Source organism: Streptomyces sp. NPDC008092, from assembly GCF_042957285.1.
Lineage (GTDB): Bacteria > Actinomycetota > Actinomycetes > Streptomycetales > Streptomycetaceae > Streptomyces.
In genome coordinates, this window is the sequence record NZ_JBIBHY010000003.1 from 110,352 (window position 1) to 224,127 (window position 113,776).

The following is a 113,776-nucleotide window of genomic DNA, read 5'->3' on the forward strand; positions in this document are numbered from 1 at the left end:
CGGCGGTGTGGGCGTCCGCGCTCAGGTGCGGTACCGGGTCCGCCGCCAGGTCGCGGTAGATCACCTTGCCGTCGGGGTGCTGCGCCAGCCAGGCCGTACGGAAGGCGTCGGTGACGGCACGGGAGGAGGAGGCCCCGCCGGGGAGGAGGGACGAGTCGATGTGCAGAAGCGTGGCCATGAGAGGTCTCCGGATACACGGGCCCGGGGCAGGGCCGCGGGGCTGAGAATTCGTACTCAGCTATAGATAACACAGGTACTTACTTTTTTTCATCCTCTTCCTTCGGGTGGGGCTGTACCCTGATGCCATGGCGGTGGAGCAGGTCCATGACCCGGAGGCGTGCAAAGGTGTCGACGACGGCATCACGCGCGTCTTCCAGGTGCTCGGCAAGCGCTGGAACGGCCCGATCCTGTCCGTCCTGATCGAACAGCCCACGCACTTCGCCACCCTGCGCCGCGCCATCCCCGGCATCAGCGAACGCATGCTCTCCGACCGCCTCGCCGAACTCGCCACGGCGGGACTCGTGGTCCGCGAGGTCGACGAGGGTCCGCCCCTGCGGGTCACCTACCGGCTCACCGCATCGGGCGCCGCGCTGGAGCCGTCGCTGCGGGAGCTGCGGGAGTGGGCGCGGGAGCACCTTCCCGACTCGCCCTGCTGACGACCGATCGTCCACGGGACGCTCGCCCAGGGCCCCCGGCGCAGGGCTGAGAACGGTGGATCCGTGCCAGGCCTGAGCAGGATCCGGCCCGCCGGCGGCCGGGCGCGCGGCGCCGCCGTGGCACAGTTCCGCCACCAGCCGCAGAGGCGTGGCCGGGGTGGCCGCGGCCTCGCCGGTGCGCCCCGCACGTCGCTCGGTCGCCGCGGTGTCCGCAAGGGCAGACCAGGGGGCAACTTGCGGTGCGGGGGCGGGAATCGGTCATCCGTCGTGCGTCCCGGTCCTATGCTGACCGGGTCTTCGGGAGTCAGCGGTGCGGGAGGGGTCGTGGCAGCTCTGGAGCCCGGCGATCCGCGTTCCGTCGGGGAGTACCAGCTGCTGAGGCGGCTCGGCGCGGGCGGTATGGGCCGGGTCTTCCTCGGCCGTTCCCCGGGCGGCCGGGCCGTTGCCGTGAAAGTGGTCCATGCCGAACTGGTCGCGGGACAGCCCGAGTTCAGGTCACGGTTCCGGCGTGAGGTGGAGGCCGCCCGCAAGGTGAGCGGTGCCTTCACCGCGCCCGTCGTGGACGCCGATCCGGACGCCCCGCTGCCCTGGCTGGTCACCAGCTACATCGCCGGACCCTCGCTCCAGGACGCGGTCGCCGAGCGGGGGCCGCTGCCCGCCGCCACCGTTCTCGATCTCGCCGCCGGGCTGGCCGAGGCGCTCACCTCCATCCACGCGGCCCAGCTGGTGCACCGGGACCTCAAGCCGTCGAACGTACTGCTCGCCGAGGACGGGCCGCGGGTCATCGACTTCGGTATCGCCCGGAGCGTGGAGTCCTCGGCCATCACGCAGGCGGGGCTCATGGTCGGCTCGCCAGGTTTCATGTCGCCGGAGCAGGTCGCGGGCAGCGAGGTGACCGGTGCGAGCGACGTGTTCTCGCTCGGCGCGGTGCTGGTGTTCGCGGCCACGGGCGGCAACCCCTTCGGCGCCGGGCCCACCCCGGCCCTGCTCTACCGCGTCGTCCACGACGCCCCCGACATCACCGCCGTCTCCGACCCGGCCCTCGCCTCCCTCGTCGCCGACTGCCTGGCCAAGGACCCGGCCCGCCGGCCCACTCCGCGCGAGATCCTGGCCCGGATCGGGCCGGCGGCCGACGCCACCGCCTTCCTCCCGAGACCCGCCGCCGACCCCAGGGCCGAACCCCGGGCCGACCTCACGCGCCCGGCGCCGCAGCCCGCCGCCGCGACCCGCCCGGTCACCCGGCTCGACCCGGCGCCGCAGCCGGTGCCGGTGCCGTACCGGCGGAACCCGGGCACCAGCCGCCGTACCCTGCTCGTCTCCGGGGGAGCGCTCGCCGTCGCCGCGATCGCGGCCGTACCGGTCGCGCACCTCGTCAACCGGGGCGGCGGCGACAAGTCCCCGCAGCACTCCGGCGGTTCCGTCTCCGTCTCCGTTCCCTCGCCGCTCGATGCCTGGCCGCTGGACGAGACGTCGGGCGCGGTCGCCGCCGACGACACCGGCCGCTTCGACGGCACGGCCACCGCGGTCGGCTGGGGGCGGGGCAAGGACGGGGCCGCGCTGTTCGACGGCGGCACCAGCCAGATCATGACGGCGGGGCCGGTGCTCCGGACCGCCGGGGGCCGTGGCTTCACCGTCTCGGCGTGGGTGGCCCTGAGCAGGGTGCCGTCGTCCTTCGCCACCGCCGTCAGCCAGGACGCCGGCGACGTCAGCGGCTTCTACCTCCAGTACTCGGCCGCCGAGAACCGCTGGGCCTTCGCCCGGCCCGACCTGCGCGCCCTGTCCTTCACCGTCCCGAAGCCGGACGTCTGGACCCACCTGGTCGGCGTCTACGAGGGCCTGCGCAACCAGCTCCTCCTGTACGTCGACGGCGTTCAGGAGGCCGGCATCAACGACGGCAACCCCGTCGCCGCGCTCGGCCCCCTGGTGATCGGCCGCGCCACCACCGGCGGCGTCCCCGTCGACTGGTTCCCCGGCTCGATCAAACAGGTCCAGGTGTTCCAGCGGGCACTGACGGCGGCACAGGTCAAGGCGCTTCTTTAGCGGTCCTGTTCGAATCGAATACCGTCAATCGGAGCAGCCGTTCTCCTGCTTGGCCACCGCCACGATCGGGACGTCAGCCCATTCAACGGGACGTGCGGACGTTCTGACAATCAGTCCGTCCGCGGATCCTCCGGTTTCAGGGACTTCAGGAACTCCGGGTTGTCGTCCGGGGCGACCCAGCGCTCGCGCGGCTGCCGGCTCTTGCCCGCCACCAGCCAGGCCACCGGGCCGACCAGGACCTCGCCGAAGAGCAGGATGACGAACACCCACGCCAGCTTCGGCAGGGCGCGGACCTCGTCCTCGGGAGTGTTCAGGCAGTCCACGAAGGCGTAGATCCACAGCGCGAGGACCAGCAAGTAGGGCAGATACCTGAGCATGGCGGCCAGACTACTGAAGTCGACGGCGTGATGTCGGTGCGGGAATGCGGTCGGGCCGGTGCCGTCAACGGATGTCAGTAGGCGTCAGTAGACGATGGACACGATCTGGCACGCGGCTTCGGCGAGCCGTCGGTCGCCGTGTACCTGGGCGCGGGACAGAGCCTCCGCGGGAGCGATGTTCCGCGTGGACAGCCGCCAGACGGTCTCGGTGTCCAGCAGGACGGCCGCGGTGGGCCGGCCGGCCGGCGGTTCGGCGAGCGACCACCGGTCCGCCGTTGCGGTCGCCGTCCAGCTGCCGCCGCCGGGGCCCTCGGCGGTCACCTGGAGCTGCGCCCCGACCGGTGCCGTCGTGCGGTGGAGCGTGTGGGGCAGGGCCCGCATGAAGGTGTCGAGAACCAGGGCCAGGGGACGCGGCTCCGGGTCGGTGGCGTGGCCGACGGCGTGCCGGATCTGCTGCCGGTGGGTCCAGTGCTCGGTGAACTCCCGGGCGATGTCCAGCCACGCCGGTGCGGGGTCGGCCCCGGCCCACGACACGCTCAGCTCGGCGACCGCGCCGAGGTCGGCCGCGGCGAACCGCCGGGCGAGCCGGGTGCCTGCCGCCGACAGGGCGTCGACGAGCGCAGCGGGGCTGTCGTCGGCGTGCAGATCGACCCACGCCTGGTTCATGCGGTGGATGAACGCCGCCAGGGTCTCGCCGTCGGCGAAGCCGTTCCGGTGGTCCTCGCCGAGGCGGCAGTGGTAGTCACCGAGGAGGTGGGCGGCGACGTCGTGCACCGTCCAGTGCCCGGCCGCCGGCCTGCTCCACTCGGAGGGCGTCAGGCCGCGCAGGGTGCCGAGCAGCGAATCGAGCTCCGGACCGAACAGCGCACGCGCGTCGATCGGGTGCCCCAGCCAGGAGACGCCGGACACCCCGGATACGTCGGACACGCCGTCGGACTCGGGACTCATCGCCACAGCCTGTCAGCCACGAGCCGTGGCCTGCCACCGAATACCACTGCCACTGCCACTGCCACTGCCACTGCCACTGCCACCGCCACCGCCACCGGGCGGCCGAGGACGCGGACCGGCGCCCGGGCATCATGGGTCTCCTCTGACGGCAGGGGACCGGGAGGGGAGTGGTGGGGGTGCGTGGGTGGTCGCGCAGGAGGTGGGTGGCGGGCGGGGTGGCCGTGGTGGGGCTGGGAGTCGGGGGCGGGCTGGTCGCCGGTGAGCTGGACTCGCCGGTGTTCGGGCTGGCGCAGGGGCCGTTCGCGGAGGATCCGGGGTGCGGGCGGCTGGCCGACCGGTACCCCGACCGGCTCGGGGGCGCCACGCGCGACCGGGTCACCTTCGCCGGGCTCGCGGTCTGGGGGCACGGCACGGTGGAACTGCGCTGCGGCGTGAACCCGCCGGGACCGACCACGGACGCCTGTGTCAGCGTGGACGGTGTCGACTGGGTGTGGCGGGAGGCGGCGGGGAACGGCCGCAAGATGCTGGTCACCTATGGCCGCAGCCCCGCCGTGGAGGTCTCGGTCGCCGGCTCCGTGGCGGGTCTGGACGCGGTGCTGGTGGACCTGAGCCGCCTGGTGGCGCCGATCCGGGAGGGCGCCGGATGCCTTGCCGCAGCGCCCCTGTAGGGGCGCGGGGAACGGCGCGGCAGGCCACGGATCGCCGGTAGTCGCCGGTGCACGGAACCACCCCGCCCCTCGGGCAGCGGACGGGTCACTCCGTGAGCAGGGGGCGGGTGATGGTGCGGATGTCGGACTGGGTCAGCGGGCTCAGGTAGGTCGCGGCGATCCTCCCCTGACGGTCGATGAAGAGGGTGTACGGCAGTGCCTGCGGGCGGTACCCCTTCGGCAGCCGGACGAGCTTGCGGCTGCCGGGGTCGTGCAGGCTCGGGTAGGACAGGGCGTGCTGCTCCTGGAACGCGCGCCCGCTGTCCCGCCGGGCGTCCGTGTCCACCCCGAGCACCTGGACCCCCTTGGCCGCCAGCTCCTTCTGCGCCCTGGACAGTTCGGGCGCCTCGGCGCGGCAGGGCCCGCACCAGGACGCCCACACGTTCAGGACGACGACCTTGCCCCGGTAGCCGGCGAGGCTGACCGCCCTGCCGTCGAGGCTGCCGCCGGCGAGATCGGGGGCCGCCTTCCGGTCGGCGGCCGGCACCCGGGTCAGCGGGGAGACGGGCGAGCCGCCGGCCTCCCGGGCCGGCGCACAGGCGGCGGCGAGCACGAGCAGCGGGGCGAGCAGGGCAGCGAGCAGCGGTAACCGGCGACGACGTCTCACGGCCGACGAGTATGCAGGGGGCGGTGACCGGGCCCGGACCCCGGGTGGCCGATACTGGGACACATGGCTTACGACGATCTTCGCTCCCTGCTCCGGGCACTGGAGCGCGAGGGAGACCTCAAGCGTGTCAAGGCCGAGGTCGACCCGTATCTGGAGGTCGGGGAGATCGTCGACCGGGTGCAGAAGGCCGGCGGACCCGCCCTGCTCTTCGAGAACGTGAAGGGGTCGAGCATGCCCCTCGCGATGAACGTGTTCGGCACCGACCGGCGGCTGCTGAAGGCCCTGGACCTGAAGTCGTACGGCGAGATCTCCGAGAAGATCGGCGGGCTGCTCCGCCCCGAGCTGCCGCACGGGTTCGTCGGTGTGCGCGAGGCGTTCGGGAAGCTCGGTGCGATGGCGCACGTGCCGCCGAAGAAGGTGAAGTCCGGGGACGCCCCGGTCCAGGAGACCGTCCTGACGGGCGACGACGTGGACCTCGACCAGCTGCCGGCGCTCTTCACCTGGCCGCAGGACGGGGGTTCCTTCTTCAACCTGGGGCTCACCCACACCAAGGACCCCGAGACCGGCATCCGGAACCTGGGCCTCTACCGGCTCCAGCGCCACGACAAGCGCACCATCGGCATGCACTGGCAGATCCACAAGGACAGCCGCAACCACTACCAGGTGGCGGCGCGCAAGGGGGAACGGCTCCCGGTCGCGATCGCCTTCGGCTGCCCGCCCGCCGTCACCTACGCCTCCACCGCCCCGCTCCCCGGCGACATCGACGAGTACCTCTTCGCCGGGTTCATCGCGGGCAAGCGCATCGAGATGGTCGACTGCAAGACCGTCCCGCTCCAGGTCCCGGCCAACGCCGAGGTCGTCCTGGAGGGCTGGCTGGAGCCGGGCGAGATGCTGCCCGAGGGCCCGTTCGGCGACCACACCGGCTTCTACACCCCGCAGGAGCCGTTCCCGGCGCTGACCATCGACTGCGTGACGATGCGCAAGCGCCCGCTGCTCCAGTCGATCGTCGTCGGCCGGCCCCCGACGGAGGACGGGCCGCTGGGCCGGGCCACGGAACGCTTCTTCCTCCCGCTCCTGAAGATCATCGTCCCGGACATCGTGGACTACCACCTCCCCGAGGCCGGCGGCTTCCACAACTGTGCGATCGTCTCGATCGACAAGAAGTACCCGAAGCACGCCCAGAAGGTCATGCACGCGATCTGGGGGGCGCACATGATGTCGCTCACCAAGCTGATCGTGGTCGTCGACTCCGACTGCGACGTCCACGACCTGCACGAGGTCGCCTGGCGGGCCCTCGGCAACACCGACTACGCGCGTGACCTGAGCATCGTCGAAGGCCCGGTCGACCACCTCGACCACGCCTCCTACCAGCAGTTCTGGGGCGGCAAGGCGGGCATCGACGCGACGAGGAAGTGGCCCGAGGAGGGTTACACCAGGGACGGGGGCTGGCCGGAGATGGTCCTGTCGGACCCGGATACGGCGGCGAAGGTCGACCGCCGCTGGAAGGAGTACGGCCTGTGAGCTCCGCCTCCGCAGCCCTCCCGCAGCCGGGACGGACGAAAGCCTTCCTGCGCCTGGTGATGATCGAGCACTCGGTCTTCGCCCTGCCCTTCGCGTACATCGCCGCGCTGACCGCGATGTTCGAGACGGACCGGAACATCCACTGGGGGCGGCTGCTCCTCGTCACTGTCTGCATGGTCGGCCTGCGCACCTTCGCGATGGCCGTCAACCGGATCATCGACCGCGAGATCGACGCCCGGAACCCGCGCACCGCCCAGCGCGAGCTGGTCACCGGCGCGATGAGCGTGAAGCACGCCTGGACCGGCGCGCTGATCGCGGTCGCGGTCTTCCTCGGCTCGGCCGCCCTGCTGAACCCGCTCTGCCTGGCCCTGGCCCCCGTCGCCGTGATCCCGATGGTGGTCTACCCCTACGGCAAGCGGTTCACGAACTTCCCCCAGGCCATCCTCGGCCTCGCCCAGGCCATGGGCCCGATCGGCGGCTGGCTGGCGATCACCGGCGAGTGGTCCTGGGACGCGGTGATCCTCGGTCTCGCCGTCGGCATCTGGATCGGCGGCTTCGACCTGATCTACGCCTGCCAGGACGTCGAGACCGACCGCGAGATCGGCGTCATGTCGGTCCCGGCCCGCTTCGGCATCCCGGCGGCGATCTGGGGCGCCCGGGTCTGCCACGCGGTGGTGACCGGCCTGTTCGTCTGGTACGCGGTCGTCACCGACGCCGGCGGGTTCTTCTGGCTGGGCCTGGTGATCGTCGCCGGCGCCTTCGCCTACGAGCACTCCATCGTCCGCCCGCACGACCTCTCCCGTCTGAACCGCGCCTTCTTCAGCGTCAACGGGTTCATCGGGATTGCCCTGTTCGTGTGTGCCTTGCTGGATCTCCTGGTTCGGGGTCTGACCGTCTGAATACGGTGCGGCCTACCATCGAGTGCAGGACCCCAGGGAGGCCACCGTGACCGTCTCGGACCTTGACCGCCTGCACTCGCAGCTCAGCCGGTTCGAGGACATGTTCCCCGGCTATCACATGGAGATTGTCGAGGGCAACATCGTGATGAGTCCGGTCAAGCCCCACCATGCCAAGACCATCCGCCTGGTGTGGAACGACCTTGCGGCACAACTCGGCTCGGAATGGGACTTCACCAGCGATGTCGCGTTCCCCTTCGACGAGGGGAACGAGTTCTGCCCCGACCTGGCCGTCATTCCGGCCTCCGAGACCGCGAAGAACGAGGGCGCATACTCCCCGGATCTCATCGAACTGGTCGTCGAAGTCGTCTCCCAGGGCAGCATCCGCCGCGACTATGAGGTCAAGCCCCGCTGGTATGCCTCCCGGGGCATCGCCAACTACCTCCTCTTCGACCCCCTCAAGGGGCACGTCGTCATGATGTGGAACCCCAGTGGTGAGGGCTATCAGGGGCGGGACACCATTCCGTACGGCCCCGAGCTGACCGTCGTCTCCTCGCTCGGCAAACTCACCCTGCCCACCTCGCACCTCCCCGTCGACCCGAAGGCCCCCCACCCGGCCTGAACCTCGCCCGGCGCGCCGGTACGCTCAAGATGTGAACGCAGGAGAATCGCAGCGCGTGCCTTGGATCGTGGGGGTGTCCGGGGCGTCCGGAACGCCGTATGCCGCTGCTGTGCTGCGTGCCCTGCTGGACGCGGGGGAGAGCGTCGACCTGGTGGTCAGCCGGGCCTCGCGGCTCACCCTGCTGGACGAGACCGGGATCTCCTTCCGGGACGCGCACTGGCGGGACGACCTGGGGGAATGGCTGGCACGCGGGGCCGACGGCAAGCCGGGGACCTTCCCGGTGGACCTCGAGCGGGTGCGGTACTGGAGCGCCGGGGACCTGGCCGCGGGGCCGTCCTCCGGGTCGTACCCGGCGAAGGGCATGCTGATCGTGCCGGCGTCCACCGCCGCCGTCGCCGGGGTCGCCCTCGGCCTCTCCAAGGACCTGCTCCAGCGGGCGGCCAGTGTCACCCTGAAGGAGCGCAGGCCGCTCGTCGTCGCCGTCCGCGAGACCCCGCTGAACGGCCAGACGCTGCGCCATCTGGTCACCCTGGACGACCTCGGGGCCGTCGTCGTCCCCACCTCCCCCGCCTTCTACGCGGGCGCGACCCACATCCAGGACCTGGTCGACTTCGTCGCCGGGCGGGTGCTGGACGCGGCAGGCGTCGGGCACCGGCTCTACCGCCGCTGGGAGGGGGACCTCGGCGGCGCCACAGGCAAGTAGCAGTACCCGGCACCACCTCTGCCCCCCCTCTCATCTACTTCGGGAACTTCAGCGGAAGGCTTCGATCGCATGGACGCCGTGGACAGGCAGCTCATCCAGGCCCTGAGGGAGAACGGCCGGGCCTCGTACGCGGAGCTGGGCCGCCTCGTCGGACTGTCGGGACCCAGCGTCACCGACCGCATCAACCGGCTGGAGGCGGCCGGGGTCATCACCGGCTACCGCGCCACCGTCAACGCGGCCTCGCTCGGCCTCGGCGTCATCGCCCTCATCGGCATCTCCCTCTCCGACGCGGCCGACCACGAGGACGTGGCGCAGCGGCTGCGGGACCTGCCGGAGATCGAGGACTGCTGGTTCATCGCCGGCGACGACTCCTTCATGCTCAAGGTGCGCTCCACCGACGTGGACGGCCTGGAGAAGACCATCCGGCGGCTGTCCGGGACGAAGGGCGTCTCCCGGACCCGTACCACGATCGTGCTGTCCACGAAGTGGGAGAACCGGGTCGGGGAACTTCCCGAAGAGGCGTAGAAGTACGGTGGTCGAAGTTGTCGGAGAGAGGTGTGGGCATGGACGTCGGGCTCAAGCGTGAGCTGGAGGAGAAGGTCAGGGCCGGTGAGCGGCTGACCCGCGAGGACGGCATCGCGCTGTACGAGTCGGACGACCTCGCCTGGCTCGGCGGCCTCGCCCACGAGGTGCGGACGCGGAAGAACGGTGACGTCGTCCACTTCAACGTCAACCGCCACCTCAACATGACGAACGTGTGCACCGCGTCCTGCGCGTACTGCTCGTTCCAGCGCAAGCCGGGCGAGAAGGACGCGTACACGATGCGCATCGAGGAGGCGGTGAAGCTCGCCAAGGCGATGGAGGGCGAGAACCTCACCGAGCTGCACATCGTCAACGGCCTGCACCCGAACCTGCCGTGGCGCTACTACCCGCGGTCGCTGCGCGAACTGAAGGCGGCCCTCCCGAACGTCTCGCTGAAGGCCTTCACCGCGACGGAGATCCACCACTTCGAGACGATCAGCGGGCTGTCGGCCTCCGAGATCCTCGACGAGCTGATCGACGCGGGTCTGGAGTCGCTGACCGGCGGCGGCGCGGAGATCTTCGACTGGGAGGTGCGCCAGCACATCGTGGACCACCGCACCCACTGGGAGGACTGGTCCCGGATCCACCGCCTGGCGCACGAGAAGGGCCTCAAGACGCCCTCCACGATGCTCTACGGCCACATCGAGGAGCCCCGCCACCGCGTCGACCACGTCCTGCGCCTGCGCGAACTGCAGGACGAGACGAACGGCTTCCAGGTCTTCATCCCGCTCCGCTACCAGCACGACTTCGTGGACATGAAGGACGGGAAGGTCAGGAACCGGCTCCAGGCCCGGACCCAGATGGCGACCGGCGCGGAGGCGCTGAAGACCTTCGCGGTCTCCCGTCTCCTCTTCGACAACGTCCCGCACGTCAAGGTCTTCTGGGTCATGCACGGCGTGCAGACGGCGCAGCTGGCGCTGCAGCACGGGGCCGACGACATGGACGGCTCGGTCGTCGAGTACAAGATCACCCACGACGCGGACAACTACGGCACGCCGAACAAGCTGACCCGCGAGGACCTGCTGGACCTCATCCGCGACGCGGGCTTCCGCCCGGTGGAGCGGAACACCCGCTACGAGATCATCCGCGAGTACGACGGCCCGGACCCGGCGCGCAGGGAGTCTCCGCAGCCGATGCGGGTGTGACGGGGGTCGCCGGGTGCGTTGTCGGCTGCGGGTGCGTGGGGGCTGATCGCGCAGTTCCCCGCGCACCTAAAAGCCAGAAGAAGGGGCGCACTGCAGCGCCCCTTCTTTTTAGAGGCGCGGGGAACTGCGCGACAAGCCCCCACCCGCCCGCAGTCGCGCACCGGCCGTAGCCCCCACGGCGAAAACGGCCCTACCCACCCCCCGCCGTAATAGATACGATCCCGCCATGCCCCTTACCTTCACCCTCGACCCCGCCATCACCCCCGCCCTCCGCGACGGCATCCTCGACCTGTGGACGGACGTGTCCAACGCCGGCGGCGCCGTCGGGTTCGTCGCCCCCGTGACGTCCGAGGAGATCCGGCCGGAGCTGGTGCGGCACTTCGTCGCGATGGCCGAGGGCCGCCACCGCCTCCTCGTCGGGCACGACGAGGCCGGCGAGGTCGCCGCCACCGCCTTCTTCTCCTTCAACACGCACCGGCTGATGACGCACTGGGTGTGGCTGTACACGGTGATGGTGCACCCCCGGCACCAGGGGCAGGGCTACGGGCGCGACCTCCTCGCGGCCGCCGCCGACGCCGCCCGCGGCTTCGACGGCATCGACGCCATACGGCTCAGCTGCCGCGGCGGCCTCGGCCTGGAGAACTTCTACGGCTCCTGCGGCTACAAGGAGGTCGGCCGGGTCCCGGCCGCGGTCCGCGTCGCCCCCGGCGACGACCGCGACGACATCACCATGCTGCTCCCGCTGACCTGACCCGCCCCGACCGACCCCGGTGAAAGATCGGCCCCACGGCGTGCTTCACTGGACGGTGCCCCTTTTCGTCATCGGAAGACTGGATTGAGATGCTCCGCTACACGCTGATGCGCCTCGGTATCTTCGCGGGCTGCCTCCTCGTCGTCTGGGGCCTCGTCTACGCCGGCGCGTTCCCGCGTGGCTTCGGCGACTCCAACTTCCTGTGGGTCCTGCTGCTCTCCCTCGTCCTGTCGGCGCCGATCAGCTTCGTCGTGCTGCGCAAGGAGCGGGACCGGGCCTCGGTGCAGGTCGCGCAGCGGGTCGAGCGGATGCAGGCCAACATCGAGGCCAACCGCAGCCAGGAGGACGAGGCGGTCGACGCGGCGGACCAGGCCCGGACCAGCTCCTGAGCTCCTGAGCGACTCCCGCGTCCCCGGCCCCAACTAGGCTTTGACCCATGGGGACCGTCAAGACCAAGCGGATGCCGCGCGCGGTACGTGAGCAGCAGATGCTGGACGCCGCCGTGCGGACCTTCGGCCAGCGCGGCTACATGGCCGCGTCGATGGACGAGATCGCCGAACTCGCCGGTGTCTCCAAGCCGTTGGTGTACCTGTACCTCAACTCCAAGGACGACCTGTTCACGGCCTGCATCCGCCGTGAGGCGCGGGCCCTGACCGAGGCGGTCCGCACCGGCGTCGACCGCGAACTGCCCGCCGACCGGCAGCTCTGGGACGGCCTCGGGGCGTTCTTCACGTACACCGCCGAGCACCCCGACGGCTGGTCGGTGCTGCACCTCCAGGCCCGTACGCACGGCGAGCGGTTCGCCTCCGAGGTCGCGGCGATGCGCGAGGAGATCGTCGCGTTCGTGACCCAGCTCATCGTCGCCGCCGCCCGCGCCGCCCACCGTGATCCCGACCTGGGCGAGGGCGAGGTCGCGGGCCTCGCCGAGGCGCTGGTGGGCGCGGCCGAGTCGCTCGCGGCCTGGGCCAACGCCACGCCGGGAGTGACGGCACGTCAGGCGGCGGCGACCCTGATGAACTTCGCCTGGGCGGGGCTCGGCAACCTGATGGAAGGCCGGCCGTGGTCCCCGCCCTGACCCGTCCGGTCCGTCACACGGCACCCCAGCGGCGCAGCGCCGGCGCCAGCCGCTGGTGGCCCACCCGGTACAGCTTCTTGGCACCCCGCCCGGCGACCTTCCGGACGGCTTTCTCGACCCGCCCACGCCCCCCGGCGCCCGGCGCCACGGGCAGCGGGCGGCCCTGCTCGTCGAAGCCGTTGTTGCGGAGGATGCCGGCGAGGTAGGTGCCGGCGGTCTGCGGCGTGTAGTAGGGGCGCAGCGGCTGCAGCGGGCCGGCGGCGCGCAGCGCGGCGACGCGGTCCCGGGCCGCGGCGTACGGGTCGCTCTTGCCGATGCCCTGTGCCGCCGCCCACTCCGGGTCGGGCTGCGGCAGCGCGCCCGCGTCGATGTCGTCCCAGGAGGCGAGGCAGCCGGAGTGCACGAAGTAGTGGTTGCCGTGCGCCTCGCGGACGCCGAAGTCGGTGAGGATCGCGGTGGGTATCCGCCGGTGCATCGACTCCAGGGCGGCCGTCGAACTCACCGTGACCAGCAGGTCGGTGCGGTCCAGCACGTCGGCCATGTTGCCGTAGACCAGCTGGAGGTTCGCGGGCGCGGGTTCGGCGAGGGTCTCGACCAGTTCCTGGTACGGGTCGGACTCCACGTGGGTGGTCTGCTCGCCGGGCAGGCTGCGCAGCTTGACCAGGACGAGCCGCTCCGGGTGCAGGCGCGCGTGGCCGGCGGCGCGCTCCAGGAGCCGGAGCCGGGACGACCGGTCCTTGGGCACCGACGGCTGGGCCGCGAAGGTGACGGTGAAGGGCCGGTCGGCGGAGGGCCGGTAGGGGGCGCCGCCGAGGAAGGGCAGGGCGCACTCGACGACCGCGCCGGGGTCGACGCCGACGCTCGCGAGGACGGAGCGGAAACGGCGGGCGTCGTAACCGGAGTTGGCGAGCACCAGGTCCGTGCCGGCCCGGGTCATGAGGCCGTCGACCATCTTCTCGTAGACCACGCCGACGTACCCGCTGACCGTGACCGGCCGGTGCAGCCGGCCCTCCCAGGCCCGCCCCAGGCTGTGCACGAGCGCCAGGACCGTGCCGCCGAGGACCGCCAGCACGACGATGTCGGCCTTCGCCAGCTCCTCGTCGTCGGCCAGCGCGGCGGCCGGCACCGCACGCCGGCTGTCGGGCTCGATGCCGATCTCGGCGAGCTGCCGTTCGGTGGGCGTGGACCGGCCCCGCAGGAAGTACGCGTCCAGCGCACAGTCGGGGGCGAGCTGCCGGGCCACCGACGCCCCCCATTTCCAACGGGTGTCAGAGTCGGCGATTACTGCGACGCGTCTTGGAGGCATGCTCAGTGCCCTTCGTGCAATGGATCATAAGAGTGAGCTGAGGTTAAGGACGCATTCTGAGCGCAGCATGGGGGATTCCTTCACGAAGCCTTGGGCAGGCTGGGTGTTCCGTGTGAGAAACGCTTCGGGCGCGGCCGTGACCTGCGGATTCGCGACGGCCTGACAGGAGTTGCACAGAAAGCCGAAACACACTCTTTGTGCGGTGTTGGCAGATCAAAGGGCAACGTGCGGGCGCACGCTGCCCTCCACATGCACCCGGTCCTTACCGCGCAATTGAAAACGGCCGTCCGCGGCGGCGTATTCGACCGTGCCCGGCAGCAGCACCGGCGCCCGGAACTCGGCCCGTACGCCGGCCGCCGCCGGCACCCCGTGCGCGGCCAGGCACCGGGCCGCGGTCCACATGCCGTGCGCGATGGCCCGGCGGAAACCGAAGAGGCGGGCGGTGAGCGGGTACAGGTGAATGGGGTTGCGGTCCCCGGAGGCGGCCCCGTACCGCCGGCCGACGTCCCCGGCGAGCCGCCACTCCTCGACGACGGGCAGCGGGCGGCCGGGCTCGGCCCGGGCCGTCTCGCCGGAGTGCCGCGTGCGGTGCCGCGCCAGATACGTACTGCGCGACTCCCACAGGAGGTCCTCGCCGGCCCGCACCTCGGTCACGACGGTGGCCTCGGTGCCCCGCCGGTGCGGCCGCAGCTCCTCGACGTGGACGGCGATGTCGTACGTCCCGTCGCCCGGGAGCTCGGCATACCGCTCGATCTCGACGGAGGTGTGCACCAGCCCCAGCAGCGGCAGCGGAAACTCCCGCGCGCTCATCAGCCGCATGGCCAGCGGGAACCCGAGCACGTGCGGGTAGGTGATCGGCAGCCCGTCGTCACCGGTGGCGAACCCGCAGACGCGTTCGTAGGCGGCGAGCCTGTCTAGGTCGGGGCGGACGCCGGGGAGCACGAGTCGGGTGCGGGGGAAAGGGGCGTCGGCGCCCGGCTTCTTGAAGGGCGACCTCAGTGCGCCGAGGGCGAGCAGGGGGCCGAGAGAGGGGGTGCGGTCCAGGACGATCACAGAGTTTCCCTTTCGATGCCGGTGCCGGAAGTGCCCTGCTTCCAGGGGTGCGGGGAACTGCGCGACCAGCCCCCACACGCCCGCGCCCGCTCCATGACCGCCACGCCCCCACATATGGCCTGTTTCCTGACTCTGGAGTAAGGTTACCGTAGGTAAGCCTATGTCACAGCTGTCAAGTACCGGGAAACGGGCCGAACGTGAAGGACCCTCACGTAACCTCCGGGATTGCACAGGCCCGTCCCCGGACAACCCCCGAAAACCCACAACCCCGCCACAGCGGCCCCGTACGATCTCCAGCCTGAACCGCCGGTAACCCCTCCCGACCCCTTCCGGGGCCCGGTGCCGGTGAACGCCTCGGTGCGCGAGGCACGTACGTCATGCAGCAAGCAGTTCACCGCTGCACGCCCGAGGAGCCGCCCCGTGTCCACGTCGTCTTATCCGAACGCCGCCCCCGTCTCCTCCGGCGCGGCGATCCAGGCCACGGACTACGACGGGAACCCGATCCTGGTCGAGCCCCTCGTGCAGCGGCTGGACGGAGTGGTGCGGGAGGCGTACGTACCGCCGTTCGCGCCGCCGGTGCGGCACGGGTCGCTCGCCGACCTGCCGTTCGAGAACGCGGAGGCGGCGCCCGGTGCCGTGGTGCTCAGCCGCAAGTCGGCCGAGGGCGACGGCCGTTGGGAGCACGTGACGGCCGCCCAGTTCGCCGCGCAGGTGCTGGCGGTGGCGAAGGGCCTGATCGCCGAGGGGCTGCTGCCGGGCGACCGGATCGCGATCATGGCCCGGACGACGTACGAGTGGACGCTCCTCGACTTCGGCGCCTGGGCGGCCGGCCTGGTGACCGTGCCGGTCTACCCGACCTCCTCGGTCTTCCAGACCCGCTGGATCATGCACGACTCGGGCGCCGTCGCCCTGGTCACCGAGACCGCCGGGCAGGCCGCCGCGCTCGGCCCCGAACTCGACCGGCTGCCCGACCTCAGGCACCTGTGGGTGATGGAGAAGGGCCACGTGGACCGGCTCGCGGAGGCCGGCGCACAGGTGCCGGACGCCGAAGTGGGCGTACGGCGCGGCATGCTGGGCCCCGACACCCTCGCCACCCTGATCTACACCTCGGGCACCACCGGCCGCCCCAAGGGCTGCGCCCTCTCGCACGGCAACTTCTTCGCCGAGGTCGACAACGCGATCGAACTCCTCTACCCGATCTTCAAGGCGCGCAACGACGAGGAGGTCTCCATCCTCCTCTTCCTCCCCATGTCCCACGTCTTCGGCCGGATGGTGGCGATCGCCTGCGTCCGCGCCGGGGTCCGCCTCGGCCACGCCCCCAGCCTCAAGGCCGAGGACCTGCTCCCGGACCTCGCCGGGTTCAGGCCGACCTGCCTGCTCACCATCCCGTACATGCTGGAGAAGGTCTTCAACACCGCGCGCGCGAAGGCCGAGGCGGGCGGCCGGGTCTCCGCCTTCGACCGGGCCACCGGCGTCGCGCAGCGCTACGGGGAGGCGCTGGAGGCCAAGCAGACCGGCACCGGCAGCGGGCCCGGCCGCGCCCTGAAGACGGCCCGCTCCTTCTACGACCCGCTCGTCTACCGCCGGATCCGCACCGCCATGGGCGGCCGCGTCCGCCACATCATCTGCGGCGGCTCCCCGCTGGGCCGCCGCCTCGCCGCGTTCTACGCCGGGGCCGGCATCGAGATCTACGAGGGCTACGGCCTGACCGAGACCACGGCGGCCACCACCTGCACCCCGCCCCTCAAGCCCCGCCTCGGCACGGTGGGCTGGCCGATGCCCGGCACCAAGGTCAGGATCGCCGCCGACGGCGAGATCCTGGTCGCCGGCGACCACGTCCTGCGCGGCTACTGGGACCCGGCGGCCGGCGGTGTCGTCCCGGCCACCCGGGACGGCTGGCTGGCCACCGGCGACCTCGGCGAACTCGACGACGAGGGCTACCTCACCATCACCGGCCGCAAGAAGGAGATGCTGATCACGGCCGGCGGCAAGTCCGTCGCCCCCGCCCCGCTGGAGAACTGGCTGCGCTCGCACCCCCTCATCTCCCAGGTGATGCTGGTCGGCGACGGGCTGCCGTACGTCAGCGCCCTCATCACCCTCGACCGGGACGGCCTCACCCACTGGCGCCAGATGAACGGCAAGCACCCGGTCCCGCCGGAGCTCCTCATGGACGACGTCGAACTGCTGGCCGTCCTGCAGCGCGCCGTCGACGAGGCCAACAAACTCGTCTCCCGCCCCGAGTCCATCCGCCGCTTCGCCATGCTCCCGGTCGACTTCACCGAGGAGGCCGGGCATCTGACCCCGTCGATGAAGCTGCGCCGCGAGGCGGTCATGAAGGACTTCGCGACCGAGATCGAGGGCCTGTACGCGAAGTGACCGGCGGCCGTCGCGGAAGATGATCCGCGGCCGTCACGCGGAGTGGTCCGCCTCCGCGCCCGGTGATTTGCGTTAGTCCACCTGGCCTCACTGGTGCGATGAAATCACGGGACCCGCCCGGGTCCCGTGATTCCATCGCGCCAGGAGGTGCACCATGGTTGACGACCGGCAGCAGGAAACCCACCCCAGACCGGCCACCACCCGTCGCCGCGTCCTCGCCGCGGGTGCCGTGGCCCCCGTCCTCGCGGGCACGGCGACCACGCCCGCGCGCGCCCTCTCCCACGGACACCCGCGCACCCTGGTCGAACCCGAGCTGACCCAGCTCGCCGACTGGGCGGAGGTGACCAAGGCCCTGGGGCGGCCGGGCGACATGAAGCGGTACATGTACCACACCGGCCTGCCCCGCCGGGACCTCACGGTGGTCTCCCGGGGCGTGCGCATCGAGACCGCGCTGGCCCTCGGCACCCACACCGCCTTCGTCCGGTACAAGGACGGCAGCCATCTGCTGATGGGCGACGCCGTGGTCACCGAGCACGAGATGGACGGCTTCACCGACGCGCTCCTCGCGCACGGCATCGCCATCAACGCCGTACACAAGCACCTGCTCTTCCACCAGCCCGCTCTGTGGTGGCTGCACCTGCACGCCCACAGTCACGACCCGGTACCCATCGCCAGGGGGCTGCGCGCGGCTTTCGACCGCACCGCCACCCCGCCCGACCGGCCGGTCACCACCCCGAGGCTCGACCTGGACACCAAGGGCATCGACGACGCCTTCGGCAGCGCGGGCACCCAGGACGAGGGCACCTACAAAAGCGTCTGGGCGCGCGCGGAGCAGATCGTGGACGGCGACATGATCCTGCCGACCGGCCTCGGCTCGGTGACCACCATCAACTTCCAGCCGCTCGGCCGGGGAAGGGCCGCGGTCAACGGTGACTTCGTGATGACCGCCGACGAGGTCCAGCCGGTCCTGAAGCTCCTGCGCAAGGGCGGGGTCGGCATCGTCGAGCTCCACCACCACAACCTGATGGACGAGCCGCGCCTGTTTTTCCTCCACTACTGGGCGATCGGCGACGCCGTGCGGCTCGCGAAGGACCTGCGCGCCGCCGTCCACGCAACCAACGTCGTGCCGTTCCACTGAGCGGCCGACCGACGAAGGAGAAGAACGTGCAGGCGATCAACTGTCCCTTCGGATTCAGCGAGGCCCTCGACTTCGATCCGGACCTGGCCGGCTTCATGGAGCGCGAGTCCCTCGGTACCATCCGGCTGGCGTACGGCGACTCGGACGCCTGGCTGGTCACCAGATTCGAGTCGGTGCAGCAGGTGACCACGGACCCCCGGTTCAGCCGGGCGGCGATCATCGAGTACGACTATCCGCGCATGACGGCCGAGCCGATCGTCTCCCCGGAGTCGATCAACGTGATGGACCCGCCGTACAGCGGCCGGATCAGGCATCTGGCCACCCAGGCCTTCACCCCGCGCCAGGTGGACCGGATGCGGGGCCGGATCGGCCTCCTCACGGACCGGCTGCTGGACGAGATGGAAGACGCCGGCCAGCCGGCCGACCTTGTCCGGTACCTGTCCGACCCGCTTCCCCAGCACACGATCCTGGACCTGCTGGGTATCGACCGCGCCGAGTGGCCCCGGATGCAGGAGCAGGTCCAGCGGCTGCTGGTGGTCGGCGCGGGCAACCGGGACGTCGCACGCGCGGCCAAGGAGGACCTGACCGGCTACTTCACCGAGCTCGTCGCCGAACGCCGGAAAAACCCCGGTGCGGACATCATCAGCGTGCTCACCGAGGCACGGGACGGCACGGACCAGCTCGACGACCGGGAACTGGCAGTCCTGGCACTGACGTTCACGCTCAGCGGCCAGGACACGGCGACCTGCCAGATCAGCGACATCATGTATCTGCTGCTGACCCGCCCGGAGCTGGCGGAGTACGCCCGCGCGCACCGGAAGGACCTGACCGACTTCATCCACGAACTGCTCCGGTACATCCCCTTCCGCAAGGGCGTGGGCATTCCCCGGGTGGCACTGGAGGACGTCGAGATGGACGGGGTGGTCATCCGGCGCGGCGACTTCGTCCACGTCTCCTACCTGACGGCCAACCGGGACCGGGACCGCTATCCGGAGCCCGACCAGATCGTGCCCGACCGTCCCGTCGCTCCCCACATGACCTTCGGCTGGGGCGGCCACCGGTGCATCGCGGTGCCGTTGGCGATGGCCGAACTGGAGGTCGCCCTGGAACGCGTCCTGGACCGCTTCCCCACGCTCCGCCTGGCGGTGCGTCCGGAAGAGGTCCGCTGGGACACCGAGACCATCCGCAGGTTCCCACTGGAGCTGCCGGTGGCCTGGTAGACCCTGGGACCGGTCCTCGCAAACCGGTCCGTACGACATCGCCGCGCCCGCCGCTCCGAGTGGCGGGCGCGGCGATCTCATACTGGTCGGCGGCCCGCACTCCAACCAGGTGACCGCCGAGGTCGTGCAGGACTCCCGCTCACCTTCGGCTTCGGGCCGGCCGACGTGCACGGCGCGAACATCTACGACGCCTCGACGCGCGAGGTCATGCGGTGTGCCGTCGACGACAGGGACCAACTTCTTCGAAGCGACCTTCTCGGTCGGGACAGCAGACTCCAGGCTGCTCCCGGCCGGTGCGGGGTGACACGGCCGGGAACGTGACGCCGGGACGTGCGACGACCGTCCGCCGACCGGCATCACCACCACGGTCCAGAATGGCGCCATGGACATGGCGGAGAGGGAGCGCGGCACGGGGGCACGCACGTTCCTCACCTGTGCGGCCGAGGTGGCCAGGCTGGTCGGCGTCGAGTGCGAGTTCGACGACGACGTACCCGAACTGCGGCGCGGACGGCTCCTGGCCCACGCGGCGTGGAGGGAACTGCTCTCCCGGCCGAGCCTCCCCGAGGAACTGTTCGCCCCGCTGATGGCGGCAGCCGTGTACGACCCGGACGCCAGCCATTGCCGCTGGTACGTCGAACCGGCGCTCTACGTCTTCGGGCGCCGCCGGGTGCGCGCGGCACTCCTCGACTACCTGCGCACCGGCACGACCGCCGAACGCAAGGGCGCGAACCGGGCCTGGTACTGGGCCGGGATGCCGCTGCGTGCGAGCCGGTCCCCGGCGTACGGTCCCGAAGGCGTGCGCGACCCCGCGCTGGACGCGTCGGACGACCTGGTGCACGCCTGGCTGGAGGCGTCGGAGGAGAGGCCTTAGAGAGCGAGCTCCGCCCACACCGTCTTGCCGACGTCCCGCTCCGCGACCCCCCACGTCCGCGCCAGCAGCGACACCACCACCAGACCCCGTCCGCCCTCCGCCTCCGCGCCCGCCTCCCGCGCGAACCGCAACCGCCGGTCGTCCCGCGCGTCGCTCACCTCGATACGGAGGGTGTTGGCAGGGGCGAGCAGGACCAGCCGGACCTCGAAGTCCCGGCCGGGGACGCGACCGTGGGTGACCGCGTTCGCGGCGAGTTCCGCGGTGAGCTGCTGAGCCGTGTAGTTCAGGTCGCTGTCGTGTGGGTATCCCCAGGTGGCCAGCTGGTGGGCGACGAGCCGCCGGGCCAGCCGGGCGCCGCGCGGGGTGGCGCTCAGCCGCTGGACCAGTTCGGCGGTGGGGGTGGAGATTTCGGCGTTCACGTGACAGAGCGTGGTCGGTTCTCCGTACCCTGACCAGGGGCGATCGCGCGACTCACGGTAGCCGTACGGGTGTGTCGGGTGAGGAGTACGGGTCGTCGGCCGTGACCACGACTACGTGAAGGCGGAGGCGTACGTGACGGACGTACAGCAGGAGCGGAGGCCGGAGACACCGGCGGAGGCCGAGGGCACGACGGGCCTGTTCAGCGCGCTGGGCAAGCAGCTGAAGCTGCTGCGGGAGCGGAAGGGGCTCACCCAGAAGGAGTTCGGGGCGCTGGTGGGGTACGGGCCGGACGCGATCTCGGCGATGGAGAGGGGGGTGCGGGTTCCCCAGCCGGACATGCTGGTGAAGGCCGACGAGTTGCTGGAGGCCGGGGGGTTGTTGGTGGCGGCGGTGCCGGAGCTGAAGGAGGCGATGAAGAAGGCGCGGACCCGGCACCCCGAGTGGTATCGGAGTTACGCGGGGCTGGAGGCGGAGGCGGTCGAGCTGCACTTCTACGCCAACCAGGCCATGCCCGGCCTATTGCAGACCGAGAAGTATGCGTACGCCGTGTTCCGCCAAAGGCGCCCGTTCCTGAACGAGGAGACGATTGAACGGCGGGTCGCGGACCGGCTTTCGCGTCAGCAAGTCTTCGACCGCTGGCCGTCGCCTGCGGTGAGCTACGTACTCGAAGAGGTTCTTCTGGATCGGCCGATCGGTGGGCCAGCTGTCTTCACGGATCAGTTGCGGAATCTGCTGAGGGTCGGTGGTCTGCGTAACGTCGAGATCCAGGTGATGCCTACACGACGTGAGGAACACCCCAACCTGGACAGTGCGTTCAATCTCCTGGCCCCCAAAGGCCATGGCCAGGTGGCCTACACGGAGTCGCAAGGCCACCCCCAGCTCATCACGGACCCTGAGGAGGTCCGAAAGATCGCTGATCGCTATGGGATCATGCGCGCGTTGGCGCTCAACCCCATGGAGTCCCGCGCTCTCATTGAGCAGAAGCTGGAGGAGCTATGAGCAACGAGGACCTCGCTTGGTTCAAGTCCAGCTACAGCAGTGGCGAAGGCGGCGAATGCCTCGAAGCCGCCTACACCTGGCGCAAGTCGTCGTACAGCGACGGCGAAGGCGGCCAGTGCCTCGAAGTCGGTTACCCCTGGCGCAAGTCCAGCCACAGCGGCGGCGAGGGCGGCGACTGCCTCGAAGTCCGTGCTGCCCCCTCCGTCATTCACATCCGTGACTCGAAGTGTGGCGGCGCCTCCCACCTCACTCTCTCGCCCTCCTCCTGGTCGGCGTTTCTCAGAGAGGTCGCCGAGCCCGGCGCGGCTCTACCCCGCTGACAGCGGGGCGCCGCACGGCCCTTGACTTCCCAAGACCCTCGCGGGACCTTCCCTCCCCAATCCTCATGTTTGCGTCAGGTCTGGAGGGAACGGTCATGTCGGTGAGCGCGAGACCCACCCGGAGACAGGTGCTGGGCACCACGGCGGCGACGGGGCTCGCCCTCGCCGCCGGGGCGCACGGCGTGGCGGCCGGTGCCGATCTGCCGGTGCTCGGCACGTACGACGTCGTGGTCGTCGGCGCGGGGGCCGCCGGCATGACCGCCGCGCTCACCGCCGCCGCGCAGGGGCTCAGCTGCGTGGTGGTGGAGAAGGCGCCGACCTTCGGCGGCTCGGCGGCCCGGTCCGGCGCCGGGATCTGGATCCCCAACAACTCGGTCATCCTGGCCGCCGGGGTGCCCGACACCCCGGCCAAGGCCGCCGCCTACCTCGCCGCGGTGGTCGGCTCCGACGTCCCCGCCGCCCGGCAGCAGGCGTTCCTCGCGCACGGCCCGGCCATGCTGACGCAGGTCATGGCGGCCAGCCCGCTGCGCTTCCGCTGGATGGAGGGGTACAGCGACTACTACCCCGAACTGCCCGGCGGCCTCCCGAACGGCCGCTCCATCGAACCCGCCCAGTTCGACGGAAACCTGCTCGGCGCCGAACTGGCCCACCTGAACCCGCCGTATCTCCAGGTCCCGTCCGGGATGGTCGTGTTCAGCGCCGACTACAAGTGGCTGGCGCTGGCGGCCGTCAGCGTCAAGGGGGCCGCCGTCGCCACCCAGTGCCTGGCCCGCGGGACCCAGGCCGCGCTGCTCGGGCAGACTCCGCTCACCATGGGGCAGTCGCTGGCGGCGGGGCTGCGCAAGGGGCTGCTGGACGCGGGGGTGCCGGTGTGGCTGAACACCCCGCTGACCGGCCTCTACCAGGAGAGCGGGGTGGTGACCGGGGCGGTGGTGACCCAGGGCGGCACCGCCGGGCTGGTGCGGGCCCGGCGCGGGGTGGTCGTCGGGTCCGGCGGCTTCGAGCACAACGCGGCCATGCGGGCGCAGTACCAGCGGCAGCCGATCGGCACCGACTGGACCGTCGGCGCGAAGGAGAACACCGGGGACGGGATCCGGGCCGGGGCGGCGGCCGGCGGCGCGCTCGCGCTGATGGACGACGCCTGGTGGGGCCCGGCGATCCCGCTCCCCGGCGACCCGTACTTCTGCCTCGCCGAACGCACCCTCCCCGGCGGCCTGATGATCAACGCTGCGGGGCGCCGGTTCGTCAACGAGGCCGCGCCCTACAGCGACGTCGTCCACGTCATGTACGACCGCAACCCGACCGACCCCGACATCCCGGCGTGGCTGATCGTCGACCAGAACTACCGCAACCGGTACCTGTTCCGGGACGTGGCCCCGACTTTCGTGCTCCCTGACGCCTGGTACACCTCCGGCGCCGCGTTCAAGGCCTGGACCTGGGACGCCCTCGCCACCGCCGTCGGCGTCCCGGCCGCCGCCCTGCGCACCACCGTCGACCGCTTCAACTCCCTTGCGGTGAGCGGTAAGGACACCGACTTCAAGCGCGGCGACAGCGCCTACGACCACTACTACACGGACCCCTCCGTACTGCCCGACTCCTGCCTGGCCCCGCTGTGGCTGCCGCCGTTCTACGCCTTCCGGATCGTGCCGGGAGACCTGGGGACGAAGGGTGGCCTGGTGACCGACGCACGGGCGCGGGTGCTGCGCGGCGACGGGTCCGTGATCAACGGGCTCTACGCGGCCGGGAACGCGAGTGCCGCGGTGATGGGGCACAGCTATGCGGGCGCCGGGTCGACCATCGGCCCCGCGATGACGTTCGGGTACGTCGCGGCGATGGATCTGGCCGGGGCGCTCCCGGCGTGACCCGCTACCCGGCCACCGGTTCGGCTCCGGGGCGGCGGGCCGCCGGCAGGAAGGCCTGCGGGCTCGTCTCCCCGAGCGCCTCGTCCGGTTCGCGGACGGTTGTGGAGCGGAGGTCGAAGCCTGCGTCCCTCGGCAGGCCCGCCATCCGCTCCGGCCGCCGGGCCACGTCCCCCATCTGGAAGGCCGGCAGCAGATGCCCGCCCGGCTTCGGCACCCTCTCGAACCCCCGGAACAGCAGGGGCAGTCGGTCATCCGGTGCATGGATGGACGAGTACCGGCACGGCAACCCGTCCAACGCCCCGTCCGCCACCTCCAGCTCCAGCATCGAGCCCTGTACGAAGCGCCGTTCGGCCACCTCGCCGCCCGTTCCGACCAGTTCGGCGAGCACACCCAGCATGGCCTTTTCCGCGGGCCTGTCGGTGAATTCCGTGCGGAAGCGGTCGGCGTAGTCGTACGCGATCGCGTCGTAGAAGGTACGGGTGGCGGTGATGAAGTCGGCGGTCATGCCCGTGGCTCCTGGCGGCCGCCACTGACAACGCCCGCCCCGTCCCGCCCGGACTAGGCGACGCCCGTCGCCCGCAGCAGCGCCGTCACCGCCGCGGCCCCCAGGACCACGACCGCGAACGGCGCCCTGCGCCAGGCCAGTACGCCCGCCGCCAGCACCCCGGCCGGGCGGGCGAACCCCGCGAAGCCGCCGTTCTCGGTCAGCGCGCCGGTGGCCAGCAGGGCCACCAGGAGCACCACCGCCCCCGCCGACGCCAGCTCCTGGACCCGCGCCGGGATCTCCACCCGGCCGTGCAGTACCGGGCCCACCAGGCGGAAGGCGTACGTGCCGAGGGCCAGGGCCAGGATCAGGACCACGGTCGCGTTCATCGTCGTACCCCCGGAAGCCCCGGAAGCGCGAACAGGCCCAGGAGGGCGAGGAGGACCGGGATCCCGGCCGGGACGGCGGGGGCCGCCGCAAGGGCGAGCGCCGCGCCGAGCAGGGCCGCGCGCCGCACGTCCGGGTCCGCGCGGAGGGCGGGCAGCACCAGGGCGACCAGCACCGCCGGGAACGCCGCGTCCAGGCCGTAGCGGCCGGTGTCGCCGAGGGCACCGCCCGCGAGGGCGCCGGCCGCCACCCCCACGTTCCAGGCGGCGAACAGGCCGACCCCCGAAACCCAGAACGCGGCCCGGCGGCGGGCCGGGTCCGGCTGGGCCAGGGCGAAGGCGACCGTCTCGTCGGTGACCAGGTGGGCGCCGAGCAGGCGGCCGGCCAGGCCGGGGCCGAGCAGGTCGGCGACGGCGAGGCCGAAGGCCGCCGTGCGGGTGTTGAGGAGGAGACCGGTGGCCGCGGCCGCCAGCGGGCCGCCGCCGGCGAGCAGCACGCCGACCGCGCTGAACTGGGCCGACCCCGCGTAGACCACGAGGGACATCAGGACCGGGACCCACCCGGGCAGGCCGCCGGCGACGCTGACTGCGCCGAAGGAGACACCGACGATCCCGCCGGCCAGCCAGACGAGTGAACTGTCCCGGACCAGGGAGGCCGTCCCCCGCGGCCGGATCGCGCGTCGAGCGATCCGGGTTGTTCGGTTTGGCGAACGCATGTTCTTTACAGTGAACGAGTAGAGTGTGTTCGTCAAGGCGAACAATCGTACCGATGGAGCGAACGAACGAGATGTCCGAGGCAACCGGCCGGCCGGACCGGCTTCCCATGGAGTGGATCGCCGGGTCGCTGAAGCGTGAGCGGGCCCGGGCCGGGCTCTCCCTGTCCGAGCTGGCCAAACGGGCCGGCGTCGCGAAGTCCACGCTGTCCCAGCTGGAGGCCGGCGGCGGCAACCCGAGCGTGGAGACGCTGTGGTCGCTGGGGGTGGCGCTGGGCGTGCCGTTCAGCGCCCTGGTCGAGCCGCCGGTGTCCGGCGTTCAGGTGATCCGGGCGGGGGAGGGGCCCACGGTCGCGTCGGAGCGGGCCGACTTCGCCGCCACCCTGCTGTCCGCCTGCCCGCCCGGGGTCCGCCGGGACGTCTACCGCCTGCGGATGGAGCCGGGCGTGGCGCGGGAGTCCGAGCCGCACATTCCGGGAACCGTCGAGCATCTCGTCGTAAGCGGCGGGCGGGTTAAGGCGGGGCCACGGGGAGAAACCGTCGAATTGAACCCCGGGGATTATCTGACGTATCGCGGCGATGTTCCGCATGTGTACGAGGCGTTGGCGCCCGGCACCACGTTCGTGCTGGTGATGCAGCACGTGTAAGCGGGAGCGGAAAAGGCAGGAGCCCCGTCGCCTGACGGCGCGGGGCTCCTTGGGTACTGCACTCAGTCTGCGATCAGACTCGGTTCGTCTGGGATCAGACGGGGGTGACGTTCTCCGCCTGCGGACCCTTCGGGCCCTGCGTGACGTCGAAGCTCACCTGCTGGTTCTCCTCCAGGGAGCGGAACCCGCTGGCGTTGATCGCGGAGTAGTGAACGAAGACGTCGGGGCCGCCGCCTTCCTGGGCGATGAAACCAAAGCCCTTTTCGGCGTTGAACCACTTCACGGTTCCGGTAGCCATAAGCCCTCCTTGGGCCCAAAGGGTCGCCCTGCTCCAGAACCTGCAAGTGTGAAAACAAACTAAGTGCCGCACAACTGCATATGTCTGAAAACTACGAGAGCCCGCGGTTACATGCTCCGCAGGCTCTGTACTGCAAGGGAAACCAAACTGCAACTTGCGGCGAGCCTAGCATGTAGGCAGCCGAAAGCAACAGAGGCCAAGATCACGTCACCCGGACGTTTGAATGCCCCCGAGGGCGGGTTGACCGGAGGGACGGTCGGGACACCAGGGGTGGGGGCGGTCCCAGCACCGTACCCCATGGGGTCTAGTCTCGCGATGTGGACAATTCTCGCACCCGGCCGCGCGTCGGCCACATCCAGTTCCTGAACTGCCTGCCCCTGTACTGGGGGCTCGCGAGAACCGGCACCCTCCTCGACTTCGAGCTGACCAAGGACACCCCTGAGAAGCTCAGCGAGCAGCTGGTGCGCGGCGACCTCGACATCGGGCCCATCACCCTCGTCGAATTCCTGCGCAACGCCGACGACCTGGTCGCCTTCCCGGACATCGCCGTCGGCTGCGACGGCCCGGTGATGTCCTGCGTGATCGTCTCGCAGGCGCCGCTGGACCAGCTGGACGGCCGCCGGGTCGCCCTCGGCTCCACCTCGCGCACCTCGGTCCGCCTCGCCCAGCTGCTGCTCGCCGACCGTTACGGCGTCCAGCCCGACTACTACACCTGCCCGCCCGACCTCAGCCTGATGATGCAGGAGGCGGACGCCGCGGTGCTGATCGGCGACGCGGCCCTGCGCGCCAACCTGCTGGACGCCCCGCGCTTCGGCCTCCAGGTCCACGACCTCGGCGCCCTGTGGAAGGAGTGGACGGGCCTCCCGTTCGTCTTCGCGGTGTGGGCGGCGCGCCGGGACTACCTGGAGCGCGAACCGCACCTCACCCGCGAGGTGCACGGCGCCTTCCTCGACTCCCGCAACCTCTCCCTGGAGGAGGTCGCCAAGGTCGCCGAACAGGCCGCCCGCTGGGAGGCCTTCGACGAGGCGACCCTCGCCCAGTACTTCACCACCCTCGACTTCAGCTTCGGCGCGCCGCAGCTGGCGGCGGTGGCGGAGTTCGCCCGCCGGGTGGGCCCGACGACCGGGTTCGCGGCGGACGTGAAGGTCGACCTTCTCTCCCCGTGAGGGGACGCGCCCCAAAGGGGCGCTGGGGGTACCCCCGGCCGAAGGCTGGGGGAGGAACTGCGCGACCAGCCCCCACCGGCCCGCGGCAAAGGAACTGCCTGACCGCCGGAGCGAATAGGCTGCTGCCGAACTCTCTGGGGGTGAGGGCACATGCAGCCGCTCGCGGGCGACGAACCCACGGCCGTCGGGCCGTACCGGCTGCTCGGCCGGCTCGGCTCCGGCGGCATGGGCCGCGTCTATCTGGGCCGTTCGGCCGGCGGCCGCTCCGTCGCCGTCAAGATCGTGCACCCGCACTTCGCGCTGGACGAGGAGTTCCGCGCCCGCTTCCGCCGCGAGGTGCAGGCCGCCCGGCGGGTCGGCGGCGCCTGGACGGCCTCCGTCCTGGACGCCGACCCGGAGGCGGCCGTGCCCTGGGTCGCCACGGCCTACGCGGCCGGTCCCTCCCTGACGGCCGCCGTGACCGACGGCGGCCCGCTGCCCGCGCACACGGTACGGGCGCTCGGCGCCGGGCTGGCCGAGGCGCTCGCGGCGGTGCACGAACTGGGTCTCGTGCACCGGGACGTGAAGCCGTCGAACGTGCTCCTGACCCTCGACGGGCCGCTCCTCATCGACTTCGGCATCGCCCGCGCCACGGACGGCACGGCGTCGCTGACCTCGTCGGGGGTGTCGATCGGCTCGCCCGGCTACATGTCCCCGGAGCAGATCCTCGGCAAGGGCGCCACGGGCGCGGCGGACGTCTTCTCCCTCGGCGCGGTGCTGGCGTACGCGGTCAACGGGGCGCCGCCGTTCCCCGGGGACTCCTCGGCCGCGCTGCTCTACAAGGTCGTCCACGAGGAGCCCGAACTCGGCTCGCTGAGCGGCGAGTTGCGGGAGGTCGCCGAGGCGTGTCTCGCGAAGGAGGCGGCGCGGCGGCCCACCCCGGCGGAGGTGGCCCGGCGGCTGGCTCCGGAGGGGGCCGCACGGCTGGTGGCGGGCGGGTGGCTGCCGGGGGCGCTGGTGGAACGGGTCAGCCGGAGCGCGGTGGAGGTCCTGAACCTGGAGGTGGCGGAGGCCGCGGGGGTGGGGGCGCCGTCCGGGCCGGTGGAGTTCGGCACCCCGTCCGTGAGCGGGGAGTTCGGGCCGCCGCCGACGGTGCCGCCCGCGGTGCCGCCCGCGGGCCTGCCGGAGCCGCCGACGGCGGCGCCCGCGGTCGTACCCGGGCCGCCCGCGGTCGTGCCGGAGCCGCGGGACGCCGTGCCGCCGGCGCCCGGGAAGGTGTCCGTGAGCGTCGCCGCGACCGCCGTACCGGGAGAGAACGGGCGCGGGCGCCGGGTGAGCTGTACGGTCGCGCTCTCGGTGGCCGCGGCGCTGGCGGTGGTCACCGTCGGGGTGGGGTTCCTGGTGAAGCCGTTCCTCGGGTCCGGCAGCGACGGGCCGAGCAGTGACGCGGGAGCCGCCGCCAAGTCGCCGTCGGCGTCCGCGCCGTCGGCCTCCGGCGGCGGGAAGATCCCGGCCTCCTACCTCGGCACCTGGCAGGGCTCGGCCACCGCCCTGTCCGGCAACCTGCCCATCGGCACCTTCCGGGTCACCGTCGAACAGGCGGCGGTCGGCCAGGAGCTGGGGCGGCTGCGCCAGACCGACCAGCTGGGCGGCGTCTGCACGGACATCCTCACCCTCAGAGCGGTGACGGCCACCAGGCTCGTCGCCTCCTCGACCGGCGCCGAGGGCAACCACGACGGCTGCGACCCCGGCACGAACACCGTCTACCTGACCCCGAGCCACGGCGACCTGGTCTACACGTCGGACAGCTCGGCGGAGGGGAACCCGGTGGCGGTGATGTCGAAGGCGGGGGACTGAGACCCTCCCCGGCCCCCCGTCGTACGACTACTGCGGGGTCGTCACCGTGACGTGCTCCCCGCTGCCCAGGTGCAGCATGCCCTTGCCGGGCTGGACCGGCCCGCCCACCATGGCGCGGGTGGTCCGGATGCCGATCAGCTCGCCGGAGCCGGACTCCTGCGGGGAGAGCAGGATGCCCCGGCGGGCCTTCTTGGCGTCGACCTGCCAGCCCGAGAAGCCGTCGCAGATCTCGTCCTCGTCACCGGCGATGACGACAGCAAGGCCCTCCTCGGTGCCGCGCTCCACGATCCGCTTGAAGACGTCCTCGGCGTCGCAGTCGTCCAGCACCTCGGCGTCGTCGACCAGCACGACGACCGGCTCGGCCGGGGACGCCGACGACAGCACCTCCGTCAGCTCGTCCTCGTCCACGTCCCGGCCGGTGAAGACCTTCAGCACGCCTTCCCGGCCGTCCAGTTCACGCAGCGGTGACTGCCGGGGGGCGGCGACGACGATCCGCACGCCGTTGGCCAGGTAGGAGCGGGCGAAGCCCAACAGGGCCGTGGAACGGCCGGACTTGGCGGGCCCGCCGATCACGAACGCGGGCACGCCCTGCGCCAGGTCCGGTCCGAAGGCGGTGAGTTCGTCGCCGCCGACACCCACCAGGGCCCACAGCGGGGCGGCCGCCGCGGCCGGGGTGCGCATCGCCCACGCGTCCTCGAAGGAGATCCGGCCGGGCAGCACGTCCACCCGGAACGGCCGCCGGGAACGCTCCACCTGCGCGTCGCGGGCCTCGGCCGCCTCGCCGATCGCGACGATCGCCGCGTTCTGGCCCTGCCCGGTGGTGTCCGCGGAGAGCAGCGCGAACTGGGTCTCGGCGGCCGTCTCGCTGCGGAAGGCGCGGCCGGGCGGGATCTCCTCGGGAACCTTGCGGGAGTTGATGTCCAGCATCGAGAAGTCGGCGCGGTCGGCGAGCCGCAGACCGTACTTGTCCTCGGTGAGCGAGGAGATCCGGCCGGCCAGGATCTGCCGGTCGCCGGTGAGGACGAGATGGATGCCGACGCTCGCGCCCTCCCGCATCATCACCATGATCTGGTCGGTGAGGTCACCGTGGTTCAGCTCGCCGAGGGTCGGCAGCCAGCCCTCCCAGCGGTCCAGGAGCAGCACGATGTGCGGCAGCCGCTCCGCCTCCGGCACGGCCGCCCGCTGCTCCCCGATGTCCGCGAAGCCGCGGTCGGCGAGCAGCTCCTGACGGCGGTTCAGCTCGCCGGAGAGGCGGGCCATGAGCCGCTCCACCCGCTCGGTCTGGTTGCGGCCGACGACCGCGCCGCAGTGCGGCAGCCGGGTCAGCGCGTTCAGGGCGCCGTTGCCGCAGTCGATGCCGTACAGGTGCACGTCGGCACAGGAGTTGGTGCGGGCCAGCGAACCGGCGATGGTGCGCAGCACCTGGGACCGTCCGGTGCGCGGGGCACCGGCGATGATCAGATGCCCGAAGGTCGCGAAGTCGACGGCGACCGCGCGGCGGGCCTGGTCGGCGGGCAGGTCCTCGACGCCGTAGGCGGCGGCGGGCAGCGCGCCCTGCGCCTGCACGGCCGGTACGTCGTCGAGCAGCAGCATGTCGTCGAGGGCGGGCAGCCACGGCGAGTGCTGGGCCGGGATCCGCAGCGCGGTGTTGGCCTCGCGGACGGCGTCGACGAGCACCTTCAGGTCGGTGATCTCGTCGTCCTCCCTCGCCTCGGACTTCGGCTTGCGCAGCGCGGCCCGCCCCAGGTCCTGCCAGGACAGCGCCCCGGCCCAGGGCGCGAGCGTGGCCGGGTCCGCGGCACCGGGCCGCCGGCCTCCCACCCGTCCCGACTGGAAGGGGACCAGCGAGGCGTGCCCGAGCCGGACGTACGCCCGTCCCGGCGTGCTCTTCGCGATGTGCCCGGCGTCGGGCGCGTCGATGACGTCCGTCGACTCACCGGCGTCGGTCACGCGCAGCGCGATCCGCAGGTTGGTGTTGGCGCGGATCTCGGGCGACACGACGCCGGAGGGCCGCTGGGTGGCGAGCAGCAGGTGGATGCCGAGCGAACGCCCCCGCTGGGCGATGTTGACAAGTCCCGTGACGAAGTCGGGCAGATCGCGCACCATCGACGCGAACTCGTCGATGACGATGAGGAGTCGGGGGACGGGGGAGCGGGACGGATCCCTTCTCACCAGATCCTGGTAGTCCTCGATGTCCTTGGCGTCGGCGGCGGCGAGGATGTGCTCGCGCCGCTTCAGCTCCGCGCCCAGCGACTCCAGGGCCCGCTCCACGAGATGGGCGTCGAGGTCGGTGACCATGCCCACGGTGTGCGGCAGCTGCACGCAGTCCTTGAACGCCGAGCCGCCCTTGTAGTCGACGAGCACGAAGGTCATGTTCTCGGGCGTGTTGGCGACGGCCAGCGCGGCCACGATGGTCTGGAGCAGCTCGGACTTGCCGGAACCGGTGGTACCGGCGATGAGCCCGTGCGGCCCGTCCCGCCGCAGGTCGATGCCGAACGGGCCGTCGTACGACTCCCCGATGACGGCCATCGTGGACTGCCCGCCCATCCGCCAGCGCGCGGCGATCGCGTCCCGCGTGGGCGGTTCCAGCTGGAGCACGTCGAGCAGCCGGCTCGCGGCGGGCAGGGCCGAGTCCTCGCTCTCGCCGCTGATGTCGCGGAGCGGGGAGAGCGAGCGGGCGAGCCGTCCGCACCAGGCGGCGGAGACGAGGTCGGGCCGTACGTTCCGCTTGCGCAGCGCCCCGCTCTGCTCGACGCGCAGCCGCAACTCCAGGTCCTGCGGCGCCTGTTCGTCGCCACCGCCGCCGCTGCCGCTCTGCGGATGCCAGGCCTGGAAGGACGGAAAGCCGCCGACGGCCTGCTGAGCCACGGGCACCGCCTGAGCGGCCTCCGCACCGGCCCGCGGCTCGGCGACCACGACGCCCTGGCACTCCCCGGGCAGGAACCGCTCCTCCTCGTCGAGGCAGATGGAGCGGATGGCGACGCCCGGCCCCTCCTTCAGCAGCCGTACGACACCGGGCATGGACCGCAGCCGCCGCGACCCGTCCCACACGACGACGATGTCGGGGTCGGAGAACGCCGGGCCGTCCGTCTTGCTCCGCCCGCCCTTCTGCAGCGCCTTCTGCCGGCCGTCGAGGAGCTGGGTGAGCTCGCCGACGCGGGCGCCGACGGTCTCGGAGTCGGTGCCGATGAGGACGTTCACGTCCTGGCCGCCGGCCGGGCGGGAGTGCGGCAGCCAGCGCACCCAGTCCCACCGGTCACCGGCGGTGTTGTCGGTGAGGACGTAGAACTGCACGTCCATCGGGCTGTGCAGGACGGCGGTCTGGGCGACGGCCCAACGCCCCAGCGCATGTGCCGAATCGCCCGGCCCGGCGACCCCGATCACCCCGAGGTCGCGCAGCGACAGACCGACCGGGGCGTCCTCGATGTACCAGCGGACCTTGCGCTTGTGCTCGTCCTGCTCGGGGTCGTCGAGCTCGACCTCGGAGGGCACGCGCCCGGTGCCGAACCGGATCAGCAGATGGTCGGCGTCGGTACGCCGCCGCTCCCACAGCCGCGTCCGCGGCCCGGTGCCGTACGTCAGCACGGCCGCCGGATCCGGCACCGCGGCCCGCCGCTCGGACCGCTCCGCGACCAGCGCCTCCTGGGCCTCGTCCTCGATCCGCGCCTTGTGCTCCTTGTACTCCTTGAGCTGCTTGGCGTGGGACTTCCGGCCGTGCTTCTTGTCCATGAAGTAGTTGCCGAAGAGCATGACCGGGCTCATCACGGCCATGATCAGGTAATACCAGCGATGGAACATGAAGACGGAGACGACGGCGCCGACGAGCGGCAGCAGCGCCATCAGCCAGGGCAGCGGCCGGGCCTCGTAGTCGCCGGGCGGGTTCGGCAGCGAGAAGTGCGTCTGCCGGTCGGCGGGGCGCAGCCGCGGGGGCCGGTTGTAGTCGAGCCCGGCACCGTCGTCGGACCACTTGAGGGCGGCGTTGGGCGGGGCGTACCCGGTGATCTCGATGAGGGTGTTGCCGAGGGCGAGCTGGGCGCCGAGCGGCCAGTCACCGCCGCTCTCCGCCTCCTCCCCGTCCAGCCGCGCGCCGTCGGTGTGTATCGCGACTTTGCAGGTGCCGTCGATGGCGATGGTGAGGGTGGCGGCGCGGGCGGGCAGCTCCGGGTCCTCGACGCGGAGGTGGGAGGCGGGCCCGGACCCGATGTCGTACCGCCCGACCCCGAGCCGGTGCACGGCGCCGGCGGCGGGACCGCCCGCGACCCGGAACTCGACGATGCCGGTGGGCTCACCGAGCAGACACCCGGCGGGATCGTGGAGACTGACGACGACACCGTCGCGCAGCGGCGAGCCGACGACGGTGGCGGCCGGGTCGAGGGCGTACCCGTCGACGTAGGCGAGCGGCCCGGACACCCGGACGGCGGCGGCCTGTTGCCGGTGCGCGCCGATGGGTATGACCTGGGCACCGCCCTCGCCGGCGTCCGGATGCCCCCAACCGACCTGCCGGGCCAGCTCCGTTGCGACGTCTCCGACGGTCGACTCGGGATCCGCGTCGAGCACCACGTCGGCGGTGGCACCGCCGACCGGGTCGACAACGGTCAGACTCAGGCGCACGTTCCGTCCCCCAACACACCTAGAGCACCCAACACAACAGTGGAATTGACCTTAGCCGCCCAGCCTTTCCCGGGTGCAACGGGATGAGCACGGTTCACGATTCCACCGCACTGGGGCCGTGCGGTCGCACGCGTCACCCCCGTAGGATCTTTGCTCGTGCGGACGCGGCCATGACATGGCCACGGTCCGCACGGACAACGCCACGGGGGAAGGCCCTGAGGCCACACGAACGGGAGGGAGCCGTCATGGCCGGCAAGGACACAGATCTCACATATGCGGAGATGGAGAAGGTCGCGGGCGACCTGATCAAGGACATGCACGAGCTTGAGGACAAGATCAAGAACGTCGAGAAGCGCGTCTCCGCCCTGGTGGAGAACGGCTTCACCACCCAGAAGGCCTCGGGGGCGTACGACGACTCCATGAAGGACTTCACGAAGGGCGCGACGAAGACGATCCAGGGCCTGCATGGGCTGTCCGACTTCCTGAAGAAGGCCAAGGAAGCGTACGAGCAGCTGGACGACTCGCTGGCGAAGCAGGCCAAGGGCTAGTCGACCGGGCATCTCAGGATGTAACGAGTCACGTCGGTGCGATGGAGCGGTCGGCCATCGCACCGACGGGCTTTGCGCGGACGTTTCTTGAGCTTTCCCAACGGGGCAACGGGGGTAGTTGTGTCGGATCAGACGGCTGATCTCGCACGTATCAAGGAGAGCGCTCGCTCGCTTTCCAGGATCCACAAGGAGTTCGCCGACAACGCGAATCCGGCGAAGGGGCTGGGGGTGCCCGTCTTCGGCGAACAGGGTCTGGTCGACGTCTTCGACGACTTCGGAGACAACTGGCGAGTCCACCGCGGGCATCTGCTCGACGAACTGGAGAAACTCTCGAAGATCCTCACCGCCGCGGCGAAGGGCTACGAGGACATCGACCACCAACTCGCCGATGCCCTGCGCGGTACGGATGCCAAGCCGGCCGCGCCCACCGGAGGCGCGAAGTGACGCGGCCCCGGGCCGACGAATGGGCGGTGATCGGCGAGCCGGCCGATCCGGTGCCCGGCGACCCGGACGAGGTCGCCGCACTCGGCAGAGAGCTGCGCAAGACCGCCGAGTCCATCAAGAAGCAGGCCGCCGAGATCAAGGCGATGTCCTCGGTCGAGGCGTGGCAGAGCAAGGCGGCGGACGAATTCCGCCAGCAGGCCCAGGAGGCCGAGGGGAAACTGCGCAAGGCCTTCCAGCGCTACGATGCGGCGGCCGACGCACTGGGCGAGCGGGTCCTGGACGGTTCGTCCTCCACCGAGTACGCCTCGGAGCTCCACCGGGCGCAGCAGATGGCCGACAAGGCACTCCGCGACGCCCGGACCGCCGACGACGAGCACCGGGCGAGCGGCAGCGCCCTGGACAAGCTGCCCAAGGACACCCCGGACGACGATCCGGGCCGCAAGAAGCTGCAGAGCCGTCAGGAAGCGGCCGGTTCAGCGATGGAGAGGGCGAAGCGGGACCTGGAGGCGGCGAAGGACCTCCGCGACGCGGCAGCCAAACGAGCCCGCGACGCGATCCGTCACGCCATCGACCACGACGGTCTCAAGGACAGCAGGTGGGACAAGTTCAAGGGGTGGGTGCACGATCATGCGGGGGTGATCGAGTCGATCCTTGCGTGGAGCGGCTGGATCGCCACGATCTGCGGGACGCTGTCCTTGATGGTGGGGTGGATCCCGATCGTCGGCCAGGCGCTCGCCGGCATCCTGGGCAGCATCGCACTGCTCGCCACCCTGGTTTCGCTCGTGGGGCACGTCCTGCTGGCCCTGTCCGGCGACGGCAGCTGGTTCGACGTCGCTCTCGACGTCGTGGGCCTCGTCACGCTGGGCATCGGCCGCGGTGCCATCGCGGGGGCCAAGGGCGCGTCACTGGCCGCGAAAGTCTCCGCGAGAACCGCGGCAGGGCGGATGCTCAGGGGCGCCATCAGGGCGAAGCCCGGTTCGGCCGCCTATGACCGGGCGTTGAGCCAGACATGGCGGAAAGCCAACGAACTCAGCGGTGGTGCGCTGCGCGGCAAGGCCGGTGCCGAGGCCCTCGCCGGCGCACCGAAGGGATGGAACCCCGGAACCGCGCGGCTCCTGGACGCCTTCAGTCCCAAGTCGATCGGCAAGGAGACGTGGGAAGGCCTCAAGGGCGTCCAGGACCTCAAATGGAGCAACCTGCGGCAGCTGGGTGACGGTTCCACCTGGGCCGGAGCACGACCACGGCTCGGGGACAGCGGCATCGCCGGGCTGGAGAACAGCATGGGCCGGATCTCGGAGTCCTTGCGAGCCGACGATGCCGTGAAGGCGGCCAGCGGCGTGTTCAAGACGCAGACCCGGATCTGGGCGGGCTCGACCTTCGTCGCCTCGGCCACCGACCTCCTCGACAAGGGCGAGATCACGGGTTGGATCGGGGATCATGTCGGGATCAGTGGGCTGGACGACGGGGTCTGGTCGGCGACCGGAGTCAAGGACGCCACGACGACGAGCGATGGGTGAGCGGACAGTGAGGGCCGAGCAGCGGACGACGGAGGAGTTGCCGGGCAGGCAGAACGCCCTGGTGCGGCCCAGACGTATGCGCCCGCACAACGTCGATGTCGTACGCCGGGCTCGTCTCTACGCGGACGGAAGGACCCTCGTCGTACGTGACCGTCGCCTGAGGGAGCGCCGGTATCCGGTCGGTCCCGGAGGCATTCGGCGAGCCGTGTTCGTCCCGCCGCCGACCGACGTGTGGGAAACCGTCACCAAGCGGCCTGCCGAACGCTGGGGTGTGTTGCTCTTCCAGAACGAGGACGGACATGACGTCTTGTGCATCCCCCTCGCCGAATGGCTGCCGGAAGCCGAAGTCGTGGGGATCCTGGATCTGAAACCCGCGGAGTGCCTGGACCGGACCGGGCTGCGGGAGCTGGCCGCGGCTCTCGTTGTCCCGGTGGAGGAGAAGCCGCGTTCCAGGACCGGTAAAGGCGCGATGCCGGAACCGGGCAGCTCGGGGCAGGCTCCGGACCGCGCGGTTCATCGCGAACTGCCGCGCTGGCACGGCTGGATCAGAGGGTTCGGCTTCTTCGGCTGGCTCGTCGCGCTCGTCGTCGCCTTCGCGGGTGATGCCGACTGGTGTCTGCCGGTCGCCGCGGGCGCGCTGTTCGCGGTACCGGCAGCCGACTCCGTGGTGCGTGTCGGCGGGTGGTGGCGCAACCGACGGGACGCCGGCCGGTACTTCGCCGAGGCGGCGCTGATCACGCCCGAACCGGCGACAGGCGAGGGAGCCACGCCCAGATTTCGCCGCACGGCGTCCGTACGCGTGCTGCCCGGTGATGTGGTGCTGACCGACACCGTCGGTCGGGAGCGCTGGCTCGGACGCGACGGCGCGCACGGCGTCGCGCAGCTCGTACGCCTCGTGTCCCCGGGGGACCGGCAGCCGCTGGGCGTCGAGTTCAGGGATCGCAGCGGCCAGGCCCGGGCGCTGTTGCCATGGCGGCACTGGTTCGCCGGCCCGCAGGGCCGGAGTCGCTGGGAGGAAGCGGTCTCGGCGCTCTCGGTCAGCGCAGTGGACGAGGAGGTGCGAAACAGCAGACAGACCACGGGAGCCACGAAGCCCTGGTGGCATAGCCACCCCCTCGCCGCTGACGCCCGCGCGATGTCGCCTCTGCCGGCCAAGGACGCGCGCGCCGAGTCGAATTGGCACAGTTCGGTGATCGGCGGGAACGAGCTGCTGCTGGTTCCCTTCTTCAGCCTCGTGCTGCTCGCCGGACTCTTCGGTGACAGCCTCACAGCGCGCCTTGCCGGTCTGTTCTCCGCACTGACCATCGTGGCCGAATGGGGCCCGGCTGCGGCGAAGTCGCTGTTCAGCCGATTCCACTACGACAAGCCGAACGAGCATGCATGACGACACCGGCCGGACCGACCACCCCGGAGCCACTGTGACCGCGAACGCGGGCAGCACCCGCAATCCCGCATCCCCCGCCGATTACCGGCTGCTGCTGCCGGACGGCTGGTTCCGGGTACGGATCGACCCGGAGGGGCGCGAGGGCTCGGTCGACGCCCTGGTCGACCGTCAGTTCGCGGGGGTCGACAACGCACCCCACCTCAAGCGGCAACTGCGGGACGAGCTCCTGGCGCAGGCCACGGCGGCCTACGGGGACGGCGGAATCGAGCTGTACCTCAGTCTCCAGCAGGCGGGCCCCCTCACGATCCCCGCTTCCCTGCTGATCACGCTGCTTCGACCGGCGCCCGGCACAGCCCAGCTTGACCCGACCGAACTGGCCAGACGTCTCTCGGCCGACATGGCCGCCGAGGCCAGGGTCCTGGAGCTGACGGCGGGCACGGCGGTCCGCGTGCGCCGGACGACAGGGCAACCGGGCACCCCTGCTCCGGCCGGGGCTCCCGGAAGCGGCGACGAGGCGCTCCCCTCCGTCACCGTGGACTACCAACTACCGGTGCCGGGAACCACGGCGTACCTTCTGTTGACCTTCTCCACCCCACTCCTGCAGATCGCCGACGCCATGGTCGAGCTTTTCGACGCGGTGGCCGGCTCGCTCGCCTGGCTGGACGGTGACGACACCTATGAGTGACATCGAGACATGCGGCATCGTCTGCCCGACGGACTGGGTGCCACTCCCGCTCGATCCCTCGGACGACGTGAAGAAGTGGGCGAAGACCACCGCGGCGGAACTCGGCGAGCGGAGCCGTGCGGCGGGTTACGAGCTGGACAGCAGAGGCCTGCGGAAGGACCTGCGGGGCTGGGCCGAGGACAGCCGCAGCCGCGGTCCGCTGTACGGCTTCGCCTTCTATCCGGACGGGTTCGACACCGCCCTGGCCCTCCTGGAGGTCGAGGTCGTCCGGCCCGACGAGACGGTCCCCCGGCTGTCCCTCAAGTGGCTGGCGGAGACGTTCAGCACACACGAATTCGGTCCCCCGCAGATCTCACACCCCGAACTGCCTCTCGGCCCCGCCGTGCGCCTCCGCCAGAACTTCGCAGCGGCAGGCATGCCACGCGGCGGTCCCGGAGTGCTGCTGCAGACAGTCACGTACGGCGTCCTCCCGGAAGGCACTGACAACGCCGTCCTGCTCCAGGTCTCCTGGCCCGTGCCAGGCATCGACGAGGAGATGGAGGAAGCCGCGGACAGCATCGCGCGGACGTTGACGGTGGGGTTCTGAGGCGAGAGCGCCGATGGTCGTCGACCGACCGTCGACGACCACGCGACTGCACACGCGACTGTCCCGGCCCAGGCCGGCACTGCCGTGCCGACCGCCGGGTGCATTGTGAACGGCACGGCGAATTCCCGCATTCCTCGGGGCACACGCGTCCGATCAGCGAACGACCGCCTGGATTTCCTTGACGGTCACGTCCTGCGTGGTTCCGAAGGTGCCGTCGGGCAGGTCGTCTCCCGTGTCGCCGGTGCCCGTCCAGGAGATCTTCCACGTGATCGTCGCCCGGAGCTTGAAGACGCCGTCGCCGGAGGAGCGCAGGTACCTGATTCCGCAGGGCGGTGTCGTGCCCGCGTCTCCCTTGGCGTAGGGCTTGCCGATGGAACCGTCGGCGTTGAAGACGCACTCGCCGGAGGCGGGGAAGGTCTCGGCGTCCGTGGTGCCGGGTTCGAGCTTGAGGGAGACGGGCTTCGCGGTGGTCGTGGCCCGGACGGCGAAGCCGGGGACATCGAGGGCCGCCGTGGCCTGCACCTCACCGAAGACGGCCTTGTCGAGCCAGGCCCAGGTCGGCAGGTTCACCTTGGTGGTGCCTTCGGGCGCGAGGGTCACCTTCGTGTCGGGCAACTGCATGCGCTGGTACGCGAGGGCGGCGAGGATCTCCGGGGTGACGGCCTCTTCGTACCGGGCCGGCGGGGCGTCGCCGTTCTCGACCCAGAAGGGGAGGTCGTTGCACGAGCTCCGCTTGAGTATGTCGGGTTCATCCGGATTCTCGACCGCGGCCCAGAACATCCCCTCGCCGTCCTTGTCGACGTTGTAGTCCTTGTAGCCGGGGGTGTCGGTCCAGCCGTACCCGTCCTCGTAGTGCTGCTGCATCTCGCCGATCGCCGCGCCCGCGGTGCCGCCCATACCGGGCGTGTTCTTGGCGCTCTCGATCTGCTCGGACATCTTCTTCTTGAAGTCCTTCGCGCCGAGGTACGGGGCGTACCAGCACGGCGGCGGCGTCCAGTTGACGTCGGAGGACGTGACGTTTCCGGTGCTGCCGTCGTGGGTTACGGCGCCGGAGTACTGGATGCGGGCGGCGGCGTAGATGCCGGTGTCGTCCTTGCCGCCCTTCTCGTTCGTGCCGGCTCCATGGACGTTGCTCGAAGGTTCTGCCGAGTAGGCGGGTGCCGTGAGGGTGGTGACGCCGAGGGTCAGTGCCAGGGCGGCTACGCCGGCGCCGAGAGCCGCACGCCGTGGCATGTTCATCGGCACTTCGCTGCCTTCGCCTCGACGAACACCTTGGATGCCTGCCACAGGCCTTCGCTCGTGGGGAGCTTCACCATGATGATCTTGAAGTAGTCGTAGTCCGCGAGGCTGGGTTCGGTCTTCAAGACCTTCCCGTTCTTGACCTCTTTGCCGTAGAACTTGCTTGAGTCCACGCAGAAGTCGACCTCCACCGAGTTGCCGTTCGAGGCGGAGCGGGTGGTGGCCTGGTAATGACGTCGGGTGCCAGTGGCAGTCCAGCCGCCGTCGACCCTGTCGTTGATCTGCGTCTGTGCGTAGCTCAGCCCGTCGCCCGTGGAGTAGGCCGTTACGGCCGCGACCTTGGACGTGCGTTTGTAGACACCGTGGTAGATGGCGCGGACGTAGTTCGCCGCGTCCTCCATCGCCGCCGCCTCGTTCTTGTCCTTCGGCTTCTCCCAGTCGAAGACCAGGTTCACGTCCTTGGGCAGCGACACGTCCACGCCGTCCGGCTTGTCCGCTTCCGGTGCTCCCGAAGCCGATGCCGAAGCCGTCGGCGTCTTCGTGTCCTGGTCGGCGCCGGCGATCTTGGCGTTGTCGCCGGCCTTGTCGTCCCCGCTGCCGCAGGCGGTCAACAGCAGTGCCGCGGTTGCCGCGAGGGCGGCAGCGGCGGGCAAAGTACGGCGCTTCACAGTGAACTCCCCGTGAGACAAAAGTCCATTCAAGGGGTCCGACGCTATCGGGGAGGTTCTCGGTTTCGCCAGCGCGAACTTCCCTGTGAATGGTGATAATTCTGGGCGCATGGGGTGCTCGGGGGGTGTGAGGTGCGTCCTGATCACGCCTGGACGGAGGGCGGCCTCAGACGTGTTTGCATGCCCAAGTCCCAGGCGTCGTGGGGCGTGAGTTCCGCGCGTCAACAAGGTTGATCGGACGCGGGGGAGTGGTCTTCGGCGACGAGACCGTCGCCGCCGCCGTGATCGCCGGCCTCGTCCACCACGCCGAGGCCCACTCCCTCAAGGCCGATGGAGGGCCGGGCTGTCGGGAGTTGCTGTCCGTTGCGGTGACTGCCATCTGGCGTTCATGACCGTCCTGCCGCGCCGGTCGTCTGTTCTTCCTAGCGTCCGTGCCTGTGCGCACCACTGGCCTGCCGCAGTCCGCTGCCGTGTTCGAACCGCTGCTGTCCGGTCGGTGTTCGACTGCACCCGAAGACGCGAAAGGCCCTCGGAATGTCCGAAGAATCCAAGCAAACTCGAATCTCTCGACGTAACGCGCTCGGCCTGGTCGGCGCGACAGTGTCCGGCGCCGCCGCCGGGCCGCTGATCCTCGGCGCCGGAACCGCCGAGGCGGCTCCGGCGAGGTCGGAGGTCACCGGTCTCACCACCGGCTCGGCCACCACCCCCGTTCAGGGCCTGCACCTGACCTTCGGCGCCGACCCGCGGAGCCAGATGGTCGTCTCGTGGGTCACGGACGCGGCCGTCAAGAACCCGCGGGTCGTCTACGGCACGCTGAGCGGAGGCTTCGGCTCCACAGCGCACGCGACGACGAAGACCTACGTGGACGGCACCTCCGGGCGGACCGTCTGGGTCCATCACGCGCTGATCAGCAAGCTCAGGGCCGACACCGACTACCTGTACGCGGCCCAGCACGACGGCGCCACCCCCGACGCCGGCACCTTCCACACGGCGCCGTCCGGCAGAGCCCCGTTCACCTTCACCAGCTTCGGCGACCAGGGCACGCCCAGCGTGACGTGGAAGACCGCTGCGAACCCGGCCGACGCCTCGGGCCGGGACTTCGAGCCCAACGCCACGCCCGCCGCTGCCGACATCGTCACCGGCATCGAGAAGGTCGGCCCGCTGTTCCACCTCCTCAACGGTGACCTCTGCTACGCCAACACCGGGCCCGACCGCATCCGCGTCTGGCACGACTTCCTCACCAACAACAGCCGCTCGGCGCGATTCCGTCCGTGGATGCCGGCCGCGGGCAACCACGAGATCGAGCTGGGCAACGGCAAGATCGGTCTCGACGCGTACCAGACCTACTTCGAGCTGCCCTCGACCGAGACCCAGCCCGAACTCGACAACCTCTGGTACACCTTCACCGTCGGCTCGGTGAAGGTGATCTCCCTGCAGAACGACGACATCGCCCTGCAGGAGGGCGGCGACATCTACATCAACGGCTACTCCGGTGGCCGGCAGCTCGCCTGGCTGGAGAAGGAGCTCAAGTCGGCACGGGCTTCGAAGGACATCGACTGGATCGTCATCTGCATGCACCAGGTGATGATCAGCTCGGCGACCGCCGCGAACGGCCCCGACGTCGCGCTGCGTGCGGCGTACGGCCCGCTGTTCGACAAGTACGGCGTCGACCTGGTGGTCTGTGGCCACGAGCACGACTACGAGCGGTCGTTGGCGGTGCGTGGCGTCGTCCCCGGCAGCGTCACCCTGACGCCCAACCCGAGCCAGACCGCACTCGACGTGATCGAGAGCGAGCACGGCACGACGCACATGGTCCTCGGCGGTGGCGGCGTGTCCGGCATCACCAACAACAGCTTCACCACCGACGACGCCGACGGGCACGGGCATCACTCGGCGTACGTCCAGATGGAGCACGTCGGCAAGTTCAACTCGGTCAAGGAGAAGGAGACGGCGGTCTGGATCGGCGTCCGGGACGCCGAGCATCCGTACGGCTTCGCCGAGTTCGCCGTCGACCCGGGCCGTCACCCCGGTGACATGACCCGCATCCACGTCACCTACTACAACATCATCACGCCCACAGGTGAGCTGTCGGTCTTCGAGCAGTTCACGCTCCAGCGCCGTCGCAGCGACGGCGGCAACGGCCACCACTGACCCACCGCGACCAGCGGCAGTAGCCGTCGGTGCCTGGCCGGGACGACGTCCCGGCCAGCGTCATCCCCTGTTGCCCTCGGCCTTCGGCGCCGGCAGGCGCATGCCCCGGGACTCGGCGACGCGCAGCGCGTCGGTGAGGCATTCGGCGAGGCGGATGCCGGCGTAGCGGACCTCGGTGTACGGCGACATCGGGTCGTCCAGCACCTGGCGGGCGCTGACAAGGACGTCGGTGCCGGTGGCGAGCTGGGTGGCCTCCAGGTCGTCGGCGAAGCGGGAGAGGTAGCCGCCGTTGTCGTCCGTGACCAGGTAGCAGGGCTTGCCCTCGGGGGTGGGCCAGGGGAGGAGGCGGGGGGAGGTCGGGGTGCGGGCGTGGCTGTTCGCTTGTTCCATTACGCAGCCACCTCCGGCACGCCGATCACGTGCTGGTCGAGGTCGATCCCGAAGTCGGCGGCGAGCACGAGGGCGAGGCGGCGGCGCTGCTGGAGGGCGGCCTCGCGTTCGTGGGCGGTGAGGTAGGGACGGATGAGGGCGGAGTCGGTGCCGTCGAGGAGGGTGGCCAGGCCGTACGGCGATCGGTGGCCGGGGAGGTGCGAGGGCTCGGCGGTGAGGGGGCAGCGTACGAGGGTGAGGTGCAGGTGGGGGAACGGCGGACGGTGAGGGCGGCGGCGCCGTTTCCCGGTGCCGGGGGCCAAGAGGAGGCGCAGCCACTGGAGGGTGCGGGGGATAAGGTCGTGCATGTCGACGCTCCTTGTAAGCGTTGGCCGTGCCCCGGGAGGTCTAGCCACCTCGCCGGGGTCTGTCGTCTTCGACGCTACACCGGTATATAGCCCTCTGCATACAAGTGCAGAGGGATCCATACGATTGTGCAGGTCGCTACCGCTCTACGTTGGACATATGAGCGATACGGAAGAACCGATGACCCCGCTTGACCCCATGAGCGCCAGACCGCTCTACGTTCAGTTGGCCGACGTCATCGCAGGGAAGATCGCATCTGGAGATCTGGCGCCGGACAGGCCCATCCCCTCCGAAAACCATCTTGCCGACGAGTACGGCGTAGCGCGTCTCACCGCACGCCGTGCCGCACAGGAACTGCGCGAGCGCGGCCTGATCGTCACAGTGCGCGGCAAGGGATCCTTCGTCGTCGAACAGCCCAAGTCCGATGCACCCGAAGAGAGGGAACCGAACACCTGAGGAGTCTGCGAGTTCTCAGAACTCCGGCGTCGAATCCACCAGTCCGTGGGACTCAGTTCCCGAGAGTCGGTTCGTCGGCTCCGCCGTTTCCATGTCCTGCTGAGTCCGTGCCGTTTCCAAGGGCAGGGAATGACACCGTCTGTAGGATCGCCACTGTTCCGTCGCAGAACTCGTTCCAGTATTCGGTGGAAGCCGTGTGGAGCGTGAACACGGCAGTGTAGGGGCCCGTCGGGAACGGGACATGGACCTGGATCTGCCCCGTCAGGAGTTGTTTCTCCGTGTGATCGGCAGTGAGTTCCGGTGAGAGCGTCACCTCGCGCATGGTTACGCAGGAAACCGCTGGGCCGCAGGGGAGATCCATCCAACGTGCGTCGTGGCGCGGATCACGAGACAGGGCGACCAGGATCCCGTGTGCCGCAGTCTCCGGGTCCGCATGATCGGTTTCGACCGCTGCCACGGTGAAGGCGCACTGGACGACGCCTCCGTCTTCGGTGGAGAACAAGCCCAGGGCCGAGTACGAAAGGCCAGTGAGGGCCAGTTGCTCGGCCAGGGCCGCGTAATACGGGGCGGCCGGAGTCCACAGCGCTTCGTCGCCATGGGAGTAGAGATCCCGGACGAAGGTGTCGGACAGCGCGGCCCGCGCTTCGGGTTCGGCTGCAAGTGGGAGGGTGAAGAAGCTCTCGGGAACGTCGAACGTCAGCGGAGGGATATCTGCTTCGACGATTATGAGAGGCGTGGTCACTGGGTTTCCGCTTCCAATCCGGTTTAGAGGTCGCCCTCTTGGAACGGAACGTCTTCGCCGTTGACGCCCATCAGGGAGAAGTCACTGCTGATTCCGTAGTCGGGATCGATCGTGCTGGTCCTCAGATACTCGGCGAGGAAATGGCCGCTCGGCCGACGGCTGATCACGAGATCGCCGGGTCCCTTCTGGCGCTTCAGGAACTCCGCGACGGTCCCCTGTTGCCCTTGTGTGAGCGCATCGCCGGCCAGCAGTTCAGGACTGGTGGCCAGGGGGCGGGTGACATCGTCACGACAGTTTGTGTTCCAACCCGCGAGGCGACTCCATGATCCGTCGGTGAACACGAGTTTGAAGTCCACCTTGTACCGGCTGAACTTCATCCGCTTCACGGCGGTGATGTTGGACCGTTCGGTCTCCCACAGGACGTTGTCGTGGGGAGTGTTCTTGTCGTCCAGCAGTCCGAGGACGAGGACCCGCCGGGTCGTCACCACCAGATGGGTTCGATTCGTCTCGGGACGGCGCCCGGTGTCGAGCTGCCACGGGAGGGTACGGGCGAGCGTCCCGGGAGCCGCCCACATGACAGGGAAGTCCTCGACCTCGTTCTCCGGCTCCTCGGGCTGTCCGAGTCGGGAGACGTTTCCTGTGCTGCCGGACCCGGCCAGCGATTCAAGGACGCCGAGGGTCGCCACGAGCAGAGTACGAGCGCCGAACTTGCCTCCCTCACGCAGGCGGCTCTCGCTCTTGGTGCGGGCGGTGAATTCCGGACCTGCCGGCCAGCCCGGCAGCTCGCCCTGAATGTCCCGTCGCGTCGTGTCCCTGAACCAGCGCATCCCGGATACGGGTGTGGCGACGCCGGTGGCGAAACTCACTCCACAGCGCGCGAGAAGGGTCTCGTCGAGGTCAGGTTGCCATCTCGTCATGTTCTCGTGCCTCAATGTGCTGTGGCGGACTGCTGGAGGCTGTCACCCGGGTTGGCCGAGTCACCGCTGTGCAGGCCGATGCTGATGCCCTTGGGAAGCACCTTGCCTGCCACGTCGATCCCTCTGCCCAGTTTGCTCAACGGGTCGACCGTGAACTTCTCGCCCGCGAGCGCCAGACCTTTGGTACCGAGCCACTGACCTTGGTGATACCCCGCCTCGGCGAGCCCGGCGAGGCGGCTCATCGCACCGCTCTCATGGGACAGCAGTCCGAGGTCCTTCCCCGCACCGCCCAGGACGATTCTTCTGCCCAGCAGACCGATACCGCCCTCGACAGATTTTGCCATGTCGCCCGTTGCGATCACGTTGAAGGCGCGCTCGATGCCGGACACTTTGAAGCCGCTGCCGAATTCCGCGATCCTCTCGGCCGCGGCTGCCTTGCTGGCCACCTTGGCACCCTTCCCGAGGAGGCCGATACCCGGCAGCAGTCCCAGCGCGTCCGTGCCCATAGTGAGCCAACTGACGTCAGCACCGCTTGCCTTGGCGACCGAGTGCGCCAGCAATGCCATTCCACTGGTCAGAACGGCTGCTGCTCCGAAGATGGCGCCGAGAGGTTCGAAGGGCAGAGTGATGATGGCCAGCACGCCGAGGATCGCGGTGACGTCGCTGAGGATGTCGCCGATTTCCTTGATCAGGTCGGCATGTTCCTTGAGCCAGTCACCCGTGGCATCCCACGCGTTCGCGATCCCGTGCCCCAGCTTGTCCCAGAAGCCGGGCTCGTCGGGGGCGATGTCGCCGGCCTTGTCCAGTTCCTTGCCGACCTGGCGGGCGGCCGCCCGGTAGTCCTCCTCCAGCTCGTGGACCTTCTGGATCACGCCGTCCACCGCGCTGGACGCCTTGCCCAGGTCCATGCTGCCGTCGCTGCCAGCCTTGGCCTGGGCCTTCGCCTTGGCGTCGAGCCTTTCCCCGGCACTCTTCTCCAGCCGGTCCGCCCGGTCCTGGAAGTCCTGGAGTTCGCCTGCCCAGCGGTGCAGGGCGCGGGAGGCTTTGTCGAAGGAATCGTGGCTCTTGCGGATGAGCGGGGTGACGTCCTGGCCGATGTACTCGCTGAAAGCGATCGCGGTCTTGCCCTTCCAGGCACCGGTCTCGATGCGGTCCAGCTCGCCGAGCGCCGTACCCAGCTCGCCGGCCAGCTTGCCGAGCTGTTTGGCGAGGTCCCGGGTGTCTTCCACGCTCCCCGGCGTGGGATCCCAGCCTATGTGGGGGAAGGCAGGTCGTTGCCCAGCCACGTCACTTGCCCTTCTGCTGCGGAGCCTTCAGGGACTCGGCGAGGTCCAGGTCGAGCTTGTCGAAGCTCTCCCCGATCTTGTTGATCATCTTCACGGCGCCCTGGGTGTGCTTGCCGAGCTGCTTGATGCCGTAGCCCCAGTCGTCGGCGAAGTCCTGGACGTCTTCGACGAGTTGCTTCTCGCCGACGGCCGAGGCGTCCGCGCTGCGGAGCGTGCGGCGGGTGGTCTCCATGCGGTCGCTGATGGACGAGAAGGTCTTCTTCAGGTCCTGGAAGATCGTGTCTTCGAGGCGCAGGTCACTCATGTCGGATTCCGGTCTCCTGGAGTGGCCCCGAGCCGTAGCCCGGCGGGCCGCTCACGTCTGGTCAGCGGTTGACCGCCTGGATTTCCTTCACGGTCACGTTCTGCTCGTACGTCGACAGGCCGTCGGGCAGGCCCGGCTGCCGTGCGGGTCCGTCGGGGTCGGCCGAGTCCGTCCAGGTCACGTTCCAGGTGATCGACGCCACGAAGGGGTAGGTGCCGGTTCCGGACGAGCGTTGGTAGGTGACGTTGCAGGCTGCGTCCTTGCTGTCGACCGTGTAGCCATCGTTGCCCTTCACCAGGTCGTACGTGCAGCTCTGCGGATCGGCGTCCGACGTGCCCGCGTCGACCCTGAGGGCTACAGGGGTCGCGACGGTCGTCGCGGCCATCGCTACGCCCTTGTAATTGATGCTGGCGGTCGTCCAGACCCGGTCGAAGTTCCCCTCGAACTTAACCCGCGTACCGACGTTCACCTTGAGGTGGTTCGCACTCGGGTTCAGCACCACGGGTGGTTTCGGCAACTTGGTTGAGTTGTAGGCGAGTTCCGAGAGGATCTCCGGCGTCAGCTGGTTGGGGTCCGCCTTCGGCTGGGCGGGCGGGATCCAGATCTCCCAGTTGTCAGGGGTCACGGGACAGGCGTCGGTGTAGTTGTCATTGCGGAACTGCACCTGCCACCACAGACCCTTGTCGCCCTTGTGGTAGTCCTCGTCGGCGCGCTTCTTTGCGTAGCTCGCGGCCGGTTCCTGGGCGCCCTTGTACGAGGACTTGATGAAGTCCTCGTACTCGTCCGGCGTGTACATGGGCTCGTACCAGCAGACGGGGGGCTTCCAGTTGGCGTTCGAGGACGTGGCCCTCGACGTGGAGCTTCCGGAGCCGCCGGTCCTGCTCTGGTTGATCTGGATGTGGGCGCCGACGGACCCGTTGCCGGAGTTGCCACCCGACTTGCTCCCAGGGGCCCCGCCGGGGTCGGCGGGAGGCTGCCCACCGGTCCCGGTGTCATCACCTGTCTTGGGATCGCCGGCGTAGGCGGGGAATCCAGTCCCCAGCGTCACGACGAGGCCTGCGACCAAGGCGAACCGGACACCGGCCCGAACCGCGCCGGACTTCAGCCCTGGACGCACGCCGCGTCACCCTTCTTCCAGTTCTGCTGTGTGACCTGCCAGTCGCCCGCTGAGTCCCGAGCCGCCTGAAGGGTGTAGAGGACGAAATCCTTGTTGCTCGCCTTGGTACGCAGAACCTTGTTCGTCTTGATTTCCTTGCCGTATGCCTTGCTCTGGTCCTCGCAGTAGCGGGCCGCCGCAGTCTTGCCGTTCGCGACGTCGGTGACTTCGAAATCGTAGTAACGGTAGTGACCCGTGAGCGTGAGGCCCTGCTTCTTGAGGGTTGCAACACGCTGAGACCAATAGGTGAAGGCAGCTCCACCGAAGTAGCGGCTCATGTTGGTGGACTTGCCGTCCCCCTTGCCGAAAGCCTCGATATTGGCCTGGGTCGAGTAGGCCACGTCCCGCAGGATCGCGTCCTTCGTGACGTCTCCCGTCGGCTGCCGGTCCACCGTCACCGTGATGTCCGACGGGAACGCGAACGTCGGAGCGTTCTTGTCGGGCGAGGCGGAGGCAGAGGCTGAGGGCGACGCAGAACTCGACCCTCCTGCACCGGCCCCCGCGATCTTGTCGTTCTTGTCCTTGGAGCTGTCGTCCCCGCCTCCGCACGCCGTCAGCAGCAGAGCTGCGGTCGCGGCGAGCGCGGCGGCAACGGGCAAGGTGCGGCGCTTCACTGTGTACTCCCCCGTGAGAATGAAGTTCGGCAAGAGTGCAAACGGTATCTGTGGGATCCCGGGTTTCGCCACCGCGAACATCGCTGTAAATGTGATGGTTGAGGACATTCGGGGCGTCTCTGCAGGGCGAGGTGGCCTGTGGTGATGGCGTGACATTGCCTCGCCCGGGGCCGGCCGCACGGGCATCGTGAAGATTGCGCGGGCATGGAGTGGACGCCCGTACCGCTCGGTCGGGCGCCGCCCCCTCCTTTGGGCTCCCTTTGCGGTCCGTTGGTTGTAGCCCCGAAAACCCTCGACACACAGTGACCCTGGCCCTCTGCGTCTCGCGGGGCGGCCGGGTAGGCAGGTGTTCACGGGGGTAGTAGTGGCGGACCACGTCAGGGTGTCCACGACAGAGCTGCGGGAGATCAGCAGATCTGTCGCGAAGTTGAAGTCCAACTTTGAACATGCGAAGGATCTCGTCGACTCGTACGGGTCCGAGATCGGGTCCGGTGAGGTGGCCGATGCCCTCGGTGACTTCGCGGACGACTGGAAGAAGAAGCGGAAGCAGCTCTGCGACGGGCTGGAGTTTCTCGGGAAGACCGCGGGTGAGGCGGCGAAGGCCTACGACGGGGTCGATCAGCATCTCGCCGACGCGCTGGTCAGGGCTCAGCCGGGGGACAAGTGAGCGATCACGACTTCGCCGGTGTCGACTGGCAGACGGCCCGGTACGACGACCGGGAGTTCACGCCGGGGGATCCCTACGAGGTGGCCCGGCTCGGGAAGCGGATCTCCGACACCGCCAGGCTGATCGAGGAGCAGGCCGGCAAGCTGAACAACCTCGTCGACGGGAACGGGTGGGATTCGGACGCCGGGAAGGCGTTCACCACGAAGACCGGCGACACCGTCAAGCTGCTGAGCCGGTCGCATCAGCGGTATGCGGCGGCGGGGGCGGCGCTCGGGTCCTCCGTGCCGTACGAGCCCGTCGCCGACACCGTGCGGGAGAACTGGGCCACCGCTCTCAACCATGCGCAGAACCGTGTGCGTTCCGCGCTGAAGAAGGCTGCGGCTGCCGATGCCGACAGCAGTAACTATCAGGAGCAGATCGACCGGCATCCGTCCGCGGACGACAGCCATCCGGACAAGCAGAAGCTGAAGCGGCAGAAGGAGGCCTCGGACGGGGAGCTCGATGCCGCGAAGCGGGAGCTCCGGGCCGCGCTCGACTACCGGGACACGCAGGCCGGGTACGCCGCCAAGGCGATACGGGATGCCATCGACGGCGACGGGCTGAAGGATCCCAAGCATCACTGGTGGGACAACTGGAAGGACTGGGTCGCCGAGGTCGGGCACTGGGCGGGGGTGGCCGCGGCTGTTCTGGGCGTGCTGGCCCTCGCCCTCAGCTGGGTACCGGTCCTCGGTGAGGTGCTCGGTGCGCTGGCGCTCGTCGCCTCGGTCGTCGCCCTGGTCTGCGACACCGTTTCCGCGCTGGATGGCAAGGGCACCTGGCTGGACGTCGCCATCGACGCCATCGGCGTACTGTCCTTCGGCGCCGGGCGGGTTCTGGGGACGACGGCCAAGGAGGCGGCCATGGCCGCCCGGGGCGCCTCCGCGGTCAAGGACTTCCGGCTGGCCCAGGAGGTCGGGCTGAACCCGACGGCGGCCCGCGAACTCGCCGAGACGCTCAACGGGGTCAAACCCGGCGAGATCGGCAAGGCGCTGTCCGAAGGGCCCACGAAGCTCCTGCCGCGGATGCGCTCGGTGGTCAAGGAGTCGCTGAACCTCAAGGCGTACGCGACCGACATCCGCGATGCCCCCGCGGTGCACCGGGCGGCCAAGGCCTTCGCGAAATCGGCGCCCGAGCTGTCGAAGATCGCGGACTCCTCGTTCAAGAGCATGGCGGGGCAGGCCAAGGCCCTGTACTACGGCAGCCAGGTGCTGCCGCTCCTGGCGGGTTGGTCGAACCTGGCGCACACGCACTCCGGCGAGCCGTGGATCACCGGGCCGAACGTCCTCCGGGGCGCAAAGGAGATTCCGGGCATCGGGGCCGGCGGAACACCGTTCTACAACTGGCACTGGAGCACCAGCGGCTGACCCGTCGGCCGTCAGGATTCCCAGAGCGGAAAGAGCAAGGATCACGTGGCTAGTGAGGACGAGCGGTCCGTCGACGAGCTGTTCGCGGAACTGCCGGAGAAATGGCAGCGGTCGCTGGAAGAGGTGGGCCTGGGGCTGCCGGAGCTGCGCCGGATCGCGGCCGGACCGGACGGCATGCGACGAGTACGCACCATCCTCGCCGAGTTCTCCGAGGCCACCACCGACCCTCGGCCGGTACGGAGCGGGTGGGCCGGATACGGCGGCGGAACACCGGTATGGCCGTGGGTCCGGCTGCTTCTGGTGGCGGCCGCGTCGGTCGTCGTCTGCCTGCTATCCAGCCTGTTCATCGGCAAGGCGGCGGCGTTCGTCGGCCTGCTCCTCGGACTGCTGGTCATCTGGGTGGCCTTCAAGACCCGTGACTCGCGGGGGGCCTCCGTCGCCCGGTATGTCACCGCGGCCGCCTATCTCGTGCTGGTCCTGGTCGGTTCGTACTTCGCCAACGCCTGGTATCTGCAACTGCGCGGGGTGGAGCAGACGGTCACCATCGCCACGCCGACCCGTCAATGGACGCATGGGACCCGTGAGACGTACTGCAGGGTCCGGCTGCGGGACGGGTCCGTCCATGAAGTGGTCGACAACAAGGAGAACTGTGCCGACCGGGTCGGGCGGACGACGACAGCCGTCGTCGACCCTGCCGGTCACTATCAGCCCTCCCTCGGCACCAAGTCCGAGATCGGCGGTGTCCTTGAGGGGTACGTCTGCCTGGGCGCCGCCGTGGTGCTCGTGCTGGCACCGATGACGGTCGCGTTCATCGGACGGCGGAAGCGGTACGACCGGGCGACCGGGACGGCGATATGAACGCCGGGGCAGCTGATACGGCCACCGCACCCCCCTCCGACTACCGCCTCGCCGTTCCCGAGGGCTGGGAGCGGATCGTGCTCGATCCCGAGAGGTGGGCGCACCGTATCGACAAGGTGGTCAAGCGCGGACTACGGCGTACGAAGGCCGGTCCGCTGCTTGAGGCCGCGCTCGCGGAGCGGATGCGGGAGCAGGCCGAGGCGGCGCACGCCAACGGCGGTGTCGAGATGTACGTCATGAACCAGCTCCTCGGCCAGGTCCCGGTCTCCGCCGGCCTGGTGGTCACCTTGCTGCGGCCGGCTCCCGGCACCGAAGCCGGCGACCTGGGAGACATCGCCCGCTCCCTCGCCGTGCGCGCGACCGCCGAGGACGTCACCCTCGTCGACCTCCCCGCCGGCCCCGCCGTACGCCACCGCTACCTCCGCCGGCCCGCCGCCGACGACCCCGACGGCAACAAGCTCGCTGTCACGCACCTGGACATCTACCTCGCCGTCCCGAACAGCGACCAGCGGCTGTTGCTCTCCTTCTCGACGCCGATGGAGCCGCTGGCGGACGCCTTGGTCGGCCTCTTCGACGCCGTTGCCCGCACTCTGCAATGGATGGTCTGATGCCTGAGTTCGCCGCGTCCACCGTGCGTATGAAGGTGCCCGAGGACGCCATATCCCTGCCGGTGCGCGCTGCCGGCGTCGACCTGCGTGCCTGGGCGGAGGGAGCGGCCGCCGCGCGGCTCGTCGGCCCCGACGCCCCCGACCCCAAGCTCCTCACCGCCCTCACCGCAGAACTCCGCGAAGCCGCCGCCGACTCCCGCGAACGCGGACCCGTCACCGCGCTGTCGTACGTGCCGGAGCCGCGGCTCGGCGAGCTTGCCCGGATCGAGCTGTCGGCGCTGGTCGCCGACGAGACGTACCCGGCCGTGACCGTCGAGCTCCTCCAGCGCTACCTCGCCGCCCCCACCGCCGACTCCTACCGGCCGCCCGAGGCCGAGCTGCGTACCCTGCCCGCCGGGCCCGCGGTGCGCGTCCGGCACGCGTACGTCCGGGACGCCGGCCGGGACGGGCTGGGGACGGTGATGGAGACGTGCGCGTACGGCATCCGGGCCGACGAGACGTGGGGGCTGGTGCTGCTGACGTCCTGGCAGGCACTGGCCCACACGGACGCCCTGTGCGAGCTGACCGACGAACTGGCCCGGACCGTAAGGGTCACGACATAGCCGGAACGGTCGGCCGGGAAGGTCGGGCCAGATGGTCTCGGGCCGGAACGGTCAGGCCGCCGTCAGGTGACCGACCAGGGGCTCGCCCTCAAGGGACGTCAACCGGCACCAGGAGCCGTCCGTGAAGGTGATCCTGAAGTCCCGTCCGCCGACGCTGAACGGCCGTCGCTCGACCGTGGCGACCGCGCTCAGGTCCGTCTCCCAGAGGACTTCCTCCCAGGGTGCCCTGGGGTCCTGGAGCCCGCCGAGGACCAGCAGGCGGCGGTCGGTCAGGACCAGGTGCGTGGTGTCCGTGTCGGGGCGGCGGGCCGGGTCGAGTTCCCAGGGGAGGGTGCGGGCGATCGTGCCGGGGGCGGCCCACAGCACCGGGAAGTCCGTCTCCTCGTTCTCCGGGTCCTCGCTCCTGCCCAGCGAGCCGGAGCGGCCGGGGCCGCTGCCCGAGGGGACGTTGCCGTCGAAGACCACGGCCAGGGCGAGCACGCCGAGGACGAACACGGCCGCCAGCGCGCCCCGCACCACGGGGCCGGCCTTCGATCTGAGCCGGTAGGCCGGGCCTTTGGGCCAGTCCGGCAACTCGCCCTGTATGTCGTGCCGTTCGGTGTCACGGAACCAGCGCCGGCCCTTCACCCGGTCCGCCGCGCCGGTCGCGGAGGACACCGGGGCGCGCGCCACGAGCTTCTCGCCCTCCGGGGGTTGCCAGGAGTGGCGCTGCGGCACGGTCACGGTCTGCCATCCTCGCGGTCTTCGGGGCGGTCTTCGGGGCCGGTCATCAGGGCGGTCTTCAGGGCGGCGGTCCCGTGATCCTAGTCGGGGCGTCGTCCGGAACCGGCCGTCGTCGTGAGCACTTCGTGCAGGCCTCATGGGCGCACGGTGACGGTGCCGGGCGCGGGCCGGCCGCGAGCAGGGTGTGGTGGATTCACCGGCGCACACTGCGGCGCCCCTTGATGTGTCCAGAGTCCCAACCGGCGTACAGGTCACCGCCGTTGCAGATCGCAACGACGATTTCAGTGAGGTCAAGGAGTCCCGCCGCGCCTTGAGGGGCTTATGTGCGGCTGATACGGTGCGATCGCTTGACACCCACCCCGCGGTCGAGTATTTGGCCGGATCGGGGTGATTGGTGTGGAGTGTCTGCTTTCGCTGTGCCGGGAGGCGTGGTGACGAGCGTCGACAGGTTTCAGGGTTGTCGACAGGTTTTCAGAGTTCTTGACAGACACTGTCTTGGCTGTAACGGGGAGCGGTTGCGTGAAGATCCAAGAGCGTACGGGGGCGGGCGCCGGTCGTTCCGGCGGACCGGCTCAGCCTTCGGTCGGTGACCGGCTTCCCACCGCGCCTCGTGAGCGCAAGCCCGCGCTGGCCGCGCTCGCGGTCCTGCTGATCCTGCTCGGCGCGCTCGGCGCCACCACGCTCGTGCTGCAGGCCGGCGACCGGATCGAGGTCATCAAGGTGACCGCCACCATCCAGCCCGGCGAGGCCGTGACCACCGGCAACGTCACGTCCGTGCTGGTCGCGGCGGACGACAGCATCAACTACGTCAAGTGGTCCCAGCTCAGCACGCTGGAGACCTACAAGGCCAAGACGACCATCTACAAGGACACGGTCGTCATGGGGCAGATGTTCGGCAAGGAGAGCACCCTCCCGTCCGGCAAGGCCACCGTCGGCCTCTCCCTCAAGGAGGGCCAGTACCCGGTCGGGCTCAAGATGGGTGACGTCGTCGCCGCCTACCGTGTCAGCAGCAACGGCTCCTCGACCACCGGGGGTTCCTCCTCGTCGTCCTCCTCGTCGGGCGGCAGCGACTCCCCGATCGTCGGCCAGGCCAAGGTCAGCTACGTGCCGGACACGAAGGGCGGCGACAGCTCTCTCGTCAGCAGCACCAACCTCGCCGTCACGCTGACCGTCGACAGCGGCGACGCCGCCCCGCTGGCCCAGGCCGCCGCCACCGGCTCGGTCGCCCTGGTCCTTGTGTCCGGCGCATCCGGCAACGGCAACTAGAAGGCGGCCCCCACCCCATGGCGCTCATCGCAATCGCCGCCGACAAGGGTTCCCCCGGCGTCACCACCGCGGCCGTCGCGCTGGCCGCGGTCTGGCCGCGCCGGGTCCTGCTCGCCGAGGCCGACCCGGCCGGCGGCGACCTCGTCTACCGCAGCGCCGCCGCGCACGGCGGGCCGCTGAACCCGAACACCGGCATGCTGTCCATCGCCGCCACCGCGCGACGAGGACTCGTACCGGACCAACTCTGGGATCACGTACAGCCGTTGAGCGGCGGGCTCGAAGTGCTCGTCGGGCTCGGGATAGCCGAGCACGCGGCCGGGCTCGCCGGGCTGTGGCCCACCCTCGGGCACGCCTTCGCCTCGCTCGCCGACTCCCCGAACGCCCCGGCCGACGTCATCGCCGACTGCGGACGGATCAGCGGCGACACCCCGGCCGTGGAGATGTTCCCGCACGCGGCGCTCGTCCTGCTCGTCTCGCGGACCGAGCCCGAGGCGCTCGCCCGGGTCCGGGACCGGGCCGCCGCCCTCGCGCAGAAGCTGCACGGCGGTCCCCGCGGTGCCGCCGCCCTCGCCACCCCGCTGATCGGGGTGATCCTGGTCGCCGACCCGTCCGGCGCCGGCAAGCTGGTCAACCAGGTCAACGACATGCTCGTGCACGCCCAGACCGGCGCCCGCGTGGTCGGCACCATCGCCGACGACCCGGCCGGCGCCGACCAGTTGGCCGGCCGCAAGCGCGGGCGCCTCGACAAGTCCCTGCTCATCCGCTCGGCCCGCAAGGTCACCGCCGACCTCCACCAGCAGTACGGCGCCGCCTGGACCGTACCGACGTCCGTACCGCCGCAGGCACCCCATGCGGGGGCCGGCCGATGACCGCTGTCGACCACCAGCTGGTCAAGCGGTTCCGGCAGGACGCCGGCGACCGGATCGCCGAGCAGCGCCGGCAGGACCAGGCGTCCGGCGTGACGCCGATGTCCACCGAGGACGAACGGCAGTACGCCCGCGCGGTCATAGCCCAGATCCTGGAGGAGTACGCCCGCGCGGAGATCAACGCCGGGCGCACCCCGCTGGACGCGGAGACCGAGGAGCAGTACGCGGCCGCCGTGCACGCGGCGCTGTTCGGCGTGGGGCGGCTGCAGCCGCTGCTCGACGACCCGGACGTCGAGAACATCGACATCAACGGGTGCGACCAGGTCTTCGTCGGGTTCAGCGACGGGCGGGAGGCCGTCGGGGACCCCGTCGCGGAGACCGACGAGGAGCTCATCGAGCTGATCCAGGTGCTCGGCGCCTACTCCGGTCTGTCGTCGCGGCCCTTCGACTCCGCCAACCCGCAGCTCGACCTCCGGCTCCCCGACGGGTCCCGGCTCTCCGCCGTCATGGACGTCACCCGGCGGCCCGCGCTCTCCATCCGCCGCGCCCGCATGGGCAAGGTCTTCATCTCCGACCTGGTGGGGAACGGGACGCTGACGCCCGAGGTCGCGCACTTCATGGCCTGCGCCGTGCGTGCCCGCAAGAACATCATGATCGCGGGGGCGACCAACGCGGGCAAGACGACGCTGCTGCGGGCCCTCGCCAACGAGATCCCGCCGCACGAGCGCCTGATCACCGTCGAGCGGGCGCTGGAGCTCGGGCTCGACACCTTTCACGACCTGCACCCGAACGTCGTCGCGTTCGAGGAGCGGCTGCCCAACTCCGAGGGCCAGGGCTCCATTTCGATGGCCGAGCTGGTGCGCCGTTCGCTGCGCATGAACCCCTCCCGGGTCATCGTCGGCGAGGTCCTCGGCGACGAGATCGTCACCATGCTCAACGCCATGTCGCAGGGCAACGACGGGTCGCTGTCCACGATCCACGCGAACAGCTCCAGCGAAGTCTTCAACCGCATCTCGACCTACGCGCTCCAGGCCTCCGAGCGGCTGCCCATCGAGGCCAGCCAGATGCTGATCGCGGGCGCGGTGAACTTCGTCGTCTTCATCCAGCGGCGCAACAACTACCAGACCGGCGGCCGTCTCCAGCGCATGGTCACCTCGGTCCGCGAGGTCAACGGCGTCGACGGCCGGGTGCTGTCCAGCGAGGTGTTCGCGGAGGCGCACGACGGCCGGATCGTCCCGCACGCGCCCATAGCCTGCCTGGAGGACCTGATGGCCTACGGCTACCAGCCGCACGGGGCGTGGGGGTGACATGACATGAACCTGGATTCCCTGGGCTCCATGGGCGGGCTCTTCTCCACCCCGGTCCTCTACGCCCTCGGCTGCGGTGTCGCCGTCGGCGGCGGACTCGCCCTGCTGATCCTGGCGGTCCGCGGCCTGCCCGCCAAGCCCGACCACGAGAAGCAGAAGGCGAACGAACGGGCCGCCGAGCTCATCCGGTTCGCCGGCCGGCGCGGTTCGCTCGCCGCCATCATCGGGCTCGCGGTGCTGCTGCTGACCCGCTGGGCGGTGGCCGGCATCGCCGCCGGTGTCCTGGTCTTCTTCTGGGACAAGCTGTTCGGCGGCGCCGCCGAGGAGCGGGCCGCGATGAAGCGGGTGGAGGCCCTCGCCTCCTGGACCGAGTCGCTGCGCGACACCATCGCCGGCGCGGTCGGCCTGGAGCAGGCGATTCCGGCTTCGGCCCGCGCCGCCGCGCCCGTCCTCCGGCCTCATCTCGACGCCCTCGTCGACCGGTTGCGCGCCCGCACCCCGCTGCCCGACGCGCTCCAGCACCTCGCCGACGAGATCGACGACGCGTCCGCCGACATCACCGTGGCGGCGCTCATCCTCAACGCCCGCCTCCGCGGCCCCGGTCTGCGCCAGGTCCTCGGCGCGCTCGCCAAGTCGGCGCGCGAGGAGGTCGACATGCGCCAGCGCGTGATGGCCCAGCGGGCGTCCACCCGGCGCTCGGTGCAGATCGTCGTCGCCGTGTCGGTCGCGTTCGTCCTCGGCCTCGCCGTCTTCAACCGGGACTTCGTCGCGCCGTACGGCACCGCCGTCGGCCAGCTGGTCCTCGCCCTGGTCTGCGGGCTGTTCGCGCTCGGCTTCTGGTGGCTGCGCAAGCTGTCCACCATCGAGACCCCGGAACGGTTCCTGGTCCGCGACCAGTCCTCCGTGCAGTTCGTACGGCCGCCCCGCACCGCTCCCGGCCAGCCCGGCCAGCCCGGTGCGCCCGGTCATCCCGGCCAGCAACAGCTCCCCACCGAGGAAGGAGCCCGCCGGTGAACCTCACGATGCCGATCGTCGTCGGCGTGACCCTGGGGCTCGGCGTCTACGTCCTGATCCGCGCCCTGATGCCGTCCCGGCGCAGCGCGGTCGCCCAGGTCGCCCGGATCGACGCGATGCGGGCCCGCGGCGCGGCCTACGAGTCGGCCCGGCAGACGCAGGACACCGGCCGGTTCGGCACCCTGCGCGCCGAAGTCGGCGAGCGTGTCGCCGAGTTCTACCGGCAGCAGGGCTGGGAACAGCGCTCGCTCCGGGCCGACCTCGCCGTCCTGGACCGCAGCTGGGAGAAGTTCCTCGCGACCAAGGTGCTGCTCGCGGCCGCCGGCCTGATCTTCGGGCCGTTCCTGTTCGCCGTCGTCTACACCATGGGCTTCGGCCGCAACCCGGTCATCCCGGTCTGGCTGGCCCTGGCCTGCGCGGCCCTGTTCTTCTTCCTGCCCGACCTGGAGGTACGACGGGACGCGGCCGAGAAGCGCCGCGACCTCAGGCGGGTCATCGGGGCCTACCTCGACCTGGTGTCGATGAGCCTGGCCGGCGGCCGCGGCCTGCCCGAGGCCCTGATGGCGGCCGCGGAGGTCTCCGACGGCTGGGCCAACCAGCGCATCCGCAACGCCCTCGCCGATGCCCGGATCACCGGCGTCAGCCAGTGGCAGGCGCTGGGCGCGCTCGGCGAGGAACTCGGCGTGGAGGAGCTCAAGGACCTCTCCGCCTCCCTCGCCCTGGTCGCGGACGACGGCGCCAAGGTCCGTGAGTCCCTCGCCTCCCGCGCCGAGACCATGCGCCACCGCGAACTCGCCGAGATCGAGGGCAGCGCGGGCGAGAAGTCCCAGTCGATGCTCGTCGCCCAGCTGCTGCTGTGTGCCGGCTTCCTGGTTTTCCTGATCTTCCCGGCGGCGATGCGGGTGTTCCAGGTGTGAGCTGACCCGAGCTGGATCGAGAACCTTCGCCAACTGCTGTTTCGAGAGGACAAGTCATGATGAACGAGCGGAACTTCAGCACCGGGATCCCGGCGGTGGACTTCCTGGTCACCTTCTTCCAGGGCCGGGTGCAGCGCGCCCGCTCCGGCGAACTCGACCGCGGTGCCTCCGCCGTCGAGTGGGTCATCATCTCGGCGGTCGTCGTGGCCATCGTCGGCGTGGTGGCCGCCATCATCAGCAACGCGCTGCAGAGCGGTGCCACCAAGGTCGGCACCTGCATCTCGGGCGCGAGCGACAGCAAGACCTGCTGAGCGGGCGCACAGAGCGCACGACGGGGACGCAACGGGGATGACGGGGGTCTGTGTGGACGTGAACGGATGGCTGCGCCGCCGGGCCGCCGCCGCGCGCGGTGACTCGGGCATGACGGCGATCGAGTTCGTGTTTCTCACCCCCGTTCTCTTCTTCATGATCTTCGCGACGGTGCAGTTCGCGCTGTACTTCTTCGCCGACCACGTGGCCCAGGCGGCGGCCCAGGCCGGCGCGCGCAAGGCCCGCGCCACCGCCGACGCGGAGCCCGGCGCCTGGCGCGCCGAGGCCAAGGACGTGGTCGACTCCTACATCAGCCAGCTCGGCCCGCAGCTGGTCCTCTCGCCCGACGTGCAGATGCTCCAGCCGGAGCAGACCACGGTCGGCGTCGAGATCACGGCCCGTATCCCGACGGTGTTCCCGGGCCTGGACCTGACGGTGCACGCACGGTCGGCGGGACCGGTGGAGCGGTTCGTGGAGGATACGAACTAGATGTCCTCCATAAGGGAAAGAAGCGCGGACGACCGGGGGTTGTCGACCGTCGAGGTCGTCATCCTCGCCCCGGTGATGATCCTGTTCATTCTCGTCCTGGTCGCCTTCGGCCAGCTCGTCGACGGCCGCGGGGCGCTCGACGGCGCCGCGCGCGACGCGGCCCGCGCCGGTTCCATCCAGAAGGACCACGCCACGGCCATGTCGGAGGCCCGGAAGGCCGCCGACGCCGACCTGTCGGACGTCTGCTCGGGGCCGGTCTCCGTCGTCCAGACCAGCGCGGGCTTCGAGTCCGGCGGCATCTTCACGGTCGAGGTGAGCTGCCGGGTGCGGGGTCTGGCCATGCTGGGCCTGGACATCCCGACGACCCTGACCTCGACGTTCTCCTCGCCCCTCGACCCGTTCCGGAGGGCGGCATGAGCCTTGCGGTGCTGCGCAGCTGGTGGACCGCGCGCCGGCTCCGTCTCGACGACCGGGGCTCGGGCGCGGGCGCGGTCATCATCTTCGCCCTGGTCTTCCTCGCCCTGTCCGCGTTCGTCATCGACGGCGGCCTGTCCATCTCCAAGCGCGAACGGGCCGCCGACATCGCGGAGCAGGCGGCCCGTTACGCGGCCCAGGACATCGACCTGGACAAGCTGTACGAGAACCAGGGCGAGGCGCCGATCAACTTCCAGGACTGCGACGCCCGGGTGAAGACCTTCGCCCGCGAGATGGACATGTCCACCGCCGACGTCGCGGGCACCCACTGCGTCACCGCCGACGCCCAACAGGTGCAGGTCGAGGTCCAGTTGACGTACGAGCCGGTCTTCACGGGCATGTTCTACGGCGGCGCGATCGTGGTGCACGGCGAGGCGACGGCCGAGAACGAGGTCGGTTAGGCGCCGGGCGCTCCGCCGGGAGGGCCGCTATCCGCCGGTGTCCGTCTGCGGCGCCGTTGGGGCCGGTCGCGCCCACGCGGCGGCAGCCGCACATGCAATGCAGTCCCGCGCCCCTCCAGGGTGCTTGTGCCGGGGTGGGCAGTCGTCGTCGGGCGGGGTGACCGGTGTCGGGTCGGCCGGTGCCGGGTCGGTGACGGGCGGCGGGTCGGCGGGAGCCGGGTCCGCCGGGGGCGTGGGATCGGCGGGCGGTGTCGGTGCGGTGGGCGGCGTGGGTGCGGTCGGCGGTGCCGGGGGAGTGGGGGCCGCGGGCGGGGAGGGTGGCGCCGGCGGTGCGGGCGGAGTGCTGCTCCCGTCGCCGTCGTCCGGTGGGGTCTGACCGCCGGGATCCGCCGTCGAGCCGCCGTCACCGTTGTCGCCGCCGCTGTCCGACGGCGGCTGCGTGGTGGGCTCGGGCCCTGACGCGGCCGCGCCGTCCGTGCCGTCGTCGCCGGTGGCCTGCGGCCGTACCGTCTCCCCGCCGTGCTGACTTGGTGTCACCGTCGGCTGTGTGGCGGGCGCGTCCGTCGGGGTCGCCGGCCGGCCGGTCACCGGTACCTGCGCCACCGGCGCGTCGGCGACCGGTGTCCGCCGGGCGGGGACGGAGTCGGCCTGGCCGGGGCCGAGTATCAGCACCAGCGCGGCCGCACCGGCCGCCATCGCACCCGCCGCCGCGGCCACCACCGGCGCCTTCGTGCCGGCCACGCCGGTGGCCTGCCGTACGCCGTGCAGCAGTCCGCTCCCCGCTCCGCCGCCGCTCGCGTGGCCGGCCGCCGAGGCCCCGGCCGTGGTCAGGGAGAGCAGGAACCTGCCGGCCGTGCCGCCCACCGCGAACACCAGCAGGGCCGGGCCGACCAGGGCCGGGAGGCGGTCGTTGGCGCTCATCAGGGCGGCGAGCCGGGCCCGGCAGTCCGCGCAGGTGTCCACGTGGGCGAGCAGCCGGTCGGACTGACGCTCCGTCGCGGCGCCGCGCACGTAGGCCGGCATCCGGCTCCAGTGGACCTGGCATGCGGGGTCGTCCGGAGCCCCGGTCTGGGTGCGCAGGAACGCCTGCCGCATCCCCTCCCGGGCGCGGTGCAGCAGTACGGCGGTGGCGCCCTCCTTGGTGCCCAGCTGCGGCCCGATCTGCGCCAGCGGCTGGCCCTCGGCCTCGGCCAGCCAGAGGGCCTTGACCCAGCGTTCGGGCAGCTGGGCCAGGACGCGCACGACCAGGTCGACGGAGGAGACGCGCTCGGCGGGGTCCTCGCCGTGCCGGCCGGACTCGGGCTGCTCATCGTCCTGCGGGTCGCGGGGCGTCTCGTGCGCGGCACCGTTCGCGGCGTACGCGAGGTGCCGGACGGTCGTCGTCAGGTACGCCGACACGTTGTCGATCTCGTGCCCCTCGGCCAGCCGCCGCCAGACCCGGAAGTGCGCCTCGGCGACCAGGTCTTCGGCGACCCAGGCGTTGCGGGTGAGGGAGCGGGCGTACGCGACGAGCCGCGGCTGCTGTTCCTCGTAGATCCGGGCGTAGGCGGTGGTGCTGATCACTGCAGAGGAACCGTCGTGCATGGCGGAACGCTCCAGTTGCCGGGTCAGGGGCGGGAGAAGGTTTGTCAGCGTAGATGACGAAACTTTCAAGCAAAGTTTCAAGCGCATCAAGAAGTGATGCATGTCACTCAACTTCCTTGCGTTTCCCGCGTAATCAACCCGCGATCCGGCGCTCTCACTTGTACGACGGTCCACCACGCATCCCCGGAGACGCCCCGTGCCCATCACGCTTGAGCAGCCCACCGGCGCCCGCCTGCTCACCGCCGACGAGCAGGAGGTGGCGGTCCCCGCGACGCTCCGCTACACCTCGGCCGACCCGCAGGCCGTGCACTTCGTCTTCCCGCCGTGGATCTCCCTGGACGGCGAGGAGGTCGTCTGGACCTTCGCGCGGGCCCTGCTGGAGGAGGGGCTGGCGGGTCCGGCCGCGCTCGGCAACGTGCACGTACGCCCGTACGGCGACTCCCGCACGGTCGTCGAACTCCGCGCGGCGGAGGGTGTGGCCGCGATCACCTTCCCGACCTCCGCCCTCACCCGCTTCCTGCTGTCCGCGCTGCGGGTCGGCGGCTGACGGACTGTGTGGGGCGTGTGGAGGGGGCGTGCACGGGTCGGGTGGTGGCAACTCCGGCCAATGGGGAACCGGTTGGTGAAACCGGAGAATTCGGGCGGAGGTTGGTGGTTCCGCCCCTTCGACGGTGTCGGTGCCAGTCAATAGGATCGTCAAGGGGACCTCGGCTGGCTCGATGTGCCCCCGGCCCACTCCTTCCGCACACGACCCCGGGACACCCGCCATGGCGCGACGCAGCACATCAGGCTCGACGGGAAGACCGACGGGCACCGGTCCGTCGGGTCCGCGGAACCGGACCCCGCAGCCGGTGCGGTTGCGTCGGCGTACGTTCGGGGACGTCGTCAAGGCGTTCCTCGCCTTCGTGGCGCTGCTGGTCCTCGTCGTCGGCGTCCCCGGCGCCCTCGCCGTGACGGTCGGCTGGCCCCTGCCGCGCAGCGCGCCCAGCATGGACTGGCTGTCGCAGCCGATCGACGTACAGACGTTCCTGAACGCGCTGACGGTCGTCGTCTGGCTGGCCTGGGCCCAGTTCACGGCCTGCGTGCTGGTGGAGGTCAAGGCCGCCGTCTCCGGGGTCGGCCTGCCCGGCCGGGTCCCCGGCGCCGGCCCGAGCCAGCTGCTCGCCCGTCAGCTGGTGGCCGCGCTGCTGCTGGTCGGCGCCACCGCCGCCAGCTTCACCCCGGGCCTCTCCCAGCTCGGCCACAGCCTGGAGGGCAACCAGAAGGGCACGGTGGCCACCGCCCAGGCGACCCCCGGCATCCTCGCCCAGCAGCAGGAGCAGGCGAAGAGCACCGCCGCCGCCCTCGCCGAGCAGGCCGGCCATGCGGCGGCCCAGGCCGAGCAGGGCGGCTCCACCGCCGCGCACGGGGCGACGAAGTACTACCGGATCCAGCCGCCCGAGGGCCGCCACCACGACTCCCTGTGGGAGATAGCGCAGCGCCACCTCGGCGACGGCCGCCGGTACAAGGAGATCTACGAGCTCAACAAGGACCGCATCCAGCCCGACGGCTCCCGGCTCTCCGAGGCCAGCCTCATCCGCCCCGGCTGGATCATGGAGATGCCCGGCGACGCGCACGGCGGCGAACTCGTCGAGAACCCCGACGCGCACGTCTCGCCGGAGGTCCGGCAGCAGATCGGCGACTACGCGCAGACCGGTGACCACGCCCAGCACCAGCAGCAGGCGCAGGGCGGCGGGCAGCACGCGGGCGGGGACGGGGCGACCGCCCAGATCACCGTGCCCGCGCAGCGCCAGGCCGGCGACACCACCGGCACCCCCGCCGCACACGGGACCTCTGCGGACTCCTCCGCCGCCGCCTCCTCCTCTTCCTCCTCTTCCTCGTCCTCCTCCTTCGGCCTGTCCGAGGCCCTGCTCGGCGCCCCCCTCCTCGCCGCCGGCCTGCTCGCCGCCCTCGGCCGTCGGCGCCGGCAGGCCCTGTGGCAGTCGGCGCTCGGCGCCGTCGGCGGCCGCCGCGGCATGGAGCCGCCGATCCCGGCCGGCGACGCCCAGGACGTCCAGGACGCGCTGCTGGTCGGCGCCGACCCGGAGGGCGTACGACTGCTCGACCGGTCGCTGCGCGGACTCGCCGCCGCCCTCACCGCCGAGTCCCGCTCCCTGCCCGTCGTCTACGCGGCCTGGCTCAGCCACGGCGACCTGCACCTGCAGCTCGCCCAGCCGGCCGGCAAGCCCCCGGCGCCCTGGCAGCTCGGCCAGGACCAGACGTTCTGGACGCTGTCCCGCGCGGACGCCGGGCGCTACGAGGACACCGACGCGGCGGCGCCGTACCCGGGTCTGGTCAGCCTCGGCACCATGGACGACTCGCGGCTGCTGCTCAACCTGGAGGCCGTGCCCGGCATCGTCTCGCTGAGCGGCCGGGAGGCCGACCGGGCCGCCGTGTTCGCCTCCGTCGCCGCCGAACTCGCCACCAACGGCTGGTCGGACCGCATGACCATCACCCTCGTCGGCTTCGGCGCCGACCTCACGCCGCTCGCCCCGAACCGGCTGCGCCATCTCGACGACGTGGAGGCGCTGTTCGAGACGATGGAGGCGGAGACCCGGCAGCGGCGCGGCGCGCTCGGCGCCGCCGACCACCACTCGGTCCTCACCGGCCGGACCGGGCCCGCCCAGCACACCCGCTGGGCGCCGAACCTCGTACTCCTCGCCACCCAGCCGTCCGCCGAGGACGCCGTGCGCCTCGCCGAACTCGCCGCCGACGCCGCCCGGCTCGGCATCGGCTACCTGGTCGGCAGCGAGCGCGACGACCTGCCCGGCGCCGCCTGGGCGATGGAGATCACCCCGGACGGCAGGCTCCTCGCTCCGCTGCTCGGCCTCGAACTCCAGGCCCAGCTGCTGCCCGCGGTCCAGCAGCGCGCGGTCGTCGAACTCTTCGTGGAGGCCGACCCGGAGCGCGACCCGGACGGGCCCACCACCACCCCGCCGTTCCTCGTCGACATCAGCGAACAGGGCCGTCCCGCGGTGTACGCGCGGCTCGTCGGGCCGTACGAGATCATCGGCCTGGACACCCCCGACGGGGACCGCAGCCCCCTCCTCCACGAGGCCCTCGCCCTCCTCCTCCTGCACCGCGAGGGCGTGCACCCGCGCGTGCTGTCGTCCGCGCTGTGGCCGCGGGGCGTGACGGAGGACGTCCGCGACGCCCTCCTGGAGCGGCTGCGCGGCTGGCTCGGCACCGACCCCGACGGCAGCCCCCGGCTGCGCGCGGACGCGGCCGGCCGCCTCACCCTCGCCAAGTCCGTCGTCTCCGACCTCGACGTGCTGCGCTCGCTCTACTACGAGGCCACCCAGGGCAAGGGCGTCGACAGCCGCGCGGTCCGCGGCCGGCTGCTCACCGACGCCCTCGTCCTGGTGCGCGGCCCGCTGCTCGCCGACCGCGCGGAGGGCCGCTACCGCTGGCTCACCCACGAGATCGTCGACGCCCAGCTCCCGCTGCTGGTCGCCGACATCGGCCTCGCGCTGTCCGCGTTCCACCTGGAGAAGGACCGCGCGGAGAAGGCGATCGAGGCGCTCGGCGCCGCCCTGAAGACGGCCCCGGCGGACGAGCGCCTCTGGAACGAGCTGCTGCGCGCCACGCACGCCACCGGCGACCCGGACCGGCTGCGCGCCCTCGCCGCCGACCTGATCGCCCGCAGCGGCGCGCGCGGCCTGCCCCCGCGCACCGAGGCCCTCCTCGACGAACTCCTCCCGACCTGGCGCGACGGCGCCGCCGCGACCGGATGACGACCGCGCTGGACCTCGCCGTCCCGGCCGCCGCAGCCCTCTGGGGCGCCGCGGCCGGTTCCCTGCTGCCCCGCGCCGCGTACCGTTTCTCGGCCCCGGCGGGGGAGGAGTGGCGAAAGGCGTGCCCCGCGGGCCACCCCGTCAGGGGCTGGCTGGGCCGCACCACCTGCGGCACCTGCGCGACCGCCTCCCCGATCCACGCACCCGCGCCCGCCCCCCACGACGAACCGGTGGCCGCCGACGGCGAGAACGCCCCACAGGGGCCACCCGCACCCGACGACGAAACTCGCACGGGTGGCGCGGGTGGGAACACCAAGACCGCAACCACCCACGCACCCGCACCCGCCCCCCTCGCCCTCGCCACCGCCCTCGTCTGCGCAGCGTTGGCCCTGGCCACCGGCACCCGCCCCGAACTCGCCGTCTGGCTGCTCCTGGCCCCCGTCGGCGTGCTGCTCGCGGTGGTCGACTTCCGGGTGCAGCGCCTCCCCGACCCCCTCACGCTCCCCCTCGCGGCCGCCGCCCTCGCCCTCCTCGGGGCGGCCGCCCTGCTCCCCGAGCACGCCGGTGACTGGCTCACCTCCCTCTACGCGGCCCTCGCCCTCGGCGGCGCGTACTTCGTCCTCTTCCTCGTCAACCCGGGCGGCATGGGCTTCGGCGACGTGAAGCTGGCCCTCGGCACGGGTGCCGTCCTCGGCTGGTACGGCTGGCCCACGGTGCTGCTCGGCACCTTCGCCGGGTTCCTGTTCGGTGCCCTGTACGGCGGCGCGCTCGTCGTCGCGCGGCGGGCCGGGCGCAGGACCGCGATCGCGTTCGGGCCGTTCCTGATCGCCGGCGCGTTCGCGGGACTGCTGGTGGGGGCGTACACGGCGTAGAACTCCGGTCGCCCGCAAGGGAGTTCGACCGCTCGCCCGGTGTGGTGATTGTGCCGCTCCGGTGCACGTGGCGATCCTGAGGCATGCCCGCGCCAGTCATGAACTGCGGGCGAGCCGCGATCGGCGCGAGCGGGGGAGAACCGCAGTGAGCGCAAGGAAGATCGAACAGGTCGTATCCCGGTACCACGCAGTCTTCGACGTGCCGAACCTGAAACTCGGCTACGGCCTGGACAGGAACCGCTATCTGGTCACCGGCGGCTCCCCGGACGGCCGGCTGCTGCGGCTGGGAGCGGACGGCAGCCGGCGCTTCGTCCGCGTCGGCGCCGCCGCGCTGGCCGTCACGGCCAGCGCGGCCGGGGTGATCGCCGTCGCGGAGCACCACTTCCAGCACCGGATCGTCTTCTACGACGCCGACTTCGACGTGCTCGGCCACTACGACGACTTCGCCGCCGACGACACCCTCGGCTACACCTCGCCCTCGGGCATCGAGGCGGCCGAGTCCGGCGCCTTCTACGCCCTCGACCAGCACCGGCGACGCGTCCTGCGGCTGAACCCCGACGCCACCCTGAGCCAGGAGATCCCCCTCACCGGGCTGCCGGACGCCGCCGTCTCGAACCAGGCGGCGGTCGGACTGCGGGTGGCGGAGAACGCCGACCGCATCTACACCGCGTGGTCCAAGGCGGGGAACGGCGCGTCCGGCATCCTCTGTGCCACCGATCTGCAGGGGCGGTTCCTCTGGTCCGACGAGGTCAAGGTCTCGGGCGGGCTCTACGGCGGCTTCGACGCGAACGGCGACGGCGAACTCCATGTGATCGTGAAGGGCAGGGGCAGGCAGGAACTGCGGGTCTACCAGCCCGGGAGCCCGGGGCAGACGCAGTGGACGGCGGGCACCATCGCGCTGCCCGACGACGGTCACGAGGTGCAGCACCTGCGGCTCCGCGACGACAAGTACCACGTCAAGCGGGACGACCCCGTCAGCCTGGTCGAGGTGTACGACGTCGCGACCGGCACCGCGCGCGACCGGGACCGGGTGCTCGCCGACGTCGAGCGGCTGAGCGTGCAGTACGACGCCGACGTGTGGACCGCCGGCACGGCCGTGCCCCTGACCGTCACCCACACCCCGGGCAGCTGGGCCGACCGGCCGCGCTTCCGGGTCTGGCTGCGCCCGCTCGGCCTGCCGGAGTTCACCGAACTCCCGCTGTCCGGCGGCACGGTGACCCCGCCCGCCGATGCCCGCGGGCTGTACCAGGTGCGGGTGTCGCCGGATGTCGGCGGGCGCGTCTGCGAGTACGTCCTGGACGGCATCGTCGAGATCCGCCCGGGCGGCACCGGGCAGGGCTCGCTGTCACTGATGAGCTGCCGCATCGTCAAGGACGCCGACGGCAGGGACAGGCGGGTCGACCTCAACCGCCTCCACTACGGGCGCGGCGAGGCCGTCACCGTCGAGATCGAGGCCCGGGTGGCCCCGGGGGTGCCGCTGCCGGCCGCCGTACGGGTGGTGCTGACGCGAGCGGGAGCGGAGGTCCGGGTCTGGGAGAACCTCCCCCTGAACGCCGCCGGCGTCGGCCGGCTGGTCATCGGCCCCGCGCTCACCGCGGCCCTGGAGCCCGGACGGTACGTCGTCGACGCCGGTGCGCCGGCCGGTTTCGCCGTCGCCCCGCAGTACCTGGAGATCGGGCCGGGACTGGCCGGCAGGCCCGACTTCCATCTCACCCTCTACTCCGACATCTACGCCCCCAACCACGCCTGCTTCCCCATCGACCCCCGCGAGGTCGCCAAGGACCCGGCCACCGCCAGGCTGCCGCGCTTCGCGGACCTGCCGGACCTGGTCCAGGCCCACCTGGCCAGGGTGCGGACGCTCGGTCTCAACCTCGCCGTCGACCGGCTCGGCGTGAACTGGGGCCGCACCTTCGCGGCCGACTCCGCGGCCGACGGAGAGATCGTCGACCGGCTGCGGAAGTCACCGGCCGCGGTCCACTGGCAGAAGGCCGTCTTCGAGGACGTGGGCCGCCGGACCATCGCGGGCTACGGCGCGTACGGCATCGAGGAACAGGCGGTGCTGCTCTACAACGACGCCTACCTGCCGTTGGAGTGGCCGAAGAACTTCGAGAACCGCGACCTGGCCGAACTGGCGGACGACATCAGGACCACCACCGGCCTGCTCGCCGCGTACGCCGCCTTCCGCGGCTGGACCTGGGGCGCCAACTGGTGGAACGGCCCGGTGGGCGTGGTCGCCGCGGAGAGCGAGACGGAGCGCACGGAGTACAACGACCGGCTGAAGGCCATCGCCGCCGGCGATCCCGCCTGGGCGCCCGTGCTCGACACCGTGACCGACCGCTCGATCAACCTGAAACCGGCCGCGGCGAAGGCGTTCCGCAAGGCGCTCGACGACGTGGCCCCCGGCCTGACCACCGCCCTGACCCCGCCCTACCGGCAGCCCCAGACCGTGCCCCCGGTGCTGTTCGCCCAGGCCGACGAGGTCGACCTGCACTACCAGGGCGAGCAGATCCAGGTGATGCTGGCCACCGCCCACATGGTCGACTTCTACCGGCGGCCCGGCAGACCGGCCTGGGGCCACCCGGAGCTGACCAACGACGACGGCACCGGCGGGATGATCCTGCCGACGCTCTTCCAGCAGGTGCTGCGCGGCCCGAACGGCACCGGCATGGTCCCCGACGAGGGCGTCCGCCAGGTCGAGCCGGTCGCCGCCTACGCGGAACGCACCGGCGGCAGCGGCTGGCGGCGCGGCGAGCCGCGCTCCGGAGGGGCGGGCAAGACCTCGGTCCAGCGCGCCGCGTTCGACCTGATCGCCCGCCTCGCCCCGACCGTCGCGGGCGCCCGGTCGGCCGACCGGATCGCGATCGTCGTCTCCACCCGGATGCTGCGCCTGGAGACCTACGAGGGCGGCTGGTTCGCCGGCCTCTACTTCGCCGGCCTCTACGACGCCTACAACGCCTGCCTCTACGCCCACCGCCCCGCGTCCTTCGTCTTCACCGAGGACATCGCCGAGGACGCGACCGCCGACGTCCTGCGCGGCTACCAGGCCGTCCTGCTCGTGGGCCAGAAGGTGGACCTGGATCCGCGCCTGGACGAGGCCCTGCAGGCGGTGCGGGCGAACGTGTACGCCGACGACACCTGCCACCCCAAGTACCGCACCGCCTTCCGCCCGCTCGGCTTCGGGTTCGACCAGGTCGACATCGCGCGGGAACCCGCCTGGCAGGGCGACGACACCTCCTACTACCGGCTGCGCCGAGCCTTCCTCGCGCAGGGCGCCGCCGTCGCCGGGGCGCTGGCCGCCGTCCCGCCGGTCGCCGAGTGCGACAACCCCGAGGTGCTGCTCAGCGAGCGGACGGCCAGGGACGTCACGTACATCTGGGCCGTCAACAACACCATGCCCGACTGGGAGCCGGAGACCGCCTGGCGGGTGGGGCTGCTCTGCGCCCAACGGCTGCCCGTGCAGGCACGGTTGAAGGTGAGGCTGCCCGCGCTGCACCACGTCGTCGACGTGCTCACCGGCACAACGGTCTCGCTCCTCGACGGCGTCTTCACGGCGGACCTGCGGACCGTACCGGCCCGGCTCTACGCGATCGTCCCGCTGCTGCACGGCCCGCTGCCGTCGGCCTCGGAGGACGGGTTCGGGCCGCACGTCCGGGACCTCGCGGTCTCCGCGGACGGCCGTACCGCCGCCCTCAACACCTTCAACTGGGACCACAACCTCTACGGCCTCGACCTCGTCACCGGCCGCACCCGCTGGCGGCAGCGGGTCGGCCACCACTTCGCCTACGCCCCCACCGCCCGCCCCGACGGCTTCGCCGTCCAGGGCTTCGACCTCGGCTCCGCCGAGGGCTACCACCTCTACGAACTGGACTCCGCCGGACGGGCACAGCGCCGGTACGCCCTGTTCGGCCTGCCCAAGAAGGCCACCGACTGGTCCAAGAGCGAGTGGGGTTACGACTACGGGCTGAACAACTTCGCGGTGGCGCCCGGCGGTTCGTGGACCGCCTCCTGCGGCGACCTGGGCCTCGCGGTGTGGGACGAGGAGGGGCGCGAGAAGTGGACGCACCCCTGGTGGACGGAGAACCGGCGCACCCCGCTGCGTCTCCTCGCCCTCGACGACGACACCCTGATCACCTTCGCCGACGACACCGTCACCGGCCTCTCGGCGGCGGACGGCCGCACCCTGTGGACCTTCGCCACCACCGCGAGCGGGAACCTCGGCGGGGCCTTCGGCGCCGCGACCGTCAGCAGCGACCGGCGTACGGCCGTGCTCGCGTCCGAGGCCGACGGCGGCCGGGTGTTCGTGATCCGGGACGGCGCCCTGGCCCACACCCTGCCCACCGCGGCAAGCGAACTGTCCCTCTCCGCCGACGGCTCCTTCCTCGTAGCCACCACCGGCAACCAGCTCCGGGCCTTCGACACCGGGGGCGGGCTGCTGTGGACGTACACCGGGGACGACTTCCTGCGCCGCCCGCGCGTCTCGCCCGACGGCACCCGGATCGCCGTGGGCAGCGAGCTGGGCACCCTGTCCGTACTCGACCGCGACGGGGCCCTGCTGACCGAGACCGACCTGCGCGCCCTCCCGGTGCCGGCCTGGCTGCCGGACGGCGATCTGCTGGTGGCCACCTGGATGGGCACGGTCATCCGCTACCGCGCCGACCTCAAGGAGCGCTGGCGGACCCGGCTGGCCCCCGAGGAGACGGACATCCGGCCGAAGCTGCGGGCCCCGGACCCGGTGCCGGTGGTGCGGGCGGACTGGGGCAACGCACGGTCCGAGGCCTACCCGCTGACGCCCAACCTGCTGGTGCAGACGTACGCCTATCTCGGGATGCAGACGGTCGACCCGGTTCGTGGCATGACCCAGGACCCGGACGAGCTCTTCGGCCTCCTCACCGACGGCAGCGCCGATCCGCCCGCCCGGCCGTGGCTGAACCGGACGCTCCTGAACGGCATGGGAGCCACCGGCTCGGACCACCGCTTCCTCCTCACGGTGGACACCTTCCGCTACCAGCTGGAGCTGACCGGCGTCACGATCGCCGAGGACCCCGCGCACCCCGAGTCCTGGCTGCGGGACGTCCTGCTCCAGTGGTGGGACGCCCGGGCCGGCGCCTGGCGGGACGGTCCGATGCTCCTCTCCGACCAGGCCCTGCACAGCCACGCCGTCGAGCCGCCGCTGCACTCCGGACGCTTCCGGTTCGTCACGACCGGCGGCTCCACCTGGCCGGCGGGCAATCTGCGGCTCGGCGAACTCGTCCTCCACGGCAGGGTCCTCGGCCCCTCCCACCGGGACGTGGTGGAGAACAACGCCCTCGCCGTCCTCTTCGACGACCGCGTGGACGACGTGGAGGACCTCCTGCTCGACGGCCCGCACGTGGTGGACATCCAGGAGGGCGGCGCGTACTCCGGCCACCGGTGCCTGCGGGTGCCCGTGGCGCTGCCGGACGCCCAGTACCCCATCCGGCACGGCCGCTTCTTCCTGGACACGATGCACGACTGGAACTTCGAGATCGTGGAGCACCCGGGCGCCCCGGCCCAGTACCGGTACCTCCAGTTCGCCTGGAAGGCGCTCGGCCCCGGGACCACCGGGATCGGCCTGCGGCTGGGGCCCGGCGGCAGCCCGGAGGCGGACGGCTCCGACCAGTACTTCGCCGTGAACGCCGGGATCTCGCGGTTCGGGTCCCCCGACACCGTGCTGACCCAGATCACGGTCCCGGCCGACGAGTTCCCGGCCGACGGCTGGCGGACCGTCCGCGTGGACCTGTGGGCGGCGAGCACCGGCAGGCTGAAGAAGATCACCCAGCTCGGTGTGCGCACGGACGGCGGCGGCGCCCTCTTCGACCAGATCGTGCTCGGCCGTACCGAGGCCGACCTGCCGGAGCGGCTGGCGTAGGCTGGCTGCGTCCGTCCACGACCCCTGCCGAAGGGAAAGCCCTGGTGACCGAGAAGGCCGACCTCCAGTCTGTCCTCGACCGTGCCGCGGCGGGCGGACGCATCACGCCCGAGGAGGCGCTCGACCTCTACCGCGACGCCCCGCTGCACGCGCTGGGCGCCGCCGCCGACGCCGTACGCCGCCGCCGTTACGCCGGTACCGAGCACATCGCGACGTACATCATCGAGCGGAACATCAACTACACGAACGTGTGCGTCACCGCGTGCAAGTTCTGCGCCTTCTACGCGGCCCCCAAGGACACCGCCAAGGGCTGGACCCGCGACCTCGACGACATCCTGCGCCGCTGCGCGGAGACGGTCGAACTGGGCGGCACCCAGATCATGTTCCAGGGCGGCCACCACCCCGACTACGGCGTCGAGTACTACGAGAAGCACTTCAAGGCGATCAAGGACGCGTTCCCGCAGCTGGTGATCCACTCGCTGGGAGCCTCCGAGGTCGAGCACATGGCCCGGATCTCCGGCGTCTCCGTCGAGGAGGCCATCACCCGCATCCACGAGGCCGGTCTGGACTCCTTCGCCGGTGCCGGCGCGGAACTGCTCCCCGAGCGCCCCCGCAAGGCCATCGCGCCCCTCAAGGAGTCCGGCGAGCGCTGGCTGGAGATCATGGAGACGGCCCACAAGCTGGGCGTCGAGTCCACCTCGACCATGCTCATGGGCACCGGCGAGACCAACGCCGAGCGCATCGAGCACCTGCGCATGATCCGGGACGTCCAGGACCGTACGGGCGGCTTCCGGGCCTTCATCCCGTACACCTACCAGCCCGAGAACAACCACCTGAAGGGCCGCACCCAGGCCACGCTCTTCGAGTACCTGCGGATGATCGCCATCGCCCGCCTCTTCATGGACAACGTCGCCCACATCCAGGGCTCCTGGCTGACCACCGGCAAGGAGGTCGGCCAGCTCTCGCTCCACTACGGCGCGGACGACCTCGGCTCGATCATGCTGGAGGAGAACGTCGTCTCCTCCGCCGGCGCCAAGCACCGCTCCAACCGCCTGGAGATCATCGACCTGATCCGCAAGGCGGGCCGCGTCCCGGCGCAGCGCGCCACGACGTACGAGCACCTCGTCGTCCACGACGACCCGGCGAACGACCCGGTCGACGAGCGGGTGATGTCCCACATCTCCTCGACGGCGATCGAGGGCGGGACGGCGCACCCCGAGCTGAAGCTGCTCAGCGCCAACTGACCCGGTTGTGTTGACGATTCACGCGGCGGACGAGATCCGCCACGACTGGGACGGTGCCGCCCTCAAGGACGGCGCCGTCGTCGTCGAGGGCGACCGGATCACCGCCGTGGGGGCGCGGGCGGACCTGCTGGCGCGCTTCCCGGGCGCCCGGGTGCGGAACTGGCCGGGAGTACTCGGTCCGGCGCGCGTCCACGAACACGCGCTCCCGGACGCTCCGACGCCGCGGGAACGCGTACATGCGGTGCTGAAGTCGGGTGCGACAGCCGTCCTCGACCGGCACACCGACTCCCCGGAACTCCGAGCCGCGGCCGCCCGCAACGACGTCCTCGTACTGCCCCACGCGCCTCGACCCCACCTCACCGAAACCACCAGGGCCGACCTGGCGGTGTTCGACGAGGCGGGGGAGTGCATCGCCACGGTGTGCGCGGGGCGCCTTGTCCACAGACGGCGCTAGTCCGACTTGCTTTTTTTGGGGGCGCGGGGAACTGCGCGACCAGCCCCCACCCACCCGCAGACAACACTCAACCGGCGAACGCCTCCCCGAACGCCCCCGAACTCTGAGTCACCCCACTGCAATCCGTCGCGGCGTCGTCCTGCGAAGCAGCCCCGCTCTCACACTGCACATCCCGGAACGTCGACCACATCGACACCCACGCGACCCCCTCCTCCTCCGCGAACGCCCGCACCTCCTTCGCGTCGGACAGCGTGAACGTCTCCCCGTCCACGTCGTTCACCCCGATCATCGAGGTCAGCGCCATCCCGCCCCACGCCCCCGCGTCCGACAGCCCGAACACCTTCTTCAGCTGCGTGTGCGTGGCCTTCGCCGAGGTGACCGCGTAGTCGCCCATGTCCCCGTCGTACGACTCGCCGTAGTTCATGGTCATGATGTCGACCGTCGAGACCTGCACGTCGTACTTGTTGGCCGACTCCAGCAGCGCGAGGCCGTCGGAGTCGAGCCCCGACGGCATCACCGGCAGGGTGAAGGAGACCTCCAGGTCCGGCCGTTCCTTCTGGAGCACCGCGATCGCCGCCGACCGCAGGGCGACCGAGCCGGAGTCGGCCAGCGTGTCGCCCTCGATGTCGAAGTCGGCCTGCGTGGAGCCGGCGGCGTCCAGCGCGGCACCGTACGCGGCGGCGAGCTTCGTCGCGCTGGAGCACGTCGTCGCCAGCTCCTTCCCGGAGGCCCCGCCGAAGGAGACCCGGACCGTCGCCCCGTCCTCCTTCAGCTTGGAGATCCGCGACTTCACGGCCGAACTGCCCATGGCCTCCGTCCCGTTCCAGGCCGGCGTGCAGCTGCTGCCGCTGGCGATCACGAAGGCCAGGTTGTACGTCGAGGGTGATCCGGCGCCGTCCGTGTCGGCGGCCTCCGTCGCGCTGACGTAGGGCGCGTACGACGTGCCGGACCCGTCCGAGCCGCCGGCGGTCTCGGTCGCGGAGGCGGACGCCTTCTGCGACGGTGCGGGTGCCGCGTCCGACGTGCCGTCGGAGCCCGAGGAGCACCCCGTGACTGCCATGGCAAACAGGCAGGTAAGCCCGGCAGCCGGCCTGAGGAAACTCCGCATTAAGATGCACCCGCTCTCGTGATTTGTGTCTCAGGCTCGAAACAAAGCCTGATTCCAAAGGAAAACGTCTCACACGGTCATGGTGTTCAACGGTTCGATCAATACATAGGAATCTCACGGAACGAAGGGTGCGAAGAGGGTGAAAGGTGCAGCTCAAAAGGGATGTTCAGGTGGTTTCCCATCCTCGTTCGCCACCGCAGGTGTTCACAGAATCTCTCAGTGAAAAGACAGGTTAAGGGGTTTCTCATGGGCACTTCACAAGAACCCCGAAGTCGATCACATAAAGACTCCCTAATATCCGTGGAATGCAATCCGAGCCTGCCATCGAAAGCCGCGCCGCGGGGCGTGGTCGCCGCCGCAAACAAGGCAACGGGTCTGCCGAGGGGCCCGTCTTCGTCGACACCTCCGGGCGCCGCTCCAAGGTGCTGCGGCGCGTCGGCCTCCTCCTCGGCGTCGTCTGCCTCGCCTACACGGGAGTGCTCGGCGCCGCCTTCATGGGCTGGGGAACCTCGCTCACCCCGGACTCGCTGATCCCCGACTTCGCGCGCGCCGGCAACGCCCCCGGCGGCGAGCGCCCGCAGGGCGGCATCGGCCGCCAGGCCGGCCTGCCCAGCGACCGCCCGTCGTCGCTGCCCTCGGTCACCGCCACCCCGTCCGCCTCCGCATCCGCCACCGCCGACTGACCGGGAACGCAGGCCTCTCCCCATGACTACTCCGACGTCCGCACGCGGCCGCAGGCGCGCCCCCACCCGCATCGAGCGGGCGGCGGGCAGGGCCGCGGCGCTGCAGAAACCACGTGTCATCCTCGCCCTGCTGCTCCTGCTGGCGCTGACCTGCGTGATGCTGCTCGACGGCTATCTGCGCGCAGAGGTCGGCGGCGACCAGCGGGTGCGCACCGGCGCCAGCTCCAGCAAGGTGCCGGACAAGGTCCTCGACGGCGGCCCGATCCTCACCTTCCGGGGTGGCCGGGCGACGACCGTCTCGGTCCCCTCCAAGACCATCGCCCTCACCTTCGACGACGGCCCGAACCCGACCTACACCCCGCAGGTCCTCAAGATCCTCGAGCAGTACGACGTGCCCGCCACGTTCTTCCTGGTCGGCTCGATGGTGTCGCGCTACCCGAGCATCGTGAAGACGATGGTCCAGCAGGGCAACGAGGTCGGCATCCACACGTTCACGCACGTCGACCTGTCGTACCAGAGCGACGCCCGGGTCAACCGCGAGATGCAGCAGACCCAGCTCGCACTGGCGGGCGCGGCCGGCATCACCACGACCCTCTTCCGCGCGCCGTACTCCTCGGAGACGGACGCCATCGACAACTACAGCTGGCCGGTCTACGAGAAGCTCGGCAACGAGGGCTACACCAGCGTCTTCGTCGACACCGACAGCGACGACTGGAAGAAGCCGGGCGTCTCGAAGATCATCAAGTGGGCCACGCCGAGCGGCACCAAGGGTGCGGCGGTCCTCTTCCACGACGCCGGCGGCGAGCGGTCCCAGACGATCAAGGCGCTGCCGCAGTACATCAAGAAGATGAAGGCGAAGGGCTACACCTTCACCACCGTCAGCGGTGTCATGGAGAAGCGGAACGCCGCCGGCCGGCAGGCCGCCTCCGCGAGCACCGGCTCCACCGGCCAGACCACCACCACCGGGGTCACCGAGGCCGGCGTCACCGGAGCCGGCACCGGCACCGGAGCCGGCACCGGCACCGGCACCGGTTCCGGTTCCGGCTCCCAGCCCGGCAGCGGCACCGCCCCGAACGGTGAGGGCGGCACCGCCCCCAGCACCGGTTCCGGCACCGGCGCCGCCACCGTCTCCCGCCTCCAGGCCGCCCACCGCACGGCCACCGGCATGACCCTCTACGAGGGCAAGGCCCTCATCGTGGCGGTAGCGATAGCCGAGTGGGCCCTCCCCGTCCTCTCCGGCCTGCTGTTCGTCGTCGGCGTCGCGGTCATGGGCCGCTTCGGGATGATGCTGCTCATCGCCCGCCGCCACTACCGGCTGCGCAACAAACGCCGCTTCAGCTGGGGGGCGACGGTCACCAGACCGGTGAGCGTGATCGTCCCGGCGTACAACGAGAAGGAGTGCATCGCCAACACCCTGGAGTCGCTGGCGCAGAGCACCCACCCGATCGAGGTCATCGTCGTCGACGACGGCTCCACGGACGGCACCTCGGAGATCGCCCGCGCCGCCGCCGACAAGCTCGGCATGCCCAACGTCCGCGTCATCCGCCAGGAGAACGCCGGCAAGCCGGCCGCCCTCAACAACGGCGTCCGCAACGCCAGTTACGACATCGTGGTGATGATGGACGGCGACACCGTCTTCGAGCCGGACACGGTACGGCAGCTCGTGCAGCCGTTCGCCGACCCCGAGGTCGGCGCGGTCGCCGGCAACGCCAAGGTCGGCAACCGCAACACGATCATCGGCGCCTGGCAGCACATCGAGTACGTGATGGGCTTCAACCTCGACCGGCGCATGTACGACCTGCTGCGCTGCATGCCCACCATCCCCGGCGCGATCGGCGCCTTCCGCCGCGAGGCGGTCCTGGAGGTCGGCGGCATGAGCGAGGACACCCTCGCCGAGGACACCGACATCACCATCGCCATGCACCGCGCGGGCTGGCGGGTCGTCTATCAGGAGCACGCCAAGGCCTGGACGGAGGCGCCCGGTTCGCTGAAGCAGCTGTGGTCCCAGCGCTACCGCTGGTCCTACGGCACCATGCAGGCCCTGTGGAAGCACCGCAAGTCCCTGACGGACAAGGGTCCTTCCGGCCGCTTCGGCCGCGTCGGCATGCCCCTGGTCGTCCTCTTCCAGATCGTCACCCCGGTCTTCGCCCCGCTCATCGACGTCTTCACGGTCTACTCGATGATCTTCGTCGACTTCGAGGCGGCCCTGCTGGCCTGGCTCGCCGTCCTCGGCATCCAACTGGCCTGCGCGGCCTACGCGTTCCGCCTCGACAGGGAGAAGTACCGCTACCTCGCGATGATGCCGCTGCAGCAGCTGGCCTACCGTCAGATGATGTACCTCGTCCTCATCCACTCCTGCATCACCGCCCTCACCGGCGGCCGCCTGCGCTGGCAGAAACTCAAGCGCACCGGCGAGGTCGGCACCCCGGCGGGGGTGAGCGGCTGATGACCTGGGACCAGCAGAACCCGTACCAGCAGCACTACAACGGCTACGACCACGGCCCCTACGCAGGCCAGCAGCAGTACGCCCAGCAGCCGTACCCCCAGCAACAGCAGTACCCCGACTACGGCTACGCCCCGGCACCGGACCAGACGGCCCCTCTGCCCCTGGTGGAGCCGGAACCGCAACCGGAGCCACAACCGGAGCCGCAGCCGACTGCTGCCACCGCCACCTCCACCGCTGTGGGCAATCGTTCCGCAGGGCGATGGGGGTCCCCCCGCTCGAGCGAAGCCGAGAGTGGGGGAGGGTGGGCACAGCCCACAGCGCCGGGCACCGAAACAACCGACGCCCAGGAGTCCGACCCCGACGCTCAGCCCAAGAAGCCCGCACGTGACCGTTACTTCGACACCCTCCGCGCCGTCGCCCTCATAAGGGTCGTCACCTACCACACCTTCGGCTGGGCCTGGTGCGGCATGGTGTTCCCCTCCATGGGCATCATGTTCGGCCTCGCCGGCACCCTCATGGCGAAGTCCCTGGAGCGCCCGGCGCTCAAGGTGGTCAAGAGCCGGCTCCGCCGCCTCCTCCCACCCTTCTGGTTCTGGGGCTTCTTCGTCGTCCTGGCGATGCTGATCCACGACTGGATGCCGGGCTGGCAGATCGTCTACTGGATCGTGCCGCTCGGCGACCCGCCGGGCAACGCGTGGGGCGAGCAGGCCTGGGAGATCCTCTGGTACCTGCGCACCTACCTCTGGTTCGTCCTCCTCTCCCCGGCCCTGCTGTGGATCTTCCGCAAGGCCCCGGTCCCGGTACTCCTCGCGTCGCTGGCCCCGATCCTGGTCCTGAACTTCGTCTGGTCCGGCCCCGACAACCGCTTCGGCAGCGCCCTGTGGGACCTCTCGACGTACCTCTTCTGCTGGATCCTCGGCTTCGCGCACCGCGACGGCGTGCTCCAGCGGATGAAGCCGGCCCTGGTGGTCGTCGGCTCGCTCGCCGCCGTCGGCTACGGCGGCTGGTACGCCTTCTCGCACCAGGCCGACTTCGGCACCTACGACCTGGACGAGAACCCCCTCGCGCAGGCCTTCTGGTCGGCCGGGTTCGTGATGCTGCTGATGTGGGCGAAGGCCTACTTCAAGATCGACTTCGCCTGGCTGACCCGCTACAGGAAGCTCGACCGGACGGTCACGATCTTCAACGCCCGCGCGGTGACGATCTACCTCTGGCACGAGATCGCCCTGGTCCTCGCGGTCCCGCTGATCGACCAGATGTGGAACGTGCCCGCGTTCGAGAAATGGCTCCCGCTCGACAGCCAGTGGTTCATGTTCGGCGTCGGCTGGATCCTGATCGCGGTGTTCGTCGTGGCGTGCGGCTGGGTGGAGGACGTGGCCGCGAAGAAGAAGCCGAAGCTTCTCCCCTGAGGGCGTGCTGCAAGAATGGCGAGCGTGACCCGCGCTTCCCTGAACAAGCAGCCGCACGAAGTCGCCTCGATGTTCGACGACGTGGCGGAACGGTACGACCTGACCAACGACGTCCTGTCGCTGGGCCAGGACCGGCAGTGGCGGAAGGAGGTCGCCAAGGCGGTCGACGCGCGCCCCGCGCAGAAGATCCTGGACCTGGCGGCCGGCACGGGCACCTCCTCCCAGCCGTTCGTCAGGGCCGGCGCCTACGTCGTGCCCTGCGACTTCTCCCTGGGCATGCTCCAGGTCGGCAAGCGCCGCAACGCCTGGATGCCCTTCACCGCAGGGGACGCCACCCGGCTGCCGTTCGGGGACGACACCTTCGACGCCGTGACGATCTCCTTCGGGCTGCGCAACGTCCAGGACACCGACGCGGCCCTGCGCGAGATGTACCGGGTGACACGGCCCGGCGGCCGGGTCGTGATCTGCGAGTTCTCGCACCCGACCTGGGCGCCCTTCCGGACCGTCTACACCGAGTACCTGATGCGGGCCCTGCCGCCGGTCGCCCGCGCGGTCTCCTCCAACCCGGACGCCTACGTCTACCTCGCCGAGTCCATCCGCGCCTGGCCCGACCAGCCCGCGCTGGCCGGCCGGCTGCGTGCGGCGGGCTGGTCGAAGGTGGCCTGGCGCAACCTCACCGGCGGGATCGTCGCCCTGCACCGGGGCTTCAAGGAGGTCTGAGCCCCGGCGGCGGACTCACAGGCTGCTCACCTCGAAGGTGTTGTCCCCGGGCTGGTCCAGTTCCCGTTGCAGCCCGCCCGTGGGCGGCCGTGGGATGCGTGGCTCGCGCACGCCCCCGCCGCCCTCCCCCTCGCCGAAGTCGAACCACACGTACACCATCGAGTCCCGCGGCACCTCGGCACCGGGCTGCGGGAACTGGCGTACGACGTAGTCGACGACCGTGAGGTGGAAGTCCGGCCGGTCCGGCGCGTTGAGGAACAGGCCCCGCGACCGGGCGGTCTCGCGCGCGTCCACGGCCATCAGTCCGACCAGCCGCGGCACGCGCACTTCGGGTGTTTTGGGTGTTATATGCACAGATGTCACCCCCAGCGGTACTGGAAGGGTAACCCGTGGCACATGGCGCCCGGAAGCTCCAGGTGTCTTTCTGTAATAGATCGTCACTCTCTGTAGTCGTGATCGCCGTCGCCCCGCAGGTCGAGCCGGAAGCAGAGCGCCTCCTCCGGGAGCCGCGGGTGCGGGAAGGTCTCGGCCAGTTCCATCCCGAGGCGCCGGGTGACCGCGACCGACCGCTCGTTCCCCGGCCGCACCATCGCGATCACCTCCGGTACGCCGGCCGCCCGCAGCCGCTCCAGCGTCATCAGCGCCGCCGCGGTCGCGTACCCCTGGCCCCAGTACTCCCGCCCGAGCCGCCAGCCGATCTCGATCTCCCCCCTGGGGCCCCACTCCTGCGGCCACGGCTGGGCGCCGGTGAATCCGATGACCTGGCCGGCCTCGTCGGTCATCGTCCACAGGCAGAAGCCGAGCTCCGCGTCGTGCCGGCGCTGGCGGGCGGTGAGCTCCTCGTAGACGGACAGCTCGGCGGACCTGCCGCCGTGGAACTCCATGACCTCCGGGTCGTCGAAGACCCGGTGCCAGGCGAACGCGTCCTCGTGCGTGGGTACACGCAGCCGTACCGCGGGGAGAGCTCGGTTCACAGGGACAGCCCTTCAGCAGGGTGATCAGTACCGCTGAATAGACTGCCCATGTCCAGTGCCGGTCGGCACGCGATTTCGAGCCTTGGGGAGACCCCGCCGTGACCGAGCCCCTCTCCGAAAACACCGCCGATGTCATCGTCGTCGGCGCGGGGCCAGCCGGCTCCACGACGGCCTACCACCTCGCCAAGTCCGGCCTCGACGTCCTCCTGTTGGAGAAGACCGAGTTCCCGCGCGAGAAGGTGTGCGGCGACGGACTCACCCCGCGCGCCGTGAAACAGCTGGTCGCCATGGGCATCGACATCTCCGAGGAGGCCGGCTGGCTGCGCAACAAGGGACTGCGCATCATCGGCGGCGGCACCCGCCTCCAGCTCGACTGGCCGGATCTCGCCTCCTTCCCCGACTACGGCCTGGTCCGCAAACGCGACGACTTCGACGAACAGCTCGCCCGGCAGGCGCAGAAGGCGGGCGCCCGCCTCTTCGAGCGCTGCAACGTCGGCGCCCCGATCGTCGACGACCGCACCGGCCGGATCACCGGCGTGCACGCCAAGCTCGGCGAGGAGAAGCGCGAAGTCACCTTCCATGCCCCGCTCGTCGTCGCCGCCGACGGCAACTCCACCCGCCTCTCCCTCGCGATGGGCCTGCACCGCCGCGAGGACCGCCCGATGGGCGTGGCCGTCCGGACCTACTTCACCTCCCCCCGTCACGAGGACGACTACCTGGAGTCCTGGCTGGAACTCTGGGACCGCCGCGGCCCCCAGGACCGCCTGCTGCCCGGCTACGGCTGGATCTTCGGCATGGGCGACGGCACCTCCAACGTGGGTCTCGGCGTCCTGAACACCTCCGACTCCTTCAAGGAACTGGACTGGCGCGAGGTCCTCAAGGCCTGGTGCGCCTCCATGCCCGAGGACTGGGGCTACACCCCCGAGAACATGACCGGCCCGATCCGCGGCGCCGCCCTCCCCATGGCCTTCAACCGCCAGCCCCACTACACGCGCGGCCTGCTCCTCGTCGGCGACGCCGGCGGCCTGGTGAACCCCTTCAACGGCGAGGGCATCGCCTACGCCATGGAGTCCGGCCAGATCGCCGCCGACGTCATCGTCCAGGCCCACGCGCGGGCCACCCCCAGCGGGCGCGAGCTGGCCCTGCAGCGCTACCCGCGCGTCCTCAAGGACACCTACGGCGGCTACTACACGCTGGGCCGCGCCTTCGTGAAGCTCATCGGCAACCCGAAGGTCATGCAGATCGCCGCCCAGCGCGGCCTGACCCATCCGCTGCTGATGAAGTTCACCCTGAAGCTCCTGGCGAACCTCACCGACCCGACCGGCGGTGACGCGATGGACCGCATCATCAACGGCCTGAGCAAGGTGGCCCCGAAGGCCTGACCGTTCCTAGGCGCCGATCGCCTCGATGTTGGCGGCCCGGCGGGCGTAGACGTCCTCCCGCCGGTCCGCCACCTGCCGCAGCGCTTCCTTCCGCTCCCGCTTGGAGAGCCGGTCGAGATACACGCGCCCGTTCACATGGTCGGTCTCGTGTGCCAGGCAGCGGGCGAAATACCCTGTTCCTTCGAGGGTGAGCGGATTGCCGTCCTTGTCCTGACCGTGCGCGACCGCCCGGTCCGGCCGCAGCACGTCCATCGTGGCACCCGGCACCGACAGGCATCCCTCGCTGTCGTCGAGCAGCCGTCGCCCGGCCGGGTCGGCCGCCTCCAGTACGGGGTTGACGATGTGCCCGACATGTCGGACACCCTCGTCGTCGGGGCAGTCGTACACGAACAGCCGCAGATCGACCCCGACCTGGTTCGCCGCGAGGCCGGCTCCGTCGGCGATGTACATGGTGAGGAACATGTCGTCGATGAGCGCGGCGAGGTCGGGGCCGAACTCGGTGACGTCCCGGCACGGCTTGTGCAGGACGCCCTCGCCGGTCTCGGTGATCCGGCGCACCGAACCGCGCCGGGCCTCGGGGGCGTGCCGGGGGTAGTGGTCCATGGGGCTTCCCTGGACGAAGACGCGTGGCATCGCGGTGTCTCCTTCTCGGATCTCGGGGCCGCCGCTGTCTGCGAGCGGCCTGCACCGAGCATCCCAGGAGTCACCGGATCGCGGGCGGGCCTGTGGAAAACCCTCCCGAGGGCCTCCGGCCTGTGGACAACCGGGCGGGAAGGCGGCCAGGCGGGAAGGCGGCCGGTGTAGGGGCGATCCGGGCCGGGGCGGGCACGCCGGAAGGGCCGCTGCCCCCGAGCGGCTGCGGCCCTACCGTGCTTGTGCGATGCCTGAGTTGTCCTTGTTGCCCGGGTTGTTGCCCAGGCGGTCAGAGCACCCGCACCGCGCCGGTCGGCGGGTCGTACGACAGCGGGTGCTCACCGACGCCGCTGGAGGGGTTCTGTGCGCCGACGAACATGCCGTCGCCGACGTACACCGCCACGTGGTACGCGCTGCCGGCGCTGCCCCAGTAGAGGATGTCGCCGGGCTGGAGGTTGCTCAGCGAGACCTGGGTGCCCTGCGTCGACTGGTCCTGGGAGACGCGCGGCAGGCTGACGCCGACCGACTTGAAGGCGGCCTGGACGAGACCCGAGCAGTCCCACGAGTTGGGGCCCGTGCCGCCGGAGACGTAGGCGTCACCGATCTGGGCCTTCACGAAGGCGACCACAGCGGCGGCCGAACCGGTCGCCGTGGAGGTGCTCGTGGAGCTGCTGGAGCTCGTGGTGGCGCTCAGGGTGGTCCGCTCGGCGCTGCGCGAGGCGGCGCGCTCTGCGGCGGCCTTGCGGGCCTCCTCGGCCTTCTTCTTCTTGGCCGCGGCCTTCTGCTTCGCCTCGGCAAGGTCCGCCTTTGCCTGCTTCGCGGCATTTGCGGCGGCCTCGTTGCGCTCGGCCTGGAGGGTGTAGTTCGCCGCGGCCTGCTGCGTGGCGTCGGCGGACTGGGCCACCTGGGTGGCCAGATCGGCCGTCAGGGTGGGCAGTTCGAGCGTCTGCGTCACGGGTTCGGCGGCGCTCGCCGAGGCCGCGCCCGCCGCTGCCATGCCGAGGACGCCACTGGCAACTCCGGCACGCACGGCGATGTTTGTCGTCGCGCTGCGGCGGGGCTTCCGGTGGCTGCGTATGTGAGCGGTGTGGGACATGGGAACAACTGGTACCAGGGGCTCCTTCATATCTTCAAGAAACGTGTGCTGCGCCACAGTTGCTCAATCAAGACGGCGAATCCCTCGAATGTCTTTCTTTATTGACGCCGTAACGGACATTGCGGACGCTCGCGATCAAGCCTGTGATCACGCTCTTTCGCTGTTACGTCCGAATTGCCCGCGACGTACCACCGGTTCGGATGGTTGGCCAAGCCCCGTTCTCAGACGCCTCTCATGGATGTGGCGGAGGTCACGGAACGGTTACCGGTGGGGGTGCGTCTCGCGCGTCCCGGGTTCGTGAACGCGTGCACGCGTCCACACCGTGGCCCGCACCTCCCTCTGATGTGTGAATGCGGTCCTCTATCAAGGCACCCCGTCCATCGCGAATTTGCATGCAACGGAACCCTCTTGATATAGAGACGCCCGCCCGGCACCCCCTCCCGTCTGCAAGGACGGTCGAAATTGTCACTTCTGGTGATCAGCTGAACGCTTCGTGTGTGAAGATCACTACTCATCCGACTTCATGATCGATCGTCAGGTGGTGGAGATCACAAAGCTTGTGCAATACCCCGTGTCGCAGATCACAGAGCGGCGGGCATAAGATGCGAGGCAGTTGGGCTTGTGACCTGCTTCACATGTTCGCGATCTTCGCCCGGGACGCGCGGGGTTCGCGGGACGGATGAGGCAGGTGGGGAGCCCGATCCGAACCGCCACCAGTCAGTGCCGACTGAGAGGAGCGAGGAGCGGTGAACGCCTATGCGCCCATCCTCGTACTGGGAGCCCTCGGGGCAGGCTTTGCGATCTTCTCCGTGGTCATGGCCACGCTGATCGGTCCGAAGCGGTACAACCGCGCCAAGCTCGAAGCCTACGAGTGCGGTATCGAGCCGACCCCCACGCCGGCCGGCGGCGGGCGTTTCCCGATCAAGTACTACCTGACGGCGATGCTCTTCATCGTCTTCGACATCGAGATCGTCTTCCTCTACCCCTGGGCCGTCACCTTCGACGCCCTGGGTGTTTTCGGGCTCGTGGAGATGCTGCTCTTCGTGCTCACCGTCTTCGTCGCCTACGCGTACGTGTGGCGGCGCGGCGGCCTGGAATGGGACTGAGGGGTCTTTGGACATGGGACTCGAAGAAAAGCTGCCGAGCGGATTCCTGCTGACGACCGTCGAGCAGGCCGCGGGCTGGGTGCGCAAGGCGTCCGTCTTCCCCGCCACCTTCGGCCTCGCCTGCTGCGCCATCGAGATGATGACCACCGGCGCCGGCCGCTACGACCTGGCCCGCTTCGGCATGGAGGTCTTCCGCGGCTCACCCCGCCAGGCCGACCTCATGATCGTCGCCGGCCGGGTCAGCCAGAAGATGGCGCCGGTGCTCAGGCAGGTCTACGACCAGATGCCCAACCCCAAGTGGGTGATCTCCATGGGCGTCTGTGCGTCCTCGGGCGGCATGTTCAACAACTACGCGATCGTCCAGGGCGTCGACCACATCGTCCCCGTCGACATCTACCTGCCCGGCTGCCCGCCGCGCCCCGAGATGCTGATGGACGCGATCCTCAAGCTCCACCAGAAGATCCAGACCTCCAAGCTCGGCGTCAACGCGAAGGAAGCGGCCCGGGAGGCGGAGGAGGCGGCGCTGAAGGCCCTGCCCACGATCGAGATGAAGGGGCTGCTGCGGTGAGCGACGCGAACGGCCACAACGGGGTCAATCCCGAGAAGGACCTGGCCGCCGACAACCTCCCGGGCCAGCGCGGCCAGGGCGGTGAGGAGATCCGCGTCCAGCGCGGCATGTTCGGCGCGAACAACGGCGGCGACACCTCCGGCTACGGCGGCCTGGTCCGCTCGGTCCGGCTCCCGGGACCGGCGACCCGCCCCTACGGCGGCTGGTTCGACGAGGTCGCCGACGAGCTGGAGGGCGCGCTGGAGGAGCAGGGCCTGCTCCCGGACAACGCCATCGAGAAGACGGTCGTCGACCGCGGCGAGCTCACCTTCCACATCGAACGCGAGCACCTGCCGCGCGTCGCCCGCACCCTGCGCGACGACCCCGCCCTGCGCTTCGAGCTGTGCACCGGCGTCAGCGGCGTCCACTACCTGCACGACAAGGGCCGCGAGCTGCACGCCGTCTACCACCTGCGCTCGATCACCCACAACCGGCTGATCCGCCTGGAGGTCAGCGCCCCGGACGCCGACCCGCACATCCCGTCCCTGGTCCCGGTCTATCCGACCAACGACTGGCACGAGCGCGAGACCTACGACTTCTTCGGGATCGTCTTCGACGGTCACCCGGCCCTGACGCGGATCATGATGCCGGACGACTGGCAGGGCCATCCGCAGCGCAAGGACTACCCCCTCGGCGGCATCCCCGTCGAGTACAAGGGCGCCCAGATCCCGGCTCCGGACCAGCGGAGGTCGTACTCATGAGCACGCAGCACGCAACTCCGCGGGAGACCACCGAGGGCACCGTATATACGGTCACCGGCGGCGACTGGGACGAGATCGTCCAGTCCGCGGCCCGCGCCGACGACGAACGCATCGTCGTCAACATGGGTCCCCAGCATCCGTCCACCCATGGGGTGCTCCGCCTCATCCTGGAGATCGACGGCGAGACGGTCACCGAGGCCCGCTGCGGCATCGGCTACCTCCACACGGGCATCGAGAAGAACCTCGAGTTCCGCACGTGGACGCAGGGCACCACGTTCGTGACGCGCATGGACTACCTGACGTCCTTCTTCAACGAGACCGCCTACTGCCTCGCCGTCGAGAAGCTCCTCGGCATCGAGGACCAGATCACCGAGCGCGCCGAGATCGTCCGGGTGCTCCTGATGGAGCTCAACCGGCTCTCCTCCCACCTGGTGTGCATCGCCACCGGCGGCATGGAACTCGGCGCCACCACGATCATGATCTACGGCTTCCGTGATCGTGAAATGATTCTCGATCTCTACGAGCTGATCACCGGCCTGCGGATGAACCACGCGTACATCCGCCCCGGCGGCCTCGCCCAGGACCTGCCGCCCGGCGCGGTCGACCAGATCCGCGAGTTCGTGAAGAAGATGCGCAAGAACCTCCCGGAGTACGACAAGCTCGCCACCGGGAACCCCATCTTCAAGGCCCGCATGCAGGACATCGGCTACCTCGACCTGGCCGGCTGCATGGCCCTCGGCGCCACCGGCCCGATCCTGCGCTCCGCAGGCCTGCCGCACGACCTGCGCAAGGCCCAGCCGTACTGCGGCTACGAGACGTACGACTTCGAGATCCCGACCGCCGACACCTGCGACGCCTACGGCCGCTTCCTGGTCCGCCTGGAGGAGATGCGCCAGTCGCTCGGGATCGTCGAGCAGTGCCTGGACCGGCTCCAGCCCGGACCGGTCATGGTCGCCGACAAGAAGATCGCCTGGCCCGCCCAGCTCGCCCTCGGGCCGGACGGACTCGGCAACTCCCTCGACCACATCAAGAAGATCATGGGCACCTCCATGGAGGCCCTGATCCACCACTTCAAGCTGGTCACCGAGGGCTTCCGGGTCCCGCCCGGCCAGGCCTACGCGGCCGTCGAGTCACCCAAGGGCGAACTCGGCGTGCACGCCGTGTCCGACGGCGGCACCCGCCCCTACCGGGTCCACTTCCGCGACCCGTCCTTCACCAACCTGCAGGCCATGGCGGCGATGTGCGAGGGCGGCCAGGTCGCCGACGTCATCGTCGCCGTGGCGTCCATCGACCCCGTGATGGGAGGCGTCGACCGGTGACCACCTCTTCCTCGGAGCGCGGTATCAGCCTGGGCATGCCCGAGCTGCCCGCGCCCGCCTACCCGGACGACGTCCGGGCCCGCCTGGAGGCGGACGCGCGCGAGATCATCGCCCGCTACCCCGACTCCCGGTCCGCCCTGCTGCCGCTGCTGCACCTCGTACAGGCGGAGGAGGGCCACGTCACGCGCACCGGGATGCAGTTCTGCGCGGACGTCCTGGAGCTGACCACCGCCGAGGTCACCGCCGTCGCCACCTTCTACACCATGTACCGGCGCAAGCCGTCCGGCGACTACCAGGTCGGCGTCTGCACCAACACCCTGTGCGCGGTCATGGGCGGTGACGCGATCTTCGAGACCCTGCAGGAGCACCTCGGTGTCGGCAACGGCGGGACCACCGGCGACGGCAAGGTCACCCTGGAGCACATCGAGTGCAACGCGGCCTGCGACTTCGCCCCGGTCGTGATGGTCAACTGGGAGTTCTTCGACAACCAGACCCCGGCCAGCGCCAAGCGCCTGGTCGACGACCTGCGCGCGGGCCGCGACGTCGAGCCCACCCGCGGCGCCCGGCTCTGCACCTTCAAGGAGACCGCGCGGATCCTGGCCGGCTTCCCGGACGAGCGGCACGGTGCCGTCGAGGAGAGCGGCAGCGCAGGCCCCGCCTCACTGGTGGGCCTGCGCCTGGCCAAGGGCGAGACCGCGCGCGTGGTCCATCCGCGCGCCCAGGGAACCCAGGAAGCGCCGTCCGCAGAGGAGGGGGAGTGATGACGGTGGCACCCGACCTGAAGGACACCAGTCCCGAGAAGCTGCTGGCACCCGTGCTGTCGGCCTTCTGGGACGAGGACCGGTCCTGGAGCCTGGACGTCTACCGCAGGCACGACGGGTACGAGGGGCTCCGCAAGGCGCTCGCCATGTCGCCGGACGACCTGATCGCCTACGTCAAGGAGTCCGGACTGCGCGGCCGCGGCGGCGCGGGATTCCCCACCGGGATGAAGTGGCAGTTCATTCCGCAGGGAGACGGCAAACCGCACTATCTAGTTGTCAATGCCGACGAATCGGAACCCGGGACCTGCAAGGACATCCCGCTCCTCTTCGCCAACCCGCACAGCCTCATCGAGGGCATCGTGATCGCGTGCTACGCCATCCGGTCGTCGCATGCCTTCATCTACCTGCGGGGTGAGGTCGTCCCCGTCCTGCGGCGGCTGCACGAGGCCGTGCGCGAGGCCTACGCGGCCGGCTACCTCGGCGAGAACATCCTCGGCAGCGGACTCGACCTCACCCTCACCGTGCACGCCGGCGCCGGCGCGTACATCTGCGGCGAGGAGACCGCGCTGCTCGACTCGCTCGAAGGCCGCCGCGGTCAACCGCGGCTGCGTCCCCCCTTCCCTGCCGTCGAAGGGCTCTACGCCTGCCCGACTGTTGTGAACAACGTTGAGTCCATCGCCTCGGTTCCCGCCATCCTCCACAAGGGCAAGGAATGGTTCAGGTCGATGGGGAGCGAGAAGTCGCCCGGCTTCACGCTGTACTCCCTCAGCGGCCATGTGGCGAGCCCCGGCCAGTACGAGGCACCGCTCGGCATCACCCTGCGCCAGCTCCTCGACATGAGCGGCGGGATGCGCCCCGGCCACCGCCTGAAGTTCTGGACGCCCGGCGGCTCCTCGACCCCCATGTTCACCGACGAGCACCTCGACGTCCCTCTGGACTACGAAGGAGTGGGGGCCGCGGGTTCCATGCTCGGCACGAAAGCACTCCAGTGCTTCGACGAGACCACCTGCGTCGTCCGTGCCGTCACCCGCTGGACCGAGTTCTACGCCCACGAGTCCTGCGGCAAGTGCACCCCCTGCCGCGAAGGCACCTACTGGCTGGTGCAGTTGCTGCGCGACATCGAGGACGGCAAGGGCGTGATGTCCGACCTCGACAAGCTCAACGACATCGCCGACAACATCAACGGCAAGTCGTTCTGCGCCCTCGGCGACGGCGCGGCGTCCCCCATCTTCTCCTCGCTGAAGTACTTCCGCGAGGAGTACGAACAGCACATCACGGGCCGGGGCTGCCCCTTCGACCCGGCCAAGTCGACGGCCTGGGCGGACCGCCCGGAGGTGAACGCATGACCGTGACCACGAGTTCCCCCTCCTCGGGGGGAACGGCGGCGGTCCCGCCGCAGGACCTCGTCACGCTGACGATCGACGGCATCGAGATCAGCGTGCCCAAGGGCACCCTGGTCATCCGCGCCGCCGAACAGCTCGGCGTCGAGATCCCGCGCTTCTGCGACCACCCCCTGCTCGACCCGGTCGGCGCCTGCCGCCAGTGCATCGTCGAGGTCGAGGGCCAGCGCAAGCCCATGGCCTCCTGCACGATCACCTGTACGGACGGGATGGTGGTGAAGACTCACCTCACCTCGCCCGTGGCCGAGAAGGCCCAGCACGGGGTGATGGAGCTGCTGCTCATCAACCACCCGCTGGACTGCCCGGTCTGCGACAAGGGCGGCGAGTGCCCGCTGCAGAACCAGGCGATGTCGCACGGCAACGCCGAGTCCCGCTTCGAGGGCCGCAAGCGCACCTACGAGAAGCCGGTCCCGATCTCCACCCAGGTGCTCCTGGACCGCGAGCGGTGCGTGCTGTGCGCGCGCTGCACCCGGTTCTCCGACCAGGTCGCCGGCGACCCGATGATCGAACTCCTGGAGCGCGGCGCGCTGCAGCAGGTCGGCACCGGCGAGGGCGACCCGTTCGAGTCGTACTTCTCCGGGAACACCATCCAGATCTGCCCGGTGGGCGCGCTGACCTCGGCGGCGTATCGCTTCCGCTCCCGGCCCTTCGACCTGATCTCCTCGCCGTCCGTGTGCGAGCACTGCTCGGGCGGCTGCGCCACCCGTACCGACCACCGGCGCGGCAAGGTCATGCGGCGGCTCGCCGCCAATGACCCCGAGGTCAACGAGGAGTGGATCTGCGACAAGGGGCGCTTCGCGTTCCGGTACACCCAGCAGAAGGACCGGCTGGAGACCCCGCTGGTCCGCAACGCCCAGGGCGTCCTCGAACCCGCCTCCTGGCCGGAGGCCCTGGACGCGGCCGCGCAGGGACTCGCCGCCGCCCGCTCCCGGGCCGGCGTCCTCACCGGCGGCCGGCTCACCGTCGAGGACGCCTACGCGTACAGCAAGTTCGCGCGCGTGGCCCTCGACACCAACGACATCGACTTCCGCGCGCGCGTGCACACCAGCGAGGAAGCCGACTTCCTGGCCGCACGGGTGGCGGGACGCGGCCGCGACCTGGACGGTACGGGCGTCACGTACACCTCCGTGGAGAAGGCGCCCGCCGTCCTCCTGGTCGGGTTCGAGTCGGAGGAGGAGGCGCCCGGCGTCTTCCTGCGGCTGCGCAAGGCCTGGCGCAAGCACAAGCAGCAGGTGTTCTCCCTCGCCACGTACGCCACGCGCGGTCTGGAGAAGGCGGGCGGCACGCTGCTGCCGGCCGCTCCCGGCACCGAGACCGAGTGGCTGGACGCCCTGGCGAGCGGCGTCGGCCTGGAGGAGTCCGGTGCCCGGGCCGCCGAGGCGCTGCGCTCCGACGGCGCGGTGATCGTCGTAGGGGAGCGGCTGGCATCGGTCGCCGGCGGACTCACCGCCGCCGTACGGGCCGCCACCGCCACCGGCGCCCAGCTGGTGTGGATCCCGCGCCGGGCCGGTGAGCGCGGCGCGGTCGAGGCGGGCGCGCTGCCGTCGCTGCTGCCGGGCGGCCGCCCGGCCACCGACCCGCGCGCGCGTGAGGAGGTCGCCGCCGCCTGGGGCGTCGCCGAACTCCCGCTCCGCTACGGCCGTGACACCGGCCAGATCGTCGAGGCCGCCGCCCGCGGCGAACTCTCCGCCCTGCTGGTCGCCGGCGTCGAGGTCGCCGACCTGCCCGACCCCACGCGCGCGCGTGCGGCACTCGAAGCCGTCGGCTTCCTGGTCTCGCTGGAGCTGCGGCCCAGCGAGGTCACCGAGCACGCCGACGTCGTCCTGCCGGTCGCCGCGGTCGCCGAGAAGGCCGGCACCTTCCTCAACTGGGAAGGCAGGGCGCGTCTCTTCGAGGCCGCGCTCAAGCCCGAGCAGATGACCCGGCCGCTGCCGCCCACCGACGCGCGCGTGCTGCAGATGCTCGCCGACGCCATGGACGTCCACCTGGGCCTGCCCGACCTGCGCACCACGCGGGCGGAACTGGACCGGCTCGGCGCCTGGGACGGGGCGAAGGCCTCCGACCCGCTGGAGACGGCCGTATCGCTGCCCAGGCCCGCCGCCGGGGAGGCCGTGCTCGCCGGGCACCGGCTCCTCCTCGACCAGGGCGTCCTCCAGGACGGCGACGACGCACTGGCCGGCACCCGGCACGCCGCCCACGCGCGCGTGTCCGCGGCGACCGCCGCCGAGGCGGGCGTCGAGAACGGCGGCCTCATCGCCGTCACCGCGGGCAACGGCACCGTCGAACTCCCGCTCCGGATCACCGAGATGCCCGACCGCGTGGTCTGGCTCCCGCTGAACTCGGCCGGCGGCGGCGTCGCCTCCGACACCGGGGCGCTGCCCGGCTCCCTCGTCCGCATCGGCCCGGCGGCCACCGCCGGCGAGGCCCCCAAGGAGGTGGAGGCATGAGCCCGTACTTCGCCGCTGAAGACCTCTCCATGTTCGGCCGCGACCCGTGGTGGCTGGTCGTCATCAAGGCGGTCTTCTGCTTCGCCTTCCTGATGGTGACCGTGCTGATCTCCATCGTCATGGAGCGCAAGGTCGTCGCCTGGATGCAGCTGCGCATCGGCCCCAACCGGCACGGCCCCTGGGGCATGCTCCAGTCGCTCGCCGACGGCATCAAGCTGATGCTCAAGGAAGACGTCGTCGTCAAACGCGCCGACAAGGTCGTCTACATCCTCGCGCCGATCGTCGCGGCCATCCCGGCGTTCATGGCCATCGCGGTCATCCCGTTCGGCCCGGCCGACAACGAGATCTCCATCTTCGGCCACCGCACCACGATGCAGCTCACCGACCTGCCGATCGCGATGCTCTACATCCTCGCGGTCGCCTCCGTCGGCATCTACGGCATCGTCCTCGCCGGCTGGAGCTCCGGCTCCACCTACCCGCTCCTCGGCGGCCTGCGTTCCTGCGCCCAGATGATCTCCTACGAGATCGCCATGGGCGCCGCGTTCGCCTCCGTGTTCCTGTACTCCGGGTCGATGTCGACGTCCACGATCGTCGACCAGCAGCAGGGCCGCTGGTACATCCTGCTGCTGCCGGTCTCGTTCATCATCTACGTCGTCACGATGATCGGCGAGACCAACCGGGCCCCCTTCGACATGCCCGAGTCCGAGGGCGACCTGGTCGGCGGCTTCAACACCGAGTACTCGTCGATCAAGTTCGCGATGTTCATGCTCGCCGAGTACGTCAACATGGTGACCGTCTCGGCCGTGTCGACCACCCTGTTCCTCGGCGGCTGGCGGGCCCCCTGGCCGATCAGCACCGTCTGGGCGGGCGCCAACCACGGCTGGTGGCCGATGCTCTGGTTCGTCGCCAAGGTCGTCCTGCTGCTGTTCGGCTTCGTCTGGGTGCGCGGCACGCTCCCGCGGGTGCGCTACGACCAGCTGATGAAGCTCGGCTGGAAGGTCCTCATCCCGGTCTCCGTCGTCTGGCTGATGCTCGTCGCGACCGTCCGGACCCTGCGCAACCAGAACTACGACTTCGCCGACATCGCCCTCTACGTCGGCGGCGGGGTCCTCGCCCTGCTGCTCCTGTCCTTCGTCGTCGACATCTTCCGCGACAAGGGCAAGGAGGCCGCGCAGCCGACCGCCGAACCGGTCGCGTTCGACCCGATGGCGGGCGGCTTCCCCGTACCGCCGCTGCCCGGACAGGAACTGCCGCCGGTGCCCCGCCGCACTCCCCGCCGGGAGCGGGAGCTGATTGTCAGTGGCGGGACGGACACTGTCAGTGACGGACCTACGGATGGAAAGGAGGCGTCCGATGGCTGAGGAGCCCAAGGAGACCAAGCCCGGTTTCCAGAACCCCGTGGCCGGCTTCGGCGTGACCTTCAAGGCCATGTTCAAGAAGCGGCTGACCGAGCAGTACCCGGAGCAGGCGAAGACCACGGCCCCGCGGTTCCACGGACGGCACCAGCTCAACCGCCATCCGGACGGCCTGGAGAAGTGCGTCGGCTGCGAACTGTGCGCCTGGGCCTGCCCCGCCGACGCCATCTACGTGGAGGGCGCCGACAACACCGACGAGGAGCGCTACTCGCCGGGCGAGCGCTACGGCCGCGTCTACCAGATCAACTACGCCCGCTGCATCCTGTGCGGTCTGTGCATCGAGGCGTGCCCCACGCGCGCGCTGACGATGACCAACGAGTTCGAACTGGCCGACAGCAGCCGCGCCAACCTCATCTACACCAAGGAGCAGCTGCTCGCCGGTCTCGAAGAGGGCATGGTCGACACCCCGCACGCGATCTTCCCGGGGACCGACGAACAGGACTACTACCGGGGCCTGGTGACCGAGGCCGCCCCGGGGACCGTGCAGCAGGTCGCCGTCTCCAAGGGTGAGAAGCCCGAGGAGCAGGAGCGGGAGGTGGACGCATGAGCCCGCAGCTCGCCGCCTACACCACCTCCACCGGCGAGGCCTTCCAGTTCTGGGTCCTCGGCACCGTCGCGGTGATCGGCGCCCTGTCCACCGTCTTCATGAAGAAGGCCGTGCACAGCGCGCTGTCGCTCGCCGGCACCATGATCGTCCTGGCGGTGTTCTACCTCGCCAACGGCGCCTACTTCCTCGGAATCGTGCAGATCGTCGTCTACACCGGCGCGATCATGATGCTGTTCCTCTTCGTGGTGATGCTGGTCGGCGTGACCGCCGCCGACTCGCTGAAGGAGACCATCAAGGGCCAGCGCTGGCTGGCCCTTCTCTGCGGGGTCGGCTTCGGCGTCCTGCTCTTCGCGGGCATCGCCAACGCCTCCCTGAAGAACTTCGAGGGCACCGGCCAGGCCAACGCCAACGGCAACGTGGAGGGCCTCGCCGCCCTCATCTTCACCAAGTACGTCTTCGCCTTCGAAATCACCGGCGCCCTGCTCATCACCGCCGCCATCGGCGCCATGGTGCTCACCCACCGGGAGCGCACCGAGCGCGCGAAGACCCAGCGCGAGCAGTCCGAGCAGCGCGTCCGCGACGGCAAGCACCTGCCGCCGCTGCCCGCCCCCGGCGTCTACGCCCGGCACAACGCCGTGGACATCGCCGGCCTGCTCCCCGACGGCACCCCGTCCGAGCTCACCGTCAGCAAGACGCTCCGCGACCGCGGCCAGGTCCGTGACGTCTCCGCGGAGGCATTGGGCGACCTGCGGGCCCTGGAACAGCGCTCCGAGGAACGGCTGGAGCGGACCCCGGTCGAGCCCGCGCACCTGGGGCGCAGCGAGGAGGCGTCGAAGTGAACCCCGTCTACTACCTCTACCTCGCCGCCCTGTTGTTCACGATCGGCGCCACCGGTGTGCTGATCAGACGGAACGCGATCGTCGTCTTCATGTGCATCGAGCTCATGCTGAACGCCTGCAACCTCGCGTTCGTCGTCTTCTCCCGGATGCACGGCAATCTCGACGGCCAGATCATCGCCTTCTTCACGATGGTCGTCGCCGCCGCGGAGGTCGTGGTCGGGCTCGCGATCATCGTGTCGCTGTTCCGTACCCGCCACTCGGCCTCGGTCGACGACGCCAGCCTGATGAAGCTGTAGGGGGTCGCTGAATCGTGGAGAACCTGATTGCGCTGCTGATCGCGGCGCCCCTGCTCGGAGCGGCCGTCCTGCTCGTCGGCGGCCGGCGCCTGGACGCCGTAGGACACTGGATCGGCACGATCCTCTCGACGACGTCCTTCGTGTTCGGCGTCATCCTCTTCGCCGACCTGCTCGGCAGGAACCCCGAACACCGCACCCTGATGCAGCACCTGTTCACCTGGGTCCCGGTGGCCGGGTTCCAGGCGGACGTCACCTTCCGCCTCGACCAGCTGTCGATGACGTTCGTCCTGCTGATCACCGGCGTCGGCTCGCTCATCCACCTGTACTCGGTCGGGTACATGGAGCACGACGAGCGCCGCCGCCGCTTCTTCGGCTACCTCAACCTGTTCCTCGCGGCGATGCTGCTGCTCGTCCTCGCCGACAACTACCTGCTGCTGTACGTCGGCTGGGAGGGCGTCGGCCTCGCCTCGTACCTGCTGATCGGCTTCTGGCAGCACAAGCCCAGCGCGGCGACGGCGGCCAAGAAGGCCTTCATCGTCAACCGCGTCGGCGACATGGGCCTGTCGATCGCGATCATGCTGATGTTCACGACGTTCGGCACGTTCGCCTTCGGCCCGGTCCTCAGCCACGCCACCGACGCCTCCGAGGGCAGGCTCACCGCGATCGGCCTGATGCTGCTGCTCGCCGCCTGCGGCAAGTCCGCCCAGGTGCCGCTGCAGTCCTGGCTCGGGGACGCCATGGAGGGCCCGACCCCGGTCTCGGCCCTCATCCACGCGGCGACCATGGTGACCGCGGGCGTGTACCTGATCGTCCGCTCCGGCGCGATCTTCAACGCGGCCCCGGACGCCCAGCTCGTCGTCACCGTCGTCGGCGCCGTCACCCTCCTCTTCGGTGCGATCGTCGGTTGCGCGAAGGACGACATCAAGAAGGCCCTCGCCGGTTCGACCATGTCGCAGATCGGCTACATGGTGCTCGCCGCCGGCCTCGGCCCGATCGGCTACGTCTTCGCGATCATGCACCTGGTGACGCACGGCTTCTTCAAGGCCGGACTGTTCCTCGGCGCCGGTTCCGTCATGCACGGCATGAACGACGAGGTCGACATGCGCAAGTACGGCGGCCTGCGTAAGTACATGCCGGTCACCTTCATCACCTTCGGCCTCGGCTACCTCGCCATCATCGGCTTCCCGGGCCTGTCCGGCTTCTTCTCCAAGGACAAGATCATCGAGGCGGCGTTCGCCAAGGGCGGCACCGAGGGCTGGATCCTCGGCACCTGCGCACTGGTCGGCGCGGCCATCACCGCCTTCTACATGACGCGCGTGATGCTGATGACGTTCTTCGGCGAGAAGCGCTGGCAGCCCGACGAGCACGGCCACGAGCCGCACCCGCACGAGTCCCCGAAGGTCATGACGATCCCGATGATCGTCCTGGCGGTCGGCTCGGTCTTCGCCGGCGGATTCTTCAGCATCGGCGACCGCTTCCTGCACTGGCTGGAGCCGATCACCGGCCACAGCGAGGGCGACTCCCCGATCAGCGCGGGCGTCGTCACCGGCGCCACCATGGTCTGCCTCATCATCGGCGTCGGCATCGCCTACCTCCAGTACGGCCGCCGCCCCGTCCCCGCCGTCGCCCCGCGCGGCTCGCTGCTCACCCGCGCGGCCCGCCGCGACCTCCTCCAGGACGACTTCAACCACGTCGTCCTGGTCCGCGGCGGCGAACACCTCACCCGCTCCCTTGTATATGTCGACCACACCCTGGTCGACGGCGTCGTCAACGGCACGGCGGCGGGCTTCGGCGGGCTCTCCGGCCGGCTGCGCAAGCTGCAGAACGGCTACGCGCGCTCGTACGCGGTCTCGATGTTCGGCGGCGCTGCCCTCCTGGTCGCCGCGACCCTGCTGATGAGGGCGGTCTGATACCGATGTCCTTTCCTCTGCTGACAGCGACGGCGGTCCTCCCGGCCGTCGGCGCGGTCGCCACGGCAGCCGTACCGGCCGCCCGGCGCACCGCCGCCAAATGGCTCGCGCTGCTGGTCTCGCTCGCCACGCTCGTCCTGGCGATCGTCGTCATGGTCCGCTTCGATCCCGGCGGCGCCCGCTACCAGCTCACCGAGTCCCACGCCTGGATCGCGGACTTCGGGGTCCGCTACGAACTGGGCGTCGACGGCATCGCGGTCGTCCTGATCGCCCTGACCGCCCTGCTGATGCCCTTCATCATCCTGGCCGGCTGGAACGACGCGGACCCGCTGGAGACCGGCAGCAAGCGGTGGCGGCCCACCCAGGGCTTCTTCGCCCTGATCCTGGCCGTCGAGGCGATGGTGGTCATCTCCTTCGAGGCCACCGACGTCTTCCTCTTCTACATCTTCTTCGAAGCCATGCTCATCCCGATGTACTTCCTCATCGGTGGCTTCGGGGACCGCGCCCACGCGCAGGGCGAGGAAGCGGCGTCCACGCAACGGTCGTACGCCGCCGTGAAGTTCCTCCTCTACAACCTGGTCGGCGGCCTGATCATGCTGGCCGCGGTGATCGGCCTGTACACGGTCGCCGGGAACTTCTCGCTCGCCGAGATCGCGCAGGCCCGCGCCAACGGCACGCTGCACATGGCGACCAGCACCGAACGCTGGCTGTTCCTCGGCTTCTTCTTCGCCTTCGCGGTGAAGGCGCCGCTGTGGCCGCTGCACACCTGGCTGCCCAACGCCATGCAGGAGTCCACCGCCCCCGTCGCCGTCCTCATCACCGCGGTCGTCGACAAGGTGGGCACGTTCGCGATGCTCCGCTTCTGCCTCCAGCTCTTCCCGGAGGCGTCGAAGTGGGCGACGCCCACCATCCTGGTCCTCGCCCTGATCAGCATCATCTACGGCGCCCTGCTCGCCGTCGGACAGCGCGACATCAAGCGGCTGGTCGCCTACGCGTCCATCTCCCACTTCGGGTTCATCATCATGGGCATCTTCGCGATGACCAGCCAGGGCCAGTCCGGCGCCACCCTCTACATGGTCAACCACGGCATCTCCACCGCCGCGCTGATGCTGGTCGCCGGCTTCCTGATCTCCCGGCGCGGCTCCCGGCTCATCGCCGACTACGGCGGCGTGCAGAAGGTCGCCCCGGTGCTCGCCGGCACCTTCCTGATCGGCGGCCTGGCCACCCTGTCGCTGCCCGGACTCGCGCCCTTCGTGAGCGAGTTCCTGGTCCTGGTCGGCACGTTCACGCGCTACCCGGCCATCGGGATCATCGCCACCTTCGGCATCGTCCTCGCCGCGCTCTACACCCTCGTCCTCTACCAGCGGACGATGACGGGCCCGGTGAAACCGGCGGTCTCCGCGATGCCCGACCTGAAGGCGCGCGAACTCCTCGTGGTGGCCCCGCTGATCGTCCTACTGATCTTCCTGGGCGTCTATCCGAAGCCCGTCACGGACATCGTCAACCCGGCGGTCAAGCAGACCATGTCGGACGTACACAAGACCGACCCGAAGCCCGCAGTGGAGGCGGCCAAGTGAGCGCAGCAGCCGTCCACAGCCTGTGGACAACCGCAGCCGAGCCGATCTCGAAGATCCCGGCGCCGAAGATCGAGTACGGGCAGCTGTCGCCCACCCTGATCGTCGTCGGCGCGGCGATCGTCGGGGTGCTGGTCGAGGCGTTCGTCCCGCGCAAGTCCCGTTACTACGCCCAGGTGTTCGTCTCCGCGGTGGCCCTGTGCGCGGCCTTCGCGGCGGTCGTCGCCCTGGCCGCCGACGGTTACGGCACCACCAAGGCGCACATCGCCGCCATGGGCGCCATCGCCGTCGACGGACCCTCCCTGTTCCTCCAGGGCACGATCCTGCTCGCCGGCCTCGTCGGCCTGTTCACCTTCGCCGAACGCCGCCTGGACCCCGAGGTGCACGGCAACCGCGTCGACTCCTTCGCCGCGCAGGCCGCCGCGGTCCCCGGCAGCGACACCGAGAAGGCGGCCGTCAAGGCCGGCTTCACCACCACCGAGGTCTTCCCGCTCCTGCTCTTCGCCGTCGCCGGCATGCTGGTGTTCCCCTCGGCCAACGACCTGCTGACGCTCTTCGTGGCCCTGGAGGTCTTCTCCCTCCCGCTCTACCTGCTGTGCGCCCTGGCCCGCCGCAAGCGCCTCATGTCGCAGGAAGCCGCCGTCAAGTACTTCCTGCTCGGCGCCTTCGCCTCCGCGTTCACCCTGTTCGGCATCGCCCTGCTCTACGGCTACGCCGGCTCGGTGTCGTACGCCACCATCGCCCAGGTCGTCGACGGCACCGTCACCAGCGTCGACCCGGCCCTCGCCGACACCATGGGCAACGACGCGCTGCTCCTGATCGGCGCCGCGATGGTCGTCATGGGTCTGCTCTTCAAGGTCGGCGCCGTCCCCTTCCACATGTGGACGCCGGACGTCTACCAGGGCGCGCCCACCCCGGTGACCGGCTTCATGGCGGCCGCCACCAAGGTCGCCGCGTTCGGCGCGCTGCTGCGTCTGCTGTACGTGGTCCTGCCGGGCATGCGCTGGGACTGGCGGCCGGTCATGTGGGGCGTCGCGATCATCACCATGCTGGGCGGCGCGATCGTCGCGATCACCCAGACCGACATCAAGCGGCTCCTCGCCTACTCGTCGATCGCGCACGCCGGATTCATCCTCGCCGGTGTCATCGCGACGTCGAAGGACGGCGTGTCGTCGGTCCTCTTCTACCTGGCGGCCTACTCCTTCGTGACCATCGGCGCCTTCGCCGTGGTCACCCTGGTGCGGGACGCGGGCGGCGAGGCCACCCACCTGTCCAAGTGGGCCGGGCTCGGCCGCCGCTCGCCACTCGTGGCGGCCGTCTTCGCCGTCTTCCTGCTGGCCTTCGCGGGCATCCCGCTGACCTCAGGCTTCGCCGGAAAGTTCGCCGTGTTCAAGGCGGCGGCCGAGGGCGGGGCGGTCCCGCTGGTCGTGATCGGTGTGATCTCGTCCGCGATCGCCGCGTTCTTCTACATCCGCGTGATCGTGCTGATGTTCTTCAGCGAGCCGAGGCCCGAGGGGCCCACGGTCGCCGTGCCGTCACCGCTCACCATGGCGGCGATCGGCCTCGGCGTCGCGGTCACCCTGGTGCTCGGTGTCGCACCGCAGTACTTCCTGAACCTGGCGAGCCAGGCCGGAGTATTCGTGCGCTGAAGCGTCCCGCACACCCCGGGCCCCGGCTCCCGCACAGGAGCCGGGGCCCACGCGCGTGTGCGCCCCGGGGCTACGGGCACGCCACCGTGGGATTCCACGGCGCGAGCAGGCCGCTCGGGTTGTCCTTCCAGATCCACGCGCGCAACGTGTACACCGGCCCCGGGACACCGGGAACCGTCGTCGCCGGCTGGAACTGCTGTCCGAACAACGTCGGCGCGGTGGTGCCGCTGCCCGCCGGCACGATCCACTCCACCGCGACCAGGGCGCGGTTGCCGTCGGCGTCGGCCTCGTAGAGGAGACCCGCGGGCTCGGCCGGGTCCAGACTGCCGACGTCGGCGAGCTTGACGTAGTGGTAGCCCGCGCCGCCCTGGGCGGTCCGGTCGCAGGCGTCGGACCGGGTATGACCGTCCGTGATCGCGAACGGCTCGTACTGGTAGTCCGCCGTCGCCGTGTACGTCGGGGTCAGATCCGTCCACACGAACGGGTCGGGATCGGGGACGGGAGCCGCGTCGGCGGGCACCGCGGCCAGGGCGAACGGCACGGCCAGCGCCAGAGCGGCGCCGGCGGTGCGGGACCTGAGAGACATCCTGATGCTCCTTGGGGCGGAAGAGGCCCGCGAACGCGACGCCTCCGTACGGCACGGGCCTCCCCGGTCCCGCCCGTGCAGCATGGCCCGCACCGCTTCCGGGCCGCCACGCGAAGACCGCCAAAGGACTGAGGGCACCGCCGGACGGGGGAACCCCCACAGCCGCGCCCGCTCCCCGGCGGAAAGACCCCGTACCGGTGCCCCTCCCGGGCGGGCAGCCTGTGGATAACTCCGGCGTTGTCGGTCCGGACCCCTATCGTGGTGGCAGTGGTCGACGGACGACGTACGGGGGACACGACGATGGGCGGGACGGGCGGGACCGACGAGATGCCAGGGACGACCGAGACGCCGGGTGCGCCGCAGGCGCAGGGACCGGCGGACAGCGAGGCACTGGCCACGCTGCACCGGGTCTTCGGGTACGACGCCTTCCGGGGCGAGCAGCAGGCGATCATCGATCATGTGGTGGCGGGCGGCGACGCCGTCGTCCTGATGCCCACCGGCGGCGGAAAATCACTGTGCTACCAGATTCCCGCCCTGGTCAGACCAGGTACGGGCGTGGTGGTCTCACCGCTCATCGCCCTCATGCAGGACCAGGTGGACGCGCTGCGCGCTCTCGGCGTCAACGCCGGGTTCATCAACTCGACCCAGGACTTCGACGAGCGGCGCGTGGTCGAGGCCCAGTTCCTCGCGGGCGAGCTCGACCTGCTCTACCTCGCCCCCGAGCGGCTCCGCCTGGACTCCACCCTCGACCTGCTCGGCCGCGGCAAGATCGCCGTCTTCGCCATCGACGAGGCGCACTGCGTCTCCCAGTGGGGCCACGACTTCCGCCCCGACTACCTCGCCCTCTCCCTCCTCGGCGAGCGCTGGCCCGACGTCCCGCGCCTCGCGCTCACGGCCACCGCCACCCACGCCACCCACCAGGAGATCACCCAGCGGCTGCACATGCCGACGGCCCGGCACTTCGTGGCCAGCTTCGACCGGCCCAACATCCAGTACCGGATCGTCCCCAAGGCCGACCCCAAGAAGCAGCTGCTCGCCTTCCTCCGCCAGGAGCACGAGGGCGACGCGGGCATCGTCTACTGCCTCTCCCGCAAGTCCGTCGAATCCACCGCCGAGTTCCTCACCCGCAACGGCGTCGACGCCGTGCCCTACCACGCCGGCCTCGACGCGGGCACCCGCGCCGCCCACCAGTCCCGCTTCCTGCGCGAGGACGGTCTGGTCGTGGTCGCCACCATCGCCTTCGGCATGGGCATCGACAAACCCGACGTCCGCTTCGTCGCCCACCTCGACCTGCCCAAGTCCGTCGAGGGCTACTACCAGGAGACCGGCCGCGCGGGCCGTGACAGCCTGCCCTCCACCGCCTGGATGGCCTACGGCCTCAACGACGTCATACAGCAGCGCAAACTCATCCAGTCCGGCGAGGGCGACGAGGCCTTCCGCCGCCGCGCCCAGGCCCACCTCGACTCCATGCTCGCCCTGTGCGAGACCGCCCAGTGCCGCCGCGGGCAGCTCCTCAACTACTTCGGCCAGGACCCCGACGCCGCGGGCTGCGGCAACTGCGACACCTGTCTCACCCCGCCCGAGACCTGGGACGGCACCGTCGCCGCCCAGAAGGTCCTCTCCACCGTCGTACGGCTCCAGCGCGAACGCGGGCAGAAGTTCGGTGCCGTCCAGATCGTCGACATCCTGCTCGGCAAGCGCACGGCCAAGGTCATCCAGTTCGACCACGACCAGCTGTCCGTCTTCGGTATCGGCACCGACCTCGACGAAGGCGAATGGCGCGGCGTCGTCCGCCAGCTGCTCGCCCAGGGGCTGCTCGCGGTCGAGGGCGAGTACGGCACCCTGGTGCTCACCGAGGCCAGCGGGACGGTACTGCGCCGGGAACGCGACGTCCCGCTGCGGAAGGAGCCGAAGAAGCCGGCGGTCGCACGGGCGTCCGGGAGCTCCGGTTCCGCCGGGTCCTCCGGCAAGGGCAAGGCCAAGGCCGCCGTGGCCGAGCTGCCCGAGGAGCTGCTCCCCGCCTTCGAGGCCCTGCGCGCCTGGCGCGCCGAGCAGGCCCGCGAACAGGGCGTACCCGCCTACGTGATCTTCCACGACGCCACCCTGCGGGAGATCGTCAGCCGGTGGCCCGAGTCCGTCGCCGAACTCGCCACCATCGGCGGGGTCGGCGAGAAGAAGCTCATGACGTACGGAGAGGGCGTCCTCGGGGCGCTGGCCGCCCTGAAGACGCCGCCCGCCCCGGCCTCCGCCGCACCGGGGACCGGGGAGGAGGACCACTGGCCCGAGATGGACGCGGAGCCGGAACCGGAGGACTGGGTATAGGACCCGCGGCGCCGGTACGGCGGCGCGGGAGCCGCCTCGGCCCCCTCGCCGCCCCGGCCCTTGCTCCGGCACTTCGGCACAGCCGCGGATCCGCGTCCGCGGACGGCTAGGCACCCATGGACGCGCGGGCCTGTTCGACCCACCCCGAGACCGCCTTGGCGCCGCAGCCCTGGGCGACCGTCTGTGCCTCGTCGAGGTGCCGGAGTGCCAGCGGCCGGTTGCCGGTCTCGGCCGCGAGGTAGGCGAGGGCCACCAGACCTGCCGCTTCCCCGGGCCTGAAGCCGATCTCCCGGCGCAGCGCCACCGACTCGGTGAGCTTCTTGCGGGCCCGGTCGAAGTCGCCCGCGTCCTTGTCGACGAAGCCGAGATGGCGAACCGCGTAGGACATCGTCCGCCGGTCGTCGACGGACTTCGCCAGCGCGTACGACTGTTCGAAGTACGGTCTGCCGGTGGTGCCCTCGCCCTTCACCACCTGGTGCCAGCAGCCGATCCAGAACAACGCGTCCGCCTCACCCGACGCGTCCTCCAGCCGGCGGTACAACTCTGCCGCGCGCTCGAAGAACGCCACTTCCCCGCTGTCCTCCTCGCGGCTGTCGAGGAAGCGCACGTGCAGTACCTTGCCCCGTGCCATCGAAAGCCGTGCCTCGACCGCGTCCAGTACGTCGTCGGAGCGGTCCGGCGCGGACGCGTCCCCGCCGAACATCGCCGCTTCGAAAAGCTCTTCCGCCTGCACGACCCAGTCCTGCTCCTGCATCCGCAGCCCCCGCTCTTCCCGTCTCCCCGTCGGACGACGACAGCGCCGAGGCTAACCCCGCGCAGGCCGGTGGCGCTCGCTCTAGCCGAGTGCCGTCAGCCCCGGTGCGAACGCGATCAGGAGCGGCAGCAGGGGGACCAGGGCGGCCACCGTCGTCGTCAGGGCCCGCTGGCGGCGCAGCAGCCGTGGCGGCGGTTCCAGCAGGCGGTCGACCCGCTCGCCCAGCAGCCGGCGGCTCGACGCGCAGGACAGGACACCGCGGTGCTGGTTCAGCTCGATCAGGGCCAGTGCGGTGGTGAGGTGGCCGCAGCGGCGGGACGCCGTGTCGTCCGCGGCGAGTTCGACGAGCCGGTGGGTCTGGTCGCAGAAGTGGGAGAAGAGCGGCACGCGCGGGAAACCCGTGGCCAGGGCGCTGGACAGGTGGAGCAGCCAGTCGTGATGGGCGCGGGCGTGCCCCCGTTCGTGGGTGAGTACGGCGTCGAGCTGGTGGTCGGTGAGGCGGTGCAGCGCCCCCGTCGTCACGACCAGCTGCGGTGGATGGCCCGGCATCCACCACGCGTCCGGGTACTCGTCCTCCAGCACCAGCATCGGGCCGCGCGCCGCGGGCAGCCCCGCCGGCAGTTCGGGCGCCCGCTCCCGCAGGTGCGCCCGGGTCCGGTCGCGGCGGCGCCGGGCCTCGACCAGTTCGCGCGCCAGCATCGCCGTCGTCCACGCGGCCCCGGAGGCCAGCAGCACCGTGAGGGCGACCGCCCACAGGGGCGCGACGGAGAGGTCGTACGCGGCGGTGACCGCCGGCGGAGCCGGGGCGAACACCCGGTCGCGCACGGTGTGGAAGACGGCGGCCGCGCCCAGGGTCAGCGCGGCCAGGCAGCACATCAGCACGGTGGCGACCAGGCACTGCCACACCCACAGCGCGACCACCGGTTCCCGCTCCGGCCACAGGGACCGCACCAGGGCACGCGGTGCGGGCACGGCGGCCGCCAGGGCGACGACGGTCAGCAGGAGCAGGCAGACGGTCATGCCGGGGCTCCGTTTCCTGATCGGAGATGTGCGCGGGTGATCGGTGGTGCGGGGTGATACGCCGTTGCGTGACCTGGTGCGGGCGCCGGCGCGGCACGCGATGCGTGCGCCGACGCCCCGCACGGTGCGCGTGCGGGCGCATCGCATGGTGCGTGTCCCGTCAGTATGACGGTGCCGGGCGCCCCGAGTCAGGTGACGACGACGATCCGGGCGCGCCCCTCCGTCCCAGGGCCGGGCGCCCTCGTCACCCCGTCACGACCCGCCCGCTGACCTCCCCGAGCCCCACCCGGCTGCCGCCCGGCCCCGGAGCCCATGCCGACATCGTCACCACGTCGCCGTCCTCCAGGTACGTCCGCTTCCCGTCCGGGAGTTCGAGCGGATCGCGTCCGTTCCAGGTCAGCTCCAGCAGCGACCCGCGCTGCCCGGGCTCCGCGCCGCTCACCGTGCCGGAGCCGTACAGGTCGCCGGTGCGCAGGGAGGCTCCGTTGACCGTCATGTGGGCGAGCTGCTGGGCGGCGGTCCAGTACATGGTGGCGAACGGCGGCTCGGACACCGTCTCCCCGTTGATCGCGATCGAGATCCGCAGGTCGTAACCGGCGGGCTCCTCCGTGGCGTCGTCGAGGTACGGCAGCAGCGGATGCGTCCGCCGCGGCGGGGCGATCCGCGCGTCCTCCAGCGCGTCCAGCGGGGTGATCCACGCCGAGACCGAGGTGGCGAACGACTTGCCGAGGAACGGGCCGAGCGGAACGTACTCCCAGGCCTGGATGTCCCGCGCGGACCAGTCGTTCAGCAGGCAGAGCCCGAACACGTGCTCCCTGAAGTCGCCCAGCGCCACCGGCCTGCCCTGCTGCGACGGCGTGCCGACGACGAAGCCGACCTCGGCCTCGATGTCCAGCCGTACCGAGGGGCCGAACGACGGTGCCGGGTCCGCGGGTGCCTTCCGCTGTCCCGAGGGCCGTACGACGTCCGTCCCGGAGACCACGACCGTGCCCGCGCGGCCGTGGTAACCGATGGGCAGGTGCTTCCAGTTGGGGGTGAGCGGTTCGGCGGCGTCGGGGCGGAAGATGCGGCCGGCGTTCCGGGCGTGGTTCTCGGAGGCGTAGAAGTCGACGTAGTCGGCGACCTCGAAGGGGAGGTGCAGGGTCACCTCGGGCAGCGGGTGCAGGAGGGGCGCGAGCGTCTCGCGGTGCGCGGGCACGGTCACCCAGGCGGTCAGGGCGCGCCGTACGTCCGACCAGGTGGTGCGGCCGGCGGCCAGCAGCGGGTTGAGGGTCGGCCGGGCGAGCAGGGAGGCGTACGGGGAGCCGAGGGCGAGGGCCGCGGCGCCGGCGTCGAGGACGTGGTCGCCGAGGCGGACGCCGACCCTCCGTTCCGTGCCCTCGGAGGTCGAGAACACGCCATACGGAAGGTTGTTCGGGCCGAAGGGATCACCCTCGGGGACCTCGAAGGGGGGCAAGGGGGGCATGGGGTGACTGCCTCGCTCTCATCCGTGCCGCGCGGGGCCGGCCATGTGGCGACGTCGCTATGGCGTTCCGCGGCATTCCATGTGGTCGCGCCACACGTTACGGGTGAGTTGGCTGTCGTGACAGTGTCTAAAGAGTTCGCAATGTCCTAATAGGCCTTGTCGGAGGGGGCAATTCCGGCTTAGCGTCCTTTGGGGGACACGGACGGGGTGGATCCGGTCCGTAGAGGGGGACACGTGGGGGGACCCGTGGCCAGGAATGCCGTCAGCGTGCCGTTCGAGGCGGACCGCGACGTGCCGGGCCTGATCGTCAAGTTCGGCGACTATCCGCTGCATCACGGCGGGGTCGGCGCGATTCGCAGCCTGGGCCGCCTGGGCGTTCCGATGTACGCGATAACAGAGGACGCGTACACACCGGCGGCTTCGTCCCGTTATCTCAAACGGGCGTTCGTATGGCCGACAACGGGCGCCGAGGAACCGGACCATCTCGTCGAGGGACTGCTGCGCATCGGCCGCCGCATCGGCCGTCCGACCGTGCTGATCCCCACCGACGAGGAGGCCGCCGTCCTGATCGCCGAGCACCAGGACGCGCTCGGCGACCGCTTCCTCTTCCCGCGCGTGGACCCCGGACTGCCCCGCCGGCTGGCGAGCAAACAGGGCCTGCACGAACTGTGCGTGGAGCACGGCATCCCGAGCCCGGCGGCCTCCTTCCCGGACTCGTACGACGAGATCGTCGACTTCGCGGAGAAGGCCCGCTTCCCGATCGTCGCCAAGAACCGTGAGGCGTTCGTCCGGCGCAAGCAGCCCGCCGTCAACGGAACGACGCGGATCGCCACCCGGGAGGGGCTGCTCACCCTCGCCCGTGACTGGGGCACCCATCCGGGTGTCATCCTCCAGGAGTACCTCCCGCGGGAGGAGGCCGAGGACTGGATCGTGCACGCCTACTTCGACGCCGACTCGAGTCCGCGCGCCCTGTTCACCGGGGTCAAGGTCCGCTCCTGGCCGCCGCACGCCGGCATGACCGCGAACGCGTACGTCGTCGACAACCCGGAACTCGCCGACCTCGCCGCGCGTTTCATCAAGCAGATCGGCTTCACCGGCGTCATCGATCTCGACCTGCGCTTCGACCGGCGGGACGGGCAGTACAAACTGCTCGACTTCAACCCGCGCATGGGCGCCCAGTTCCGGCTCTTCGAGAGCGAGTCCGGGGTGGACGTCGTCCGCGCCATGCACCTGGACCTGACCGGGCGCCGCGTTCCGGAGGGGGAACAGCGGGCCGGCCACCGGTACGTCGTGGAGAACATCGACCTGCCCGCCCTCCTCGCCTACCGCCGCAGCGGCTACACGACGCCGCACGCGCCGAAGCGGCCGAGCGGGACCGAGCTGGCCTGGCTGGCGGGCGACGACCCGCTGCCGTTCGTCACGATGCTCGCCCGCTTCGTGCGTCCGGGTGCGAAGCACCTCTACCAGCTGTGGCGCACCAACCGCCGCGGCTCCGGCGCCGCCACGAAGTAGTCACCACGTTCCTGGGGGAGGGACTACGTGATCGAACCGGTAGCAGTCATCGGTGCCGGGCCCTTCGGCCTGTCCACCGCCGCCCATCTGCGGGCGCGCGGCATCCCCGTCCGGGTCTTCGGCGACCCCATGGTCAGCTGGCGCGACCACATGCCGGCCGGGATGATCCTGAAGTCCACCCCGGCCGCCTCCAGCCTGGACTGCCCGCAGCACGGGCACACCCTCGCCGACTACTGCGACGCCGTGGGCACCCGCCGCCTGGTGACCGACGAGGACGTCATCCCGGTGGAGACCTTCATCGGCTACGGCGAGTGGTTCCAGCGGAAACTGGTGCCCCGGCTGGAGCGGGTACGGGTGGTCTCCGTGAACCGGCACACGGCAGACCGGCACACGGCGGAGCGGCACGAGGCGGACCGGCGCGATGCGCAAGGCTCGGCGGGGTTCGGACTTGAGCTGGACTCGGGGGAGTCGTTCACCGCCCGTGCGGTCGTCGTCGCCACCGGACTGTCCGGGCTCGCCCGCCTCCCCGCGGAGCTCGCCCGGGCGGGCGCCGACGGACCCGCGGGGCCGGTCTCGCACAGCTCCCAGCACCACGACCTGACCCGTTTCTCCGGCAAGGAACTGATCGTCGTAGGTGCTGGGCAGTCCGCGCTGGAGACGGCCGCCCTCGCCGCGGAGGCCGGCGCCCGGGTGCGGGTGGTCTCGCGGGGGCACGGCAGGGTCGCCTTCGGCGCCCCGCCCTGGGACCAGCCGAAGCTGCGCCCGGAGTCGCCGTTCGGCCGTGCCTGGTCCCTGTGGGCTCTCAGCTACTACCCGCACCCCTACCGCTACCTCCCGGCGCAGACCCGCCACTACCTGGTGCGCCGGGTGCTCGGCCCGCTCGGCGCCTGGTGGCTGCGCGACCGCTTCGAGGGCAAGGTCGAGGTCCGCGAGGTCGCCGCCGTGACCGGTGCCGACACCTCCGGCGGCGCGCCGGTCCTCACCGTCCGCACCCACGACGGCGGCACCGACCGACTCACCGCCGACCACGTCATAGCCGCCACCGGCTACCGCGTGGACACCGCCGCGATGGACTTCCTCGGCTCCGGGCTGCGCACCCGTGTCGCCGTCACGCGCGGCGCCCCCAGACTCGGCGCCGGGTACGTCTCCTCCGTACCCGGCCTGTACTTCACGGGCCTCCCGGCGGCGGCGTCGTACGGTCCCGTGATGCGGTTCGTGTGCGGCACGGAGTTCGCCTCACCGCGCCTGGCCGCCCACCTGGCGGCGGCCCACGCCTGACACCGCGGAGACCGACCGGCACCCGGCCCCGAGGACCACCACCGGCAGCGGCCGCCCGGGGATCTTCTCGGTCCGACCGCCGTCGTGTGGATCCCGGGCCGGCCGGGTTCCCGCGCCGGCGGAGTCCAGCCCCAACAACCCGCGCGTGCCGTCCAGTTCGGCGGCATCGCCGCCCCCGTCGAACCAGAGTCCGAGCCGTCGGCCCTCCTCGGCTGCAGCGCACCGTCGGCCGGGCCCTCGATGCCGTTGCCGAGCGTCCTGGAAAACGTAACGCCCGCCACTGACAACGGCCCCATCACGGAGGCGGCGGGCGCCACTTGAGGTCCAAACGCCCAGTGAGTCCCAGGGCCGGGCTGTCCGTATTCTCTGATCATGGCCGCACCCTCCCCGTACTCACTGATCGCCACCGACCTGGACGGCTCGCTGCTGCGCGGCGACGACACCCTCTCGGAACGGTCGCTCGCCGCGCTCGCGCGGGCGGCCCGGGCCGGTGCCCGGCACCTCGTGGTGACCGGCCGGCCGGCCCCGAGAGTGCGCCCGCTCCTCGACGACCTCGGCTGCACGGGACTCGCGGTCTGCGGCCAGGGCGCGCAGGTGTACGACGCCGGCGCGGACCGGCTGCTGTGGTCGGTCACCCTGGACCGGGAGCTGGCGGAGACCGCGCTCGGCAAGATCGAGGCCGAGGTCGGCCAGGTGTACGCGGCGGTCGACCAGGACGGCGTGGACGGGCTCACGCTCATCGAGCCGGGCTACCTGATGCCCCATCCCACGCTGCCCGCGCTGCGCGTCGCCCGGCGCGACGACCTGTGGTGCGCGCCCATCAGCAAGGTGCTGCTGCGCCACCACGCCCTGTCCGACGACGAACTGGCGACGACCGCCCGCTCGGTGGTCGGATCGCTGGCGACGGTCACGATGTCGGGGCCGGGGACCGTGGAACTGCAGCCGTGCGGGGTGACCAAGGCGACCGGGCTCGCGCTGGCCGCCGAACGGCTGGGGCTGAGCCCGGGACAGGCCATCGCCTTCGGCGACATGCCCAACGACATCCCGATGTTCGAGTGGGCGGCCCATGGGGTGGCGATGGCCAACGCCCACCCCGAACTCAAGGCGCTGGCCGACGAGATCACCACGTCGAACGAGGACGACGGCATCGCCGTCGTCCTCGAAAGACTCTTCGACTGACGCGGGGCGTCGGCCGGGTCAGTACGCGCCGTTGACGTTGTCGATCGAGCCGTACCGTGCGGCGGCGTAGTTGCAGGCGGCGGTGATGTTCGCGACCGGGTCGTAGATGTCGAACGACGTGCCGTCCACGTGGTAGGCCTTGAACGTCGGGTCGATGACCTGGAGCAGGCCCTTGGACGGGATGCCCTTGGCCGCGTTGGAGTCCCAGAGGTTGATGGCCCGCGGGTTGCCGGAGGACTCGCGCATCAGGTTGCGGTAGATGCCGTTGTAGGTGCCCGGGATGCTCTTCTCCCGCATGATCGCGAGCGACTCGCGGATCCAGCCGTCGAGGTTGTTCGGGTACCCGGCAAGGGTGGTCGAGGCCGTCGTGGTGGTGGACCCGGCGGCGGAGGCGGTGGTCGCCCCGATCAGCGGGAGGGCGAGAACGGCGGCGCCGGTTCCGGCGACGACAAGCGTGCGGAGGACGCGGTTACGGCGGGGACGGCGGTGCTGGGCGGCAGCAGGCATGGCGAAGTTCCTCTCCGTCGCCTGCGAGGTGAGCTGTCGGGTTCGGGCCCGGGGAGTGCCCGGCCGCACCGCCCGAAGGCGATGCGACTTCACCCCTAGCCGTTCCGGAACGACGTCTGTGCTGTGACGTCGGCCGCCCGGTCCGGCGACTTACCTGGGTCCCCCGCTCCTGCCGTGCGAATGAACTCGTCGATGGGTCACTACGGGCGGCGGCAGGATTCGGCGTCCGCCCGGCGAGCCGGAACGTATGCGAGAGCACATGTCCGAAACAAGAGCCTGATTCATACAACGTGCGGATTGACCTTGATCTGTGCCGTATGGGGTGCTTGATCCTTTGCGGTTGCCAACCCTCAACTGGCCCGCAGGGAAAGGGAAGGAAGGGTCGCCTAACAGCCTTTGTGGCAACCGGGCCGACGTGACCTACTTCACGAAACCGCAATAACGCCAAATCGGGCATAAGGGGCTGGTGGAATCCGTCTTTTTCCTGGTTCGGCGGAATACCGACCCGCTCGCATTAGTTGCAATTGCGCTCTCGGTTGTCCTGATGTGGATGATTTTTGCTATTAGTCCGAATTGCGGGAGTGGGTGCGCCTCGATGGCGGTCCCGCTCGCTCGAACGAGTGCCTCTGTCGTGCGCGCGTGCCG

107 protein-coding genes and 1 riboswitch (1 of these 108 running past the window's edge) are annotated in these 113,776 nt (G+C 70.6%); of the genes, 73 read left to right on the forward strand and 34 right to left on the reverse strand.

From position 1 onward, the window contains the following. Positions 1-178: the beginning of an NAD(P)H-dependent oxidoreductase gene (locus ACFZB3_RS09660; protein WP_391372402.1), read on the reverse strand. The gene continues 473 nt to the left of window position 1, outside the view; 178 of the gene's 651 nt are visible here — the first part of the coding sequence; the start codon lies at positions 176-178; its stop codon lies off the left edge, out of view. 127 nt (positions 179-305) lie between these two features. On the opposite strand from ACFZB3_RS09660, the gene ACFZB3_RS09665 reads away from it, so the two are divergent. Beyond that, entirely contained in the window at positions 306-656 is a 351-nt protein-coding gene (locus ACFZB3_RS09665) for a winged helix-turn-helix transcriptional regulator (RefSeq protein WP_391372405.1), read from the forward strand. A 324-nt stretch (positions 657-980) separates the two neighbouring features. Then, a complete protein-coding gene (locus tag ACFZB3_RS09670) occupies positions 981-2,696 on the forward strand; it encodes a protein kinase (protein WP_391372408.1) in 1,716 nt (571 codons plus the stop codon). Positions 2,697-2,806: 110 nt separating this feature from the next. On the opposite strand, the gene ACFZB3_RS09675 is transcribed toward ACFZB3_RS09670, so the two are convergent. Both ACFZB3_RS09675 and ACFZB3_RS09680 read right to left on the reverse strand, forming a co-directional pair. Beyond that, on the reverse strand, positions 2,807-3,073 hold the full coding sequence (locus ACFZB3_RS09675; protein ID WP_391372411.1) for a PLDc N-terminal domain-containing protein: 267 nt from the start codon (positions 3,071-3,073) through the stop codon (positions 2,807-2,809). Positions 3,074-3,157: 84 nt separating this feature from the next. Further along, positions 3,158-4,021: a maleylpyruvate isomerase family mycothiol-dependent enzyme gene (locus ACFZB3_RS09680; protein WP_391372414.1), complete on the reverse strand. Its 864-nt coding sequence runs from the start codon at positions 4,019-4,021 to the stop codon at positions 3,158-3,160. 203 nt (positions 4,022-4,224) lie between these two features. Between ACFZB3_RS09680 and ACFZB3_RS09685 the strand changes: the two genes are divergently transcribed. Further along, positions 4,225-4,689, forward strand: coding sequence for a DUF3515 family protein (locus ACFZB3_RS09685; protein WP_391372416.1), 465 nt, complete (start codon positions 4,225-4,227; stop codon positions 4,687-4,689). A gap of 85 nt (positions 4,690-4,774) precedes the next feature. On the opposite strand, the gene ACFZB3_RS09690 is transcribed toward ACFZB3_RS09685, so the two are convergent. Continuing rightward, a complete protein-coding gene (locus ACFZB3_RS09690) occupies positions 4,775-5,335 on the reverse strand; it encodes a redoxin domain-containing protein (protein ID WP_391372419.1) in 561 nt (186 codons plus the stop codon). 63 nt (positions 5,336-5,398) lie between these two features. Here ACFZB3_RS09690 and ACFZB3_RS09695 point away from each other — a divergent pair, with 63 nt between their 5' ends. From ACFZB3_RS09695 to ACFZB3_RS09735, 9 genes are all read left to right on the forward strand, one after another. Beyond that, the gene (locus ACFZB3_RS09695; protein WP_391372422.1) at positions 5,399-6,856 is read left to right on the forward strand and encodes a menaquinone biosynthesis decarboxylase; all 1,458 of its coding nucleotides are present in this window, start codon (positions 5,399-5,401) and stop codon (positions 6,854-6,856) included. Next, positions 6,853-7,755 carry a menaquinone biosynthesis prenyltransferase MqnP gene (gene mqnP / locus ACFZB3_RS09700; RefSeq protein WP_391372425.1) on the forward strand — a complete coding sequence of 301 codons (903 nt, stop codon included), beginning with the start codon at positions 6,853-6,855 and terminating at the stop codon, positions 7,753-7,755. The genes ACFZB3_RS09695 and mqnP overlap by 4 nt, the downstream gene beginning before the upstream one ends. A gap of 46 nt (positions 7,756-7,801) precedes the next feature. Then, entirely contained in the window at positions 7,802-8,374 is a 573-nt protein-coding gene (locus tag ACFZB3_RS09705; protein ID WP_391372427.1) for a Uma2 family endonuclease, read from the forward strand. A gap of 55 nt (positions 8,375-8,429) precedes the next feature. Then, positions 8,430-9,077 (forward strand): UbiX family flavin prenyltransferase, encoded by a 648-nt coding sequence (locus ACFZB3_RS09710; RefSeq protein ID WP_391372430.1) that lies wholly within the window; start codon positions 8,430-8,432, stop codon positions 9,075-9,077. A 69-nt stretch (positions 9,078-9,146) separates the two neighbouring features. Next, positions 9,147-9,602, forward strand: coding sequence for an Lrp/AsnC family transcriptional regulator (locus ACFZB3_RS09715; protein ID WP_089099612.1), 456 nt, complete (start codon positions 9,147-9,149; stop codon positions 9,600-9,602). A gap of 38 nt (positions 9,603-9,640) precedes the next feature. Continuing rightward, positions 9,641-10,804 (forward strand): aminofutalosine synthase MqnE, encoded by a 1,164-nt coding sequence (mqnE, locus tag ACFZB3_RS09720; protein ID WP_391372434.1) that lies wholly within the window; start codon positions 9,641-9,643, stop codon positions 10,802-10,804. A 226-nt stretch (positions 10,805-11,030) separates the two neighbouring features. After that, the gene (locus tag ACFZB3_RS09725) at positions 11,031-11,555 is read left to right on the forward strand and encodes a GNAT family N-acetyltransferase (protein ID WP_391372437.1); all 525 of its coding nucleotides are present in this window, start codon (positions 11,031-11,033) and stop codon (positions 11,553-11,555) included. Between the two features lie 89 nt (positions 11,556-11,644). Then, the gene (locus ACFZB3_RS09730) at positions 11,645-11,944 is read left to right on the forward strand and encodes a DUF4229 domain-containing protein (RefSeq protein ID WP_362590930.1); all 300 of its coding nucleotides are present in this window, start codon (positions 11,645-11,647) and stop codon (positions 11,942-11,944) included. A gap of 47 nt (positions 11,945-11,991) precedes the next feature. After that, positions 11,992-12,630, forward strand: coding sequence for a TetR family transcriptional regulator (locus tag ACFZB3_RS09735; protein WP_391372439.1), 639 nt, complete (start codon positions 11,992-11,994; stop codon positions 12,628-12,630). Positions 12,631-12,643: 13 nt separating this feature from the next. Here ACFZB3_RS09735 and ACFZB3_RS09740 read toward each other — a convergent pair whose 3' ends face one another. Then, on the reverse strand, positions 12,644-13,936 hold the full coding sequence (locus ACFZB3_RS09740; protein WP_391372442.1) for a DUF6716 putative glycosyltransferase: 1,293 nt from the start codon (positions 13,934-13,936) through the stop codon (positions 12,644-12,646). Between the two features lie 213 nt (positions 13,937-14,149). Beyond that, positions 14,150-14,989: a MaoC/PaaZ C-terminal domain-containing protein gene (locus ACFZB3_RS09745; RefSeq protein WP_391372444.1), complete on the reverse strand. Its 840-nt coding sequence runs from the start codon at positions 14,987-14,989 to the stop codon at positions 14,150-14,152. 471 nt (positions 14,990-15,460) lie between these two features. Between ACFZB3_RS09745 and ACFZB3_RS09750 the strand changes: the two genes are divergently transcribed. The 4 genes from ACFZB3_RS09750 (at position 15,461) to ACFZB3_RS09765 (ending at position 20,594) form a co-directional block, all read left to right on the forward strand. Then, entirely contained in the window at positions 15,461-17,365 is a 1,905-nt protein-coding gene (locus ACFZB3_RS09750) for an AMP-binding protein (protein WP_391373995.1), read from the forward strand. Positions 17,366-17,519: 154 nt separating this feature from the next. Then, on the forward strand, positions 17,520-18,503 hold the full coding sequence (locus ACFZB3_RS09755) for a DUF1259 domain-containing protein (RefSeq protein WP_391372447.1): 984 nt from the start codon (positions 17,520-17,522) through the stop codon (positions 18,501-18,503). 26 nt (positions 18,504-18,529) lie between these two features. Beyond that, entirely contained in the window at positions 18,530-19,723 is a 1,194-nt protein-coding gene (locus ACFZB3_RS09760) for a cytochrome P450 (protein WP_391372450.1), read from the forward strand. A 382-nt stretch (positions 19,724-20,105) separates the two neighbouring features. Beyond that, positions 20,106-20,594: a hypothetical protein gene (locus ACFZB3_RS09765; protein ID WP_391372453.1), complete on the forward strand. Its 489-nt coding sequence runs from the start codon at positions 20,106-20,108 to the stop codon at positions 20,592-20,594. On the opposite strand, the gene ACFZB3_RS09770 is transcribed toward ACFZB3_RS09765, so the two are convergent. Continuing rightward, positions 20,591-21,013 (reverse strand): ATP-binding protein, encoded by a 423-nt coding sequence (locus ACFZB3_RS09770; protein ID WP_391372456.1) that lies wholly within the window; start codon positions 21,011-21,013, stop codon positions 20,591-20,593. The genes ACFZB3_RS09765 and ACFZB3_RS09770 overlap by 4 nt on opposite strands. 133 nt (positions 21,014-21,146) lie before the next feature. Between ACFZB3_RS09770 and ACFZB3_RS09775 the strand changes: the two genes are divergently transcribed. From ACFZB3_RS09775 to kstD, 3 genes are all read left to right on the forward strand, one after another. Continuing rightward, the gene (locus ACFZB3_RS09775; protein WP_391372459.1) at positions 21,147-22,013 is read left to right on the forward strand and encodes a Scr1 family TA system antitoxin-like transcriptional regulator; all 867 of its coding nucleotides are present in this window, start codon (positions 21,147-21,149) and stop codon (positions 22,011-22,013) included. Then, complete coding sequence (locus ACFZB3_RS09780; protein WP_391372461.1) at positions 22,010-22,333, forward strand: DUF397 domain-containing protein; 324 nt, start codon at positions 22,010-22,012, stop codon at positions 22,331-22,333. Before ACFZB3_RS09775 ends, ACFZB3_RS09780 begins: the two co-directional genes overlap by 4 nt. 95 nt (positions 22,334-22,428) lie before the next feature. Further along, complete coding sequence (gene kstD, locus ACFZB3_RS09785; protein ID WP_391372463.1) at positions 22,429-24,195, forward strand: 3-oxosteroid 1-dehydrogenase; 1,767 nt, start codon at positions 22,429-22,431, stop codon at positions 24,193-24,195. Between the two features lie 4 nt (positions 24,196-24,199). Here kstD and ACFZB3_RS09790 read toward each other — a convergent pair whose 3' ends face one another. From ACFZB3_RS09790 to ACFZB3_RS09800, 3 genes are read right to left on the reverse strand one after another with little or no spacing between them, the layout of a single operon-like run. Beyond that, positions 24,200-24,700, reverse strand: a complete 501-nt coding sequence (locus ACFZB3_RS09790) for an SAM-dependent methyltransferase (RefSeq protein ID WP_391372466.1) — start codon at positions 24,698-24,700, stop codon at positions 24,200-24,202. A gap of 53 nt (positions 24,701-24,753) precedes the next feature. After that, entirely contained in the window at positions 24,754-25,068 is a 315-nt protein-coding gene (locus tag ACFZB3_RS09795) for an AzlD domain-containing protein (protein ID WP_391372469.1), read from the reverse strand. Continuing rightward, on the reverse strand, positions 25,065-25,781 hold the full coding sequence (locus ACFZB3_RS09800) for an AzlC family ABC transporter permease (protein ID WP_391372471.1): 717 nt from the start codon (positions 25,779-25,781) through the stop codon (positions 25,065-25,067). The genes ACFZB3_RS09795 and ACFZB3_RS09800 overlap by 4 nt, the downstream gene beginning before the upstream one ends. 53 nt (positions 25,782-25,834) lie before the next feature. Between ACFZB3_RS09800 and ACFZB3_RS09805 the strand changes: the two genes are divergently transcribed. Further along, entirely contained in the window at positions 25,835-26,425 is a 591-nt protein-coding gene (locus ACFZB3_RS09805; RefSeq protein WP_391372474.1) for a helix-turn-helix domain-containing protein, read from the forward strand. A 94-nt stretch (positions 26,426-26,519) separates the two neighbouring features. Here ACFZB3_RS09805 and ACFZB3_RS09810 read toward each other — a convergent pair whose 3' ends face one another. Further along, positions 26,520-26,723, reverse strand: coding sequence for a cold-shock protein (locus ACFZB3_RS09810; RefSeq protein WP_003992177.1), 204 nt, complete (start codon positions 26,721-26,723; stop codon positions 26,520-26,522). 317 nt (positions 26,724-27,040) lie between these two features. Here ACFZB3_RS09810 and ACFZB3_RS09815 point away from each other — a divergent pair, with 317 nt between their 5' ends. Next, positions 27,041-27,889 carry an MqnA/MqnD/SBP family protein gene (locus tag ACFZB3_RS09815; RefSeq protein ID WP_391372477.1) on the forward strand — a complete coding sequence of 283 codons (849 nt, stop codon included), beginning with the start codon at positions 27,041-27,043 and terminating at the stop codon, positions 27,887-27,889. A gap of 150 nt (positions 27,890-28,039) precedes the next feature. Further along, positions 28,040-29,725 (forward strand): protein kinase, encoded by a 1,686-nt coding sequence (locus ACFZB3_RS09820; protein WP_391372479.1) that lies wholly within the window; start codon positions 28,040-28,042, stop codon positions 29,723-29,725. A 27-nt stretch (positions 29,726-29,752) separates the two neighbouring features. Here the strand turns inward: ACFZB3_RS09820 and ACFZB3_RS09825 are convergent, their stop codons facing one another. Then, positions 29,753-34,336: an FtsK/SpoIIIE domain-containing protein gene (locus ACFZB3_RS09825; protein WP_391372482.1), complete on the reverse strand. Its 4,584-nt coding sequence runs from the start codon at positions 34,334-34,336 to the stop codon at positions 29,753-29,755. 245 nt (positions 34,337-34,581) lie between these two features. Between ACFZB3_RS09825 and ACFZB3_RS09830 the strand changes: the two genes are divergently transcribed. The 6 genes from ACFZB3_RS09830 (at position 34,582) to ACFZB3_RS09855 (ending at position 39,500) form a co-directional block, all read left to right on the forward strand. Further along, a complete protein-coding gene (locus ACFZB3_RS09830) occupies positions 34,582-34,884 on the forward strand; it encodes a WXG100 family type VII secretion target (protein WP_093499785.1) in 303 nt (100 codons plus the stop codon). A 120-nt stretch (positions 34,885-35,004) separates the two neighbouring features. After that, a complete protein-coding gene (locus ACFZB3_RS09835; RefSeq protein ID WP_391372486.1) occupies positions 35,005-35,328 on the forward strand; it encodes a hypothetical protein in 324 nt (107 codons plus the stop codon). Beyond that, positions 35,325-36,845: a putative T7SS-secreted protein gene (locus ACFZB3_RS09840; RefSeq protein ID WP_391372489.1), complete on the forward strand. Its 1,521-nt coding sequence runs from the start codon at positions 35,325-35,327 to the stop codon at positions 36,843-36,845. Before ACFZB3_RS09835 ends, ACFZB3_RS09840 begins: the two co-directional genes overlap by 4 nt. A 205-nt stretch (positions 36,846-37,050) precedes the next feature. After that, positions 37,051-38,229 carry a hypothetical protein gene (locus ACFZB3_RS09845; RefSeq protein ID WP_391372492.1) on the forward strand — a complete coding sequence of 393 codons (1,179 nt, stop codon included), beginning with the start codon at positions 37,051-37,053 and terminating at the stop codon, positions 38,227-38,229. Next, positions 38,222-38,914, forward strand: coding sequence for a hypothetical protein (locus ACFZB3_RS09850; RefSeq protein WP_391372495.1), 693 nt, complete (start codon positions 38,222-38,224; stop codon positions 38,912-38,914). Before ACFZB3_RS09845 ends, ACFZB3_RS09850 begins: the two co-directional genes overlap by 8 nt. Continuing rightward, complete coding sequence (locus ACFZB3_RS09855) at positions 38,907-39,500, forward strand: hypothetical protein (RefSeq protein WP_391372498.1); 594 nt, start codon at positions 38,907-38,909, stop codon at positions 39,498-39,500. Before ACFZB3_RS09850 ends, ACFZB3_RS09855 begins: the two co-directional genes overlap by 8 nt. Positions 39,501-39,653: 153 nt before the next feature. Here ACFZB3_RS09855 and ACFZB3_RS09860 read toward each other — a convergent pair whose 3' ends face one another. Then, positions 39,654-40,739, reverse strand: a complete 1,086-nt coding sequence (locus ACFZB3_RS09860; RefSeq protein ID WP_391372501.1) for a hypothetical protein — start codon at positions 40,737-40,739, stop codon at positions 39,654-39,656. After that, positions 40,736-41,407, reverse strand: a complete 672-nt coding sequence (locus tag ACFZB3_RS09865; protein WP_391372504.1) for a hypothetical protein — start codon at positions 41,405-41,407, stop codon at positions 40,736-40,738. Before ACFZB3_RS09865 ends, ACFZB3_RS09860 begins: the two co-directional genes overlap by 4 nt. 534 nt (positions 41,408-41,941) lie before the next feature. Here ACFZB3_RS09865 and ACFZB3_RS09870 point away from each other — a divergent pair. Beyond that, positions 41,942-43,558 (forward strand): fibronectin type III domain-containing protein, encoded by a 1,617-nt coding sequence (locus ACFZB3_RS09870; protein ID WP_391372507.1) that lies wholly within the window; start codon positions 41,942-41,944, stop codon positions 43,556-43,558. A 60-nt stretch (positions 43,559-43,618) separates the two neighbouring features. Here the strand turns inward: ACFZB3_RS09870 and ACFZB3_RS09875 are convergent, their stop codons facing one another. Beyond that, positions 43,619-43,948, reverse strand: a complete 330-nt coding sequence (locus ACFZB3_RS09875) for a hypothetical protein (protein WP_391372510.1) — start codon at positions 43,946-43,948, stop codon at positions 43,619-43,621. Beyond that, on the reverse strand, positions 43,948-44,295 hold the full coding sequence (locus ACFZB3_RS09880) for a hypothetical protein (RefSeq protein WP_391372513.1): 348 nt from the start codon (positions 44,293-44,295) through the stop codon (positions 43,948-43,950). The genes ACFZB3_RS09875 and ACFZB3_RS09880 overlap by 1 nt, the downstream gene beginning before the upstream one ends. 157 nt (positions 44,296-44,452) lie before the next feature. On the opposite strand from ACFZB3_RS09880, the gene ACFZB3_RS09885 reads away from it, so the two are divergent. Then, positions 44,453-44,749, forward strand: a complete 297-nt coding sequence (locus ACFZB3_RS09885; RefSeq protein WP_391372516.1) for a GntR family transcriptional regulator — start codon at positions 44,453-44,455, stop codon at positions 44,747-44,749. A gap of 52 nt (positions 44,750-44,801) precedes the next feature. Here ACFZB3_RS09885 and ACFZB3_RS09890 read toward each other — a convergent pair whose 3' ends face one another. The 6 genes from ACFZB3_RS09890 to ACFZB3_RS09915 form a co-directional block, all read right to left on the reverse strand. Beyond that, positions 44,802-45,491 carry a hypothetical protein gene (locus ACFZB3_RS09890; RefSeq protein ID WP_391372518.1) on the reverse strand — a complete coding sequence of 230 codons (690 nt, stop codon included), beginning with the start codon at positions 45,489-45,491 and terminating at the stop codon, positions 44,802-44,804. 23 nt (positions 45,492-45,514) lie between these two features. Next, positions 45,515-46,357: a hypothetical protein gene (locus ACFZB3_RS09895; protein ID WP_391372521.1), complete on the reverse strand. Its 843-nt coding sequence runs from the start codon at positions 46,355-46,357 to the stop codon at positions 45,515-45,517. A 62-nt stretch (positions 46,358-46,419) separates the two neighbouring features. Then, positions 46,420-47,637, reverse strand: a complete 1,218-nt coding sequence (locus tag ACFZB3_RS09900) for an enoyl-CoA hydratase/isomerase family protein (RefSeq protein WP_391372524.1) — start codon at positions 47,635-47,637, stop codon at positions 46,420-46,422. Between the two features lie 58 nt (positions 47,638-47,695). Continuing rightward, a complete protein-coding gene (locus ACFZB3_RS09905; RefSeq protein ID WP_391372527.1) occupies positions 47,696-47,998 on the reverse strand; it encodes a hypothetical protein in 303 nt (100 codons plus the stop codon). Between the two features lie 61 nt (positions 47,999-48,059). Beyond that, complete coding sequence (locus ACFZB3_RS09910) at positions 48,060-49,115, reverse strand: hypothetical protein (RefSeq protein WP_391372530.1); 1,056 nt, start codon at positions 49,113-49,115, stop codon at positions 48,060-48,062. Then, positions 49,100-49,768: a hypothetical protein gene (locus ACFZB3_RS09915; RefSeq protein ID WP_391372533.1), complete on the reverse strand. Its 669-nt coding sequence runs from the start codon at positions 49,766-49,768 to the stop codon at positions 49,100-49,102. Before ACFZB3_RS09915 ends, ACFZB3_RS09910 begins: the two co-directional genes overlap by 16 nt. 364 nt (positions 49,769-50,132) lie before the next feature. On the opposite strand from ACFZB3_RS09915, the gene ACFZB3_RS09920 reads away from it, so the two are divergent. From ACFZB3_RS09920 to ACFZB3_RS09940, 5 genes are read left to right on the forward strand one after another with little or no spacing between them, the layout of a single operon-like run. Beyond that, positions 50,133-50,435, forward strand: a complete 303-nt coding sequence (locus ACFZB3_RS09920; protein ID WP_391372536.1) for a hypothetical protein — start codon at positions 50,133-50,135, stop codon at positions 50,433-50,435. Continuing rightward, positions 50,432-51,838 (forward strand): hypothetical protein, encoded by a 1,407-nt coding sequence (locus tag ACFZB3_RS09925; RefSeq protein WP_391372538.1) that lies wholly within the window; start codon positions 50,432-50,434, stop codon positions 51,836-51,838. The genes ACFZB3_RS09920 and ACFZB3_RS09925 overlap by 4 nt, the downstream gene beginning before the upstream one ends. A gap of 45 nt (positions 51,839-51,883) precedes the next feature. Next, complete coding sequence (locus ACFZB3_RS09930; RefSeq protein ID WP_391372541.1) at positions 51,884-52,696, forward strand: hypothetical protein; 813 nt, start codon at positions 51,884-51,886, stop codon at positions 52,694-52,696. Continuing rightward, positions 52,693-53,304: a hypothetical protein gene (locus ACFZB3_RS09935; RefSeq protein WP_391372544.1), complete on the forward strand. Its 612-nt coding sequence runs from the start codon at positions 52,693-52,695 to the stop codon at positions 53,302-53,304. Before ACFZB3_RS09930 ends, ACFZB3_RS09935 begins: the two co-directional genes overlap by 4 nt. Beyond that, positions 53,304-53,906: a hypothetical protein gene (locus ACFZB3_RS09940; protein ID WP_391372547.1), complete on the forward strand. Its 603-nt coding sequence runs from the start codon at positions 53,304-53,306 to the stop codon at positions 53,904-53,906. Before ACFZB3_RS09935 ends, ACFZB3_RS09940 begins: the two co-directional genes overlap by 1 nt. A 51-nt stretch (positions 53,907-53,957) precedes the next feature. On the opposite strand, the gene ACFZB3_RS09945 is transcribed toward ACFZB3_RS09940, so the two are convergent. After that, a complete protein-coding gene (locus ACFZB3_RS09945; RefSeq protein ID WP_391372550.1) occupies positions 53,958-54,629 on the reverse strand; it encodes a hypothetical protein in 672 nt (223 codons plus the stop codon). A gap of 519 nt (positions 54,630-55,148) precedes the next feature. On the opposite strand from ACFZB3_RS09945, the gene ACFZB3_RS09950 reads away from it, so the two are divergent. Genes ACFZB3_RS09950 through ACFZB3_RS09990 form a run of 9 tightly spaced genes read left to right on the forward strand, consistent with a single transcriptional unit; the run spans position 55,149 to position 61,672 of the window. After that, positions 55,149-55,895, forward strand: coding sequence for a hypothetical protein (locus tag ACFZB3_RS09950; protein ID WP_391372553.1), 747 nt, complete (start codon positions 55,149-55,151; stop codon positions 55,893-55,895). Between the two features lie 17 nt (positions 55,896-55,912). Beyond that, complete coding sequence (locus ACFZB3_RS09955) at positions 55,913-56,764, forward strand: hypothetical protein (RefSeq protein ID WP_391372556.1); 852 nt, start codon at positions 55,913-55,915, stop codon at positions 56,762-56,764. After that, positions 56,761-58,068, forward strand: a complete 1,308-nt coding sequence (locus tag ACFZB3_RS09960; RefSeq protein WP_391372558.1) for an ATPase, T2SS/T4P/T4SS family — start codon at positions 56,761-56,763, stop codon at positions 58,066-58,068. Before ACFZB3_RS09955 ends, ACFZB3_RS09960 begins: the two co-directional genes overlap by 4 nt. Positions 58,069-58,074: 6 nt before the next feature. Beyond that, a complete protein-coding gene (locus tag ACFZB3_RS09965) occupies positions 58,075-59,082 on the forward strand; it encodes a type II secretion system F family protein (RefSeq protein WP_391372561.1) in 1,008 nt (335 codons plus the stop codon). Continuing rightward, positions 59,079-59,999 (forward strand): type II secretion system F family protein, encoded by a 921-nt coding sequence (locus ACFZB3_RS09970; RefSeq protein WP_391372564.1) that lies wholly within the window; start codon positions 59,079-59,081, stop codon positions 59,997-59,999. Before ACFZB3_RS09965 ends, ACFZB3_RS09970 begins: the two co-directional genes overlap by 4 nt. Before the next feature lie 59 nt (positions 60,000-60,058). Then, a complete protein-coding gene (locus tag ACFZB3_RS09975; RefSeq protein ID WP_391373998.1) occupies positions 60,059-60,310 on the forward strand; it encodes a hypothetical protein in 252 nt (83 codons plus the stop codon). Positions 60,311-60,347: 37 nt separating this feature from the next. Continuing rightward, on the forward strand, positions 60,348-60,797 hold the full coding sequence (locus ACFZB3_RS09980; protein WP_391372567.1) for a TadE/TadG family type IV pilus assembly protein: 450 nt from the start codon (positions 60,348-60,350) through the stop codon (positions 60,795-60,797). Further along, the gene (locus ACFZB3_RS09985; protein ID WP_391372570.1) at positions 60,798-61,214 is read left to right on the forward strand and encodes a TadE/TadG family type IV pilus assembly protein; all 417 of its coding nucleotides are present in this window, start codon (positions 60,798-60,800) and stop codon (positions 61,212-61,214) included. Further along, the gene (locus tag ACFZB3_RS09990; RefSeq protein ID WP_391372573.1) at positions 61,211-61,672 is read left to right on the forward strand and encodes a pilus assembly protein TadG-related protein; all 462 of its coding nucleotides are present in this window, start codon (positions 61,211-61,213) and stop codon (positions 61,670-61,672) included. The genes ACFZB3_RS09985 and ACFZB3_RS09990 overlap by 4 nt, the downstream gene beginning before the upstream one ends. A gap of 27 nt (positions 61,673-61,699) precedes the next feature. On the opposite strand, the gene ACFZB3_RS09995 is transcribed toward ACFZB3_RS09990, so the two are convergent. Beyond that, positions 61,700-63,256 carry a sigma-70 family RNA polymerase sigma factor gene (locus ACFZB3_RS09995; protein ID WP_391372576.1) on the reverse strand — a complete coding sequence of 519 codons (1,557 nt, stop codon included), beginning with the start codon at positions 63,254-63,256 and terminating at the stop codon, positions 61,700-61,702. A gap of 196 nt (positions 63,257-63,452) precedes the next feature. Here ACFZB3_RS09995 and ACFZB3_RS10000 point away from each other — a divergent pair, with 196 nt between their 5' ends. The 6 genes from ACFZB3_RS10000 to ACFZB3_RS10025 all read left to right on the forward strand — a co-directional run bounded on the left by ACFZB3_RS10000 (position 63,453) and on the right by ACFZB3_RS10025 (position 75,486). Then, on the forward strand, positions 63,453-63,803 hold the full coding sequence (locus ACFZB3_RS10000) for an SsgA family sporulation/cell division regulator (RefSeq protein WP_391372579.1): 351 nt from the start codon (positions 63,453-63,455) through the stop codon (positions 63,801-63,803). Positions 63,804-64,023: 220 nt separating this feature from the next. Continuing rightward, on the forward strand, positions 64,024-67,029 hold the full coding sequence (locus ACFZB3_RS10005) for a BTAD domain-containing putative transcriptional regulator (protein ID WP_391372581.1): 3,006 nt from the start codon (positions 64,024-64,026) through the stop codon (positions 67,027-67,029). Further along, positions 67,026-67,901 carry a prepilin peptidase gene (locus ACFZB3_RS10010; protein WP_391372584.1) on the forward strand — a complete coding sequence of 292 codons (876 nt, stop codon included), beginning with the start codon at positions 67,026-67,028 and terminating at the stop codon, positions 67,899-67,901. Before ACFZB3_RS10005 ends, ACFZB3_RS10010 begins: the two co-directional genes overlap by 4 nt. Before the next feature lie 145 nt (positions 67,902-68,046). Further along, positions 68,047-73,788 carry a PQQ-binding-like beta-propeller repeat protein gene (locus ACFZB3_RS10015; RefSeq protein ID WP_391372587.1) on the forward strand — a complete coding sequence of 1,914 codons (5,742 nt, stop codon included), beginning with the start codon at positions 68,047-68,049 and terminating at the stop codon, positions 73,786-73,788. 44 nt (positions 73,789-73,832) lie between these two features. Continuing rightward, positions 73,833-75,032, forward strand: a complete 1,200-nt coding sequence (gene mqnC, locus ACFZB3_RS10020; RefSeq protein ID WP_391372589.1) for a cyclic dehypoxanthinyl futalosine synthase — start codon at positions 73,833-73,835, stop codon at positions 75,030-75,032. 7 nt (positions 75,033-75,039) lie between these two features. Continuing rightward, positions 75,040-75,486, forward strand: coding sequence for a hypothetical protein (locus ACFZB3_RS10025; RefSeq protein ID WP_391372592.1), 447 nt, complete (start codon positions 75,040-75,042; stop codon positions 75,484-75,486). Between the two features lie 67 nt (positions 75,487-75,553). Here ACFZB3_RS10025 and ACFZB3_RS10030 read toward each other — a convergent pair whose 3' ends face one another. After that, positions 75,554-76,594 carry a chitinase gene (locus ACFZB3_RS10030; RefSeq protein WP_391372594.1) on the reverse strand — a complete coding sequence of 347 codons (1,041 nt, stop codon included), beginning with the start codon at positions 76,592-76,594 and terminating at the stop codon, positions 75,554-75,556. A 305-nt stretch (positions 76,595-76,899) separates the two neighbouring features. Between ACFZB3_RS10030 and ACFZB3_RS10035 the strand changes: the two genes are divergently transcribed. From ACFZB3_RS10035 to ACFZB3_RS10050, 4 genes are read left to right on the forward strand one after another with little or no spacing between them, the layout of a single operon-like run. After that, positions 76,900-77,277, forward strand: coding sequence for a hypothetical protein (locus ACFZB3_RS10035; RefSeq protein WP_391372597.1), 378 nt, complete (start codon positions 76,900-76,902; stop codon positions 77,275-77,277). Between the two features lie 22 nt (positions 77,278-77,299). Then, positions 77,300-79,723, forward strand: coding sequence for a glycosyltransferase (locus ACFZB3_RS10040; protein WP_391372599.1), 2,424 nt, complete (start codon positions 77,300-77,302; stop codon positions 79,721-79,723). Then, a complete protein-coding gene (locus tag ACFZB3_RS10045) occupies positions 79,723-81,132 on the forward strand; it encodes an acyltransferase family protein (RefSeq protein ID WP_391372602.1) in 1,410 nt (469 codons plus the stop codon). The genes ACFZB3_RS10040 and ACFZB3_RS10045 overlap by 1 nt, the downstream gene beginning before the upstream one ends. A 24-nt stretch (positions 81,133-81,156) precedes the next feature. Next, positions 81,157-81,852 carry a demethylmenaquinone methyltransferase gene (locus ACFZB3_RS10050; RefSeq protein WP_391372604.1) on the forward strand — a complete coding sequence of 232 codons (696 nt, stop codon included), beginning with the start codon at positions 81,157-81,159 and terminating at the stop codon, positions 81,850-81,852. Between the two features lie 15 nt (positions 81,853-81,867). Here the strand turns inward: ACFZB3_RS10050 and ACFZB3_RS10055 are convergent, their stop codons facing one another. Further along, entirely contained in the window at positions 81,868-82,179 is a 312-nt protein-coding gene (locus ACFZB3_RS10055; protein WP_391372607.1) for a PASTA domain-containing protein, read from the reverse strand. A gap of 110 nt (positions 82,180-82,289) precedes the next feature. Then, positions 82,290-82,826 (reverse strand): GNAT family N-acetyltransferase, encoded by a 537-nt coding sequence (locus ACFZB3_RS10060; RefSeq protein ID WP_391372610.1) that lies wholly within the window; start codon positions 82,824-82,826, stop codon positions 82,290-82,292. 98 nt (positions 82,827-82,924) lie between these two features. Here ACFZB3_RS10060 and ACFZB3_RS10065 point away from each other — a divergent pair, with 98 nt between their 5' ends. Next, entirely contained in the window at positions 82,925-84,208 is a 1,284-nt protein-coding gene (locus ACFZB3_RS10065; RefSeq protein WP_391372612.1) for a geranylgeranyl reductase family protein, read from the forward strand. Positions 84,209-84,214: 6 nt separating this feature from the next. Here ACFZB3_RS10065 and def read toward each other — a convergent pair whose 3' ends face one another. Both def and ACFZB3_RS10075 read right to left on the reverse strand, forming a co-directional pair. Then, positions 84,215-84,841 (reverse strand): peptide deformylase, encoded by a 627-nt coding sequence (def, locus tag ACFZB3_RS10070; RefSeq protein ID WP_391372614.1) that lies wholly within the window; start codon positions 84,839-84,841, stop codon positions 84,215-84,217. Positions 84,842-85,130: 289 nt separating this feature from the next. Then, complete coding sequence (locus ACFZB3_RS10075) at positions 85,131-85,937, reverse strand: NlpC/P60 family protein (protein ID WP_391372617.1); 807 nt, start codon at positions 85,935-85,937, stop codon at positions 85,131-85,133. 746 nt (positions 85,938-86,683) lie between these two features. On the opposite strand from ACFZB3_RS10075, the gene ACFZB3_RS10080 reads away from it, so the two are divergent. From ACFZB3_RS10080 to nuoN, 14 genes are read left to right on the forward strand one after another with little or no spacing between them, the layout of a single operon-like run. Beyond that, positions 86,684-87,043 (forward strand): NADH-quinone oxidoreductase subunit A, encoded by a 360-nt coding sequence (locus ACFZB3_RS10080; protein WP_007383963.1) that lies wholly within the window; start codon positions 86,684-86,686, stop codon positions 87,041-87,043. 13 nt (positions 87,044-87,056) lie between these two features. Continuing rightward, entirely contained in the window at positions 87,057-87,611 is a 555-nt protein-coding gene (locus ACFZB3_RS10085; RefSeq protein WP_053654534.1) for an NADH-quinone oxidoreductase subunit B family protein, read from the forward strand. Beyond that, entirely contained in the window at positions 87,608-88,351 is a 744-nt protein-coding gene (locus ACFZB3_RS10090) for an NADH-quinone oxidoreductase subunit C (RefSeq protein WP_384032881.1), read from the forward strand. Before ACFZB3_RS10085 ends, ACFZB3_RS10090 begins: the two co-directional genes overlap by 4 nt. Further along, on the forward strand, positions 88,348-89,670 hold the full coding sequence (locus ACFZB3_RS10095; RefSeq protein WP_383705541.1) for an NADH-quinone oxidoreductase subunit D: 1,323 nt from the start codon (positions 88,348-88,350) through the stop codon (positions 89,668-89,670). Before ACFZB3_RS10090 ends, ACFZB3_RS10095 begins: the two co-directional genes overlap by 4 nt. Continuing rightward, complete coding sequence (nuoE, locus tag ACFZB3_RS10100) at positions 89,667-90,431, forward strand: NADH-quinone oxidoreductase subunit NuoE (protein WP_391372621.1); 765 nt, start codon at positions 89,667-89,669, stop codon at positions 90,429-90,431. The genes ACFZB3_RS10095 and nuoE overlap by 4 nt, the downstream gene beginning before the upstream one ends. Continuing rightward, positions 90,431-91,777 carry an NADH-quinone oxidoreductase subunit NuoF gene (gene nuoF / locus ACFZB3_RS10105; protein ID WP_391372624.1) on the forward strand — a complete coding sequence of 449 codons (1,347 nt, stop codon included), beginning with the start codon at positions 90,431-90,433 and terminating at the stop codon, positions 91,775-91,777. Before nuoE ends, nuoF begins: the two co-directional genes overlap by 1 nt. Further along, positions 91,774-94,278 carry an NADH-quinone oxidoreductase subunit G gene (locus ACFZB3_RS10110; protein ID WP_391372627.1) on the forward strand — a complete coding sequence of 835 codons (2,505 nt, stop codon included), beginning with the start codon at positions 91,774-91,776 and terminating at the stop codon, positions 94,276-94,278. The genes nuoF and ACFZB3_RS10110 overlap by 4 nt, the downstream gene beginning before the upstream one ends. Beyond that, complete coding sequence (gene nuoH / locus ACFZB3_RS10115; RefSeq protein ID WP_391372630.1) at positions 94,275-95,639, forward strand: NADH-quinone oxidoreductase subunit NuoH; 1,365 nt, start codon at positions 94,275-94,277, stop codon at positions 95,637-95,639. Before ACFZB3_RS10110 ends, nuoH begins: the two co-directional genes overlap by 4 nt. Further along, complete coding sequence (nuoI, locus tag ACFZB3_RS10120) at positions 95,632-96,240, forward strand: NADH-quinone oxidoreductase subunit NuoI (protein WP_391372633.1); 609 nt, start codon at positions 95,632-95,634, stop codon at positions 96,238-96,240. The genes nuoH and nuoI overlap by 8 nt, the downstream gene beginning before the upstream one ends. Continuing rightward, positions 96,237-97,079, forward strand: coding sequence for an NADH-quinone oxidoreductase subunit J (locus ACFZB3_RS10125; protein WP_391372636.1), 843 nt, complete (start codon positions 96,237-96,239; stop codon positions 97,077-97,079). Before nuoI ends, ACFZB3_RS10125 begins: the two co-directional genes overlap by 4 nt. Beyond that, positions 97,076-97,375 (forward strand): NADH-quinone oxidoreductase subunit NuoK, encoded by a 300-nt coding sequence (gene nuoK / locus ACFZB3_RS10130; RefSeq protein ID WP_046726439.1) that lies wholly within the window; start codon positions 97,076-97,078, stop codon positions 97,373-97,375. The genes ACFZB3_RS10125 and nuoK overlap by 4 nt, the downstream gene beginning before the upstream one ends. Before the next feature lie 14 nt (positions 97,376-97,389). Further along, positions 97,390-99,285 carry an NADH-quinone oxidoreductase subunit L gene (gene nuoL, locus ACFZB3_RS10135; RefSeq protein ID WP_391372639.1) on the forward strand — a complete coding sequence of 632 codons (1,896 nt, stop codon included), beginning with the start codon at positions 97,390-97,392 and terminating at the stop codon, positions 99,283-99,285. Positions 99,286-99,290: 5 nt separating this feature from the next. After that, on the forward strand, positions 99,291-100,862 hold the full coding sequence (locus tag ACFZB3_RS10140; RefSeq protein ID WP_391372641.1) for an NADH-quinone oxidoreductase subunit M: 1,572 nt from the start codon (positions 99,291-99,293) through the stop codon (positions 100,860-100,862). Beyond that, on the forward strand, positions 100,859-102,508 hold the full coding sequence (gene nuoN, locus ACFZB3_RS10145; protein WP_391372644.1) for an NADH-quinone oxidoreductase subunit NuoN: 1,650 nt from the start codon (positions 100,859-100,861) through the stop codon (positions 102,506-102,508). Before ACFZB3_RS10140 ends, nuoN begins: the two co-directional genes overlap by 4 nt. Positions 102,509-102,578: 70 nt before the next feature. Here nuoN and ACFZB3_RS10150 read toward each other — a convergent pair whose 3' ends face one another. Next, positions 102,579-103,094, reverse strand: a complete 516-nt coding sequence (locus ACFZB3_RS10150; protein ID WP_391372647.1) for a hypothetical protein — start codon at positions 103,092-103,094, stop codon at positions 102,579-102,581. Between the two features lie 300 nt (positions 103,095-103,394). Between ACFZB3_RS10150 and recQ the strand changes: the two genes are divergently transcribed. Continuing rightward, positions 103,395-105,416, forward strand: a complete 2,022-nt coding sequence (gene recQ, locus ACFZB3_RS10155; protein WP_391374001.1) for a DNA helicase RecQ — start codon at positions 103,395-103,397, stop codon at positions 105,414-105,416. A 106-nt stretch (positions 105,417-105,522) separates the two neighbouring features. Here the strand turns inward: recQ and ACFZB3_RS10160 are convergent, their stop codons facing one another. From ACFZB3_RS10160 to fahA, 3 genes are all read right to left on the reverse strand, one after another. Beyond that, entirely contained in the window at positions 105,523-106,170 is a 648-nt protein-coding gene (locus ACFZB3_RS10160) for a tetratricopeptide repeat protein (protein WP_391372650.1), read from the reverse strand. Between the two features lie 81 nt (positions 106,171-106,251). Next, the gene (locus ACFZB3_RS10165) at positions 106,252-107,190 is read right to left on the reverse strand and encodes a M48 family metalloprotease (RefSeq protein WP_391372653.1); all 939 of its coding nucleotides are present in this window, start codon (positions 107,188-107,190) and stop codon (positions 106,252-106,254) included. Between the two features lie 244 nt (positions 107,191-107,434). Then, positions 107,435-108,646: a fumarylacetoacetase gene (gene fahA, locus ACFZB3_RS10170; protein ID WP_391374003.1), complete on the reverse strand. Its 1,212-nt coding sequence runs from the start codon at positions 108,644-108,646 to the stop codon at positions 107,435-107,437. Between the two features lie 276 nt (positions 108,647-108,922). Between fahA and ACFZB3_RS10175 the strand changes: the two genes are divergently transcribed. The 3 genes from ACFZB3_RS10175 to ACFZB3_RS10185 all read left to right on the forward strand — a co-directional run bounded on the left by ACFZB3_RS10175 (position 108,923) and on the right by ACFZB3_RS10185 (position 112,624). Then, positions 108,923-110,167, forward strand: coding sequence for an ATP-grasp domain-containing protein (locus ACFZB3_RS10175; RefSeq protein ID WP_391374006.1), 1,245 nt, complete (start codon positions 108,923-108,925; stop codon positions 110,165-110,167). A gap of 27 nt (positions 110,168-110,194) precedes the next feature. Then, complete coding sequence (locus tag ACFZB3_RS10180) at positions 110,195-111,445, forward strand: FAD-dependent oxidoreductase (protein ID WP_391372656.1); 1,251 nt, start codon at positions 110,195-110,197, stop codon at positions 111,443-111,445. A 372-nt stretch (positions 111,446-111,817) separates the two neighbouring features. Continuing rightward, positions 111,818-112,624, forward strand: coding sequence for a Cof-type HAD-IIB family hydrolase (locus ACFZB3_RS10185; RefSeq protein ID WP_391372659.1), 807 nt, complete (start codon positions 111,818-111,820; stop codon positions 112,622-112,624). 18 nt (positions 112,625-112,642) lie between these two features. On the opposite strand, the gene ACFZB3_RS10190 is transcribed toward ACFZB3_RS10185, so the two are convergent. Then, positions 112,643-113,131, reverse strand: coding sequence for a transglycosylase SLT domain-containing protein (locus tag ACFZB3_RS10190; RefSeq protein WP_391372661.1), 489 nt, complete (start codon positions 113,129-113,131; stop codon positions 112,643-112,645). Between the two features lie 5 nt (positions 113,132-113,136). Then, positions 113,137-113,333: riboswitch (cyclic di-AMP (ydaO/yuaA leader) on the reverse strand. Positions 113,334-113,776 lie beyond the last annotated feature (443 nt).

Excerpts from the sequence above, each read along its gene's own strand:
- ACFZB3_RS09940 (WP_391372547.1), top strand. The coding sequence starts at position 53,304 with ATGCCTGAGTTCGCCGCGTCCACCGTGCGTATGAAGGTGCCCGAGGAC.
- ACFZB3_RS09715 (WP_089099612.1), top strand. The coding sequence starts at position 9,147 with ATGGACGCCGTGGACAGGCAGCTCATCCAGGCCCTGAGGGAGAACGGC.
- ACFZB3_RS09795 (WP_391372469.1), bottom strand. The coding sequence starts at position 25,068 with ATGAACGCGACCGTGGTCCTGATCCTGGCCCTGGCCCTCGGCACGTAC.
- def (WP_391372614.1), bottom strand. The coding sequence starts at position 84,841 with ATGCCACGCGTCTTCGTCCAGGGAAGCCCCATGGACCACTACCCCCGG.
- ACFZB3_RS09765 (WP_391372453.1), top strand. The coding sequence starts at position 20,106 with ATGGACATGGCGGAGAGGGAGCGCGGCACGGGGGCACGCACGTTCCTC.
- ACFZB3_RS09820 (WP_391372479.1), top strand. The coding sequence starts at position 28,040 with ATGCAGCCGCTCGCGGGCGACGAACCCACGGCCGTCGGGCCGTACCGG.
- ACFZB3_RS09965 (WP_391372561.1), top strand. The coding sequence starts at position 58,075 with ATGAACCTGGATTCCCTGGGCTCCATGGGCGGGCTCTTCTCCACCCCG.
- nuoH (WP_391372630.1), top strand. The coding sequence starts at position 94,275 with ATGAGCCCGTACTTCGCCGCTGAAGACCTCTCCATGTTCGGCCGCGAC.
- ACFZB3_RS09695 (WP_391372422.1), top strand. The coding sequence starts at position 5,399 with ATGGCTTACGACGATCTTCGCTCCCTGCTCCGGGCACTGGAGCGCGAG.
- ACFZB3_RS09860 (WP_391372501.1), bottom strand. The coding sequence starts at position 40,739 with ATGAACATGCCACGGCGTGCGGCTCTCGGCGCCGGCGTAGCCGCCCTG.
- ACFZB3_RS09885 (WP_391372516.1), top strand. The coding sequence starts at position 44,453 with ATGAGCGATACGGAAGAACCGATGACCCCGCTTGACCCCATGAGCGCC.
- ACFZB3_RS09805 (WP_391372474.1), top strand. The coding sequence starts at position 25,835 with ATGGAGCGAACGAACGAGATGTCCGAGGCAACCGGCCGGCCGGACCGG.
- ACFZB3_RS10040 (WP_391372599.1), top strand. The coding sequence starts at position 77,300 with ATGACTACTCCGACGTCCGCACGCGGCCGCAGGCGCGCCCCCACCCGC.
- recQ (WP_391374001.1), top strand. The coding sequence starts at position 103,395 with ATGGGCGGGACGGGCGGGACCGACGAGATGCCAGGGACGACCGAGACG.
- nuoI (WP_391372633.1), top strand. The coding sequence starts at position 95,632 with ATGGCTGAGGAGCCCAAGGAGACCAAGCCCGGTTTCCAGAACCCCGTG.
- ACFZB3_RS10185 (WP_391372659.1), top strand. The coding sequence starts at position 111,818 with ATGGCCGCACCCTCCCCGTACTCACTGATCGCCACCGACCTGGACGGC.
- ACFZB3_RS09960 (WP_391372558.1), top strand. The coding sequence starts at position 56,761 with ATGACCGCTGTCGACCACCAGCTGGTCAAGCGGTTCCGGCAGGACGCC.
- ACFZB3_RS09675 (WP_391372411.1), bottom strand. The coding sequence starts at position 3,073 with ATGCTCAGGTATCTGCCCTACTTGCTGGTCCTCGCGCTGTGGATCTAC.
- ACFZB3_RS10165 (WP_391372653.1), bottom strand. The coding sequence starts at position 107,190 with ATGACCGTCTGCCTGCTCCTGCTGACCGTCGTCGCCCTGGCGGCCGCC.
- ACFZB3_RS09735 (WP_391372439.1), top strand. The coding sequence starts at position 11,992 with ATGGGGACCGTCAAGACCAAGCGGATGCCGCGCGCGGTACGTGAGCAG.
- ACFZB3_RS10125 (WP_391372636.1), top strand. The coding sequence starts at position 96,237 with ATGAGCCCGCAGCTCGCCGCCTACACCACCTCCACCGGCGAGGCCTTC.
- ACFZB3_RS09830 (WP_093499785.1), top strand. The coding sequence starts at position 34,582 with ATGGCCGGCAAGGACACAGATCTCACATATGCGGAGATGGAGAAGGTC.
- ACFZB3_RS09995 (WP_391372576.1), bottom strand. The coding sequence starts at position 63,256 with ATGCACGACGGTTCCTCTGCAGTGATCAGCACCACCGCCTACGCCCGG.
- ACFZB3_RS10150 (WP_391372647.1), bottom strand. The coding sequence starts at position 103,094 with ATGTCTCTCAGGTCCCGCACCGCCGGCGCCGCTCTGGCGCTGGCCGTG.
- ACFZB3_RS09810 (WP_003992177.1), bottom strand. The coding sequence starts at position 26,723 with ATGGCTACCGGAACCGTGAAGTGGTTCAACGCCGAAAAGGGCTTTGGT.
- ACFZB3_RS09725 (WP_391372437.1), top strand. The coding sequence starts at position 11,031 with ATGCCCCTTACCTTCACCCTCGACCCCGCCATCACCCCCGCCCTCCGC.
- ACFZB3_RS10160 (WP_391372650.1), bottom strand. The coding sequence starts at position 106,170 with ATGCAGGAGCAGGACTGGGTCGTGCAGGCGGAAGAGCTTTTCGAAGCG.
- ACFZB3_RS09740 (WP_391372442.1), bottom strand. The coding sequence starts at position 13,936 with ATGCCTCCAAGACGCGTCGCAGTAATCGCCGACTCTGACACCCGTTGG.
- ACFZB3_RS09990 (WP_391372573.1), top strand. The coding sequence starts at position 61,211 with ATGAGCCTTGCGGTGCTGCGCAGCTGGTGGACCGCGCGCCGGCTCCGT.
- ACFZB3_RS10075 (WP_391372617.1), bottom strand. The coding sequence starts at position 85,937 with ATGTCCCACACCGCTCACATACGCAGCCACCGGAAGCCCCGCCGCAGC.
- mqnE (WP_391372434.1), top strand. The coding sequence starts at position 9,641 with ATGGACGTCGGGCTCAAGCGTGAGCTGGAGGAGAAGGTCAGGGCCGGT.
- ACFZB3_RS10045 (WP_391372602.1), top strand. The coding sequence starts at position 79,723 with ATGACCTGGGACCAGCAGAACCCGTACCAGCAGCACTACAACGGCTAC.
- ACFZB3_RS10030 (WP_391372594.1), bottom strand. The coding sequence starts at position 76,594 with ATGCGGAGTTTCCTCAGGCCGGCTGCCGGGCTTACCTGCCTGTTTGCC.
- ACFZB3_RS10140 (WP_391372641.1), top strand. The coding sequence starts at position 99,291 with ATGTCCTTTCCTCTGCTGACAGCGACGGCGGTCCTCCCGGCCGTCGGC.
- ACFZB3_RS09875 (WP_391372510.1), bottom strand. The coding sequence starts at position 43,948 with ATGGAACAAGCGAACAGCCACGCCCGCACCCCGACCTCCCCCCGCCTC.
- ACFZB3_RS09905 (WP_391372527.1), bottom strand. The coding sequence starts at position 47,998 with ATGAGTGACCTGCGCCTCGAAGACACGATCTTCCAGGACCTGAAGAAG.
- ACFZB3_RS10190 (WP_391372661.1), bottom strand. The coding sequence starts at position 113,131 with ATGCCTGCTGCCGCCCAGCACCGCCGTCCCCGCCGTAACCGCGTCCTC.
- ACFZB3_RS09975 (WP_391373998.1), top strand. The coding sequence starts at position 60,059 with ATGAACGAGCGGAACTTCAGCACCGGGATCCCGGCGGTGGACTTCCTG.
- ACFZB3_RS10095 (WP_383705541.1), top strand. The coding sequence starts at position 88,348 with ATGAGCACGCAGCACGCAACTCCGCGGGAGACCACCGAGGGCACCGTA.
- ACFZB3_RS09955 (WP_391372556.1), top strand. The coding sequence starts at position 55,913 with ATGGCGCTCATCGCAATCGCCGCCGACAAGGGTTCCCCCGGCGTCACC.
- ACFZB3_RS10005 (WP_391372581.1), top strand. The coding sequence starts at position 64,024 with ATGGCGCGACGCAGCACATCAGGCTCGACGGGAAGACCGACGGGCACC.
- ACFZB3_RS10110 (WP_391372627.1), top strand. The coding sequence starts at position 91,774 with ATGACCGTGACCACGAGTTCCCCCTCCTCGGGGGGAACGGCGGCGGTC.
- nuoF (WP_391372624.1), top strand. The coding sequence starts at position 90,431 with ATGACGGTGGCACCCGACCTGAAGGACACCAGTCCCGAGAAGCTGCTG.
- ACFZB3_RS09880 (WP_391372513.1), bottom strand. The coding sequence starts at position 44,295 with ATGCACGACCTTATCCCCCGCACCCTCCAGTGGCTGCGCCTCCTCTTG.
- ACFZB3_RS10035 (WP_391372597.1), top strand. The coding sequence starts at position 76,900 with ATGCAATCCGAGCCTGCCATCGAAAGCCGCGCCGCGGGGCGTGGTCGC.
- ACFZB3_RS09780 (WP_391372461.1), top strand. The coding sequence starts at position 22,010 with ATGAGCAACGAGGACCTCGCTTGGTTCAAGTCCAGCTACAGCAGTGGC.
- ACFZB3_RS09800 (WP_391372471.1), bottom strand. The coding sequence starts at position 25,781 with ATGCGTTCGCCAAACCGAACAACCCGGATCGCTCGACGCGCGATCCGG.
- ACFZB3_RS09680 (WP_391372414.1), bottom strand. The coding sequence starts at position 4,021 with ATGAGTCCCGAGTCCGACGGCGTGTCCGACGTATCCGGGGTGTCCGGC.
- ACFZB3_RS09755 (WP_391372447.1), top strand. The coding sequence starts at position 17,520 with ATGGTTGACGACCGGCAGCAGGAAACCCACCCCAGACCGGCCACCACC.
- ACFZB3_RS09850 (WP_391372495.1), top strand. The coding sequence starts at position 38,222 with ATGCATGACGACACCGGCCGGACCGACCACCCCGGAGCCACTGTGACC.
- ACFZB3_RS09980 (WP_391372567.1), top strand. The coding sequence starts at position 60,348 with ATGACGGGGGTCTGTGTGGACGTGAACGGATGGCTGCGCCGCCGGGCC.
- ACFZB3_RS09855 (WP_391372498.1), top strand. The coding sequence starts at position 38,907 with ATGAGTGACATCGAGACATGCGGCATCGTCTGCCCGACGGACTGGGTG.
- ACFZB3_RS09730 (WP_362590930.1), top strand. The coding sequence starts at position 11,645 with ATGCTCCGCTACACGCTGATGCGCCTCGGTATCTTCGCGGGCTGCCTC.
- ACFZB3_RS10010 (WP_391372584.1), top strand. The coding sequence starts at position 67,026 with ATGACGACCGCGCTGGACCTCGCCGTCCCGGCCGCCGCAGCCCTCTGG.
- ACFZB3_RS09985 (WP_391372570.1), top strand. The coding sequence starts at position 60,798 with ATGTCCTCCATAAGGGAAAGAAGCGCGGACGACCGGGGGTTGTCGACC.
- ACFZB3_RS09870 (WP_391372507.1), top strand. The coding sequence starts at position 41,942 with ATGTCCGAAGAATCCAAGCAAACTCGAATCTCTCGACGTAACGCGCTC.
- ACFZB3_RS10085 (WP_053654534.1), top strand. The coding sequence starts at position 87,057 with ATGGGACTCGAAGAAAAGCTGCCGAGCGGATTCCTGCTGACGACCGTC.
- ACFZB3_RS09790 (WP_391372466.1), bottom strand. The coding sequence starts at position 24,700 with ATGACCGCCGACTTCATCACCGCCACCCGTACCTTCTACGACGCGATC.
- ACFZB3_RS09935 (WP_391372544.1), top strand. The coding sequence starts at position 52,693 with ATGAACGCCGGGGCAGCTGATACGGCCACCGCACCCCCCTCCGACTAC.
- kstD (WP_391372463.1), top strand. The coding sequence starts at position 22,429 with ATGTCGGTGAGCGCGAGACCCACCCGGAGACAGGTGCTGGGCACCACG.
- ACFZB3_RS09665 (WP_391372405.1), top strand. The coding sequence starts at position 306 with ATGGCGGTGGAGCAGGTCCATGACCCGGAGGCGTGCAAAGGTGTCGAC.